Genomic DNA, 114,633 nt, shown 5'->3' on the forward strand with positions numbered 1-114,633 from the left:
AACATGAAGATGGACTCCAACATGAAGATGGACTCCAACATGAAGATGGACTCCAACATGAAGATGGACTCCAACATGAAGATGGACTCCAACATGAAGATGGATTCCAACATGAAGATGGATTCCAACATGAAGATGGATTCCAACATGAAGATGGATTCCAACATGAAGATGCCTACGGAGCCTACCATTATTGGAGACAAAATGGGTCCACCGAGCTCTTCTTACAAAACCTCATTGGGTACTAAATATCAACCGATGATTGCTGCAGTGAAAACGAATGATCCAAACACACCAGTAGCTCATGTGATTAATATGGAATTGTTTGGGTATATGGATCGATTTATTTGGTTTATCAATGGAGTGCCTGCTTATAAAGCGCAACCCATACGACTAGATCCTGGGAAACGCTATCGGTTTGTGTTTACCAATACATCCATGATGCATCATCCCATGCACATTCATGGTCATTGGTTTATTTTGCGTAAGGGAAATGATGCCTACGATCCTTTATTACATACGATTGATGTGCCCCCCGGAGCTACGATAACGGCGGATGTCGATACGGATGCCAGTGGCCAGTGGTTTTTTCACTGCCATTTTCTTTATCACATGATGACCGGTATGTCGCGGGTGTTTCAGTATTCTACCTTAATAGACATTACAAAAGGTGAAAGAAAGCCACAAGATATTATAAAACAAACTGCTTATTATAATCGTCCCATTGTGAGAGTGGATGAAACGATGCCTATTGATACTTTTTTAGTGAAGCATCCGATGGTGCATCCTGCAGGTTTGTGGCGCGCCTCATTTATTGATGGCGGAGCCGATCCGTTTCATAATGCACAACGTCTTAATTATAAGGGTTTATATGGTCCTGATTACAATAAACTGGAATTGTTTGTTAATGATGCAGAACTGTTGAAAGGGAAAGTCGAAAGTGCTGACATTGATATTTTTTATTGGCATTTAATCAGTCAGTTTTGGGCAATTAAAGCAGGAGCTAACTACACCAATAAGCCAGCAAATACTCCTTATTGGCAACCAGGTATTGGTATTGAAGGATTAATGCCTTATTTTATCGATACCAATCTTCGAGGTTATTACTATAACGGCAGTGCTAAACTTGATTTGGAATTATCACGAGATACTCAAATTACCAATAATTTTTTCATTAGAGCAGGGGTACGTAGTATTCTGGCGTCAAAGACAGTTATTCAAGCTAATATCGGAAATGGGCTTAATCAAATGCGCTATATTGTCAGGCCTTATTATCGCATAGCCCCTGGATTAAATATTAATGTGGAGTATGAACACGAGCAAGATTATGGCGCTTTTAAAAACATACAAATAATTAATGGGGAAGCAGCCAGTCAAGATACGATAACTTTTGGTCTTACTGTACTACTGTAAGAAAGGGGAGCTGCCATTTATTCTTGGAATTTTTTAACTGCGATTTCCTATGGCAGGAACCGTTATAGTGCGCACTATACTCCATTCCTAATTTATAAATTAATGTTAATTTAAAATGGATTATAAAGGTTTTTAAGTAGGATGGTTTGCATTATGCAGAATAATTATTTTGACAGGCTTCTTATCAGAGATTTGTATTAATCCATCTTTTTCTCACGCGAAGGATACAATGAGTCCAGTAGGAAGCTCTGTACAGGCAACAAAGGTAAATAAGCTCATTAAAGTCATTGCTTTTGATACGATGCGCTTTAGTTTTTCGGAAAAACCAAAGCTACATGATGGAGAAAACTGCGCTGAGGGGCCAAACGGCTAAAAACAAAAATTGGCGCATGATGCAAAGTCCTGACTCACCGAAAATCAGCAACTCATCCCAATTAGTAGGACATCTACATGTATTGTCCTCCATTAATATCTAGATTAGCACCAGTAATAAAACCTCTTTCGGGAGCTGCAAGGAATGCGACTGCATCAGCTACCTCTTCGGGTTTACCTAATCGCCCAACGGGTATGTAAGTAATAATTGCATTAAGAATCTCTTTTTTGATAGCAGCTAACATGGGCGTTTCAATATATCCCGGAGAAATGGTATTGACTGTAATTCCTTTACTTGCCACTTCCTGGGCTAAGCTTTTGCTAAAACCAAAAAGAGCTGCTTTGGTTGCAGCATAATTGCATTGCCCAAATTGGCCTTTGCGACCATTAATCGATGAAATACTAATAATTCGACCATAGCCTTGCTCAAGCATGGAGGGTAATACATTACGCGTCATATTAAAGACACTGGTCAAATTGGCATCAATAACTTGTTGCCATTGTAGGGAGGTCATTTTCTTTAAAGTCGTATCGCAAGTGATGCCAGCATTATTGACCAAAACATCAATGCACCCATAACGCTCCATCAATAAATCGGTGAGTTTTTCACAATCAGCAAATTGAGTGGTATCACCATAGAGGATATCTACATCATAACCTACCTCTCTCTGACTTTCTTGCCACCGTTTAGCTTCATCATGTTTACCGCCTTTAAAATAACACGCAATAACTTGATAATCAGCCGCAAGGCGCTGGCATATGGCAGAACCTATCCCACCTGTACCTCCTGTTACCACTGCTGTCATTCGTTTCATAAACAACTCCTTTGTTTTGAAAGTTTATTCATTTTCGTATAAGAAAATAAATGAATTGTTAAGTAATTTCAACTTCTTCGGCCTGCAAACCTTTCTGGCCTTTGCTAATTTTAAATAAAACACGAGCTCCTTCAAAAAGGTTTTTAAAGCCACTCCCTTGAATGGCACTAAAATGAACAAAATAATCTTTGCCGCTGCTCTCAATAAAGCCAAATCCTTTGTCTTTATTAAACCATTTTACCTTTCCGCGTATTTTATCTGTCATCTCAATCATCCTAATGATAAAAAGTAGTACGGGTTACCCTAGCTCCAAAGCATTTAATCGTATTTGCGCACTAGCATTTCCTTGCTGAGCCGCTTTTCGAAGCCACTTCATCGCTTCAGTATCATTTTTCTCAACTCCTACCCCATCATGGTATACGGCAGCAAGGGCAAACTGGGCTTCGGAAACCCCCTGTTCCGCTGCCCTGCGAAAATAGGCAACGGCTTTCGAATCATTTTGAGCAACACCTTTACCCGTGATGTATTTCACCCCAAGATTGTACTCGGCAACTAAATCCCCTTGTTGTGCTGCCTGCTTAAACCACTTAACCGCATCCACATCACTTTGCTGAATGCCTCGTCCAGTAGAGAACATAATCGCAAGACTGCGTTGAGCCAAAACATTTCCTTGCTTTGCCGCTTTACGAAACCATGTCACTGCTTTTGCATCGTTTTGCTCAATCCCTAAGCCTTCTGCATACCGTGTTCCTAAGTTAAATTGAGCCAAAGCTAATCCTTGTTGTGCCGCTTTACTAATCCACTTGGTTGCTTCAAGTTCATTGCGCTGAACCCCTTTACCCTGTGCATACATGAAGCCAAGATGAAGTTGAGCCATCTTCTCCCCTTGTACTGCTGCCTTTCGAAACCATGAGAAAGCTTCCATGACACTTTGTGAAACCCCTTTCCCATCAACATACATTGCTGCAAGGTTCAGTTGAGCGATAGGCTCTCCTTGCTGAGCCGCTTTACGAAACCACGTAAACGCTTTAGTATAATTTTGCTTTATCCCTTTACCAGTCCCATACATAAGACCTAGATTGCGTTGCGCTATCGGAAATCCTTGATCTGCTGCTTTACGAAACCATGTCACTGCTTCGTTTTCATTCTTTGCGACCCCTTTTCCAGTGACACACATCACACCCAGATTCAGCTGGGCTATGACATCCCCTTGTTGTGCTGCTTTACGAAAATATTGAGCGGCTTTCATATCACTTTGCGGTACGCCCTTACCGAATACATACATAATGCCAAGGTTGCGTTGCGCGACGGGTAATCCATGTTCGGCAGCTTGGCGAAAGCGTTTCACGGCTTCAATGTTATTTTGGGGTACCTCATGACCTACGGCATAAGCTACGCCACGATCATTTAAAAGAGAGAACGGTTCATTGATGGTTCTGTCCTCAGCAATAGGAGGTTGCGAAACACTCACTGTATTTGCATTAGTGTTCGTATGCAGAGTCAAGGTCATTAAAAATAAAATTGAATAAAAATAATGGGGTCGCATTTCATCTTGACCTTTATCATGAAGAACGTAAGCTTACACTAAATGGAGGAAAATTGCTCTACCAACCCACTGAATTTTATTAAAAACGTCCAACATTATCAATCTCCTTGAACTCCAGCCAAACGATGCGCGCTTCAATGTACGCAATCCATTTTTTTGAGGAAAAATCCTAATGCAGTTATCGCGACACAACTTATGTATTATTTACGAGCCAATATTGGGATAAAAATTCTCTGATTGCCAATGCCAATATGCTCAATTGTTTTCTATGATAACGGGCTTTTCATAAACAGAATGATTTATGGTGTTCAATCGTTTGATTGTGGGCATTATTTGAGAAGAGCATCGATAAGCACTTCCTTCAATAGAATGTATTTCGATGTCTGTATGCCGATTCGGACTCAACGTGTAGTATCTTTTAACCAAGGTTTGATGTTTTTCAAATACAACGGTGTCGGCATTGAATTTTTCTCCTTCATTTTTAAGAAAATTGATGTCATCTTTTTTTAGATTTTTTTCTAATCCCCAGGTGAATTGAAGCTTCATGCCGTGTACATCCTTGCCTGATATTTTTCCCAGAAACTTACAATCATTTAAAGGCTGAGTATTTTTATCATAGAGAATCGTAATGTTTTTAGCACCTGGCTCTACATGTCTTGGCACGCAACCCATTATGGTGCCTGTTATAATAAAAAGGGTAATTAAACAAATAGCTTTATTCATAAGTAACTCCTTACAAAGTCCAACTTCTTCAGCAACCGCTGCCCGAGACCATCGACTGCAGTATTTAAAAAAACAGTCAGATAACTTTTTTGTCATTCATTATTTATTATATTTTCTTTGCTGCCAAAGCAGATAAACCACTGGAATAACAATCAAAGTAAGTACGGTTGCACTAAGCATGCCGCCAACCATTGGGGCCGCAATGCGTCGCATGACCTCAGAGCCTGTGCCGCTTAATAGCATGATGGGTAATAAACCGCCGATAATTGCGGTCACCGTCATTACTTTAGGACGAAGTCGTAACAGAGCTCCTGCCACTACGGCCTCAAAAACATCCGCTTGAGTCATTGATCGTCTTTGCTGTACTGCATCTTGTTGTGCTTTTTCCAAAGCTTGATTAAGAAATACGAGCATGATGACACCGGTTTCTGCAGCTACTCCAGCTAAAGCAATAAATCCAATTCCCACTGCGACAGATAGGTGATAGCCTAATAAATACAAGAGCCAAATCCCGCCTACTAATGCTAAGGGCAATGTTCCTAAGATAATCAAAACTTCGCCCAATCGGCCAAAATTAAGATATAATAAAAAGGCAATAATCGCTAAGGTTAAAGGTGCAACTAAAGTGAGACGTTGTTTGGCGCGTTCTAAGTATTCGTATTGGCCTGACCAAGTTAATGAGTAACCTGCTGGTAGTTTTACTTGACTCTGAACGGCATTTTGTGCTTCTTGAACATAAGAGCCTAAATCGCGTCCGGCAATATCAATATAAACCCATCCATTCAGTCGTGCATTTTCACTGCGAATCATATCAGGGCCTTCTGTAATCGACACAAAAGCGACTTCACTTAACGGAATTGTGGCACCAGTAGGTGTAACAATAGGCAGTAAACGAAGCTTTTCTAAAGAATCACGAATGTCGCGAGGATAGCGCAGATTCACCGGATAACGTTCTCGTCCTTCAATTGTTTGGGTTACATTCATGCCACCGACTGTGGTTTCAATAATTTCTTGAATGTCCTCAATATTTAATCCATAACGGGCCGCTTTGAGGCGGTCTATGTCAATGGTGATGTAATGGCTGCTTGCAACGCGCTCTGCAAAAACAGACGTGGTACCCGGTATGTTTTTTAAGATGCGTTCGAGTTGCTCTCCAATGGACTGAATGGTATTTAAGTCAGGGCCTGCAATTTTAATGCCCACAGGGGTTTTTATTCCTGTGGCTAACATGTCAATGCGGGTTTTGATGGGCATCACCCAGGCATTTGAAAGTCCAGGCAGTTTAAGACGCAAAGACAGTTCCTCACGTAATTTATCCATGGTCAAACCTGGGCGCCATTCATTTTTGGGCTTAAATTGAATGGTTGTTTCGACCATCGATAAGGGGGCTGGATCGGTGGCAGTTTCTGCTCTGCCCATTTTACCAAATACCGTTTTGACTTCAGGGATAGTCGCAATGAGTTTATCTGTTTGTTGCAGCAGTTGTTGTGCCTTGCCGATGGAAATCCCAGGGAAGGTTGTGGGCATGTAGAGTAAATCGCCTTCATCAAGTTCTGGCATAAACTCATTACCCAGGTAATGAAGGGGTAAAAAACCAAGAAATACAATCAGAGTGGCTCCGGCTAAGATCATTTTTGGGGCGTTTAAACTGGCGTGTAATACAGGTTGATAAAGAGCGAGTAATACTCGATTAATGGGGTTTTCATGTTCTTGTTTGATTTTACCACGAATGAAATACCCCATAAGCACGGGAACTAAAGTAATAGAGAGTAATGCCGCGGCGGCCATTGCATAGGTTTTGGTATAGGCAAGAGGAGCGAATAATCGTCCTTCTTGTGCTTGCAAGGTGAAAACGGGTAGAAAACTAATGGTAATAATCAGTAAAGAAAAAAATAAAGGAGGTCCAACCTCGAGAGCTGCTTGTTCCATGATGTGCCAGCGATTCTTTTCTGTAAAAGCGTCATGTTCAAGATGTTTGTGGGCGTTTTCAATCATGACAATCGCGGCATCAACCATGGCGCCAATGGCTATGGCAATACCTCCTAAAGACATGATATTAGCATTAATGCCTTGAAGGTGCATAACCATTAACGCCAATAAAATGCCAATAGGAAGGCTTATGACAATAATTAATGAAGAACGAAAATGAAATAAAAAGACGACACAAATGAGCGAAACAACAATGAACTCCTCAGTCAATTTATCTTTTAAAGTATTAATGGCACGTTGAATTAAGTTTGCGCGATCATACGTTGTAATAATCTCCACCCCTTTGGGTAGACTGGCTTGCAATTGCTTTAGTTTTTCTTTGACATGGGCTATGGTTTGCATGGCGTTTTGCCCAAAACGCATGACGATAATGCCACCTACCGCCTCACCTTGACCATTTAGCTCGGTAATTCCCCGGCGCATTTGTGGGCCTAACTGCACCTGAGCGACTTCTTGTAGTAAAATTGGAATGCCATTTTTTCCGAGTCCTACTGGAATTTGCTTCATATCTTTTATGGATTTTAAATATCCTTTAGCGCGTATCATGTATTCAGCTTCTCCCACTTCAATGGCAGAACCCCCTGCTTCACGATTGCCACGTACAATGGCTTGTTTGACTTGTGCAAGAGTTAATCCGTAGGCGCGTAACCGATCGGGAGCTAAGATAATTTGATATTGCTTAACCATTCCTCCCGCGGTAGCTACTTCAGCAACACCAGGTACTTTTTGTAATTCGTATTTTAAAAACCAATTTTGCAGACTGGTTAATTGTGCCAGATCATGAGTTCCTGTGCGATCGACTAATGCATATTCGTACACCCAGCCCACACCGGTTGCATCAGGGCCTAAAGAGGGTTGGGCTCCCGTTGGCAGACGATTGGCAATTTGACTTAAATATTCCAAAACGCGAGAACGAGCCCAATACAAATCAACCCCATCTTGGAAAATAACATACACATAAGACACCCCAAAACCGGATTCACCTCGTACAGTCACAGCACCGGGTACTGAGAGCATCGAGGTAGTTAAGGGATAGGTCACTTGATCTTCAACTATTTGAGGTGCTTGTCCCGGAAACTCTGTTTTTAGGATCACTTGCACATCGGATAAATCAGGAATGGCATCGATTACAGTGTATTTTACTGTATAAATGCCGCCGAGTATGAGCATGCCGGTCATTAGTAAAGTTAAAAAGCGATTTTTAATAGACCAGCGAATAATGGCAGCTATCATTTAGAGTGATCGTCCTTGGGTAGTTTTTTTATCTTCATAATCATAAAATCAGTGTTCTTTTTTTCTAAATCAAATTGAATTAAGTCTCCGATTTTAAAATCATCCAACACAATTTCTGGTGACACTGAAAAATTCATTTTCATTGCAGGCCAATTTAAAGTAGGTATGGCATCGTGTTGTATCGTTAAAGAATGCTTGGCTGGGTTCACTTCTGTTATAGTCCCCAATCCCCTAATTATTGGATCAATTGATGCAGCAGATACTTGGTCACTCATGTTCTTTTTAGATGTTTGTAGCCGTTCAAGTCCAGTTTTTAAATTAGATTCTGAGTCCAGAAGAAATTGCCCGGAGATGACTACCTCCTCCCCACGCTTTAGTCCTGAGATAATTTCCACTTGATTTTCTGCTTCCATCCCTATTGTTATAGGGCGGACTTCAAATCGTCCTTGACCTAAAGCAACAATCACTCGGTCGCCTTGACTATTTCTAATTAATGCCTCAAGGGGAATATTGAGCACATTGGCTTTAGGTTGTGTAAGAATGACAATACTGACATACATATTAGGTTTTAACTGGCCATCCGGATTATCAAAGCGAAATCTGACTTTAACAGTGCGGGTTGTGGGATCTAATTGCGGATAAATGTATTCTACAGCACCTTTCCATCGTTTTTGTGGAAATGCAGATATTTTTGCTGTTGCGCAATCGCCAATATGGACCCAATTGGCTTGTTCTTCAAAAATCTGGGCAATCATCCATACACTGGCCAGGTCTACAAGACTCATCATCTCTATATCGGGGGTTACTCGCATGCCTTCACGAATATTCAACTGGGCCACAATCCCCTCTTGAGGTGCATAAATGGCGACTAATTGATTGGTCTTACGCGTTGTTTTGATTTCTTGAATTTGTTGTTCAGAGATGTGTAAGGCTTGTAATTTTTTATAGGAAGCCTTGATTAAGGCAGGATTTTTACTTTCTAGGGCGATCAAGTATTCTTCTTGAGCAGTGACTAGTTGGGGAGAGTAATATTGTAATAGAAGTTGGCCTTTTTTTACTGGTTCACCCACTGTTTTAACTACCAGATTTTTTACCCAACCGTCAGCATAAGTGTGAATGTGGCCAATTTCATTCTCATTAGGCTCTACATAGCCCACGGTATCCATTGTTTTTGCCAAATCAGTTTGTACTACAGGGGCAAGTCGAATGCCTAAATTATTAATAACGGCAGGTGAGATGTGCACTGTTGCCTCATTCTGATGTTCCTCAGCATAGACAGGAGTTAACTCCATACCCATACGTGATGTTCCAGGTCCTGGGTAGTGAATGGTTGGCTCCATGGCATCAATCCAATACATGGGTTTTTTATCCTTTTGGGACACGGTGGTGTTAGTGGTCCATCGTCCAAGAACAACGCCTAGAATCAGAGTAATGAGTGCAAAAGCGATTAATTTTTTGTTCATGTTGGCGTTCCTTCGAGATAGAGCAAAGTCGCATGAGCTTTTAAGCGATCTACTTGGAGTTGAATGTGTTCTAATTGGATGGTTAATTCACTGCTGTAGGCCCGTAAGACGGCGGTGAGTTCGAGCGTCGTATTTTGATAGGCGAGTAATGCTGCTTTGGCATTTTGTTTGGCTTCTGGAATTAATTGCGTGTTGTATAGCTGTTCGCGCTCTAAAAGGTGTTCCCAAGTAGTATATTGTACCGTAAGTGATTGGAGTAAATCGCGATAATGGATGTGTCTGTCCATTTGGGTGGCATTTAATTTATTAAGGCTTGCATTGAGTTGGCGGTCTTGGCGGTTGGCGGTAAAAAAGGGTAAATCCATAGTGACTTGAGCCGTCAGCATATCAGAGCGCGGCGTTCCATCGGGCATCCTGCCTTGTCTTAATCCATAACCTACACCCAATAGCCATCCAGGTTTGTATTGTTCTTTAGCATAAGCAACTTCAAAAGACGTGGCTTCCACATTGGCTGCATCTGCTTCTAATACGGGATGCTTCATCAGGTGGTTTTGTAATGTCGCCATGGAAGGCAGGGCAGACCAATGGGGCATCGACAGTGCTAAGGGACGCTGGACATTATTCATGCCAATCCAGCGTCCCAGTTGTGCTTTCAACACAGCAATTTGCTGTTTATTTTGAATCATTTGATTCTTTAATCGTGATAACTCCAACTGAACTTGTATCATATCCGTTTGGTTGATCTTGCCTGTGCTGTATTGCGATTGGGTGACTTGAAGCAGCTCTTTATACAGTGATTCATTAGTTTTTATGATGCGTAGGGCTTCGGTCCAGTAAAATAATTCCAACCAAACTTCTCGTACAGTACGGACCAGTGTCAGCTTTTGTTCTTCGATTTTAACGAGCTCAGTTTTGGCTAATGCGCGCGTTTGCTGTGATTTCATTTTAAGCGATTTGCCCCGCGCAAACTGTTGCTGAAAGCCTACTTGTACCATGGTCATTTCATCTTGAGTAAAGCTGAACGTATCGGTCGGAACATTAATGGTCCCAGCAGCTAATTGGGGGTCGGGTAGTTGCCCATCTGCTATCGATTGTTGTTTAAGAGCTTGGCTATTCGCGTTTAAACGTTGCAGTTCTGGAGATTTATTAATGGCTAGATGCTCTGCTTCAGTTAACGTCAGTGGTAGATTTTGTGCAAGCGCGAAGGATGTTCTCCAGAAGAGGTATATTATGGGTATGATTCTTAGTAGAACATCTTTTTTTTTCATATCCTGACCTTAAAGTCCCTTTACGTGTAAAATGAATGAGATGCGTAAGGATAATATTAATTCATTTTCTTCATATTATATAACCAAGCAAAAAATTCTTGATTAGAACATTTGAATTAAAGCATCCCTAACAACTCCAGTTCTCCTTTCCCCATTTCAGTATCGGCTTTTTCTGCCCTATATGGCTTGCACCAGTACGAAACATTTCTACAATTTACGCTTGTTTACCTAATGAGGCAGATAATCTAACGGATTAAGTCATGATAAGCTACCTACTAAGATTCTATTTATTAATAGTATATTGACGTATGTTGTCGCAGCGCGCAACAACAAGAGGATGGTTAAGGATAGGGGTAATTGCAATAAGTGTAATTTGTTTTTTATCAGGACTATAGTACCAAAATATACGGTAAGCTGTGGAGGTATTATTTTCTCATAGGCCTCAAATACCTCTTCTCCAGAAGGACCTTGCGCATAAGAGTACTGAGGAGTATTAAGACTAGGATGTCTTCCAAAAACCCCCAATGCTTTTTTAACGGCTTTACATCGCTTATGCAGCGAATAAATTATTTCCAATTGATTTAAGTATTGATCAGATTGAGAAGTAAATAACAATTGAACCATTGTTACTCGATTTCATCGTCAGCAAACTGAGAAAAGCCACCTCGATGAATCAGTTTTTTATTTTTGGCCTGTTCTAATCTTATGCGTACTTTACTTAGAACGGCTGTATTTTCAAAAAGCCATTTTTCTTTTGCAGGTATTTCAGCAAAAAGGCTCGAGTATAATGGTACCATTCGGTTCTTGGCGCATTGAAAAACCACTAATGCCTTTTTGAACCTAATGGAATACCCCTTTTAGAGTCTGGTGGTAGCATCTTACTAAAGTGGGAAAAATGTAATGTAGAAATGTTTATAAATAGTTCAATATATTTTGAAATTTCTATGCAGAGTCAAAGCCGCATTTGAATTGGCAACCAAGCTGAACAAGGTATATTAACAGTCGCTCCCAATCGTTAGAATATTTTTTGACAGAACCATTTTCCAACTAACCCAATAATAACTAGCCACAATAGTACAATAATGAAGGCAACAATCCAGTTTTTTGGTAGTAATTCACCTTTATCAATAGAAATCTCTGCAAGCCGATTGCAGTCATTCCAAACTTCTTGAGGTATTAGTTTAATAGCTAAGTAAATTCCTAAAGGGATAATGATTAAATCATCGAGCAATCCTAAAATAGGAATGAAATCAGGAATTAAATCTATGGGGCTCAATGCATAAGTGAGAGTTATCAGTACAACTAATTTAACTTTCCAATTAACTCTGGGATCGCGTTTAAGAAAATATAATACCCAAATATATTTTTTCATTGATACGGCAATTTTATTTGGCTTATTCATCTATGTCCCTGACGAGCAGTTTGGTCTTAAGCGGACCCATATTGATAACATTAGTAACATTAAAAGATTGCACCCATTAAGCATTAAATTGTTTTATGAAAACTGCCACCTATAACACCATTTTCTATTTGATATTCACTAAGCATTTTTTTATAAAAAAGTGCCATGTAAATACAACTGACAATAAAAAATGTGAGTAGTACTACTACGATGAATTGTTTGGGATTATTTATTGCTTTAAATTTTTGATAATAGCCATATACGCCCAACAAACCACAACTTATCCCCAACAAGAGCCCTGCTAGAATATCAGTCACCCAATGTGCATCTAACAAGAGACGAGCGAATAGTTCAGCGACAATCAATGCAGCAGCACCAATCGCCATCAGTTTACGTTGCGAATCATGAAATGCTGGGGCAATTAAAGCATATAAAAAAATGAGATAAGCACTAATTAATGTGACATGTCCACTGGGAAATGAGAAATTTTTTAGAGCGAGCGTCATATCACCTGGACGTGGTGAAGCAACCCCAATTTTAAATAAATAAGTTGTTATTACAGCAGAAGCTACTGTAAGGAAACAATAAAAAGCAGCGCGTTGTTGCTTTTGATAAAGCAACCATAAACAGATGATCCCAAATGTTGGTATGATTACTTTCTTATCGCCCAACAAGCATAGAAGTATGGCAATATTGTTGATTATATTATTACGTAGCGTATGGAAATAATTATAAGCTTCAATATTGAGAGAAAAACTTGATCCATGCGATTTTATGGCTAAAGCCAATAAAATAAATCCAACCACATTAATTAGAATCAATATAAAGTGCCATGATGGTTTTCTTTTTAAAAAAATGTTTTGATCTTGCATATTAGCTCTCTGTAGAAAGTTATTTGATATGCTATTATTATTCTTTTACACAACATTTTCCAAGAAGAGTTTCATACAACTAGTCAAAGAAAATCTCAAGGGAAAAATTTATTCTTAGTTTGCAGATCAGGCTTGATCCAATTAATTAACTAAAAGGACTATCTAATGGAGTTTCAATATATTGCAAATGTATATTGTAATGAGGAAAAAATTGCTACTCAGTCTGGCGATAACATTGAACATCTATACGTTTGGATGTTAGCACAAGTAAATGGGAATTTTGGAAATGTTCATGGTGAGATTGTTGATTATAAAACTAACGAAATTATTAAGACGTTCAACAAATCATATTTAGATTAATGAGAATTAATCTGTAAGATTATATTTATTTGTATTACTACTACACCTTAATGCCTAATTTAAAGGGATTTTCAAAGACAGCATCCTCCCCAAGTTGAGTTTCAATTTCCAATAAGCGATTATATTTGGCAATACGTTCTCCACGACAAACGGATCCTGTTTTAATTTGCCCTCCACCCATTGCAACAGCAAAATCAGCAATAAAGGCATCATTAGTTTCACCTGACCGATGGGAAATAACATAATTCCACTGTGCTTTACGGCACAGTTCAATAGCCTTAATGGTCTCGGTGACTGTTCCTATCTGATTGAGCTTGATTAAGGCCGCATTGCATGTTTTTTCTTTTATTGCGCGACTGATAAATTTAGGATTTGTAACTAAGATATCATCACCCACAATTTGTATTTTTTCTCCTAGCATGGCTGTTTGTTTTCGAAATCCATCCCAATCATTTTCATCCAGACCATCTTCAATTGAAACGATAGGATATTGTTTAATGCATAATTTATAAAACTCATTTAGATCCGCACTTGATTTTCCATCTTGTTCTGAAGTAGAAATATAGTATTGACCCTTTTTATAAAATGAACTTGCTGCCGGATCTAAAGCAATCGCCAAATCTTTTCCTGGCGCAAAATGAGCTTTTTCAATTGCTTGAACAATCAAATTCAAAGCTTCTTCATTGTTTTTTAATTGAGGCGCAAACCCACCCTCGTCCCCAACATTAGTGCTATACCCTTTATCATGTAAAATTTGTTTCAGACAATTAAATGTTTCGATTGAATAACGTAGACATTCAGTAAAAGTAGGTGCGCCAATTGGGACAATCATAAATTCTTGAACATTCAGATTATTATCCGCATGTTTACCGCCATTAATAATGTTGATCATCGGCATAGGTAACTTTGTTTGACCAATTCCGCCAAGATAAACATATAAGGGCATATCACATGCTTTTGCAGCAGCACAAGCTATTGCTTGCGACACGCCGACTATAGCATTTGCCCCTAAAATGGATTTATTTTCGCTGCCATCTAAATTGATCATCAGATAGTCAAGTTCAGATTGATGAGATACTGGATTCTGGCCAATAAGAACAGGAGCAATAATACGATTTATATGATCAACAGCCTTAAGTACCCCTTTTCCTTGATAGCGATGAATATCATTATCACGCAACTCAACCGCTTCGAATTTCCCTGTCGAAACACCTGATGGAACGCTCGATGTACCAACAATGCCATTTTTTAAATAAATATGTACTTGAATAGTCGGATTGCCACGCGAATCTAAAATCTCAGAAGCGCGTACTGATTCGATGTGGGTCATTATTTTAGTATCCTTGCTAAATAATAAATTTAAATCACGATCTCAATGTAGCAATTAGTCGATGAGGATGATGTAATAAATCCAGTGCTTGAAATATAGATGGCAACATAAGGTTAGCAGACATAATTGAGTCAATTGCTGCACCTTCATGACTTAGAATAACAATTCCTAACGCAGAATCCTTAAGAATATAACTATCATTTTGTCCATTTCCGATTACAACAGTCTCATTGGAATTTAATTGCTGCAAGTATTGTTGCTTAGCAATTGCTTGATTTTCTGGAGGCAAAATAGTTAGGGTACAATTGATGCCAGCAAGTTCTGTTTTAGCTGTACCAAAACTATCACCAGTAATAATATGAATTTCCAAATGCTTAGAAAGAGCGTTTAATATAGGGGTAATACCCTTTAATAATTTTCCATCAACCGCCAACGTGCCATTATAATCAATTAAGGCATAGTTTAATTTTAGTGCGCTAAATCCTGGAATATTGATTTGTAGCATAGATGCCTCAAGTTACATTGTTATTTTATTTAAGTTGGTTCTTGACAATCCATAATAAAGGGACGGCTAACAATTGAATGAGCAAAGAAAAAATTACCAATGAAGGTATAGAGATATCATAGAGTACTCCCATTAAAAAACTGCCCAAAAACCAAAAAATCCCAAATCCCGTATTAAATACCCCATACGCAGAACCACGTTGTTCTTTAGGTACCATATGAGCAATAATGGCACGCATTAATGATTCATGGGCACCAACACCAATACTCCATAAAATTACTCCAATTAAAGCTAGCTTAAAACTCCCTAAAAACACTAAAGGTGCAAAAAAGCTGGATACACTAGTTATTAGAATTAAAATTAAAAAACCCTTCCGATCATAATAGTGTCCCAATAGGGGTGCTGCTATTACATTAGCTCCCATCGCAATCGAGTAAAAAACTGGAATCCACATGGGTGACAATAACGCAGTTTTTTGAAAATGATAAGCCATTAATGGAAAATCAGCATAGCCTGCTGCGATTAATGAGGCACTTGTTAAATAGATCCAGTAAGAAGTATCCATCCCTTTTGCTTTAATGTTATCATGTTCTACCTCTAAAGACTGGGGATTAGGATAAAGCCATCGAGCAAATCCGAGTACTGTTAACGCCAAAAGTGCGGGAATTAATAAAAGTGCGAAACTTTCTTGATAACTACCTTTGAAATACAATACCAAGGCTATAATAAGAGGGCCTAACATGGCACCGGTTTGGTCCAGCGCCTCGTGTAATCCAAATACCCACCCCATACCCATTTTTTGCCCTGCGTGGGATAACATCGCATCTCGTGAAGGTACTCGCATGGCTTTGCCCATTCGTTCAATTATCATAAGCACTGCTGCAATCCACCAGTGATCTGCGAGTGCTAATAAAGGGACCGCCAACAAATTACAAACATAACCTAAAATGGTGATTGTCCAGTACTTACCCGTGCGATCGGCAAGATAACCAGATACGATACGTAATGCATAGCCAACCAATTCGCCGAATCCTGATACAAATCCCACGATTGCGCCATTTGCACCTAAAATGGCTAAATAGGGTCCGGTGATACTTCGAGCACCCTCATAGGTCATATCAGCAAATAAACTAACAACACCAATTAAAATGACGAACTTTAGTGCCGTTTTTTTTGATATATCTTCTTTTAATAAAGCGTTCATAGTATATGCTATCTCACAATAGTAATGGCACAATGAGCATAGATCATTACTTGTTTTGCAACAGATCCTAATAACCATCGCTTGAAATAGGTATTGCCTCTATGTCCCATAACAATATGGTCCACCTCTTTTTCTTCAGCTACATAAATAATTTGCTCTGCCGGATGCCCACCTTTTATTTCAAAATTCAACTTTAAGGACAAAGACGCAGTAGCCTTAGCTTGAAGTTTTTTAAATAACTCTTCATATTGTTTTTCGGCGGCCTCAACAATAGCTTCTGTTTCTTCATCTTCTGGTGGTTCAGGTATGCGGGCTACAGACAATACAGTAATCTTGGATTTAAATTTTGCAGCGAATTCAAGAGCGACATCAAAAGCCTTTTCAGCTTGCTCGGATCCATCATAAGGCACTAAAATGTGTTTCATCATCATTGGTTCCTCACTAATTATTTTTAGTCGATTCAATTGGTTTTGTTGTTATAGTTTTCTGTTTTGGACGCGTTATTTTGTCTTTATTTTTACGCAATAAGTGGTGAGGCATAAAAAATAAGTTAGCGATTATAGTTGGAATAATAGCACTGCCAACAACTACAGAAATAAGATAGGAATATTGCTTTGTATCGATGACGCCATGTGTTAATCCATATAAAGCGGAGATACTCCCAAAGGTCAGTCCCGTAGACATCAGTAATGTAGTGTAAATTCCCTCACCTCGATTAGAACCAAAGAATCGTGTTACAGGGTACACTCCAATGGTTTTGGTTATTATTTTACCAAAAAATAATACTGTAATAATGAAAGGAGCACTTATTAAAGCCGGTACTGACACATAGGAACCAACTCGTAGGAAATAAAAAGGGGTTAATAACCCAAAAGTTACCGTACGTAGTCGACGAATGAGAGTATGCTCTTTTCCAACAGTGCCTGCAAGTACCATCCCCACTAAATAGGCTGGAAGTACGGCCTCACTTCCAGCCCACACTGCAAGAGCCCCTAATCCAAACAAACAGGTTAGTAAATATTTCGTTTCAAATTCAGAAGGTCGGTTACCAAATAATTTAAATAGCTGTTTCGTTACTTTGGGAAGAATAAAGCAAACAATAAGTGTAGTGAAAAAAAAGATAATCGTTTTTAACCCAAAAGGTGAAAACAACAATCCTAATGCAAGCACTGTTCCAAGATCAGTAACAAAACAAGCAGCAAGAACTGTTTTCCCATAATCGGTAGCATTAAGCCCAAACTCCAACATGACTGCATATACTACCGCGACTGAAGTTGTTGACAGAGCAATCCCCGTTAATAAACTCGCCTCAATGTTCCAATGAAGACCATAGTATGCAAGGGCTGCACAACCTAAGAATGGCGCGAAGAAGCTTATAAGTCCTATAAGAGTGGCTTCTTTCCATTTTGCTTTAAATACAACAGGATCAAGCTCAGCACCTGCTAAAAAGGTCAATAAAATAGCACCAGCTCCAGCCAGAAATTGTATCCATATTTGGCTGGGATCCAAGAGCAGTGATCCTAACCAGGTTCCTATAATAAGTTGCGCCACTATCCCAACAAAGATCTCAGATAGGGCGGTTGCAATTCCTAAAAAATATGAGATCATTGAAGAAATCAATGCCAATCCAACCCATAGAGTCGCAAGGATAAGAATTTGATTCATGTAGTCCCTTACTTAATATGTTACGGTTCGAGCACGGTTCTATATAACTAATTGACGTTTAACTTCTTTAAGATTTAGTATAGTCCGAATCCTTATGACTAAGACATTAAAAATTTTAGATTTTAGATATTTGATTTTGCTTTCCAGAAGACGATATGTTCTGTTTTAATAATCTTACTTAAATACTCTAAAGCAATTTTGATCTTATCTTCAGTATCAAAAAACTCAATAATAATAGGTAGTTCCCATATGCCATCCACTATAGACATGTAGTGCTCACCGGTATCACCAAAACCCTTAATTGCACGAAACATGGTGATACCGCGGATTTTTGCTTCATTTTCTAAATAATCAAATATATTTCGAATAAAGCGTGATTTTTCAAGCATATAAACTCTCACGATAATGACATCAACGGATTCAATTAAGTTTTTCATATCATCCACCCTGTTTTTTGATTTTGTGGTTATTTGTATAATTATAATCCATTTAATGTTTTCTGTTATTGTATTGAATTAAAGTTATTTTTCTCATAAATTCGGTTAGTTAGTAAACTTCCCAATAAATTGTGGCAAGGTATAACCGAAGTGACAAAAGATCAAAGCATTTTAAGAACTACCTGCTCGTTGTCTATTAGTGAATCTATTAGACTTAGTGTATGACTATACCTCCATTAAAATCTGAAGCTAAAGTAAAAGAAGAGTCGGAAACACCGTTCGTATCCTCATTGCTATTAGTAATTGAAAAACTAATTACCCAATTGCAGCAACAAGGTGACCAAATTGAGGAGTTGCTCCGCGAAATTCGTCACTTTAAAAAATTAAGAAAGAGTATTGCAAGTGCAATGAGCTGAAGTTGGCTACATTCGGTTTGTGTCGCAAGCGATTGCATACGCCTCCTTCAAGAAGGTATGTCTTTTATCAATGTCGGTTTAAGAACTCAAGAGGAAGTACCTGCAGCAAGAAAAAACCCATTACCTAATTAGCCATCAGCAGTTAGATTGATTGTTGGCAGGACTTGATTTTTCACCTGATGTTAGAGTTTTCCAATTTTGATTCAATCGCTTATCAGAGATCTTGCCCTTTCAGTAAAGTGTAAAAAATATAGTGGTAAGGACGGATGATAGTATTGTGTGCCTTGATAAAAATCGTCAATTGCAGTCATCAGAGTTTACTGTATATCTAAAATTCAGCTCAACTCTGTTGTACAATTAGAGTAAATTGCTCGTAATCGTCCGTTGTTACCTATGGATGACTATAAAGCATTTTAGAATAAACTTCGTTATAAGCTCTGCTTATATCAGCCATATTATTCCAAACACCTTTTATATTATCAAAATTAGTTAGACACTGTTTCTCCATGATATCTAATACATTACTCAGATAATTTAAAGTTATGTAACCATTTTTAAATAATACTTCTATATTTTTTTCTAATAACTTTTCTGGGTTATAATAATACATCAATGCTGTAGAAGGCATAGAGGTAATTTTTTGAGTTGTTTTAACATTAAAATTCATAACTTCTTTGTATAGTTCTTCTAAAGGGTTAATACCTTTAATCTGATAATATAAAATGGCCATAATAACTTTCCTTGTATTGCAACGCACAATATTAAAAATAGTATTTAAAAAAGATTTGTCAATCTTCCGTCAGTTTTTAAGCATTTTTTGAAATATGTAATGAGTATCTGCTTTATTATCATCGGCTCTTTTAGTACTGTCATCATTAACCCAAGCATAGATAATTATTTTACTTTGCTTGATGGTACCTAAAAAATAAGCGATATTGTTGAAAAAATTTAGCTTGAAACCAGTGTTTGTGATTAGTTCCTAATGTTGAATCTTGTTGATGCTCCGAGGCGAGCGGATCGATAGGTATTTATTGTATCATTCATTATTAGTGCTGCACCTAACCCAAGTATAAAAACAATCAACAATAACGCTTGTTTCCCGGTGTTGGTGTAATAAAAAATCTGATCAGTCAAGTGTTCCAAATAACCGTTTTCTTCTGCAGCCTGAGAAATTAAAAAAACACCAAACAAATAAAATATCACTTCCGGTTCAATAGCAGTGAGAGCGTGTAGTGGTGTTATTTGTTGAAACAATAAAGTAACAATGGCACCGATAGCCATTATTGTCCAGATAGGGATAACGACGCTTGTCATTCTGCGCAATGCAATTGTAATTAGTACAATCAGAAGAATAATTACCGCAACAGGCATTTCTTTTTATCCTTAAATGATAAGCTCTACCTTGGTAGTGATTAGAATCAGTATTAAAGTTATTCCTTTAATTTATTGATAAATGCATTTCAGCGACAAATATTTGTCATATCCAGACCGTTAGTTGGGTTATAAATAGGGTGGTGTGTATTTTCTTAGAAAAAAAGCACTTATTTGTATAAAAACCCATGTCAAAATCTAAATATCGCTAACTTATTAAGTTTCCCCTATTTAATAAAGAATTCATTTGTTTTTTTTCTTTACGGTATATTTGAATTTCACAATTGCAAGATTGACTTCAATACTTGCTTCGGTTTCAGAAGTATCTAATTGTTCCGGAACAACTAAATCAGAAATTAAGTCCCCTGTTTTTTGCATAAGCTCTTGGTATTTTGGTGAGTTTTGTGGGGTTTGTGGTATTGCCTTAATCGTGCGTGATATTTCTCTAACTTTTGTAAAAGTATCTATAATGGCTAAAGTGGTTTCTGTTGCTTTCTGGCTTTTTAATATTGTGGCCAGCATATATAAGCCTTTTTCAGTAAAGGCTGTAGGTAGTTTTGTCTTACCACCTTTTATTGAGGTCGCAAATTGCGACTTCAATGGCTCCCACTCTTCGTGAGTTAACTCAATGAGATACCCGGCTGGGAATTTTTCAGGATTTCGACTCACCGCTTCATTTATTCTTTTAGTTTCTACATTATATAACTCAGCAACATCACTATCGATAATGACATGTTTGTTGCGAATCTCAATGATTTTTTCCTCTACAACAAACTCATTTATATTCACACTAAATCCGCCGTTGTTAACTAATACGGTATTATATGATTAGTAAAATTTTATTCCCAGAGGAATTGTCAGGAGCTGTGGATTAAATATTTTATATCTTCTGGTGATGTGATATTGTTTTGAGGTGGATAACAAACACTCAGATTCTTATAGAATGACACATGGTGACGATCTCGCAGATTAATTTTGCGTTTAAGTGTCAGTCTATAAGATTTGTTGAGTTAAACCGCCGAATTTGCGATAAAGAATTATGAGGTTTATATTAAATTTATCATGAGCAGTTGAGATAAGTGAGATGTACTTATGTTGTCATTTCCATATATTTCATGGTCATCTGAATGGATTTTTGCATCGAATCTTTTCTTATTCATGAGTTTATACGGTTTTTTTGCAAAAGTTGCTATAGTTATCCATGCCCCTCATTAATTTACAAAGGCTATTAAAATTTCATAATATTTATCTTCATATTACTGCCAACTCAACTGGAGGATCTCCATAGTGGGTTACCCATTTAGATAAAAGTGTTGAGAATACATTTAATCGTCCAAAAATCACAGCGTGGACAATTAATAATGTTCACTCCAGTTAGTCTTAGCATTAAGTCATTGATTTTTTCTTTTTCAAAAAAATGAACGTGACAATATAAGCCAGGAAGAAGAGCAACTATTTAAAGATTTATCTCAACAGATGCTTGGTTTTTCTGGTGATAACATTGAGCGATTGATCCAATCAGGTGCACTTGTGGAGGTACTATATAATGAGCACAAATAAAACATATAAAAGTGATGTTTTTGAGGCCGTACATGAAACTGTCATTGATATGTTTGATGCGGGTGTTATTGATAAAAAAACAATGCGGCAATTTGATCGCGCCTGCTTAACCCCGATACATGAATTTTTACCTGCAGAAATAAAGGCCTTGCGTGAACGAGAAAATGTGAGCCAACCCATATTTGCGTATTGTCTTAATGTATCTAAAGATCTTATTAGTCAATGGGAGAGGGGGCTTAAAAAACCAGAAGGTACTTCTTTAAAATTGCTTTCGTTAATTGAAAAAAAAGGGTTGAATTCCATATTATAGGCATTAAGTCTGATTTATTTTCAAATTAGATTTACTCGTATCCTATGGTCACGGTTATAAGTGATGGACTGATTTAGCTAACTTCAGACAGGATGGAAACTAAAACCGACCTTTAAATTTCGCGTTTATTCAATTATTAGAGGTTATTTAATGTAAAGTTAACCTGGAATTAATCACGTCTGTATCAACAAAAAATACGTATTAAATTAAGTCGAGTATATCTATTATTCATTTCGGTTTAATAAATTCCATGAAAAAGCACTCGATTGACTCTTGATGGATGTTTTCACTGATTAGAAAGCAAAACTTAATTGTTGTGAGGGTGCTTGGGGCAATATATTATTTAAGATGGATGCAGACTTTGTATTCTTGTGTTCCCATTGGTTGAATCTCTTAATGGTTTTGGCAGCAAGTAATTCGTTCTTCTCTTTGATATAAACCATGATTAGTAACAGATGCAGCATCAGATGATTATCGCAGGTTATGGTTTTAAGCTGATATCCTCGAAGGTGGCGAATTTTAGCCAAGGCGCAAAAGTGCTCAAATCCCTCACTAAAATCGGTAAAGGCCAAAGTGCGGCTTTGTCCGAGCCTTGATTTAATACGGCCATTGATTAAGGTGATAATCCAATCGTCCAGCAAATCTTTGCTTAAACGAATCACATAATAGCGTGACCCTTTTTCAAAACGGGCGGCGTGATAGTATGCTTTCGGAGCACAATCGATCAGGAGCAAAAAGGGCGGAGTAGTGAACCAAGGGCGCATTAAAACAAGGCCAGGTTGGCGATACGTTTTAAGCGCTCAGGATTGTCTTCCACATAAATGGCGGTGGTGACAATGTTGGCGTGTCCAGCCAAGCGTGAGACGGCTTTGATATCGGCACCCTGTTCAATGAGACGGGTGATAAAGGTACGCCGACCGGAATGCGAACTTGCCCCATGAATTCCAGCTTTATCATAAAGCGACTTAAACCATTTTTGTAAGGTATTGGCGGTAAACCGGCTTTGGCGCTGGGTTTGAAACAGGGCCTTGTTGCGGGGCATGTGCTTCAACTCATTTAAATGGGCTTGCAAGACTTCACGGATTTTTTTATGGGTCAGATAAGCATGACGCTGTTTTTCGCCTTTGGTCATGGACCGTTTCAAAATGAGCTCATCCAATAATTGATAATTGGAATTGGCCACATCGGCAATGGTGAGCGAGGCAATTTCTTTGGCACGTAGCCCTAATCCAAACGAGCAATAAACGAGGGCTAGATTACGTGTGCCCATTTTACCCACTTTAGCTACTAACAGCAGTAATTTAAATTCCGCTTCACTCAAAACCTTTGCTTTTCCTTCACGCGCCATCAAAAACCCATTAACACCCTGATTTATTATCATTTTATACAAATAAGGATGTGTTTGCAAAAGTAAAAAATGCCAATCACTTACAACCTGTAAGTTTTATCTTTATTTGGCAGGAAAATTTAAACTTTAAATGACAGACTTTAAATGGCAGATTGACTAAATTAAATATTTCTACTATTCTAGAAGTATGGATATAAAAAACTCACTAAAAATATTTGACGCCCTTTCTCAAGAAACTCGCTTGCAAGTGTTTCGGCTACTTGTTCAAGCAGGGCCAAACGGATTATCCGCTGGTGCAATTGGGGATGAGTTGGGTATTTTACAAAATACCCTATCATTTCACTTAAGCCATTTGTCTAATGCCGGAATTGTCACGTCCTATCGCCAAGGGCGTTATGTATTTTATTCTGCAAATTTTGTGTTAATGCGCGATTTTATCGCCTTCATGGTTCAGGATTGTTGCAGTAAACAACAAGTTCAAATTCAACAACCTGGGACAGACGATTGTCTGGTTATAAAATTAAATGATTGCTGTAATTCTAAAAGGAGTAAGTCATGAAACGTTTTCATATTCATATTGATGTTGACAACCTTGCTGATAGTATCCGTTTTTACAATGCTCTATTTGGAGCAGATCCCGTAAAAGTTAAGTCCGATTATGCCAAATGGATGCTGGAAGATCCGCGTATTAATTTTGCCATTTCAACTCGTGCTGGAAAACATGGCGTGGAACACTTGGGAATTCAAGTGGATGATGCCACTGAATTAGATGCACTGAGAAACCAATTTTCAGAGGCTAATATTTCAACCCATAGCGATGGTGAAACAACCTGTTGCTATGCCAAATCACAAAAATCATGGGTGAGTGACCCTAACGGAATTGCATGGGAAGCCTATCATACCATGGAGGATGCTCAATTTTTTTCTGGAGATAATACAACTGAAGGCTCGTGTTCAATGTCCACCAAAAAAACATCAACCTCTTGCTGTGATGTACAATCAAAATCAACCGGATGTTGTGATTGATACGTACTGAGCCAATTAAATTATTATTTCTTTGTACAGGTAACTCTTGTCGGTCCATTATGGCTGAGGCAATAACTAATTATTACTCGAATGGCCGCTATCTGGCTTTTAGCGCAGGCAGCATCCCGACTGGAAACGTACATCCGAAAGCGATAGAAACTCTTGCTCGTCATGGTATCAAACCGAATACACCTCGCAGTAAATCCTGGAATGAATTTAATTCAGAATCTATTGATTTAGTCATTACTGTCTGTGACCAGGCAGCTAGTGAAAGCTGTCCTATTTTCCCTGGTCAACCAAAAAAACTCCATTGGAGTATTCCTGATCCTGCTAAAGCAGAAGGATCTAAGATGAAAATAAATACAGCATTTGAAGCGGTATTTAATCAACTAAAACAACAAATAAAAAAGGAGCTGTTGTCATGAGCACGTGCAGCACTCGTCGCCTTTCTTTTTTAGATAGATATTTAACGTTATGGATTTTCCTGATTATGGGTTTAGGCGTTGTTATCGGATCTATTTTAACCGACATGCCACAATTTTTAAATTCCCTATCGATTGGTTCCACCAATATTCCTATTGCGCTTGGCTTGATTTTAATGATGTACCCACCCCTGGCTCGGGTAAAATATGAAGAATTACCGCTGGTCTTTAAAGATTGGCGAATTCTATTGTTGTCCTTAATTCAAAACTGGCTTATCGGGCCATTTCTCATGTTTGGTCTTGCTGTTTTATTCTTACATGGATATCCCGAATACATGACTGGACTCATTCTCATTGGTTTGGCTCGATGTATTGCCATGGTAATTGTCTGGAATCAGCTGGCTGAAGGCGATAATCAATATGTTGCGGCTTTAGTGGCGTTTAACAGTATATTTCAGCTACTTTTCTTTAGTGTCTATGTCTGGTTTTTTCTAACCGTTTTGCCACCCCTTGTTGGCATGACGGGACAAATGGTTCATATCGATTTTATGACTGTTGCTGAAAGCGTCTTCATTTATCTTGGAATTCCTTTTTTATCAGGATTTCTGACTCGCTTTATACTGATAAAGAGAAAAGGGATAATGTGGTATGAAACTAATTTTTTACCAAAAATTTCTCCCATTACTCTAATAGCCCTATTGTTTACTATACTGGCGATGTTTTCTTTGAAAGGCGCGATGGTATTGCAACTTCCATTAGATGTAATTCGAATTGCATTTCCTTTAGCTGTTTATTTTGTTGTGATGTTTTTTGTCAGTTTTGCGATGGGGAAGCTCATCGGGGCTAACTATCAAAAAACAACAGCAGCTTCATTTACTGCTGCCAGTAATAATTTTGAATTGGCTATTGCTGTTGCAATTGCCACCTTTGGGCTTAACTCCGCCATTGCTTTTACAACTGTGATTGGCCCACTTGTTGAGGTGCCGATTCTTATTTTACTAGTAAATATTGCATTGTGGTTGCGCCAACACTGGTTTTATAAAGCAAATCATACGGGGTAGGATTGATTAAACTGGTTTACTTTCAAATCTCTCGGATTTACTCGTAACGTGATTAAAGGCAAAAATGAACATGCAATCAATAAGAGAATTACTAGAGGCTAAGCAAATCATAATTTATTTTTCTACAGTTATTGTAGCAATCATAATTGCTTTGCTCGTGCCGGCCACGAAAGTTTTTGCGAGCAGTGTAAACCTTGCATTAGCTCTGATGCTGTTTGTAACGTTTCTACAAGTGCCGCTTGCTGACTTTAAGCAAGCATTAGTGAAGTTTCGTTTCCTCATGGTTCTATTTCTAGTGAACTTCATGGTGGTCCCGTTAATTGTAGTGGCGTTAGTCCAATTTCTTCCCATCGATCCAATGGTACGACTTGGTGTGCTATTAGTTTTGCTCACTCCGTGTATTGATTATGTCGTAACTTTTGCGCATATTGGACGCGCCGATGCTCGACTACTTTTGGTGGCGACACCTGCGCTTCTTATCTTACAGATGCTGCTTCTACCTATCTATCTTGGACTATTCCTTGAGGAAAGCGCTGCTCACTTGGTTCAACCTGGCCCATTTGTCGAAGCCTTTATATGGATAATTGCTATTCCGCTTGTGCTCGCAGCACTTACACAAGCGTGGGCTAATCGAAAATCGATGGGCAAACGGGTTTTAATAGCACTTGGATTGCTGCCCGTACCAGCGACAGCTCTTGTGTTATTCGTGGTCATTACGTCGGTGGTACCGCAGCTCGGTCTTGAGGCAGACTCAGTTTTAAAAGTAGTTCCAATCTACATTGCCTTTGCTATTATTGCTCCCTGGGCTGGATGGTTTATCGCTCGAATCTTCCGCTTGGATGTGCCTTCCAGCCGATCTGTAGCATTCAGCGCAAGTACTCGCAACTCTCTTGTTGTCCTACCGCTTGCTTTTGCGATACCAGGCGCTGTTCCTATACTGCCGGCAATCATTGTCACTCAGACACTTGTGGAGTTGATAAGTGAACTGTTCTATGTGCGCTTAATTCCTAAACTAATGAACTCATAATGCTAACCTACTCATACAATTAAGTATTGTTGGTTAAGACAGCCGGTTGTCGTAATTCTCGTTTTTTGACATAAGTATTAAGACCGATATGAGGCTAAGAGCTGCCCAGCAGTTAGTTTATCTGAATTAAGTATCGCTTTATTTTCAAAAAGTAAAGCGTCTCTCTTTAAGGGGTTCTTTGCAGGAAGGTACGAAATTTCCCACAGACCCCATATAACCCTTTACCAGTCTAGGTTTTAGCTAATAAATTGATTTTTTCATTGCTTACCAATTTTTTTATAAGTTCTTGTAAATTAAGACATTCATGATCGTTATAAAATTCATAAATTCCAATCAAATTAACATGTAGCCATGCAACGGGGGATAGACGAATTATTTTCAAACATTCTTCCTCCATTTTGTTCTGTTTGTAATGCTCATAAAGTCCAGTCAGAAGGGATGCATTGTAAAAAATAATACAGTTGGACAGTAATCGTGCGCATTCGTTATTAATGGTTAGCTCAATCTCGGTTTTTCCAGCTAATTTCCTGCTACTAATCCTTGCGATAGCGGCTCTGAGCTGGTGGTATGACTCACCCCGATTTAAAGAACGATGAACTGTTTTACGCATCCCTTCATCATCAATATAATCAAGCAGGTACAGTGTCATGATGACTTGATCCAGTTCTATCAATGCCCGTAACGTATCATTAGATTGGTATGACGATAATTTTTTGACAATAGTACTTTGGCTGCTCTTTTTCAGTCCCAATGTTGCCATGATTCTTAAAATATTGTCCCACTCTTTAATGATTAACTGCACATTCACTTTCTTACTTGGTTTTACCAGAAGTCCTTCATAATCCTTTGGATCATCAAAACTGACCAGGTTATTCCTCGCTTTTTTATCCAACTGGGTAAATCGTGGCATAAACCGGTATCCGAAAAGAAAGAGTATGATGAAATTCACGCGGTTTATACTGTGCATGTCCCCAGATATAGCGGCGATTTCAATATCGCTTGTATTACTATTGAGCATATCAAACAGATAATGGCTTTCATGCTCGTTTGCACCGATAATTTTAGTACACAGGGGTAACCAGTTCGCGCATAAGGTGTAAGCAGATACACCTTGCCCAAACCCAAAATATTTTGTTGAAAATCGCGCCATAATGGAGTTGAATTTTGTCTCAAGCTTTTGGCCGTCTATGCTCGCATGGATTCCGTAATCAGCAAGCGTATATTTTTCAAATATGGGGAGTTTCTTCAAACGATTCATAACCACATCACTGGCTTGTGTTAAGGTCATGTGTCGAATAAAATCAGCGTAAGTTGACTTGAGGTCATGCTCTTTAACATCGCTAATGTCTTTCATTTTGTCAATATCAATACCAGTGCCCTTAGCAACCAGACAGGCCGACAATACAGACTCATCGACTTGCTTTTTACTGCCTGATGGCAATATATGAGTAAATTTTTTCATAAAGTCTGTCTGGCTATGCGTAAACTGTATAATTTTAGCAATACTGGTTAGGGGCATGTTTTCATAAAAAGGATTATTAACACCATCATCTGATTTTTTATAAGGTAAAGTCCAACGAATTACCTCTCCTTTTTTATTGTGCTTCAGTTTGATTTTTTTGTTTTCGCCAGAAGTAATCTTATCATTGACCTCTTTGTAGCGCGGCCCTAATCGGCTTTCAAGCTCTTTAAGAAGGTCGTTGATATTATTTGCCAGCAGCTTATTCTCCAACTGTTTAATGATAGATTTCTTGTTTTTATCCCAGTCTTGCTTTGGGTGCAGCTCATCATTTAAGGCACGGTACGATAAGCTATTATAAATGGTGACTGATCCTGACTTGATGCCCTTTTCAATCTGAAGGTACAGCATTACTTCGTATTTGTCTGCATCAATGCACTTTGTTTTTTTGCTGGTTGTACCCAATCTGATTTTTTTAATAACATGGCGTCGCAACAGCTTGGGTATAAATTCAATTGGAATATCTTTGAATTGATAAGAGCTGAACACTTTATTACTGGCATAGTGTCCCTTCAAAAAGGTAATTGCTGCTTGTAGTTCCTTGTTTTTGCTCTGAAAATCCAATGCCTTAAATGCAGCACGTGTATTAAGCTTAATTGTAGGTGCTATTTTTTTATAGTATTCCCAGCGATAAAATTCGGGTGTGAAATTTGGTTTTTTTATTTTTCGTATAAACTGTTGAAATTTTTCTTGAGGCACAATCTCATAGGCTTTTGTTCGTATGGCGTTGTCTGCAACTTTCTTATTATTTACCAGCGATAAAATCGCAGCGGCAGTATCACGATGATCTTTATCATCATCCTTGGCATTAAGTATTGCTTCGGCTTGGTACTCTTCTGCTTCACCTGCGTAGAGATTCACTTTGTGAGTAAAGCTGCTGATTATATGATCACTTATTTTTAAATAACGATTGTACGCGTAACACATGAGATACAATCTGGATAAATTCTTTTGTTTCATAGCGCGTAATCCGTAAACCGTGTGGTATACAGCCAAGTCAGCATAGTGGATTATATTTTGCTCTGAAATATCCAGTTCTTTGATGATTTCAATGGATTTTTGATAGAGCGATGAGAGAAATTGATGCTTTTTGACGGAAGCGTTAATCTCTGCTGTTGTAAAATCTTTCTGGTCTTTTTTTAAAGTCGTCAATTGATAAAACAACTCATCTTTTTCCAGGAACTCAGCCAATAGTTCCCTGAAAGGCTTGTCCATTAAGGTATATATCTTGTTACTTAATCTATTTTTTTCATTGTTTAGTGCCTCAGAAACCATTTCTTGCAATGTAGTATAGGATGGCCTAATAATCTTATGCTGATGGAAGTATTCCAGAAGAGAATCAAACACGTATTTTGGCACAGCATGCTGCTTCATCAATTCTCTGGCATAACGCAGTGCTTTATCTTTGTGATGACTCGAATAAATAGATGCATTATATTTTTTCAAAATGGCGTTACGATTATCATAGTGATGCCGCTTGCTTACTTTTGTTTTGGGAAATTTTTCTGAAGGAAAATATGTCTTGATTACATACCAGGTATCCTGTCTGTTCCCCTGAAACGTGATATGGTGAAAATAGTTTGTGATTCTAAAAAATCCAATTTGCAGAATATAATTGATCTTTTTGGGAACGTTATCAAATGAGTTAAGGTATGCTTTATCCTCTTCATCTAGCTCAAACACAAACGGACGGTCCTCATCTTCCAAAACAGGTATTGTGTAGAGCTTATTAAAATCGTCATCAGAGAGTATGTTTAGTCTGGCCATAACCTTCGTTTTAACAAAAACCAAATTGTATCATAAGCGATCATATAAGACCATATAAAATGCTATTGTGATATTATTGATAAACACCTTAAGAGAAAAATCAGTAAAAATAGAGTGAGCATTGTATGATTTATGGGTACGTTCGGGTGAGCACCCAAGAGCAAAACGTGGATAGCCAAAAAAACAGTATCAGTCGCTACTGCATCGATCACAAACTGATGGTTGATGAATGGATAGAGCTTGAAATGTCATCGCGCAAATCGACGGCATTACGACGTATTGATGAACTGTTGAGTAAACTACAACCTAATGACGTGGTTATTGCCTCAGAATTATCAAGGCTTGGGCGATCTATCAAGGAAACGCTCAATACAATAGAAATAATCATAAAAGAGAAGCAATCTCGACTCATTCTTATTAAGCAAAATCTGGATTTAAATCCCAGTGATTCCAGTAATATGAGCAATAAAATACTCATCACCGTATTTTCGATGTTAGCTGAATTAGAACGCGATTTTATTTCAGAACGAACTAAAGAAGGGCTTCGTGCCCGTGTTGCCAAAGGAATTAAACTCGGCAAACCCAAGGGTAGCATACAGGCATCTATGTATGATAAAGACCGGGAAAAAATTTTCAATCTTTACCAATTGGGCGTGCCTTTACAAAAAATCATTGAAATTCATCTTGGGTATGGGAAGTATTTATCCCTTAGGGACTATATCTGTAAACGTAGATTGGATGAAAAGAAATAGAATTGAGGCAGTCTTGATGGAATTTATGAATTTTATAACGATCAGGAATGTCTTAATTTACATGATCTTATAGAAAAATTAGTGAGCAATAAAAAAATCGATTTATTGGCTGCAGCCTAGACTGGTAAAGGGTTATATGGGGTCTGTGGGAAATTTCGTACCTTCCTGCAAAGAACCCCTTATTGTTTAATTAAATTGCAACTCAATATCCCAAATATAATCTCTATAGGTTGAAAAGAAAAATATTTCTAAAAGCTATTTAAATAGCTTTTAGAACCCATTCCGGCAATGGTGCATTATAATCCAGGGTAGAGACTCTCCATACTCCCAAACCTCACTATTATAATTTCCAGTTGAGCCAAAATCAAAATTAGGGGCTAACTGTTTTATGTACATATAGGCTAATAGACCTGTGTCTCTTCCTTCAACCCAATCCGCGCATAGAAATTATTGCCTTTAAAAAATCGCTCATGCTCAATCCAATCTTGAGAGTTTTTGTCAATTGGCCAGCAAAGTGTGTGTATTTGATACTTTTTATAACGATTTTTTCCTTTGAATAGGTCATTTAAAAAGTTTTTAAGCCCTTGGCTTCTAAAATAAGTATGCCCCTCATCACCATAATGTTTAAAAAATAGCTCGGAAAATCGCTCTATAGGGCTTTTTTCGATAACAAAAAAATATGGCCAAAGGGAGAGGGTTAAGAATCAAATAGCGTTTAATATCAGGCCTTTTTAGCAGCAAATTATTATTGTAATATATTTTTAAGCGTCGAAAATTGAGAAAGCTGTGGATAGAATAACTTAGGGTAATTAATCCACCTACGATATATAGCGTTATCAAAAACTCTTTTACACTCACATCCATTGCTTACACCATAATTCCTAAATCAAAAATCTTTAAATGAGGACTTTTAACGATCGGTTAATTATAACATTCTTATGGGGAATTGGCGTGTACGGTGATTCAGGCAGTTACGTTGCACATTCTGTTTAAATTACATTAATGACAATCAATCGTATTTGATTTTGAGCGCAATCGGGTTATAATATAATTAACCATACCTGCCACGCCTCTTAATAATGCGGACCAGGGCGGGTTATTTACTTTATGCATTCAAAAATGGTTTTTAATAAACCACCTCTTTCCATACCAGAACAAATACATCACTTACGGCAAAAAGGGCTATTGTTGGATAATGAACAAGAAGCTAGCCAGTATTTGACGACCATTGGTTACTATCGTTTGATGATTTATTTTAAGCCTTTTCTCATTAGCTCTGCGACAAACACTAGCCAATTTAAACCTAACACGCGATTTTCGGATCTTTTAAATTTGTATGCCTTTGATAGAGAGCTACGCTTATTAGTTATCGATGCCCTAGAGAGAATAGAAGTCGCTTTTCGTACCGCTATATCAAATGCCATGAGTTTGAAATATGGCGCACATTGGTATCTAAACATGGATTTATTTTCTTCGACTGAGCAATATCAGATGTTTTTGGAGGAGGTTAAATCACATCTGAAACGTTCACACGAAGACTTTATTAAAACGTATTCTTTTTAAGATTCTCACCGAGGATGATGTGTTTATGTTATGGGCTAAACAATTGCTCGATCAAGGGCATAATCCTAAGAAGATAATACATAAAATAGATGCACTCAATAAAAATGAGCTAATTAATAAGATTAAATGTTATAAAAAATAATATGATAAAATGGTAACCATTTGCATAGATAGTTTTTACAAGAGAGGTATTGTGTTCTTAACATTTGCTAACGGTTGTATCATTGTTCTGGGGCTTGTGCTTACGTGGTGCATTCTATTTTCTATTTTCGATGAAAAATCATCGCGGCGTTTGGGTATAAAGCTAGGGATCTTGGTGCTGTTTTTGTCTCCATTCATTGCTAAATTGAGCTATGATTTCTATGCAACTGCTTCACGGCAATTGTTTCTTATGGGTGCCAATGGCGAAATTCAATTAGCGTATTCACCATTAAAAGTGCCAAAGACCCAAAATAACCATTATTGCGATCGCTTTACAGACAGCAAAGGTAATTTATTAAACCGCTCTACAATAGGTGATAAGCATCTATTTTGTGGTGTTTTTTGGAATATGGGGGAACATGATGTGGTGTTTTTGCCTTATAAACTTTTAGGCAATAATAAAGCCATCTATTGGGCTTCACCAGAACTAAAAATTATCGGCCCAATGCCGCCTGATCTCCTTTTAATAAAAAGCAAAGCAAAAAATACCAATTCGACTTCATCAGAAAAACCCAATAGAATTTATGTTGAAGGAGGGAAAACAGCGCACATTATAGTAACAAAACAATTTGAGCTTCCATCTGATAAGGCTCACAAGGAAAAAACAATTTCCCCTGGGACAGTGTTATCAGGAGTTACTCTAAAGACTTTCGACGTCTCAGAAAAACTAAGCCAAGCACGTTTTAAATTATTCATTGGAAATACATTATGTATCGCCTCGTCAGATACACATATTAGGCCTGATTACGATACAGCAATGCTATAGCTAGCATCATCAGCCTAAATTGTTCTAATGATGAGGAACATGCGATTCCTATAGAAGCAATAGCAACCGTTTCTGGAAGAACACTATATCCTAAAGAATAAGCGGTGAGCTAAAGCACGCTCACACCGTGATCAAAAAAAAGGAACTATTATAATGCGCATAAATCTAAAAACACCAATACACTACTTCTCTTTTTTACTGTTAGTTCTGTCCTATTTGTCGCTTTCTTTTGAAACCGCTTTAAAATCAGGGGTATTTTCCTCTTATGGCGATTTATTTACCCCAATAACTCATATTTTTTACTGGCCAAGGTTTGCTTTGCTTCTAGCGCCTGCGCTTGTTTTGATTATTCTTTCTTCTGTTAAAATGAAGAATCATGAGCTTATTTTAAAAGGGTTTTTCCTTTTTGCATCACCAATTATTGTAAGTAATAATATCAGTTTATTTTCATCCCCTAATGTAATTCCCATTTTAAATCAGCCACAACACTTCATACAGCTTTATTATTATGCTTCATGGTGCAAATCAATAACTTGGATGGGGATTATTATATTAGGTTTGATTTGGACTTTTCAAAAAGAACTAAAGCCCGTAGGAGCACAAGCCCATTAAGATATAGTGCATTCATTACCATTGCTATGGAGCGGGGGGATTATTTATTGCTTAACAAGTAATCCAGTTTGCATTGATAAAATCAAAATAACAATAAGAGGTATGTACAATTAAAACGTGGAATCCATTTATTTACAAAAGCAAAGTATATCAACTCGATCATCTAAACGAATTGCGTTGGGAATTTGTTCAACAGGAAGCTACAAATAAGCCTGAAATTCGATATGCGTTTGTCATTGAATTTGGTTTGCATTGCTTTACTCGTGGACTGAATACTCATATAAAGGAGACATGGCAAAATATTGATCCCGAATTAATCTACTCAGACTCCAGAGAGCAGCGTATTTTTTGTTTTTCTCGCTATACTGGGTTGAATTACATATCTGGGGCAAAAGCGAATTAGAGTTTCTATATCACACAAATAAGTGTTAATTATAATCAAACCGGTTGCGTGTCACACTAATTTTATTGATTCTCCCCTGGATTTTTTGTCACTCACTGAATGTCATAAATTATGAGATAAACTCAAGCCTGGCATGGTATCTATTGGATCTCAGTTCGCTTTTGCCCCAGATATGTAATCCAACTCATATTTGTGATAATTGTCACTATCTCCGGCAGTAAACTAGCTAATAACAGATTTCCGCAGCGGTGTTGCGGAAATCTGTTAAAGTAAAATGCGAAACTGTCAGCATTGCTGACAGAATTATTTTGGTACACCTCCTGATTAATCTTCTTTCGACATTAGTCTTTTATATTTGGCAGATTGATGTCGTTCAAGGAGATCAATATCATTATATCGATCGGTAATAGCACTGGAACTATGACCAGCATCATCTCGTACGTGCGCAACAGGCCGCCCACGCATATTAATATCATCGGAAATACCTGTATGGCGCAACCAATGTACTGTTGCTGACTCAAAACTATCAGCCTCTATTGAAAAGCCGGTGCTTCTTAAATTTTGTATGGTGTTATCAAAGCAGTCTTGAACCAAGCGACGAATGTGTCTTGAACTAGTCATTGCTCCTTTACCTTTTTCTTTAGGTAATAGAGGGCTTTGATCATTCATTGAAGGAAGTGGGGTTAACTGCATACTGACACGATATCGCTTGAGTGCTGCAAGCATGTCATCAGGTACGGCAATATCTCGCATTTTGTTACCTTTTCCTACCGTCTTAAACCACCAACATCCTTGGCTATCTTGATAAAAATGTCGCATTTCTGGAGTCCAACGATCACTGGCACATAGCTCAGAGATACGTAAGTACAATAAATAAAGCGCAGAAATAATAAACAATGTCCGTTCATGTCTATCGGGCGCATTATTTGCCATATTTTTAACTGTATCAAGACAAGTTCGCCATTGTTTTTCACTCAAGCGCATCACTTGTGCTTGATGTTGAGTTTTTTGGATATACTTGCTTTTTTGTTTGATCAAAGTAATCGGGTTAATGGATACTTTTTCCTCTAAGGCCAAGTAATTATAAAAACTGCTCAGCACCGTAAAAATTTCACGAATTGCTTTTTGTGATAATTGATAGTTTTGCTTATTGGGCCTCAGTCCATTTTTATGATCAATTTTACTTACAGTGGCTACAAATGGGCGCCACTCATGGTTGGGAATGCGTTCGCCGTTATGCGTAATGAATCGTGCTACTTTTTTAAATCCAATCCATGATTTTGGTGGATTGAAACAAAATTGCATGTAATTTTCAATGTCTTGCCGTTTCAAATCCAGTAATGATTTTTTCTCAATTAGCCAGGCCCATTGAATTAATCGTTCTACTTCTCGACGATATGATTCAAATGTGGCATTATTGTTATCATATTGTTTTAAAAAGTCGAGACAAAAAATTAGGTCATATGGCGCAAAAGATGGTGGCATAAATGCTTGCCAATTTTTTTCTTTAAGCTGTTGGCAAGTGTCTATTAATGGTTGTGGTATAGGAATACTTGCCATGGTCACACTCTAATTTAAAATAAATAGATCATTTGGTCTTATGCGTACTACCATCAATATTATCTTCACTGAATTCTGCTTCAAGTTCTGCAATGCTTGGCAGGTTTGATTTTAAGTTTTCAGGAATTGCCTTTGTAAGTTGATATTCAGAAACGCCTATTGGTTTTTCTATGCCTTTTAGAGCATACTCAGCAATGACTTTGCTTCTTGATTTGCAAAGCAATAAACCTATGCTAGGGTTATCGTGTTCCGTTTTAAGATACTGATCAACCAAGTTGAGATAAAAATTTAATTGTCCAGCATGTTCTGGTTTGAAGCGAACTGCCTTCCATTCTATAACAATAAATGCCCTAAGTTTTAAATGATAAAAGAGCATATCTAGGAAATAAGTTTCGCCATCAATTTCCATCGGATATTGACTACCAACAAATGAGAAACCCTTGCCCAGCTCTAATAAAAACTTGGTAATATGTGCAATGGAAGCATGCTCAATTTCGCGCTCAAGTGCATCATCATGAAGACCTAAAAAATCAAAATTATATGGACTTTTAAGTACTTCTTGCGCAAGTGATGATTGTGCCGCTGGTAATCGGTGTATAAAATTAGATGCTTTACTAGAGGATAAAGCTTGAGATTGATATAAATTTTGATTAATATTTTTTTCAAGTGTTGAGCGTGACCAACCATTTTCAATGGTTTGACTTACATACCAATCACGCATGATAGCATCATTAACTCTTTGTATTAAAACAACAATATGTCCCCAAGGTAAATCCCGCACAGCTTGTGCGCGAATTTCATTTAAATCAGGATATTCCTCGGCAAGACGTTTCATTCGTCGGATGTTTGCTACTGAATAACCCCGGGTTTCAGGAAATAAATTCTGTAGATCTCGAGATAATGTTTCAATAAAGCCCGTTCCCCAAGATTTTTGCTTCTGTTTCTCAATTATTTGTTTGCCAATGTACCAATAGTGGTTGATAACTTCTTGATTTACGGCCAGTGCTGCACGGAATTGTGAGGATTTTATTTGAGTTTTAAGCGCACTTAAAAATGACTTATAATCATGATCGAGATGAAAAGTTATTTCTTTTGACATACTTGGTTCCTTTGTTGGATTAACTAATCGATTTCAATTCAATTTGTCTTCCAAGCACAAAATTTTTGCTCACTGTCCTGTCGTGAGCGAAAATTATACGACTACGATAACTTAATTTCAAAAACTTTCTGCAACGGGCGTTGCAAAAAGTTTAATTGCCAAATTAGATATCAATAATACTTAATTTTCAAATAATTGCAAACAGTCCAATAGTATAAACTATTGGACTTATAAAAACTATCGATGCTGTTTTTGTATAGATCCCATTACCCCCAATTAAACTTTTGTGAGAATACTCTAATTGGCGTAGCGCTCCAGAACTTGCGCCCTGATGCAAAAATTTAAAATATCAGACTGGGAAGTCTCCAATAACATCATTATATTTATCTTGTGCATCAGCTAAGCTTAATTTTGAATAAATTTCTAACGAATCTCTTTTCGCATGTTCGGAGTAAGGTTGGATAAAAGCATCATCAATATTTTTTTTTCTTAAGCCAAGTAAACAAAAAGTGTCTTAATTTATGTAATTTTAACGGCTACCCAATTATATTGTTGTTTGTCATATACTTATCAAGATTAGATAAAAGTAGATAAAAAATAAAAAGCAGGATTGAAGTGTATGTACGTTAATTGGATCAAATAGATCATTAAACATACATGGTCGATTGAAACGAACGCCAAGGTATATCAGTATTTAATTTGAGAAATATCTTACAAAAAAATAAGCAAACAAATCAATTTATTTTATTAATATAAAGCTACAATGTAATTGTTTGGCGCAGCTGGATTGTTGACAGGATGTTGAAACACTAGCGAGATCAAGGATGATCTCAATTCAATGGCAATCACAGCTGCGCACAGGCACAACTATGACTTCTATGTATACAGGACGTCCCTTGGTTAGCTCACTACAGAATTTAATTCCACGCACAACAAAAAAGACCCAGAATTCAGCTTAACTTTTAATAATGAGATTACAGCTCTTTACCCAACTAACTCTTTAGCCCTATCCCAAATATGCATCAACTCATTAAGGGATAGACCCTCAAGGTTAATCAATTCACGTTCCTCAGCAATCAGTTTAACCGCTCGTAATCGTCTTTCAAATTTAGTCAGCGTTTGTCCAAGTGTTACTCTTGGGCTTAACTTACAAAAAATACACAGCGAAAACACTGCGTGGAGTAAATCACCAATCTCTTCTTGCAAAGCAGTTTGATTTTCTTTAGAACTATCATGATTCAAGTGCTCCTTGATTTCATCACACTCACTGTGAATTTGATTCATGATTTGGTCTGCACTTTGCCACTTGAACCCAAATTGGGAGGCTTCTTCTTCCAGAGCGCTAATTTTATCTAAAAGTTCCATGTTCAACCTAAAAGAGATTTGACTAATATTCTTAGAAGTACGCATTAGAATGATGCCATACTTACTTAAACAAATCAGAATGAGATCCTGTTCTTGATAATCTTAACAACTGCACACAATCATCTTTAATGATTTTATAAATTAAAAGCCAATCAGGGGTTATATGACACTCACGATAACCATGCCAATCTCCTGAAAGATTATGATCTTTATGCTTGGGATCTAAAATAGAATCTAAAAGATCTTTATTTTTCCTCTGCTTTACTATCTTTTTAAGATCACGCTTAAATTGAGTAGCCAGTTCTAATTCAAGCATTATCTATAGAATTCCAAACATCCTTCATTGTTTTAAATCGTTCGCCCTTACCTGACTCAAGCTCTTCAATTGCATCAAGCGTCTTTTTGTTCGGTATTTTTACATCAAATGGAAGACCATTTTGAAGACATACTTGACTATAGAAAAGCCGAATAGCCTCAGCAGCAGATAAACCTACTTTATGTAATATCTCTTCCGCCTGTATTTTAAGAGCAGGCTCAATACGAGCATTAATTGTCGCCGCCTTATTCATGATATTCACTCCAATACTTTTCATAATTAAATTGTATAACAAATGCGTTACATTTTCAATGTTTGTTTTACACAAAGAGGCGTCTAATTACCGATAATCAAGTTGGCCTATGGCTCCTCATAAAAACATCGATTCTGGCCCCACTTTAATCTCGCTCCTTTAAGTATCCCTCTGTAGTAATAACAATAAAATAACGTATATTTTATAATTACGTGAAATACATCATGAAATAATTAGGATAGAAGTCGCAAATAAGTATGCCCATTATTTTGAGACAGATTTGAAGCCGTAACCTAAACACAGTGTGATTAAGTCAAGACCCGGTTGCTCGACTTTAACTACTCGTAAAAAAAGATTGTACCTGACATTGAAATATTAGAATTTTCTAATATAATGACCCTATGAATACATTAATAAACACTAGCCTTGAAGTGATGAAAAATAATGCTTCTAAGGCTGAACAATTACTTAAACTTTTAGCCAATTCCAAAAGGCTTCTCATTCTATGCTATCTCCTCAAACAAGAATGCACGGTTGGCGAACTAGAACCCCTTGTCGGTTTGTCTCAATCTGCGCTTTCACAGCATTTAGCTAAAATGAGGCGCGAAGGTGTACTTTCGGTAAGAAAAGAAGGGACTCGAGTTTATTATTTTATTAGCAAACCCGAAGTGGAAGCTGTTTTATCAACGCTTTATTTAATTTATTGCAAAGAATAAAAATCGCTCCATTCATTAGAATACTCTAATGTTTTAAGGATTTCTGTCATGTTATTAAGTAGTATTACCCCAAGAAAACACAGTGCTTTTATTATTGTAATAAGTGCACTGTCGACTTCTCTTTGCGCAGGCTCGGTACCCATCTCATATTCTAAAGCGATTCAGCTTGCGCTCGCTAATAACCCTAAAATCCATGCGGCAAACGCTTCAATAGAAGCAGCGGTCGGGGCCTCAAAGCAAGCAAAAAGTATGAGTTGGCCACAATTAGACCTTGAGGTAAGCGGAGCAAGGACTGATAATCCGATGTCGGTATTTGGTTATAAACTAAGTCAAGGGAATGCCAGTTTTGCTGATTTTGGCGCCAATCAATATACTGGACTAAATACCTTATATACCAAGCCTCAAGCATTAAACCACCCAGGATATTATAGTAATCTGGATACTGCGTTTAAACTAAGCGTTCCTATTTATACTGGAGGAAGAATAAAAGCGCAGCAAGCACAGACGCGTGCTTTAGTTGCATCCGCACAACGTGGCAATCAACAAGCTCAAAATCAACTGGCGTATGAAGTCTATGTGTCCTATGAGCGTTTTTTAACAGCCAAGGAACTGGTAGGCATCGCTGAAAGACAGGTTGCTCGAGCAAAGGTGTTTCTGTCAACAACCAAGGACCTAAAAAAGCAATCTATTACCCTAAATAGCGATGTATTAATGGCAGAGGCTTACTTAAACAGCTCTCTTCTTGGTTTATCTAATGCAAGAATTCAAACAGAAGATGAACTTGATGGCTTTAGAACGTTGCTTGGTAGTCCCGAAAGCACCTTTATACCAAGTCGGCACACAACCTTGAGTGCAAAGACAAAACTCAACTTTTTATTGATGACACGAGCAATCAATGATAATCCATCAATTAAAACCCTTCATGCACGTCTTCAAGCAGAAAAAGCGGTAATTGCTGCCTCTTTGGCACTCTATAAGCCCCAAGTGTCGATGCAATTAAGACATGATTGGAATGGCAATACCATAGGTTCAGGCCTTCCGTCAGATACGATTGCGCTAGGTGCTAACTGGACTTTATTTAGTGCGGGCGAGCGCGCTGGCGCTGTCCAGGTAGCAAGTGCAAATGCAAAAAAAATTCAATTTGAGCTTGATGAGCAACGAAATCAGCTGCGATTACAATTAAAGCAAATACGGCGTGCCGAGCAACAAACTCTTTACGAGTTGCAATTAAGTCGACAAACAGCAGAGAAAGAAGAGGCAGTAATTCAAAAACTAAAGCAGCGATTTGGTCGTGGGTTGGTTCCTCTAAGTGCTTTATTGGAGAGTCAGATGAAACTAACGCAGAGTAAAGCACAAGAACTGCAAGCGCTTCATCAATCAAGAGTGCATCAAGCCCATTGGCTGATGCTCAGTAATCAACTAATTTCTAAAGCGATAAAAAGCGCATAAATTGATTGTATACCAGGAGACTATGGTGAAGGATGTGTTTTATTCCAAAAATAAGCTCAATAAAGCAGGGCAATTGGCGCGAACCTTTATTCAATCCAAGCTGACTCTGTTACTGATTGTTGGTATTCTGTTGTTTGGCGTACTTGCCCTAGAACGCACCCCGCGAAGCTATAATCCTGAAATTATTGTTCCAGCAGTAACTATTTCTGTGAGTCGCCCTGGTAGTGATAGCCAAGAAATGCTACATCAAATTGTTCGCCCACTAGAAGGGTTGATGGCCTCTATTTCAGGCGTTGAGCATACTTACGGGATGGCCATTGATGATAGTGCTATGGTTACGGTTCGCTTTAAAGTGAATGAAAATGAAGAGGCGAGCTTGGTTAAGGTCTATAACCAAATCAACAGCAACATGGATAAAATGCCCCCGGGTACTTTAATGCCTTTAATCCGCTCTATCAGTTTGTACGATGTTCCACTAGTGACACTGACATTACATGCTAAAGGCGCAAATCCAGTTGACTTACGCACGCTTGCCGATAAAGTCTTGGAGGAATTGCGCACCGTACCCCAAGTTGGGAAAAGTTGGGTAATGGGTGCATCACCTCAGGCTATTCGTGTCTGGCTGAACCCAAAGCACATGGCAGAGCACGCCATTTCAATTGCCAACATTCAACAAGCCTTCTCTGTTAATAACATCAGTCTTGACGCAGGAACATTAGAGCATGAATTAAGTGAAACATCTCTTCGCATCGAGGGCTCACTCATTTCCAATCAAGACTTAGCCAACATTATTATTGGAACTGATGGGGCCAAACCTATTTTATTAAAAGATATTGCGACTATTGAAAAGGGGCCTCAAGATGAAACTATTGCGTCCTATTTTGCCTATGGAGCACACGGCCCATTGAAGAATGCAGATATAGAACCTGCAGTAACCATTGCTCTTGCACGTCAAAAAGGAAGCAATGGTGTTGATGTAGCAAAAGCACTTTTGAATAAACTTGAGCAATTACAAAACAGTCAGCTCATTCCAAAAAATATAGATGTCTCAATCACTCGCAATTATGGAGATGAAGCTAATGATGCAGTGAATACTTTGGTCGAGCACTTAGGGATTGCGATTCTAAGTGTCGTGGTATTGCTGATGGTGTTTTTAGGATGGCGCGAAGCATCAGTGGTTGTTTTTTCTATTCCCTTAATTTTGTGCCTAGTACTTGGTATTGGCTGGCTATCAGGCCAGACTATCAATCGAATTACTTTGTTTGCGCTCATTCTTTCATTAGGCCTCTTAGTAGACGATAGCATTGTGGTGATTGAAAACATTCACCGCCATATTATTAAGGGAGTGCAAAAAAACTTTACCCGTTTAGTTATTTATGCAGCCAATGAAATTGGTAAGCCAACGATTATTGCTACCTTTACAGTGATGCTGGCGCTACTGCCTATGGATTTTGTAGGTGGAATGATGGGGCCGTTTATGGCGCCTATACCTTTTAATGCGCCATTGGCAATGATTGTATCCCTCTTTATTGCCTATAGCGTGGTTCCTTATCTTGCTTATCGTTGGTTAAGAACTAAAGCTAAAAAACAAATGAATGAGCATCATCAAAGCCATAGCACCTGGTTGCAGCGAGCGTACCTTGTATTATTCAAAGGATTACTTTACTCATCGAAAAAACGACATCTCTTTTATTTGATTATTGTACTATTGCTCTTCGCGGTATTACTCCAACCTGCCTGGCAATTTATTCGCCCTGCAGGCCCTAATGGCCCATTAAGCCCGTTAGGAGTTGAAATTAAAATGCTACCCGATGACAACGTGAATACCTTTTTAGTGTCCGTTGATGCAGGCGCTAACGCAACGTTAACGAAAACAAACGAGTTACTTCGCGAACTTAGTGCAACCATCCAAAAAAATCCTTACGTCACAGACTTGGAGCTGTACTTAGGAGAATCAGCCCCAGAAGATTTTGCCGCTCTGGTGCGTGGAGATAATCTATTAAGAGGCAGTCAATACGGGCAAATACGCGTGAATTTGGTGAACAAACATCATCGAGCTATTGGCTCACACCAAATTGCAACACAGGTTTACCAGGGACTTGTGCATTTGCAAAAACAACATCCCCAAAGCCATATCAAGCTTTTTGAAAGCCCTCCTGGGCCGCCTGTTCGCTCACAAATGGAGGCAGGTCTCTACGGGCCTAATTACAATGAATTGAGGTCTGTCGCTAATAAGATAACCTCTGAAGTGTATCCCAAAATATACGGCATGATAAATATTGATAACTCAGTGACTCAAGACACCAATCAATACCGCATTGAAATCAATCATAATGCAGTCATGCTGGCAGGCTTAGCCCCAAAAACGGTAGCGCAGGAGGTAAGCGCTTTGTTCAAGGGTATTTCCATCGGAAATGCACATGAACCCAATGCCAGACAGCCCGAGCACATCATCTTACGTCTTCCGCAAAAGGCACGTGAAGTTGCTCAAGTACTTAATCAGCTGTGTTTAAAAAATCAGCAACAACAACTAATCCCTCTGGCAAAAATTGCAACCTTACATGAAGATAAAGAGGAAAAACCCATCTTCACTAAAGATCAAACACCCGTTGTTTATGTAACCGGTGAAGTGTTGGGCACGAGCCCTGCTTATGCGGTCACTTCTGCAACAAATATGCTCAAGAAGCCCCCTTTTTCAATGGGGGTTGAAAATTTAGGATTTCATGAATCACAGCCTAATCGCTTTGCTAAAAGTCAACTCTTTTGGCTTGGTGAAATGCGCCTGACGTTGGATGTTTTTCGTGATTTAGGCTCAGCCTTTATTGTGGCTATAGTCTTGATTTATATTTTACTAACAGCTTTTTACCAGTCGTTTTTTATTCCCCTAATTATTATGGGGGCTATACCGCTAACTGTCATTGGCGTTTTTCCTGGCCATTGGTTAATGAACCAACCGTTCACTGCCACGTCCATGATAGGGGTAATTGCTTTAGCCGGAATTGTTGTTCGAAATTCGCTATTACTCATCGATTTTATTTTAGAACATCAACATCGAGGTTCCTCTATCGTAGAAGCCGTTATTGAGTCAGGCGTGGAGCGAATTCTACCGATTGTCTTAACAGCACTTGCTATTATTCTGGGCTCCGCTGTGATGTTATCCGATCCTGTCTTTGGCGGCCTTGCTATTTCTTTGATATTTGGTTCATTTGCTTCAACAGTACTTACCTTGTTTTTAATTCCATTGATCTATTTAAGTTGGTGGAAGCGTAACCATTAATTAGTATTAGGAGAATAGATGATGACTATTGAACGTATTATTCGAATTGTCGCTGGTGCCTTTGTTTTGATATCACTCGCTCTAGGCGTGTCGACCAGCCCAGTATTTATCAACGTTAATTTTTTATGGTTTACGGTATTTGTAGGAGCTAATCTTTTGCAAAGTGGATTTACAGGATTTTGTCCTCTTGAAATGATTTTAAAGAAGTTTATTGGGTAAGAGCTAGTATTCGGATATAAAAAATTAACGAAGTAAAATAAATAGGAACTAGTGTTACGAGTAATTTAACCCATAATGCCACCAGCGACATCGACAATTAAAAAGCCTCCCGTGAGCAAAAGAGCGAACCAAAGTAACTGCTCTTTTGAGTATTTTTTTAATCATGAGGTACATCCTTACTCATTATTGCTCCTCATCACCACCAGCTAATTTAATTTAAATGAAACACCATGTAAGAAAATTGCGGCAAGAATAAGAAAAGTAATTAAAGCGGTGTAAAAATGAATGGTTTTCTTAGTTTTTCTGAACCAGAAGATAAGACCAATCAATACAATAATTGCAATACCTAAAGAACCTAAAAACCATCCATTAGTAAACATTATGTTTTCCTATTTAGTCGTTCTTAGGTTGGTGGTTATGACCTCCATCACCACCAAATCCTCCCTCATAGCCAACCTCAGGATGAGCTGGAGCAGGTGTTGTTTTAGGAGTGCAGGCAGTTAAGCCCAGACCCAATAAACCGATCAATACAATTATTTTAAATCCATTAATATTCATTATTTCTCCTTAACAGCCAATCAAAATAACATGAAACTACTTACATCGTAATATACTCAATAACATAAGATAAATGCATCTTATCTTCTCCAATTTTACGTTTACACGCCACCTTTAAAAAAATTCATTTTTTAATATTCTTTACAAAATCAAGCAACTGTACTGCATCCTTCTTGGATATAGGTTTTTTAAAATAAGTAGCGCTATCGTGCAGGTTTTCCTGATTAGGGTTGGAAGTTAAAATGATCATAGGCGTATGGTTGTTTAATACTGAATTTTTTTGTATCTGGTCAATCAGCTCATGGCAATTTAAATTTTTATCCACTAAAATAAAATCATAAACTCTCATGAAAGCCAACTCTCTTGCCGAGTCATCATCTCCTGCCATATCCACCAAATGCTTCAACTCTAATAAATGCATACGAATGAGAATACGAATTCCTAATGAGGATTCCACCACTAAAAAACGCAATGGATGAGCGCTGCATTGTTCATTTTCAACCCAATCATTCATCATGCAACCTCTTTCGTGACAAACCCGCAAAGACTCTCATTATCCATTCATTTCCTGATATTCAGAATGCCCTTTATGGGAATTAAGTAAGCGCAGACCATTCGCAACAACAATTAGACTCGCACCCATATCAGCAAATACCGCCATCCATAGCGTTGCGAATCCTCCCAAGGCCAGAATAAAAAACACCCCTTTGATGGCAAGGGACAAAGTAATATTTTGGCGAAGAATACGCGCCGTTTTTCGGCTTAAATCAATGTATAAAGGCAGCATGGCTAAATTATCATTCATTAATGCAACATCTGCCGTTTCTAAAGCGGTATCAGTACCTTTCCCCATTGCAAAACTAATCGTAGCCTTAGCCAAGGCTGGAGCGTCATTGATTCCATCCCCCACCATTCCTACCGTTTTATACTGTTCCAAAAGGTGATTAATTGCTTGTAATTTTTCAGTAGGCAAGACATTCGCCTGCACTTCATCAATCCCCACCACTTTGGCAATGGCTTTAGCTGTTAAGGCATTATCACCCGTTAACATCGCTGTTTTAAGTCCTTGTTGATGCAAGGTGTCAATTGCCCATTTGCTTGTAGAGCGCAAAGTATCAGCCACCGCAAAAACCGCCAAAACTACCGCTGAATTACTCAAAATGACTGTTGTTTTTCCTTCCTCTTCCAAACGCTTAAGTTCCTGCTCTACAGCAAGAGAGCACACCTTATTATCTTCTGCCAGTTGATGATTTCCAACGTAATACAGTTCTTGACTAATAATGCCTTGCACCCCGCGGCCAGGAAGTGCTGAAAATTGCTCTACCTCAAATAAAGACCCATTAGGTTGGCTTTGCTTCCAATACTCAACCAAAGCATGAGCCACTGGATGTTCCGAATGACTATCAAGGCTTGCAGCCAGCACTAACAAGTATTCTTTTGGTTGGATTTTATCGTAAACGATAAAATCAGTCACCACAGGCTTCCCCTCAGTTAAGGTGCCTGTTTTATCCAGGGCAATTAATTTGAGCTGGTGCCCCAGTTCTAAATAGCTGCCGCCTTTGATAAGAAGACCATGTTGTGCTGCTGAAGCCAATCCGCTGACTACCGTTACCGGTGTAGAGATGACCAAAGCACAAGGGCAAGCAATAACCAATAACGTTAAGGCCTTATAAATCCAATCATAAAAAGGATAACCAAACACCAACGGGGGAATAAGTGCAATAACCAGTGCAATCAAGACCATAATTGGGGTGTAGTATTTGGCAAACTCATCGACAAAGCGTTGCGTTGGTGCCCGCTCACTTTGTGCCTGCTCAATGGCTTTACCAATTTTAGCAAGCAACGTATCACCCGAAGCCTTAGTGACTTTAACTTCAAAGGCACCGTGCTCATTTAAGGTTCCGGCAAACACGTCATCACCTACTTGCTTGCTCACCGGCATGGATTCCCCTGTAATCGGGGCTTGATTGACCGTACTTTGTCCCGATATCAACACCCCATCCAGTGGGATGCGCTCACCGGGTTTTACTTTAAATACCGCACCGACCGCTACATCTTCTACAGGCAAAGTCTGCCATTGACCATTATCCATTTTAATCCGAGCCACCTCTGGTGCAATTTGCATGAGACTGCGAATGGCAAGGCGGGCTTTATCTAATGAATAACGTTCGATTCGCTCAGCAAGAGCAAATAAAACGGTGACCATCGCAGCTTCCGGCCAGGCACCTATAATCATAGCCCCGGTGATTGCAATTAACATCAGGCTATTAATATTCATGGCCTTAGTACGAAGCGCGATTAAACCCTTCTTAAAAGTAGAAGGGCCACTTAAGATAATGGCAAGCACCGCAGGCAAAATGACCCAGATTGATTGCTCTTTGGCAATGAAATAAGCAGTTAACTCAGAGCAAAGCGCTAAAAGACCTGCCAAAGCAAGCAATGGCCATGACGAATCAACTTGCTTCTTCTCTTCTTTTGCAGAGGAGGTACTGCCTTGAACCCGAACACTCATGCCTAACGCTTCAATTTGTTTTTGCAACACATCAATAGCTGGAAGACGATGGTGCACGGTCACTTCCTCAGCAATGAAATTAAAATCCATCTGCGCCACTTCAGGAATCACTTTTAATTGCCGCCTGATTAATTGCTCTTCAGCCGGGCAATCAAGGCCTGCAACAAAAAAAGTGGTTAAGGTTAGAGGCTTTGTCATAATGAGCCCCCACATTGGCCGCAAAAATTTGCCCCTGCAGCAATAGTGGCGCCACAACTGCATTGAGTATTCTCAAGACCACTGCCACATTGACTACAAAATCGTGATCCAGGAGCTAGAGAGCTCTTACAGCGCGGGCAACTCAATCCTCTTGGCTCAGGATTGGTTGAGTAATTATTCTGTTGGCTTATTTGGCCATGATGAGAGCGTCGGTATCCGCCATGATGGCCGCCAAGACTTCCAAGCATTCGTTTTAGAAAACTCATGTTAATTCTCCGTCTCTTCAGTAAAGTGTTTGAGCATGTCCTCTAAAATACAACGCACATGCGCATCATAAATAGTGTAATAAATATGCTTTCCCTCTCTATTTGCTAGAAGAAGGCGTGCAGAACGTAACAGACTTAAATGATGGCTCGCCAATGGCACCGAAAGTTGCAGTTGTTCCGCCAGCTCTGAAACTGATTTTGGACCATGCAAACACTCGATAAGAAGCTTTAAACGATTAGGCTCACCCATCAAATGCAAGATATCGCTTAAAGTGATGATTTGGTCTTGAGTTAGCATAGTTTATTAAACAGTTAAATAAGTATTTAACTTTAAGTGTAGCTCATTCACAGCGGTTGTCAAAAACACTATCCGTTGTCCTTTGCTCAAAAGAGCTATAATTAAATGAATCTATTTTTGTATAAGGAAGAAGAATGACGACCCTTCTTTCAAATCACAGTCTTCTGATCATCTTAGGATTTGCTTTTTTTATGGGAATAATTTTAATTATTCTGGCAAAAGGGAGTTCCGGCCATAAAATGAAATTTATAACTCACTTGGGATTTTATCTTTCTCTTGCTGCCGCACTTATCTTTGCTATAGTGCTTTTTATAGATGTCTTTCCACTTATTTTAAAATGACAATCACCAATATGTTACAATTCCATCAAAGGAATCACTCATCCTCGCCTGATTTTTTAATTACTGATTTCTTGTGCCGCTCATGAAACAGGTAATACAAACCGGGTAAGACTAAGAGTGTTAGGAAAGTGGATGAGATAATGCCACCTATAACCACCGTTGCCAAGGGACGTTGTACTTCAGAGCCCGTGCCCGTAGCCAAAGCCATCGGCACAAACCCCAAAGAGGCCACTAAAGCAGTCATGAGTACCGGACGAAGCCTCGCCAGAGAGCCTTGTAATACCGCATCTTTTAAGTACATTTTTTTCTGTTCATGCAGTTTATTAATAAAGGTAATCATGACCAGGCCATTAAGAACTGCCACCCCTGACAACGCAATAAACCCAACACCGGCTGAAATGGACAAGGGAATCCCTCGAAGCCACAGTGCAAATACCCCACCAGTTAACGCCAAAGGAATGCCACTAAACACTAAGAGCGCATCTCGTACTCGACCAAAACTCATAAACAACAATAAGAAAATGCCCAATAGTGTGATAGGAACAACGATTTGTAGCCGTTGAGAGGCTGATTGCAACTGCTCAAACTGACCACCCCAGGTTACCCAGTAGCCACTGGGAATTTTGACACTCTGGTCAATCCGTTGCTTGGCTTCATTCACAAACGAGCTTAAATCCCGATTGCGAACGTTAGCACTGACCACCACACGCCGTTTACCACTTTCCCGACTGATTTGATTGGGGCTTTCACTACGCACCATTTTGGCTACTTCACTCAACGGAATAAAATGTCGTTCGCCATCTTTAGCCTGTGGCAACGGAATAAATACTTGGCGTAGTACATTAGGGTTTGTACGTAACTCTTCAGGCAAGCGCACCACTAAATCAAAACGCTTATCTCCCTCAAAGAGCTCGCCACCTTTTTTGCCGCCTGTGGCAATGACAATGGCATCTTGAACCGTGCCAATTTGTAAGCCGTAGCGTGCCAAAGCATCGCGATTGATTTCAACGGTTAGTAGCGGTAAACCACTGACTTGCTCTACTTTTACATCAGCAGCACCGGGCACTTTTTTTAATTGAGCACTGATGGCTTCAGCTACTTCCAGCAATGTATTCATGTCATCGCCAAATACTTTCACCGCAACATCACTACGAACCCCTGAAATTAATTCATTAAAGCGCATCTGAATGGGCTGAGTAAATTCATAGTTATTCCCCGGAATTTGCTTTACTGCCGCCTCGATTTCTTGTACTAGTTGCTGTTTGCTTTTTTTAGGATTCGGCCAATCCTTCCGAGGCTTTAACATAATAAACGTGTCAGCGACATTGGGCGGCATGGGATCAGTAGCCACTTCCGCAGTCCCTAGTTTTGCAAAAACACGTTTGACTTCTGGAAACTGGCTTACTCGCTCCTCTACTAAATGCTGCATGGTAATGGCTTGTGTTAAACTAGTGCCAGGAATTCGCATCGCGTGCATGGCAATATCGCCTTCATCAAGACTTGGAATAAATTCACCACCCAACCGAAATGCAAGCAAAAGACTTATCCCCACCAAAGCAACCGCAGCTCCTATCACCAACCTTCTGGCATGAAAACAGCGGCGCAAGGCTTTTGCATAAACAAGTGAGAGGTAGTGTACCAACCAATTTTCTTTTTCTTGTACACGCCCACCTAAAAAAATGGCAACGGCTGCTGGAACAAAAGTCAGAGCAAAAAGCATGGAGGCGAGCAGCGCGGTAATAACCGTTTGCGCCATCGGCAAAAACATTTTCCCCTCAACCCCTGTTAACGTTAAAATCGGTAAATAAACCACCGTGATAATAAAGACACCAAAGATACTGGGCCGAATCACCTCTGTTGTGGCATAAGCTATGACTTTCAAGCGCTCTTCTAAATTTAAAACACGATGCAAGGCATGCTGTTGTTCACCCAAATGCTTAATGCAGTTTTCAACAATAATGACCGCACCATCGACAATCAAACCAAAATCAAGAGCGCCTAAGCTCATCAAATTGGCACTGATTTTATTAGATACCATCCCTGTAATGGTCAAGAGCATGGATAAAGGAATCACCATCGCGGTAATCAGTGCTGCGCGAATGTTACCTAAAAACAAAAACAAAATAACACAAACAAGCAATGCCCCTTCGAGCAAGTTTTTCTTCACCGTATTAATGGTAGCGTTCACAAGCAAGGTTCGGTTATAAACCGTGACTGCTTCAATGCCTTCCGGCAATGATTTATTAATAACTTTCATTTGGGCCGCAACTCGTTCAGACACTGTGCGACTGTTCTCGCCCATAAGCATAAATACTGTGCCTAAAACGACTTCTTTACTGTTCTCTGTTGCTGCTCCTGTTCGTAGCTCCTTGCCTAAAGCCACTTCTGCAATATCACGAATTCGAATAGGTGTTCCTTCAAAGCTTGCAATAACAATGTTCTCAATATCAGTGATGTTTTGCACCTGCCCTGGTACGCGAATTAAGTTCTGCTCGCCATTAGTTTCAATATATCCTGCACCCACATTGGCATTATTGCGTTCTAATGCCTCAACCACATTGTTTAAGCTTAACCCATAACGAACCAGTTTCATGGGATCTGGAGTGATGTGAAATTGTTTTTCATAACCCCCAATGGTGTTTACTTCAGCCACTCCCTCTACATTACGCAGTTGCGGCTTGATAATCCAATCTTGAATGGTACGCAGTTCCGTTGGATTGTAACGTTGACTTGCTGGTACATTGGCTTTATTGGTTACCGTGTACATAAAAATCTCACCAAGCCCTGTAGAGATTGGGCCTAAAGTGGTTTCTACTCCTGGTGGGAGCTTGTCTTTTACCTCCTGCAAGCGCTCATTAATTAATTGACGCGCAAAATAAATGTTCGTGCCATCTTTAAAGACCACCGTGACTTGCGATAGTCCATAACGTGATAAAGAACGAGTGTAATCCAGATTAGGCAACCCGCTCATAGCCAGTTCAATAGGGAAAGTAATTCGTTGCTCCACCTCAAAGGGTGAATAGCCTGAGGCTTGAGTATTGATTTGCACTTGCACGTTGGTGATGTCAGGTACCGCATCAATAGGCAAACGTTGAAAATTATACACACCATAAAGAGCAATGATTGTCGTAAATAATAAGACAAACCATCGATGTTTTAGGGAAAAACGAATTATTTTTTCAAGCATTACCAATCCTTAGTGCTCGTGGCTTGCGCCATCCTTTCCTAACTCTGCTTTCATAAAAAAGCTATTATTGCTGACATAGCGCTGGCCTGCATCAAGCCCCGAAACCACTTCGACCCATTCATCATCCCTTTGGCCTAAAATAACAGGCGTTGCCTCAAAATAATCTCCTTGCTGGATAAAAATTACTTCTTTCTCATCCATGCGCTGAATAGCCGACAAAAGTATGGCAACTGGAACCGTTTTTTCTTTAATGGTAATTGCGGCATTAATGTACATCCCAGGCAACCAAACACGAGGCTCATTAGAAAGAACTGCTCGTGCGAGCGTTGTTTGACTGTCTTCAATGCCTAAGGGCGCAATGTAGGAGATGGTGCTGATGGATTTTGGTGTTCCTTCATCTCCAGTTACCACCACACTCATTCCTTGTTTTACTAAAGGCACCTCTTTACGATATAAGGTAAAATCAGCCCACACAGTAGCCAAATTAGCCACTTCATAAATAGGTTTGGTGCTTTGCGCAAGCTCCCCATTGGTTGCGTATTTTTGCACGATGGTTCCGCTCATGGGTGCATTAATTGTATAATTTTGTAAACTTTCGTTACTCTCAATCGTAACTAATACCTCCCCTTTGGTGACTTCATCGCCTAAATTCTTAGTCATTGATTTAATAATGCCTGAATAGCGTGCATAGATGGGAGCTAAGGTGTCTCGATTGGGAGCAATTTTACCTACGACTTTAAGTTGAGTTTTAATTGTTTGGCTTTGTGCCTTAGCCGTTTGAATGTCTGCCGCTTTTAGAATGGCTGGCACCATTTTAATGCGGCCTTCATAAGTCGCATAATGCCAGGTATAGCGTTTATCCTGAAGCTCTAATTGAATGCTCACATCAAAAGAATGAGGCTCTTCAATCACCTCAACGCTTTGTAAAAAATTCTCGACAGGAGTGAACGCAATTGCTTCTTTTTTATCACCAAATCGCTTTAACTGAACGGTCAATTGCGCTTTCCCAGGCGCGATAGGCTCACCATTCTTATACAAATAAGCGCGAAAATGCGGTGGCATGCCCCGTTCAAAAATTAAAAACTCAAGGGCTATATCTTCATCCTTAAACAAACGCCCACCTTGCGGACCCTTTTCCATGGTTTCTTGATGATTTTTTTCTTCATCGCCATGGGATTCTTCATTTGTTGCCCATAACGAAAAGGAACTCAACCCCAATAACAGAATTATAAAGGGCATGCAGGATAGGAATGGCTTTAAAACTCTCATTTACTCTCCTTAGAAGGCGCTAATCCTAAAAGCCCGGTCAGTTGAATTAAGGCTTTATGATAATCAGCATGAGCTTGTTGGTAATGACGCTCTTCTTCATACAACGAATTAAGGGCTGTGGATAATTCAATATACGTATAACGTCCCATTTGGTAGCCATCCTGTGCCAATTTGATTGATTTACGCGCCAAAGGTAATAACGAATTCGTCACCAAGCTCGCCTCATAATGACTTTGTTCGGCTTGTAGAAAAGCCCCATAGACATTTTGACGCACATCAAGGCGTGTACCTTGAAGCTCATGAGCCGTTTGGGTGTATTGTGCCTCAGCGGTTATGATTTTTCCTTGATTTCTATTGTAAACAGGGACTTCTGCAAAGGCTGAAGCCACTGCGGCATTACTGCCATCATCAGAGAAATGACGACCGCCTAATTGAATGTTTAAATCCGGCCACACAGATTTTTTAACTGCAGTAATAGTCGCACGCTTGGCGTGTAATTGCTGTTGAAGCTGTACTAACTGAGGGCTTTGCGGTAATTTTCTAAGTAACACAGCCCAGTTCAATGTCACTCCAGGAAGACCTTTATCCACTAATTGTCCATCAACTCGTAATCCATCACCTAATAGACGCGCCAATTTCGCACGCTGAAATAATGCATCCCTTGCAGCTTTATTTTCTTGAATACGCGCTTCGCCTAAGCGCACCTGGGCCAAACGTAAGTCTAATTCCGCTCCAGCGCCTGCCTTAACTCGACGCTCGATTGCGCTTACGATGTCTTGATTGAGGCGAATAAGTTTTTGGGTGACTTGATGCCATTGACCCGCATAAAGTGCATCCACATAGGCCACACCAACTGCCACATAAAGTATCGCTTTTTGTACTTGAATTTGGGCAAGAGAGGCTAAGTAATCTGAATAGGTTGCTTTTTTCAGATACTGCAACCGATTACCCAAAGGGATGGGCTGGGTCACTGATGCCGTAGTTTCTGCCGCCTCATAACTTGAATAACTCCCCGAGCCGCCAAAGTTTTCTGCGGTTAAAGTCACTTGAGGATTGGGATAAAGCCCACTTTGGATAAAAAAACCGCGCATGGCTTGTGCTTTATCTATTTCGGCCTGTAATTCGGGATTATTGCGATAAGCAATGCCCAGGGCTTGTTTGAATGTCAAAGGGGTGGCCGCGAGTGCCTCACTCGCTACAAGGCTCATTGCACTCCACACAACATAATAAAATAAATAACGCATTCCCTACCCTATCAAATCCTTGTCAAACCTTTCGTTCCAGTGTACCTTGATTTTGGGCCTTGATACACCTTATTGCTAAAAAAACCAGAAAATCATAGCATTAAGTCACTGAAATGATTACCAAACTGGTATACACTGATCTTTATAATCCATTAACTTGTTTATCCTATGCACCTACGATTATTATTTGTTTTTTTAATAATCTTGACTGCCGAACTTAAGGCTCAGTCATTAACTATTGGAATAGTAGCGTATGACCCGCCGTTTTCAATGAATGCCGACAAAAATCATTTCTTTGGATTTGATGTTGAGCTCATAACAGAGCTTTGCAAGCAAATTAAAGCTCAGTGTCAATTGAAACCCATGCTGTTTGACGAGCTGTTTACAGAATTAAAAGCGAGTAAAATTGACTTGGGGATAGCGGCAATTATCATCACCGACGAACGACAGAAAACCTTTCTCTTTAGTCTTCCCTATCTGGCAAGTGCAGCACGTTTTATGACCACAAAAAACGACTCAATTACATCTCTTAAAAAACTCAACAATAGATCAATAGGCATTATCAGAGGCTCTCTCTTCAAACAACTCATTACTCAGAAATTTAAAACCAATAGGGTTAGAGAATATCCTTCAACTAATCAACTCATCACTGCCTTAAATCAACAGGAAGTGGATGCCTTGCTTATGGATGACTTTTCGGCTGATTATTGGATAGCCAATAATAACACCTTGTTTAAAGGATTAGGTAAACCCTTCCCCGTCGGCATCGGTTATGGAATCATGGCCAAAATGGATTCTAAGATGCTAATGAACCAAATCAATCAAGCCTTAAAACATATCGAAAAAAATGGATTTTATTTATCTTTATATCAAAAATATTTTCACACCATACCCATGCATTAAAATATGAATCACTAACGGTTATCTTAATGTCAATTTTTTAATTTAATTCGGTTTAGTGGTGTCCGTGACCATGACCACGCGGGTGATACCCACCAAATACACGTTTAGGCTGTTTATTGTTTTTTGAATCTTCCTTATTAATAGAAGAAGCGCAGGAAGCCAACAAAAACATTAAAGAAATGAGCACTAATACATATGGGGTTACCAAACTAGATTTTTTCATCATTCGCATCCTTGGAATAACTCACTTGCTGTTATTTTTTAATATCATTATTATGGATGAAATAAAAGTAAATTGTACTCCTTTGGTTTTATATTCATTCAATATAAAAAAAACGGAGTTAAATTGATGAAATTTTATTCCCGTCAACACCGCACAGGAGGCGAATATGAAAAAAGAGGTTTTTATTTCAATCTGTGGCGGCCTTATTTTTTCGTTATCCACACAAACAATCCTGGCCGATGAAATTCCCAGTCGCACCTTACCTATGTCTGAAATCTTGAAAATTCTACAGACTCGCGGTTATAGCGTAATAAGAGAAGTTGAATTTGATGATGGTTTATATGAGGTGGAAGCCTTTGATGAAAAAGGGATTCAGCTTATTATTCGAATGAACCCAAATACAGGGGACTTTATCAACACCAATTTAAAAACCAAGAAATACCCCATCTCAATGCTTGAAGCGGCGCAGAGAATTGAGGGCGCTGGCTATCATACTATTTTCAAAATTGAAGCGCACGGCAGTCAGTATGAGGCAAAGGCCCTTGGTACAGAGGATAAAAAAATTAAATTACGCATCGATGCTAATTCTGGCAAAATATATATCCTTGAATAAGAGAACTAGAGTTATTAATTCTGCAACATTTAAAATTTTTCAATAAATAAAACAGCCAACCTATTTAAGTTAAGCTTAAAGAAATTTAAGACTTGACATCCTCTATCCTTATCCCAAGAGCCATCACGAATCAGCTGATGCCTGCAATGCTGCCTGTTTTTTAAATCCAAGGAAGGCTTAGCATGCACAAGATAAATATAATGACGTCATAAGAGATTTTCCAATCTAATATTTTAGATTTTTGCATCAGGGCGCAAGTTCCGGAGCGCTAGGCCACTTACCATCAAAAGTTAGCGCTTATTTTAACAAAATAATTTGTTTTCATATAGTTAGCATTAAGAATTTGAATGCTTAAGTTACAGAAACGGAGCAAATGTGAACTAGAACCTCCTTTCTGTAAAATAGAGGCTAATAAAGGCAGATAATCGCAAAATATCCCACACAATAAATACCCAGCCAAAAATTTCTTTGAAAACTTCTCGTGAACTTTTAATAAAAGGGTCCCAAAAATGCTTGAATAAATACATGATGTTCATGTGACATAAAGTTGTTATAGTATTTTCATACAGATAGATAACCAAAGTCTTTCTTTATTAGTAATTAATTTTCCAAATACTGCTAGAAAAACAAATAGTTCTATTCAATGTCTAGAGTGAATTCTTTAAAAAAATTTATTTTTAGGTAACAATGGCACTTTAATACTAGGGCGTGTTTTTAAAGTTTCAGCCACAATATAATACTTACTAGAGTTAGTGCTCCTAGAAACATGATAGCTGTTTTATCATAATGTGTAGCAATTCTCCTAAAACTTTTGACTCGATTAAAAAAACGCTCAACGTAATTACGCTCTTTGTATATATGTGTATCATGCTCTATAGGTATGATGCGATTCTTTTTGGATGGGATGACCGCCGTGATTCCTCTATTTTTCAACTCCCCGCGAAATTCATTGCTATCATAAGCCTTATCGGCTAATAAATACTCGGATAGTTCATCACCGAGCAATTCCTTTGCTGTTTTTATCTCACTGTCTTGTCCAGGTGTTAAAATAAAACTCAAAGGCAATCCAAAAGAATCAACCTTTACATGGATTTTTGAGCTAAAACCACCTTTGCTTCGGCCTAGTGCTTGTTTCTCTTGGCCGCCTTGAGCTCCAGCCGCATGTTGATGTGCTCGAATAACGCTACCATCCATCATGTGCCATTCGTGATCGCCATCTTTTTTTTAAAATTTCAAGTATTCCATTGAAATGTCCATTTTTAACCCATCGATTATAGCGACCATAAACACTTTGCCATTTTCCATAATCAGGTGGCAAATCTCTCCAAGGCGCGCCAGTCCTGATAATCCAGCAAACCGCTTCGATAAATAATCGATCATTTTCACCATGACGACATTTGGGCGCATGTGAGCTTATAATAATGGGAAAAATTATTTAAAGGAGAAACCATGTTAAAAAAGTAGCGTTTACCATGTATCCTGTCGAAAATTTAGATCGAGCGATGGATTTTTATAAAAAAAATCTTGGTTTAATACCTAGCAAAATATCTGCGAATGGTCATTGGATAGAGTACGACTTACCCCAAGGCGGATGCTTTGCAATCACAACCCTTGCGGAAGGTGTTAAACCAAGTGCTGTGTCCGGGGGTAGTATTGCTTTTGAAGTGGAAGGTTTGGATTCCTTAACGCAACAATTAAAAAAGAATGGGGTAACATTCAAATTGGATACTTTTTCATCACCCGTATGTAGAATGGCAATTATCATCGATTCTGAAGGAAATGCTATTACACTGCATGAGCTCAATCAATAAGTCTGTATACAAAGGATAAATGATGATGTTTGCTAAATGTTCTGTATTTATTGCTACAAGTCTTGATGGCTTTATTGCAAGAGATAATGGTTCTATTGATTGGCTAATGAAAGCAAATGAGCTTGTGCCCCCAGGTGAGGATGGTGGTTATAAAGAGTTCATATCTACGGTCGATGGACTCATTATGGGGAGGCATTCTTTTGAGAAAGTCTTATCATTCGACCCTTGGCCTTATGGTGAGCTTCCTGTCATAGTGATGAGTAGCAAACCTATAGAAATTCCTGCTCATTTAAAATATGTTTCAGCATCTTCCGAAACACCCATCGAGCTCGTTAAGCGGTTAACTGATGAAGGATTTAAGCATCTTTATATTGATGGAGGAATAACTGTCCAAAATTTTATAGCCGCGAATTTAATCCATGAATAACAATAACCATCGCACCAGTCTTGCTAGGTTCTGGTCGTTCATTATTTGTACATTTGACACAAGACATTGAACTGGAGCATCTTGAAACCAAATGTATTGGCGGTGGTTTTGTTCAGTTGAAATATCGGATGGCTGCGGTACAGGCGAACCCATAGCACAATTTTTAATTAAACAAGGATATAAAGTAACGGGCATTGATGCAAGTCAAAAAATGATTGAGCAATACAAGATAAGATTCCCAGATGCAAAATGGCTACTTGCTGATATGAGAACTTTAGATTTACAAGAGAAATTCGATGCGGTCATTGCCTGGCATAGTTTCTTTCATTTACCTCATGATGATCAACGAAAAACATTAAAATCTCTTGCTTCTTTGGTAGAGCAAAATGGTTTATTAATATTTACTTCCGGACCCGAGTACGGGGAAGTCTGGGGTGATAATGGGGGATATGATTTATATCATGCATCCCTTTCGTCTGAAGAATATACTCAAATTCTTCTAAAGTGCCATTTTAAAGTCCTTGTACATAACATTAGGGATCCTGATTGTGGGGAAGCAACTGTTTGGGTTGCTCAAAAAAACCACATTACTCCAGAGTAAAATGAAAAAAACTTCTTCAAATCTTATACTCAAAAATAATGGGATATCTATTTGGCATCATAGGAGATTTTTTAACACCAATTTTGATGCATCCCATTTTCTTGTAAAATGGTTCAGCACCAGGATCGCTCCATAATTTGAATCTACTAACACCATTTGATTTAAAATCTTCTACCATCATAGACCACATTTTTTTACCGAAGCCTTTACCAATATAATCTAGATCAATAAAAAAATTATCCAGTTCAGACTCTTTATTTCTGATGCTAAAACTATAAAAACCCATCACCTTTTCGGGTTTTTCAGTATTTCTTTCACAAAAAAGTTGCACTGTATTTTTTTCAAGATAGTCTGTGGTCATTTGAAAAAGCTGCATGAATTTATCCATAAATGCTTTATCATATCCCCAATAAGATTTTGAGCGATACATTAACTCATTGATCTGTTTTAATTCATGGACACCAGCTCGTACACATTTTACAATCATCTAGACCCTAACAATTTTTAATAGAAGCGCTATATCCGAATCGCCATAGAGCCAGTATTTAGCATCATCAGTATATTTCAGCCACTAATTTTACATCATACTGAGGCTACTGGTAAAATCGAAAACCAAAACTTTATCCTCTAAAACAATGACTATTGAACAGAATGAATTAGAGATTAAAAATAATCTACATCAAAGCATTACATGGGGACAACCTATTCCACTTTCCCCAATCTTAGCCCCTGACTGTCCTTACCCAGTTGAGGCACTTCCCTCAATTGTTAAAAAAGCCGTAGTAGACTATCAACAATATGGACAGCAACCTCTGCCTTTGATTGCATGCAGCGCCTTGGCTAACATGTCTTTATCATGTCAATCACTTGCCAATGTAGCGCGAGACAACTATTTAATTAGTCCTGTATCGCTTTATTTTTTAATTGCCAGCGGCTCTGGCACCCGAAAAACTGCTGCAGATAATGTTTTTTCGAGGGCAGCGCGTCACTGGGAAACACTTATTCGTAAAAGGCGCGAACCTGAAGTGTTGTCAGCGCTAACGCAACACCAAGTATGGCAAATGGAAAAAGACAGTTTATTCTCCCAAATCAAACGTGCAACCTATACGGGAGAAGACTCGGATTATGCCAAAGAAATGCTTGATGAGTTAATTCATCAAGAACCGGAAATTCCTTTGCAACCCACTCTTTATTTTGAAGATGCTACCCAAGAAGCACTGGCTATTCATTTAGCCCAAGGTTGGCCTTCTGCATCCTTATGGTCTGATGAGGCAGGCATCATCTTGGGTAGCCATAGCATGCAAGGCAATCCAACTCGTTTTGTAGCATTGCTTAATCGTTTGTGGGACGGTAAGACGTTCACAGCACATCGTAAGACAACGCAAGGATTTACCATTGAAAATCGGCGTTTAACACTTAACTTGATGATGCAACCGCTTATCTTACAACAACTTACCAAGCAAGCATCCGGTATTAGCCGACAAAGCGGTTTTTTAGCTCGTTGCCTTATGGCTTATCCTGCCAATAGTATGGGAAATCGATTTTACCAAGAGCCGCCTGCCTCTTTACATTCTCTAACCCATTATGAGCAACGCGTCACTGCCTGCTTAAACCAGTCAGAACAATTAAGCCATCAAGGTTGTATTCAACTTCCATTGTTGAAAATGAGTATGGCCGCAAAACAACAATGGATTTTATTTTTTAATGCAGTGGAAGCTGGGTTAAAACCTCAAGGCCAGTGGGTCGATGTCGTTGATTTCGCGTCAAAGGCCGCTGAAAATACAGCGCGGCTTGCAGCACTCTTTCATCTTTTTGAAGGACGCCATGGGGATATTGGTGTAGAGCATACCGAAAATGCCATTGAAATAATTAGTTGGCATTTGCAAGAAGCACGACGAATTATGCCTACTGAAACCGTTTCTTTGCAGTTTTCCGATGCCCTAAAACTTATGGACTGGTTTATTGAAAAAAATATTAGTTCAACAACCTTACGAACTATTCAACAATTAAGTCCATTGCGAGATAAAATAAAACGCGACCAAGCGGTTGAATTATTAGTGGAGCACAATCAAATACGCATTGTAAAATCAGGTTCAAAAACGATGGTGGAAGTGAATCCACGCGCATGCAAAGTGCCAACATGAGTTTTGTTTAATACTTTTAACTTTATCACACCAATTTACAGGAGAAACTCGTGCCCTTTAACATGCTAAAAGAATGGTTGAACAAGGAAAAAGAAAGGGGGATTGAGGATCCTTCCTGTGCTGTTTTAAGTACTTGTAGCAGCTCTAGCGAACCTCATAGTCGAGTGGTGGCCATTCGGGAAATTGAAACAGAGAGTCTTTTATTTTTTACGCAGCAAAAAACACGCAAGGTTGCTGAATTATTAAATAACCCTAAATCCTGTTTAAATTTTTTATTTGCGATGCAGAACCGACAAGTTATTTTAGAAGGTACAGCAATCCCCATTTCTCAAGAAGAAAATGAAGCTTTTTGGAGTACTCTTCCTCGTGAACGCCAATTGAGATTCTCTGCTTATGCTCCTACTTCAGGACTTGTCATTAAAGATTTAAACCAATTGGAAACCAGGAAAAAAGAATTGAGTGATCAATTTGCAGGACTTCCTATCCCTATGAGCGAGTATTATTTCGGTTTTCGCTTTATCCCAGAAACATGGATTTTCTACACGGTCGGCTCTATTTCTTTTTCTGAAGTAATTCGCTATACGAAGATAGAAGATTCTTGGAAATCAGAATTAATTTCCCCATAGGTGATATCATGTACATGCTTTGTTTTTGTGTTCCAGAAACCCATTTAGAAATTGTTAAAAATGCTATTTTTGCTACAGGCGCAGGGAGTGTTGATCATTATCAGCATTGTGCTTGGCAAACATTGGGTGAGGGGCAATTTATGCCATTACCTGGAAGCCATGCTTTTATTGGGGAAATCAATCAGCTTGAAAGAGTACCTGAATATAAAGTAGAAATTATCTGTACTGAAGAGCAAATCACAGTGGCTGTTGCGGCCTTAAAGAAGGCTCATCCCTATGAATCACCTTCTTATCAAGCGTTTCGGGTTGAGAGTATCTAATAATAAACAATGCTTCCAATATGAACCAACTTACATTCAAATAAGGACCTAAAAAATGTTACCCAAAAATGCCAGTTTGGGACATATAGCCCTAGCAGTTAATAAACTTGCTGAATGTGAGCAGTTTTATAATTTATTGGGATTGCAAACAGAACTTAAAACGATGGGCTACGTTTATCTTACAGGCAATAGCGACAATTGTGAAATTGGGGGAAAATCGTTGAATCTAACGCTCTAATATAAATAAAAATGTTCTCTTGTATGCCACTTTTATCACGATCGTTACTTCCAATACGGTTGTAACCTAAAATAGTAGCGACGATGCAAAATTTTATTCACGAACACTGCGCAAAATTTTCTCACCATGGTTAATGAGCAACGAGATATGTCCTTCATGATCCAAAACTTTTAGTGAGGCGTTAGGGATTAATTTTGCATAAAGATTGGCATGAGCTAACGGAGCTTGTTTATCTAATCTACCTTGCCAAATGACAACAGGGCACTTTATATGGCTCATATCAAATCCCCAAGGCTTTAGGCTTAATTGAATTTCTTGAGATACGCCTGTAATACCACCTTTAAAAGCCTCTAACGATGATTGGATAAATAAATCACCAGCTTCTGTGTCACCTAAAATACGCTGATCTACCTCTGACATTTTACTCGTCATTTTTTTTAATATCCCGGGTTTTTTCAGCATCAAAAACATGAGATTTACCATGACGGTAGCAATTGGGGGTATTGCTTTAATCATTTTATTTATAAACCGCTGTCCTCGTCCTAGACTTGCTGTAGCCTCAGGTATTTCAAAAGGCCCCATACCTGAGACAATCGCTATTTTATTTAACCGATGAGGTATTTTATATCCACATCCTGCAACAAAAGGAGCTCCACCAGAGTGACCTATAATAGAAAATTTAGGGATACCTAAGTAATTGGCAAGAGCCTCAACATCATCAGCCCATGAAAGAATAGTGCGCGTTGGATGTTTAGAAGATAAACCCATTCCTGGTCTATCAATACTAATTAATCGATAATGATTTAAACATGCTATATTTTCCCAATGCCCAGCCTCAAGCCTAGAACCTGGAAGTCCATGAAAATAAAAAACTACCTCTCCTTTTGGATCTCCAAACTCAGCATATCCAAGTGTTCTGCCATCGTTTAACAGAATAGTAGAATTAGTAAAGCAAATTTTGGTATTCATAATAATTTCCCAGAAAGATAGTGCTCTACTGATGCTTCTATCAGCAGAGCAAGATGATCACGATAGCTTACGTTCAGCAAAAACTCTCATAGCAGCTACCAAATAATCAACCAAACCAGGGTGATATTTATTATAAAATAATCGAAAATCTGGATGGTCCAGGTACATTTTTCCAAGTCCTAAATATGTCTCCTTTGTTGGTGTCCAAAAATTATTAACCCAATCGTAATGTTCTTGGATTAATGCCTGAACCTCATCCGAATCAGTCCTAACTCCTTTTGCTAATGCATTGGCCAGCTCAAGATTAAGCTTTTCACCCGCATTTTTAAACTGTTCCCAATTTGATTTTTTCCAGTGAGAAACACGCGTCCAACTATCATCAATTTGCTTTTGTGATATCACTCCTGTTTCGAGCATATATTTTTCGTGCTCTTGTTGTTTGATGGGATCGAAGCCATCATACATTTCCGCATCACGCATAATTATTTTTCCTCTTAAATGTGAAATGGTTTTATCAATCGTCTTGATGAGCGTTGCTGTTCGTTCAAGACTAGATTCCAAAGCAGATTTATGTCTTTTTAATGATTCTATTTTATCAAAATCATCACTACTCATAATCTGTTGGATATCATTTAGAGGAAAACCAAGCTCACGAAAAAATAAAATCTGCTGTAACATAAGCAGCTGCTCTTCTTTGTAATAACGATATTGATTGCCACCATAGTAGGCAGGTTTTAATAAAGCAATTTCATCATAGAATCGCAGAGTGCGGGTACTGACCCCTGAAAGCCTCGCCAATTGATTAATCGTGTATGCCATTTTGCTCTCCTCTAATTGACAACATACACGATAAGGGTTGACGTAACGGCAAGGTCAATAGATATAATAATTTTTTTAAACCTGTTAAAACGACCATTAATCCAGTCATCAAATTGATTGCATAAACTAAGTTAAATTAGCAAGTTTCTGTAGTTGTTATTTTTAAGAATCACTTCAGGTGCACACCATCAAATACCCTATTCATCATCAGCTTAAGTCCTATCTTCTGCTGACTCATAGACTTTATTTTTGTTTCGCTTGCCTACAGCAACAACAAGGAGAATCATTTTATTATCGTTAACTTGGTAGACCAATCTATAGCCAGCCTGATGCAATTTTATCTTATAGCAATCTTTAAGATGGCCACTAAGTTTGGCAGAAATAACATGCGGATTTTCCAGTCGCCGTTTTAATAGTTTTTTAAACTGTTCCTGCAACTCCTTCGATAGTTTCTTCCATTCTTTTAACGCAAGCGGATGGAAATGTAACTCATAGATCATCAAGCGCAACCTTAACTGGCGTAAAGGGCTCTGAAAGGCGTTGTTCTACAATGCTTTTTAGCTCGCTTTCGTCAACAGCATCCATCAGTTTTTCAAAAGTTTCTGCTGGAATTAAATAAGCAGCAGCTACATTATGGTTAAGAATCACCACGGGCATCCCATGCGCATCATTAATAAGTTTTGTGGGATTTTTCTTTAATTCGCTAATGCTAGCGACTTGTGTTGCATATAAAGTTTGCATTTTAATGACCTAAATAAATACCTTTATTATGACTTAATTATAGTGCTTTTTATAATAAAAGGTCAATCATCACGAAATTTATAAAGGGGATTAGGGAAGTTGAATCAAAAGATTATTTAAGTATCCCTAAGAAAAAATTTTAAGCAACATCTCTTTCACGATTGTGCGCCTGCTTGCGATCCCTTTCATTTAGGAGAAAGCCAATGAGATAAAAGTTGTTTTTTCTGTGTTAATTCTATTAAGTTACACCTTCATTTACATTTGATTTTTTATTTCTTATCCAGTCTTTAAGGCTTTCTAATGCACAAGTCCAATCCCAACCTTCTTCAAAAGATTCAAGAGCCTGTTCTGCCTGCTCAAACATATAATCAGCAACCTGCAAAATAAATTGCTTGTCTCTATCTTTATACAAGAACTCAAGCGCATTAATCATTTCATAAATAATGAATCCATACCCATTTTCTGTATAACGGATGTACTCAGGGAAATAAAATGCATAGTCAATGGCTTTCTTTATCTCTTCCCAGTCTCCATTGGCAAGTCGCATTCCAATAGATGCACTTAAAGCCCTCCATAAGACAGAATTATATTGTGCATTTAAAAGAACAATTTCAGCCAAATGTTCTTTAGTAAAAGAGTTTAAATACTTTTTCAGCTGATGCATATCCACAGGTGATTTAGGTCCTCTGTTAAGGTACCGAGATTTTTCAGAAGGCATTAACTTCCCCTTGATTTAAACGTTATTCTAATATTCACCCATTGAGCACCATGCTACTTTTGCTACTCGTTGACAAACGAGCATACCTATATTGATCAGATAATACAGTGTTCACAAGGATCATAACAATATTCATCGCATCAAAATGAATGCATTTATGTAGCAATATATTGCTACATAAATGCTACATATCGCTACAATTTCAGAGATTAATAAATTTCACTGGATCACGTCTTGTTTCTGCCATTTTCCTTATTTATAGAAAATTATTATAAATAAGGAACTCTTTGCAAAAAACAAAAGAACTTAAAAAAACAAAACATGAAGAAACCCAAGCCACAACTGAGGACACCCTCTTTTGCCTATTTCAGGATGTGTTTTTTAGGTGCTAAAATTGTAGCATAGTGTAGCGGCAATGTAGCATTGTTTGTGCTACAAATAATTGATCAAATCCATAACAGGAGACTGCACACCATCTTTGATTTAACAAGTAATTTTACTTATAAGCTTCATTGACTTGATTGTGGTGTAGCAATGTAGCAATTACTCATTGAAACTACAGAAAGCTTCCTTGTTTTTCAGTGTAATCCTCTTACTTTATCTTAATGACAGGATAGATTTGGTGGTCTTGCTGCGGGTGTATAGGAGAGCCAATGCCATCAACAGAATACAAACCAAACTGCGTTAGTGCTTTGGCTGTGTCTTTTTTTTGCTTAGGGCTCTCTGTCTTCTGCTCCATCTGGGCCACGATTGCCTCATATCGTTTGACCAGAAGCTCATATTGGTCAACCAATTGTTTATGGCGTTCAATCGATATTTTGTATTCATCTTTTGTTTGAGATAGTGCATCTGCACTATGAGATATCGTTCCAATAACATATTCTAAGCGATTTTCCTTGTCAGTGATAAATTCATTAATTCTTTGTACAAAAGCTGTTTGTTGTTCTTGATTCATTGATAAAGTGGAAGTAAGCTGCTCCGTTGTTTTTTGAAATATGACAATACATTTGCGCAAGCGTTCCAATTCTTGTTCGATTTTTGTTTTTGATTCGGTTAAATCAACAATTTGAGTCGAAAGTTTGATTTGATTTTGTTGGTATTCGCTCGTTACCTCTTCTAATTGAATTTGGCTGGTATGGATTAATTTTGATTGCTCCTGGTTTTCCATTTTGAGTTGCATTGATTCCTTTTCAAGCTCAATTTGGATTTGATGCAGTTTTTGTTGGGTTGCTTTAAATTTCTCGATTTGCTGATTGAGCTCATCAACTTGATTATCGAGGGATTCAATTTGGCTGGATAATAGGCTGTTGTTGTCTTTGAATTTCTGTATTTGTTCAGCGAATTGCTTATTTAATAGATCAAGCAACTCAACCATCGATGAAAGCAGCGTTCCAAGACCTGCAATACCCTGTTTTAATTTGTCTAAATTGGCAGAATGATCTGCAAAATGATCACCAAGAAGGTAACTACTCGCAGTATAAGCAAACAAGGCAACCAAACTTAAAGTGGTTAGAACTGCCACATGGACAAATATTCCGATAAAAAATGCAGGAGCAACCAATAAAATACCAAAACTTATTTTTTGCCATAGCGGGACTTCATTCCAGTATCGTGCTGCTTGTGAGAGGAGACTGGGTTTGCTGATCATGGAGTCAATGATGTCATTGAGCGCCTCTTTAATTTGCAAGAGTCTTTTATGCGTTTCAAGAATCTCTTCTATTTTTTTGGTATTTGATTGTTCAAAGAGCTGCTCTATAGATGGATTAATTTCCTTTTTATACTTCATAGGTATGTTTCCTTAACCGATTAATAAAACTCTATTGGACTTGCTGAAAAAATGCGCATTGTATCGAATAAACTTAAATCAGTCATCTAAATAGGTGTAGTGATATGACGATAACTACAGAAAAACATTTTATTTTAGGTTGAGTGGTTTGAACGAAATAACAGGTAGGAGCATGCTGCATCATTTAGAAAGTACCAATTGTTACATCGATAATTTATTGATGGGTATTTGAATTTATTCTGAACTAAAACTACGAATATATTTTGAATAGATCACTTGCATGCTTAAATACAGTTTTACAGAAATAATTTCTGTGGATTTAGAGCATGCCACAATACATTGGAAATGCTCTCATCAGATTAGATATGAAGCATTAGTTAGGTACTTTTGGGTTATTTAAAACAACAATTAAAATTTTCAATGGATGCGAATAAGAATTGTCTTACTTTGCATTCGCATCCATTTTTTTACCAAGGTTTCGTATTGAAAGGAGATGGGTTAAAGATTACTTGTTCCTCTTCCTCATCTTCTGTCTTTTTAGGTTCTACATCCTTATTTGACTCAATTTCTTCTTGTTTAGAAGGTTTATCTTTATAAGAAGGTTTGGGTTCCATCGAAAGTGGATTTGGAGCAAAACGTTGCTCTTTTGTGACCTCATCCTTTTCTTGTGCTTTCGGAGTGGGTATGGGCACTAAATTATTTGCGAGCCGTTGGATAAATGCATCGTATAAGGCTAAGGTGGGCATGGTAATACGAAGAGAACGTATGTTTCCTTCCTCATCTTGAATGAGTTGTAAACAATCATCGGAAAGATTGTTCTCTTTTTTAAATTCATTGAATTCTTTTATAATCGCTTCCATGAATTTTTTTAATTCTTCTCTTTGTTCTTCAGTTAATTCATTAGGTTCACAAAGCAGTTTAATCGTAAGGGTCAATGATTCGCGATCACTATCAACCAGCAATTTCCCGTCAGCGATTAATTGTTCAATTATTTCCGGGTCAAAACCCGATTCTAAATCAAGCCCTTCACCATCACCCATTGAAGCAAACTCGCCCATTAATTCATCTGTAGACTCAACTACCTTTCCTGATTTGGTTAGCGATTTATCTTCACCGGAACTTGCTTTTTCCTCGGAGGTTTTACCAGAGCCACCATCACCTCCACCGCCTCCTCCACCATGTCCGAAACAACGACGGGTAGGGGCTATTTCTTTAAAACAAGTTCGACAGCGTACTTTTGCTCCTTCAGCAGCAGCTTCTTTTTTTTCTATCTCTTTAAGTTTTTCTTTTTCTTTTTTTAATAGTTCTAATGTGAGTGCGGCTGAAGAGGTTTGTTCTTTTGCTCCACCTGCTGTGGTTGGTTCAGGAACGGGCTGATGTTTTTCTTTCTCTTTTTCATTGTCTTTTTTCATGAAGGATACCAAATTTAAATTTATAAACATTATGACAATTATACACAAATATTAAATTATCTGCAAAAATTATGTAAAAAAGCGTTATTTTTTACATATAATGAATTAATTTAATGCAAAATTGACGTTAAGTAATGATTTTCGGTTGCGCAAAACAAATTGGCACAAATGTCCTAAACTTAACTGTAAGAGAAAAAACAAAAATTGCAAGGTATGGGGTGAAATTAATTCATTCGGTGAAGGGGTTATGGGTATTAACATGCCCAGTACGAGTGATTAGCTAAGAAAAGAGTCGAGGTTTTATATGGCTGATACATGTACGGGCGGGACAGTAGCATGCTGGATATCAAGTCAGGTCAACATATTAAATAATGTTGCAAATAACTTGCTTCCTGTAGAGCGCTTGATTACAGGAGCAGCGTATCTTATTGGTTGCGCCTTTTTATTTAAGGGAGTCTATTGTTTAAAGCAATATGGCGAACAACGAACAATGATGTCGAGTAATACTAATGCTAAAGAACCAATAACTTATTTGTTAGTGGGTACAATGCTGATTTATTTTCCAACGACCTTTTCGATGTTCATGCAATCTTCATTTGGTTATCAAAATGTTCTTCAATATGCACCGGTAAACAGCGGTAATTCGACTCTTGATACATTATTTGGTAGTGGAAGTGTCGTTGGAAGGCCATTGACTATTATTATTCAAGTCATCGGCCTCATTGCTTTTGTAAGAGGCTGGGTATTGATTGCGCGCGCTGCAGGTTCGGGTAGCCAACCAGGAGCTACTGGAAAGGGTTTAATTCATGTGTTTGGTGGGATTCTAGCGGTCAATATTATAGGTACCATTGAGATGATTAATAATACACTATACGGATCGTGACGCTTAGAGTATGTACAGACATCCATCCTTTTGTGCGGGTCAAATTTAATTTTTTGTGGCTCTATCTTGCGTTATTGATGAAGCAATAAGGAATTAATTTGTTTTCTGGCGCAAGACAAATGACTCGCTGCTCGGTCAAACGTCAGTTTAATGCCCATCTTAGTTGATGAGTCTGAGCGTCATAGTAATCCATCATAAAAAAGCATTTAAGCTGTAAAAAAACCGTAAAAAAATGATCACCCAAAGTGATCGCAATTTTTTTAGTTTAAAATGTGCGCAATACTCCTATTTTTGTTTTTTTATTATGTCTACATCCAATACAGAAATCGCTCAAATTTTATCCGTGAACAAAACGTCTGGTGAATCGGCACAGCAAGAGTTTGTTTACTCAGTACCAAAGACCGAATCCGGTGCAATTGATTTAACTAAGGCCGAGCGCATCGCTGAAGGTGGGACTCACATACTTTATCGATTTCCAGATGCGCCTTTTGTTATTAAATTAATGAAACAAAATCCTAACCCTATGGAACTTGAAGAGTTAGAGAAAAAATATGCTGTTTTATATGAGTGCTTTGACAAAGAAGGGAAACAACGATGCATTCGGGAACAACATATTACTCATCAGGTACAACTTCCCGGAAAGGAACCTCAAGAAGCAGCTTTATCAATCGTTCCATACGAAAAATGTTTCAAATCTAAAGTTAAATTTGATTTTAAAATAGAACCTGCAGAACTTGATATTTACTTAATGGAGCACAACCAGGACTTGTTTGATAAGGCACATAAAGCACTTATTCATAAAGAAGGCTCTGGGGTAGATTTTGAGCTTAATGATTATGTGCTCATTGATGAGCGAATCGGCGCCATTCTGCAACGTTTGGATAGCGATCCTAAGCTTCGGGAAGTCATGATTGAATTTTTAAATCATTATCGTGATTTTTATCAAAGGACTAATATTATCCTGGATGCTATGGGGTTTGAAAACATTCTGTTTTTTAAAGACGAACAGGGTGATTGGCAGTTTAAAATAGGCAGTGCAATTAAGCACGATACAGGGAAATACACGCAGGAGTTATTTGATGCGTTACATTCTGGAAAAGAAGTCAATTTGACTGGTTTTATTAATTTTACTCATGCTTATTTCTCACCGGCAAACATTAGAGCAGTCAATATATGCGCTATGAAACTTGGTTTAGAGCCTGTTATTCATGATGTCACAATCGATTCAACCGATTTAGTTAGAATCTCTCAAGAATTATCAGTAGGAGAGCGAATGCTTGCCTATGCAAGGCATGGTGATTTTGAAAAAATAGATAAAATTCTCCAAGAACATCGGGGTGAGCTTAGTTTTAATCTCAGAGATTTTTGGACATACTCTCTCATCGCTGATGAGTACATTAAACATGGCCAGCCACCAACAGCACTTAAAAATTATCTGGATACGGTGAGTCAATTGCCCGTTATCTTGTCTGAAAACGAAGATGATGCAAAACGAGTAGAAGACTCAAAAAAGGTCATTATAGACCGAAAAAACATGCATGATAAAAAAATAATGCTTCACCAAGAACTCACAACTGTTGCCCTTAATAAAGGGCAACTACAAAAAATAATCAATTCTGCACATACTCCCGCTGTAAGTTATGCTTATGTTGAATCCAATGAACAACACCAACACGGAGTTGTAAAAACTTCTCTTGCTCTTGGCAAAAAAAATGTTCAATCCACAGGTACTGAAAATGCAGTGGATGGTAATACGAGATTTCCAGCCTCTTCACTGAGTAAAATTGTATTTACTTATTTGGTGTTACAGTTGGTCAAAGAGAAGCAAATTGATTTGGATGAGCCATTACTTTCTATTCTGCAGCAACAAGGCCAGGAATATGAGCGATTCAAGGTCAATGGTGAATATCCTGAAAAAGCGATGCAATTAACCGCGCGGCATGTATTGTCACACACTACAGGTTTGCCCAATTGGTCTCCAAATTTATCTTCACCACTCACGTTTGATCCTAAGTCAGATCTAGGTAGTGGATATTCGTATTCAGGTGAAGCGTTTCTTTTTTTACAAACAGTCATCGAGACAAAAACGGGTAAAAATTTAGAAGAGTTGGCTAAAAAGTATGTGTTTGACCCCTTAAAAATGAATCGCTCTACGTTCAAGCCACAACCAGAAGACGACAAAAATATTGTAGTGGTTCATACTCAACTAGAAAAACCGACTTCCATATTAGCAATAGAGCCACCACTTCATTCTGCTGCATCACTTCTTACAACGGCCAATGATTTTTCAAAATTCATGAGTGCTTGGTTGGAGAGTATGGATGATCCAATAATAAAACAAGCTTTTGAGCCAAGCAGTACATACAGTATTGCGAATACATGTGGGTTAGGTTGGCATATTTATAAAAATAAAGATGCAGTCATCGCTTATCAATGGGGTGCAAACCCTAATACACGATCGTTTATTGCACTCAATGTTACAGAAAAAAAGGGTGCGGTATTTTTTACAAATTCAGAAAATGGGATGAGTATTGCCACTCAAATTTTGAATTCTCCTGATTTACATCCTATTGGCGACATGCAAGAGCTCTTTAACTATATGAGTTTTAGTCAAAGTGATGAGGCCGGATGGCAAGAAACCATTGCAGGTAAGATTTGTGAAGATGAGGGTAGGCTTGAAGAAGCAAGAGATTATTTTGAAAAGGCCATTGAGTTAAGGCGTTTGGAATGGTCGAATGCAGTTCATCAAAACTCCTCTCCAGAAAAAACAGTATTTACTTCTCCAATGGAGCCTTTTGTAGGAAATTATAATAATGAAGTAGAAATCGACCTAAGAGAAGGAAGTTTAATCTGTAGGCGTTCTAATAGTGAAACGAAGCTTGTGCGAATATCAGAAACTGAATTTCTGCCTGAAGAGGATCCGTCGTTTAAAATAAGTTTCAAAAGAGATCTCGTAGAAATTCGTTCTATCCATGGTGAGCAAACCTTATTGTTTAAACAATCTTTACCAAACCCCCAATTAGAAACTGCTCATGAAAAAACAGGTGGAACAAAGGAGCAACCCTCTTTAACAACCGTTGATTCAGGAAAAAAAGTGATGTTGCATGACTTGATGAACAAAGCCTACATTCCTGGAATATCCATTGCCACTATTTCTGATGGAACACTTTCTTGGAACGGTGCGTTTGGTATTTCTGATATGGACTCAGGAGATTGTGTTGATGAGTCTACTGTATTTGAGGCGTGTTCCTTGAGTAAACCCTTGTTTGCTTATTTAGTATTAAAGCTGATAGAAAAAGACCAACTGCCACAAGACTTCCTGACTCAATCCTTACCTGAAATAGAATATGGACGATTTAAGAGTGAGGACAGAGAAAAAGTAGTGTCTTTAACTCCACAAATGATTTTGTCGCATCAAACAGGATTACCTAACTGGGAGCCTGGTAATAATCAACTTGAGTTTCAATTCAAACCGGGTGACCAATACCATTATTCTGGTGAAGGGTATCACTATTTACAGAAAGTCATTGAAGCAAAAATGGGTAAAGGTCTTGAACAGCTTGCCCAAGAATATGTATTCACACCGCTTGGAATGAAAAACAGTCACTTTGAACATGCTCGTTTTGAGCCAGGAACACAATTTGCCTCCCGTCATAATGAACTCATGCAGCCTCAACCGTATAGAGATGAAGTAACTGCCGCTGGGTCGTTACAAACTACAGCATATGATTATGCACAATTTGTCATGGCACTACTCAAAGAGCAAACGCTGAGAAAGACAGCAATGAACGAGCTCGTCTCAACAGAAAAAGATGAAACAGCACGAAAGAAAGAGATCCCCCAAGAAGTGTTACAATCCGTATTTTGGGGATTAGGGTGGGGTTTAGAAAAAACAGAGGAAGGAACATTGGCATTCCATTGGGGAGACACATCAGGGGCGAAGGCATTTGTTGCAATAAACCCTGAAAATGGTTCAGCGATTTGTTATTTTGCGAACAGCCAAAATGGGTTATCTCTTGTCAAAGAACTAGTAACTCCTCATGTTGGTGTAACAAAAGGCCTCGATTACCTTTGTGGCAAATATGATTATACACACTATGATAAACCAGGTTACAAAGAACGACATGAAGGTTTACTGGCTGAATCACGAGGCGATTATGTCACTGCAAAAATCCACTTGCTCAAGGCCATTGAATTGGAACCTAAATATACGGGTGAACTGAGGCAACACATTGAGTGTTATGATAAGCCGGGTTGGAAAGAGCAACAGGAAGGAATAAAAGCAGAATTAAAAGGTGATTATAAAACCGCCATAATCAAATTCAATCAAGCACTGGTGCAAGATTTAGAGTCTGAGAGGCAAATTGAAAAACACCTTGCATGGTTAAATGATTTGGATCATCCAATTGCGGTAGGAAAAGAAAAATTACAGGAATATACGGGTAAGTATGGACCTCATGAAATAACCCTTGAAGGAGAGTCACTCAAGCTTCAATCATTTGGACAAAGCTATAAGCTTGTTCCTGTGGGTAAGAATATTTTTTCACCAGAGAAAAACCTAAATTTTCGTCTTGAGTTTGACCCAGAACGAGGGCACGTTGCCTATCATTTTCTCGATCTTGCATTTCAACCCATTATAGAGAAGAAGCAAAAAACAACTGTTCCTATATCAAAAATGAAATTGGAAGAGGTGATGAAAAAAGCCGATATTCCAGGAATATCAGTTGCCACGGTAAATCATGAAGGAGTTATTTCTACACCACTCGTTAAAGGCACAGTCAGCTCAACCCAATGTGGGTTATTGAAGATGTCTTTAGCTAAAGTTAAGGAAGAGCAAAGTAAATTTTATAAATCGTATTACATCCTTACCGAAGAAGGCTTGCTTTATTATAACAAATCGAAGGATAAACTTCATAAGCTTGAACTGGATGAATATCAGCTCGAAGAAGTACGTCAAAGTTTCTCCAAAGACGAACAAATAGATATCTTGTCGGATGATCAATTAAGTGAGATTACCTCGATTACAGACCATCTTCATTCAAGCCCTTCTATGGAAGTAACTCCTGAAACAGTTTTTGGAGCCGCATCACTGAGTAAACCTGTATTTGCCTATTTAGTACTAAAATTAATCGCAGCAAATAATGCGAATAAAGCCCAACCTGGACTAGGACAATTTAACGCCAAATTTGATTTAAAAACCCCTCTTTATCAAGTTTTTCCAGAGATACTAAAAAAATTCCGCAAAGAAGATGAAGATAAGGCCAAGCTTTTGACCACAGAGATGGTATTATCCCACACGACAGGGCTACCTATTACGCATGATGAGAGCAAAAGATTCATTGAATTTCAGTTTGCCCCTGGCACAAAATATGCCTATTCGGGTCCAGGAATTGCTTACTTGCAAGAAGTCATCGAAGCATTAACTGACTCTAATCTTGAAACACTTGCCCAAGAACACATCTTTGGGGAAAAAGCGTTAAACATGAAGCACAGTAGTTTTCACACCGATAAAAGCAGGTCTCCGCAAGCGGCAAATAGCCTCTATACAACGCCAAGTGATTATGCCAAATTTATAGTAGCTTGGATGAATGATGAAGAGCTACAGTATGCATTTCAACCCATGGTTTCCATGAACAATGATTATTTACCTGGCAACTGGCCAATGGATGTCAATGGATTAGAACAGGATAAAAACCATGTGGCATGGGGTTTAGGTTTTGGATTACAAATCGATAAGCAATGTGGGTGCGGTCTTCTTAAAGTGACAACCGATCCAAGCCAATCCCCCTTTGATTGCATCGAAGGCTTATTGGAGGAGAGAAATGCGGTCATCCTATTTAATGATACGCTTTTTTATGCAGATCAAACCAATCGAACGGTTCAGAAAATCGAATTGACACAGAGTAATCAGGATGATTTTAATAGGCTAAAAGAAAAATGCACCGAGTCCTATCAATTAGCCCAAGGGAGTGAATTAAAATTGATTACCTCTGTAACAGGACGTATCCATAGTGCAAAGAGAGCCTATCATTCCGGTGATATGAATGAATACAGAGCGTGGGTGGCTATGAATTTAGAAGACAAGTCGGCTGTAGTTTATTTTGCCAACTCGCATAATGGTCATATTCTAGCAGATTCAATCATCTCTCCAGAAGTAGAGATAGATAACGTATTTAATTACTTTTTTCAAACCTATGGATTTGCACGGAATTTTGATGAGCTACAAGGAATCACTAATTTTCATGGGGTAAATTCCAATTGTTTAAAGAAAACTTCGCCTAAGATTGAAGAAAAACCAGATACACCCAAAGAATTAGAAAAAGGAACTGCTATGAGTGAAGAATCAGAACAGCTCACTACCTCTTTACCCAAAGCAAAAACATTAACTTTAGGATTTTTGACACCAGATAAGAGAAAGGAAAAAAATCAACAGGATAATTATTGTGGATTTAAATCAGGGTTTCTCATAGGTAAGTCTTTTTAAACTAATTGCTTAGCATATTCGGGTAGCTTTGTGGGTACGAAGAACATATTATTAAGAATAAAAGGTCGAGCAGACGGATTTGAATAAAAGCGTTATTACATTTTGAGATAACACCATACCTATAAGGGAGTATACGGTGATGGATGATAAAATCTGTGAGCATTGCTATCCTGAAAAGCGCTGTCATGTTAGAAGAAAATTTTTTAGTTTATTCGATTATTTTATATTCAATCCATTGATCTATTTTTTATCTAAAACGTTTCTCCTATCAGATCAGGATTTTTTACGTTTCGATAATCTATTAAATAGGATGTCCATTACTATTTTTCAAAAATTAAAATTATTTACCAAAACCAATATCATTGATAGGAGTCAATGGAATAACAGCATACTTGCATTATGGGATGAAGCGCAACGAAGGGGGTTAGAGCTCTATAATTTTAAGGAGTCCCAATTACACACGTTGTATTTTATGTTGGTATTTCATGGTAAAAAATATTATTTTACACAAACCCCTATTTCTCTTCTTTATCAAAAAAATACCTGCTTTGATGATGATACCAAATACGATAATAAATGGATCCTCAAAAAGAAATTATTGAACCAAAAAATTCCCTGTCCTGTAGGAAGGGTTTTTATTTCCAGTAAAAGCGCGTATCAATATGGCATTGAATTAGGGTTTCCTCTTGCTGTGAAGCCAGTATCCGAATCCCTAAGTATCCATGCCTTTTGTACTATTCAAACGCCGAAAGAATTAAAAGAGGCAATTAACATAGTAAAGCAAGTTGATTTTCGTGTATTGGTTGAGCAACACATTCCTGGCAATGTTTATCGCTCATTAATTATTAATGATTCATTAATCGCTTGTGTGATGCGTCAACCTGGGAGCGTTATTGGTGATGGTATCAGTACTTTTGCAGAATTAATCGATAAAAAGAATAAAGCTGCTGTTGGTAGTAATTCACACAAAATTATTCTCAATAGTTACTTGAAGAAAATCCTAGAGGCTCAGGGAGTTACACAAAACACAGTACTAAACAAAGGACAACAAATCTTTATTTCAAAAAAAGTGACTATGGGTAGTGGTGCAAAAATTAGTAATGTTATCGATTTAATCCATCCAGAGAACAAATTGTTATTGGAAAAAGTACATAAAATTCTCAATATACCCCTTACAGGTCTTGATTTTATTTGTCAGGATATTTCTCTTCCATGGCATAAGCAACCATTTGGTATTATTGAAAACAATAGTTTTCCCTATATCGACTTGCATCTTAATCCTTCTGATGGGGAGCGAATTAATGTGCCAAGTAAAATTTGGGACTATGTATTAAATGGTTTAGATCAAAGAGGTGGCGATGATTCGATTAAAATGGATTAAAAAATCAGCGAGCAAATGCTTGTTTCTTCACTTCCTTCTTAAAAATTACTTTATACTGCAAAGGGGGGCTCGGTAATTAGATGATTATTAATAGAGCAACACACAATATCCAAATTAGTGTACTTGTCATATAAGGATATGGATAACTCTTGTAGTTTTTCTTTCGAGTAAAAAAATCAATAATCAGTACAGGAACAACAGAAAAGAACGTTAATAAGATGACTAATGCTGCGGATTCTGCACCTTGCTGGAAAGGCATAATCCTTATCAAAAAGGCCAGTGTATCGTGCAAAAATTGATGCGAATAAAAAAGTACCCCCACAAACAAAAAATCAAAAGTATAGATAAACCAAGACGCAGCAAGCATTGGTAGAAGTAGCTTAGCTCCTTTTATTGCCCATAGCTTCTTGAAGGATTTGCTAAACTCCTCTGAAAAAAGAACCATAACAACACCGAAGAGAACAACTAAAGCAAATAACATTTATTTGATCCTTTTCTCAACATCGTTCAATGCCCCTAATGTGTATCAAGTTGCATTGATAAAGCCTTATCTTCTTATGAATGTGTTTTTGACGCGTTCAATTGCACGACGAATTTTTTGTTCAGGTCGAGCGCTAAATGAATTCCCATTGAAAAAATATTCTTCATCTTCAGGAGATTGCTTAGAAAAAAAGTAATTAAACACACAACATCGAGGAGCGTTACATAAAACTGGATTTACGGCATGCCAAGAGGTTCGATTTGTTTCCATCACAAGCAGGCGATTAAAAAGACTAGGGACAACAATGCAATTTTTAATTTCTTTATCCCATAATTCATAATTTCCACCATTTTCGAGTCGCCAATTAGGAGACACATAATAAAGTACATTTACTGTTCGATAGTGTTTTCTATCTACATCATGCGAGTTATCCAAATGAGGATTAAGACGGTATCCTTTGAGTAATGTGCTAATGCCACCAGCAAACTGTGATGGATCAGGAATTTGGTTTTTAATCCCAGTTATCTCTTCAATCACCGCAACAACTTTAGGGGCTTGAATCGCAAAATTAATATCTTGCAATAAACTGGATGCATCTTTTAAGTGGCTGTATTTTAACTTTAATTTTCCAGGAATACTTAATAGATGCATTTGGTTTGGGTTAGGGAAATCGGTATATATTTTTTCAGCAATTTCAGTTGGAAGAAGGTCATCTAGGGTAAAGTAACGGGCAACTTTTATAGGATGCTCAAGAAAGAACTGTTGTTTCAAATGCTCCTTAGTTTCATTTAATCTATCTACAATCAGATCCGTTAATTGATTTCTTGTATTAGTTGCCATTTTAAAATCTTATATTTGTATATTTATTAAAATAATAGTCTATTTTTTATATGGCTATGGGGATTGTAGAGGCTATGATTGAATTCAAGTGATGAATTGGACTGTTTAAAGTTCATTTTAGGTTAAGTTATTGGACTATAGTATAACCTGGATTTTCTATTTTCGACGGAACTCATCTTTTTATATCTCTCTGTCTCGGCCTTTTATGCTACTATCCTCGTTTTGAAGTTCGTCCGGTAGGGGAAGGCATAGGCTGCTACAATTAGCAGCCTATTTTTATTCGAAAGAGGTTCCATGACAACAAAACAAAATAATTTACATAGCGGCAATAATCAACAGTATGATGATATTGAATATGCTATTTATTGTGAGGGACTTGAAAAACAATATAAGCAGGCAAAAGAGGATTCTTTGTTTGAAGTATTAAAAATATTAGAGCTAGATGAAGAACATTCGGACAGTGATTTAATTCAAGCACTTAATTATTTCAAGAAAAATGACGGCTATATAAGAAAAGATGCGCCTGTTAATTTTTTGACTGAACGTGAAAAAAGAATACTTAATAAAGATGGTGAATTTCGTTCAGGTCTCTACTGTATGCTGCTATCAGTAAGATTTTCTGAAGCAATCCAGAACAAATCAGTATTTCTCCAGCATTCATTAAAATTTGCTTTTGATAAGACCTAATTCCTGATATTTTGTTATCACTGGTGGGGTATATGGGGGCATGGTTGAGTAGAATGGCCAGATCACCTTAAGTTGGTTATTGGCCGAGTAGTTTTAGAGACTCATCAGAAAGAACAATTAATTTTATTTAAACAGATCAGAGTGCGTTCCTGTCCTTTCAAAAATAATCGCATCAGATTCTAGTTTGTAAATTAAAAGCCAATCAGGTTCTACATGGCATTCACGGCGATTAGCATAATTACCTGTTAATGCGTGATCTCGATTTTTTTGTGGTAATTTTTCTTGGTTTAAAAGTAATTGCATGATCTTAAAAACCTTATTAAGTTCCTTGCCACGTTTTTTTATAAGTTTAATATCCCTTTCAAACTGGTTTGTGGTGATGGGTTTAAGCATTAGCCTTCCAACTTATCAAACATATCTTTGGCATTCTTATAATAATTAAGATTCTCACCGCGATCAGTATGCTCAAATGTTTCTTGGGTTGTTTTATTTGGGATGCGGATATCAAAAGGGATTCCATGTACTAATTTAATTTGACGTAAGTAAATTTCAATAGCTTCTGATACTGATAAACCCAATTCATTTAATACGGATTCTACTTCCAGTTTTAATTCTGGCTCTATTCGCGCTCTTACAGTTGCTGTTTTCATTTTTATCTCGAAAAATCATGATGGTTTAATTGTAGCACAAAAAGGCCACGTTATAAGAGTTTAATGAAGAAAATTATTTGATGCGGCTTGTGATAGATAACGCACCTATCTCAAATAGGGTATAATGGGAGAAAAACAAAAAATGAGAAATCAAGGTGAATCATATTTTGGCATACATACTCCGCTATGGTTAGCATTATCTCATCTTATCCATTTTAGAATATTTTTAAAGAAGTAGGTTTAGACTCACGGTTGTTCATGAAATAAAGCAATTAACTCTTTACTGGAAGAACATCCTAAGGACTCCATTAATTTAGCAATCATTCCTTCAACTGTCCTGTAAGAAACATGAGTTTCACGGGCAATTTCTTTAGCTGTTTTACCTTGTGCCAACAACTTCAGGTATATGGCTTGTTGTTCAGATAGCTCAACTTTTGTGTGGAATTCTTTATGGTACATGGTTAAATCTTTTTTCTCCAAAATTGATTTTAGATTTTTTGGAGGTAGCATTTCTTCATTCCTCACCACAGCCTTCACAATACAACGCGTATGCTCTTCTAATTTGCCATCATCACCATGAATAGTGAGTGTAGCAACCTCTTTATATAAATTATCTCGCTCATCATGTAGTTGATCAAAAAAATCGCTCAAACTTGGTATAGGCAATAAACTTGTAGTATTTCGTGCAGTACGATCGATTTGGACCGGAGTACTCACATCCAAAAATATGGTCAGTTCATCGTGCAATAATTGACGATTTTTTAAAGACAGAACAACACTGGAATCGGTTGTCACAACAATGTGCTTTTGATTGCAAAGAGAACTTAATATATCGAACTGACAATCATAAAAAGTCTCACTCCCAAGGCTTCCGAGTATCTCAGACACATGTCGTCCAATATGAGATTCTAACCCAAAATCTGCATCAATAAATTGCCACCCTAATAATTGAGCCACGGACTTTGCTAATAATCCTTTACCCGCACCATGATGACCAACAATAAAAATTCGTTGAGGTTGATTCATTCTTACTTTCTCCTAACTGCAAACAATATAATAATTATACAAATAGACCATAAGATGCATCAATACGTAGAACTACGTGAGTATCGAGTATAGAATTATTATTCTAATCTAACAGAAGAATTAATTTGGGGAAAAATAGCAGTATTTTTTTCTTCCAAGCATTCACTTGAGATTACACTGATTGATAAGATAATAAGCAAAACATTGATAACAATTTTACGAGTAAATATTCTATGCCCAACTATCTGCATCTCGCCCTGAAATCCGAACGACTTCAGTTAATCCCTATTTCACTAAACTATGCCGAAGAGTTGTGCAAAGAATTTACCGCTGAAATTACAGAACATATGTGGCCAAGTGCTCCGAAAACTCAAGAAGAAATTAACCAGCATATTTCTGAACAACAAATCAAAATGCAGGAAGGCACTGAAATCGCATTAATCATTTTAAACGAAGAAAACCAAGATTTTTTAGGATATGCCTGCCTGCACCAAGCGAATACGAAAATACCCGAATTAGGTATTTGGTTAAAGAAAAGTGCTCATGGATTTCACTATGGTTTTGAAGCAATGAATTTATTAAAAACATGGGCTGAAACTAATCTTGCTTATGATTATCTAAAATATCCAGTTGTAAGACATAATATTCCAAGTCGCAAACTTGCCGAAAAAATGGGTGGCATCATTCAAGATGAATACATCAAAACAAGTGAATCAGGCAAGTTGCTTGATGAAGTAGAATATCGATTTTATGGTGTACCAATGAAAAATACACAACCCCATGAAAAAACGAATATTACTGAAAATTTAGTGCGCGAGCTCATTGCTCAGCAATTTCCACAGTGGAGTCATCTGCCTATCCAAGCTGTAAAAAATAGCGGTTGGGACAATAGAACTTTTCATTTAGGTACAGAAATGCTTATTCGTATGCCCAGTAGTGCTGAATACGCAGGACAAGTGGAAAAAGAGCAACTCTGGTTGCCCAAATTAGCACCACATCTTCCTTTTCCCATACCCGCCCCTCTTGCGATGGGAAAACCCAATGAACTTTATCCTTGGAAGTGGTCAATTAATCATTGGCTTCCTGGAGAAACGGCAGCGGTTATTAATGATTTGTCTGAGTTTGCATATGAGTTAGCTCTATTTCTTAAGGCACTCCAAAGCATCAATTCAATGGGTGGACCTCTTGCCGGTCCCCAAAGTTTTTATCGTGGCGGTGATTTAGCAGTCTATGATTCAGAGACACGCAAAGCCATCAAAGATTTGAAGGACACTATAGATTTCCGTGCTGCAACAGAAATTTGGGAAAAAGCATTATCCACTTCTTGGCAGAATCCATCAGTATGGGTTCATGGTGATGTGAGTGTTGGCAATTTATTACTTGCCCAAGGAAAATTAAGTGCAGTGATTGATTTTGGCCAACTCGCGGTCGGCGATCCTGCTTGCGATCTCGCTATTGCCTGGACACTATTTGAAGGAAAAAGTCGGAGCATTTTCTTAGAAACACTGGAACTCGACCCAAATACTTGGGCACGAGGACGAGCTTGGGCTTTATGGAAAGCGATGATGTATCTTGTTAACCAACAAACCGAGATGAATTTTGAAGCAAAAAGAGCATTGCGCACGATTCATGAGGTGGTCGAAGACCATAAGCAATGATCATGAAGAATACTCACATAAAATGGGCGCTTAGTACCCTAAACGAATTAGGGTATCAACTTAAAACCATAAAACCCGAAATAATTCTCGACACAGCTTGGTCAGAAGTGTGTCGCTTTCAAACCAATTTTGGATTAGTTTATTTGAAGAAGGTACCTTCTGCCTTGTCATTAGAAACTAATGTCATTTTGCTATTGCAGAAACAATTCAATGCCCCTGTTCCAAAAATCATAGCTCATAATCAAGAACTTCACTGTTTTTTAATGCAAGATGCTGGCATTCCTTTGCATGAGGTCTTTAAACAGGAATTTAAGCCCAATCTTTTAATTGATATGATGCATCATTACACAATGCTTCAAATAAACTCCGCAGATAAAATAAGCTTGTTTCTTGATTTAGGTGTCCCAGATTGGTGCCTGCAGCAATTGCCAAAACTTTATCAGCAATTACTATGTGAGGAAGAGCTATTGATTGGTGATGGATTAACCCGAGAAGAATTAAAACAATTAAAAAGATTAGATGGTAAATTAAGAACTTTTTGTGACCAATTAGCCAGTTTTAAAGTACCTGATACTTTTGGCCATGCAGATTTTCACGATAAAAATATTTTAGTGAATCCAAATACTCATCAAACCACGCTGATTGATTTAGGAGAAGTTGTTATTACTCATCCATTTTTCTCATTCGTTAATTGCTTGTATCGGGCCACAGAACATTTAAAACTACCAAATAGTCAATATAGGAAATTACAGGAGGATTGTTTTAAAAACTGGCTGTCGATAGAGTCATCTGCCCATTTGTTTGAGATCATTGCAATTATTGAACAATGTTGGGCTATTCATGCGGTGTTGGGCGAATACCGCTTAATTAAAAGCATCGACCCAATCGCATCAACTACACTACGTCGACAAGGCCGATTTTCTGGAAAATTAAGAGCTTGGATAGAGCAATAAAGCTCTATTACTGCCGGACTAATCGGATATTTTCTCTATCAATGGCACTATTTTCTGTGGAGCGATAAGGGTTAATATCCAATCCTCCGCGCCGAGTATAACGTCCATAGACTGTTAATACTTCAGGTTTGCAATAATTCATAATATCCACAAAAATTCGCTCAATACATTGCTCATGAAACTCGTTATGATTTCTAAAAGAAACAAGGTATTTTAATAGGCCTTCTCGATTGATCTTTTTTCCTTTATAAGCAATTTGTATGCTTCCCCAATCTGGTTGATTCGTAACCAAGCAATTTGATTTTAATAAGTCAGAATATAATCGTTCTTCCACAACCACATCATGAACGCTAAGAAATGATGGCTCAACCAAATAGACAGAGCATTCAACATCGAGGTGATCGATACACTCACCTTTCGGTATTTGTGATACAGTGTAGTGTTTTGCTTGCTCCAAAAGATAAATTTTAACTAAAACTGGGGCTTCAATACGTACTTCTAAATCTTTTTTTATCGTATTTTCTAACTCACTAATACTTTTTATTTTGGTGTTATTAAATGAATTAAAATACAGTTTTAATGACTTGGATTCGATGAGCTTTGGCGAGTTACAATCATAAAAAATTTCACCAATCCCAACCATCGGTTTTCCTTTTGCGTTGAGCCAAGAAACTTCATAATGATTCCAACAGTCAAAACCCACAAAAGGAGGATGAACAGGATCAATGCCAATTTCTTGCCGCTTACCCGCTCTGGAGATAGGATAGAGCCGATTGGGATTATAGGTGGAATCGTAGTCTGATTTTTTACCTAACTCTGATTCACTAGCTGCTTGATATTTTTTTAATACAGGATCGCTCATAGTATTTAACTCCAATATTTCAATAATTTTTGCACTACTTTGCCAATTGATTGGCTGGTTTATTTCCAATTGACTGGCAATGTAAGTTAACAAAGAGGCTGCTTCATTTATTTTATTAGCCTTTTCGCTCAATTCGCGTGCTTGAAGGCTCATTGATGCAGCCAGATTAAAGTTTGGATTCCCAATAATTTCTTTGATGGTAGATAGAGAAAATCCAAGGAATTTTAAGGTGATAATTTGTTGTAAAATGAGTAAATCAGCTTCAGAATACAAACGATAGCCAGAATCAGAGCGCTTTGTTGGTTTTAACAAACCTACTTCATCGTAGTATTGCAATGACCGAATTGAAAGAGAGGTCATTTGGCTGATTTCTTTAATTTGATAATAGTTCATAAGCATCATCTCCTTAATTGATGATTCTAAGCTATCACGCAACGTGAGGGTCAATACTTAATTAGTAATAAAGAATAAAGGAATTTTTTGTTTCATGTTAAAATGTGCGACTCTATAGTAATATTTACTACATAGTGGTTATTATGAACTCAAATTCTATTCAATTAACTCAAAATCATGGAGGGCCGCTCCATTATCTCGGAAATAGGTACCTTACTCTTCCCGATTTGACAGGGCATATGTCCCCTGACACTAGCTGGTTGAATGAACATTTCTCTGTATTATTGGCAAATAATAAGGGCCAAAAATACAAGAAAGCCATTGAGCCTTTTGCTGGTTCTGCTTCCTGGAGCATGGCCGCAATGGAAGTTGGCCTTGCAGAAGAATATATTATCAATGACAGCAATAAAATTCTGGTTAATACACTTCAATTAATAAGAGACAATCCTGCTCTTATCAAAGCTTCTTATGCTGCCTTAATAGAAAAATATAATCTTTCCATATCAAAGAAAGATTTTTTTCTTGAGGTGATTGAGAATTACAATCAAGCAACTGAGCCTGAAGAAAAATCTTTGATGCTTCCTTTTATCATCAATCATTCATGGGGCGGAATCCTTTTTTATGATAAGGAATTGAATATTATCTATCGCGAAGGTGAATTATTTGAAGGAAAAAACGCCAATCGATTTCTTGAACATGCGAATTTGTCGTTGGAGCTGTTCTTGAGTGAAGTTGACCGTGTATCTAACCTACTTAATGCGAATCAGGTTTCATTCAGAAGTGGCGATTTTATGGAGGTAATTTCTAGCGCGGTACCTGGTGATTTTGTGGCGCTGAATCCTCCTTATCCCGAGAATGAACACTCAACGGTTGAAAAGGCTGGGATGTATGTTGAACTTTATTCGCCTGAAAAAATGCACCAGAATTTGGTTCAAATCATTCAACATCTTGAAAGGCAAGGTATTCATTATTACATGACTTATGGATTTTATAATCCCAAATTCAAAAACTATGTCTTAACTAATGAAAACCAACAACCAATTAATTACTTTCGTGTTCTAGGCTATGAGCATTGTGCTTTTGGAATAGGCCTTGATCAAATGTATTTTACTTCTCAATTTTCAATACCCAAAGGGATAAACATATTCAAAGCAGAAGAGGTTTTAGGAACCCAGGATATAACACCTGAAGAAGCGCTAGAACAATTTAAGCTGCTTTCCAAAAAATGTTTTGCTGTTATTTACCGAGCTTTTATTAAGCCTGGGCTTGAGATGGAGTATCAAAAGGCCTGGCATCAGGTCGCTTCCTATTTTGTGCAATATCGCGGTGCGTTAGGTTCTTGCCTGCATAAAACTAACGATGGTATGTGGCTTGCCTATTCTCGTTGGCCTGATAAAGCGACTCGAGATGCTTCTTGGCCAAACGACAATGCACCATCTGAGATGTTACCCAATGAAATTAAAAAAGCAGTTATAACCATTCAAGAGAGTATTGATCAAACACAAAAACTACCCGAAATTACTATGGAAGTTGTCAATGATTTATTGTATTCAAACTAATTTTAAAAGATATAACTCATGAATCAATCGCAAATGAATTACCAACTAGAGCTTGTTATAGACCCCAAGCTACTAGAACAGCAAGATAAAATTATTCGTGATGGGATAGTAAATTTTAATGCTCCTTTTACGGGAACCAAACCAGAGCGTTACTCAATCTATGTGAAAGGTAAGGAGGGTAATATTATTGGCGGAGCTATTGTGTATGCTCATAAAAACTCAATATACGTTGACGTCCTCTGGGTTAATGACGAATACCGTGGTCTTGGTATCGGTGCTGAGCTATTACGCAGCGTTGAAGCCGAAGCAATTAAACGAGGAATTCCAGCATCAACATTAGATACTTTTTCTTTTCAGGCAGAAGGATTTTATTTAAAACAAGGCTATCAGCATTTAGGAACAATTCACAATTATTTAGAAGGGCATGATCGAATCTATTTGAGGAAACAATTGTAGAAAGAGCGAAGGCATATCCTCCATAAAAGAATTATGCCTTGAAAAATAAACAAATGAAGCATCTATTCTGCAAAGTTGAATTTTTATTGGAACTGATCGTAAAAATTCATAAATGAATTAGAAAGGAAAAGGAGGTAGCTGATTCCTATCTCTAAGCCAGAATGGATGATGCCATTCTTCATAGATGGAAACAGGCATATTACTTTGCTTGAATTCATCAAAAGATAAGTCGCAAAGAAACCATTTAAGGAATTCCGCGCAAGTTTCTGGACTAATTAATTGACCGGACTGATATGCCTCATCAAACATTTTATGTAAATGAAATGAAGTTGTTTCTCTTAAGATTTTTTGAATTCTTGTATCCACTTCCCCCGGAATAACACAAGACACGCCGATATTTTTCTCGGCTAACTCTTTTCTCACAATAGCGGTTACTTCATCCAAACCCGCTTTACTGGCACAGTATGTTGAACTTTCCTTAAGTTTCAAAGTGGCTGCTCTTGATGTAACAAATAAAATCCGAGACTTCTCAGGCATCCCTAACGCAAGGAGTGCCGTTAGTTTCATTGGAGCTAATAAATTAACCTGAAACACTTCATCAATACTGTCACAATCGTATTCAGTTAATGGACGTGGCGGGCTTTTCATTCCTGCATTTTGAACTAAAAGATGAAGTGGTATTCCAGACTCATTAATAATTGTTGCAACCTCTTCAATATCACTATTGCGGGTAAAATCCGATTGAATTGGAACAAAACGAGGAAATAGCGCTTTAGTATCCGCTAAGCTGCTCACATCCCGCCCTGTTCCATAGACAACCCAACCGTCACCTAAAAGAATTTTAGCGAGTTCAAGACCAATTCCATGGCTGGCTCCGGTCACTAATGCAGCTTTATTATTGTTGATGTTCGTCATGAAACATTCCTTGAAACTTAAGTTCGTGCGATATGGTAATCAAAGTTGAGTAAAGTTAACAGTTTATTCTTAATTCACGTGTTACTAATTGAGTTAATTCAGTAATACTCACTTTGACTTGAATAATAGTAGGCAAAACCTGAAGAACCTGCTCAATACCAATATCCTGCTGCTCTTTATCAGAGCTAAAAGAACGCTCTATATTATACACCAACCAATTGATCCAATTGCCCAGAACACCATAAAAGGCTGCTTCCAAATGATCGTGATTTATTGTTATTCCAGAAGATGCGTATGTCTTTAACATTTTTATAAATAAAGGCTTATGAAACAGTGGAGTAGTAATTCCACTCCAATCAAGAGCACAATTGACTATTTCATAAGTGGGATTAAGTTTTCGCGCAGATTCCCAATCGATAAGAAACGGAGCATCATTTTTATCCCATAGAACATTTTTCTGATCGAGATCACCATGGCTTACTACACTGCTACTTTGTAGAATAGGTATTGCTTTTTGATAGAGGTCGTTAAGCTCAATTATAATCCGTTGATTACTTTTTAATTGATCCTTAAACACCAAATTTTGGCATGCTGACTGGTCTATTAACAGACTAATTTTTTCATTAGGATGAATATCAAATTCTTGAGCGCTCAGCTGGGGAACATTAAGATTAATCTGATGAATTTTAGCCAAGAAAGTGGCTATTTTAAGTGCATGCGCCTCAGATATAGCGTCTTTATCCAATGCTTTTGCTATTATCCAAGGATAAACAAGAAAAGCCTCATCTTCCGAAAGGATTAAGTAATTATTTTCTAATTTTAAAGCATGAACTGCGGGAATAGTACGCTGGGAAAATTGGAAGGCTATATCTTCTGTCAATTCATATTGGGATTTAACTTCTTCAGTTAACTGAATCCTTTTATTGAGCTGTTTTACAGCAAATTGCGAGCCATTGCATTCCAAATACCACATTTTATGTAAAAGACCCCCGTAAACTCTTTGAGGCAAGTCGCAAGGTTGCTTCATCTTTAATTTTTTACAGATTGTTTCCAGTTGATTTTTATTCACCATGAGCTGCCTTAAGAATGCCTTGTGTTTCTAATTCTTCGTTAAAAAATTTGACAAAAAATGTCTTGTTTAACTTGGGATTTTTTTTATTGATTCTCGTAAATTCTGCTATGTAACCGCACTTCTTATAAAACTCTGGAGCTTGAAAAGCACTGGTCACTAAATTGATATTATTAAAGCCCTGACCTTTGAAATGATGTTCTAGAGCAAGCAATAACTGCTTGCCATACCCTTTACCACGATGAACACTGTCTACCCAAATATCATCCACATAAATTTCTGCAAAGGCTGTAAAGGCATTAATCACACCAAAAACTTCCCCTTGGGCAGAAGAAATGGTTACTGAAAAACGTCGATAATTGACGTCAATACCATGCTGAGCCTCATAAGCAATAAATCCCTTTGTCATACGTTTTTCTGTAGCTTCATCCAGTTCATCAACAAATTGGATTTGATATTCCTTTTTACTTTCTAAAGGCTCGCTGCATTCAAGTGCTGTACAATCAAAACGAAAAATAACTCGCTGAGGCTGGTGTGGATCATAATCGATGGTTTTGATTTCTTCCTGGTAATTACCCAGTGTAATTTTTGAAATAGTATTGCGCCAAAAGCTAAGCCCTCGCCTATTTTCTGGAATCACGGAAACTTCCCATAAGCCTGGATGCATGTTCCATAGCTCAGAGGAGACTAAATACCCTAAACCTTTGCCTTGAAACTTAGCAGCAATGAAAAACTCGCCCATATTCCACGCAGTATCAGGGTAAATTCCTTCTTGATTTAATAGGGCAAAACCTGCTAATTCATTGCCTACTTTAATCAGAAAAGCTTTTCTTGTCGGCTCTTCAAAGTAATTTTTAAAATCGAAGCTGTCGAGTAACTACCCCCCATTGCTGGAGGGCAGTCCTCTAAGAACCAGTGCTTGCGAGTTTCCCCGCACACGGCTCAAGCCTTTTCATAAGCCAACTTCGGTTGACCCAGCCATTACGTGTCCTTTGGATGAGGTCTTGGTCGTCAGTGTCTGTTTCGCGCCTCCCTGTCGTGATCGACGATCCCGTTTGCTGAAGTACTCCGTGAAGCATGAATCGTATGGTGTAGCTTCGGCTTTGATTTTAATATGCCGTTTGATGACAACAGAGCTTGCTGAGAACAAGTCTACACTGATGTTAGTGTCATCCGCTTTTGCAGTTTTGGCGAAGAAAATCCAGTTTCTTAACCCTTGACTTCGAAAGTACTTCCTTTGTATCCATGAACTGCTTTTTCCCGGATGTCGGCGACAAGACCAACTCCACAATGCTTTGTAGATGTGATGATCTACATAGCTAAACGTCTCTTTTGCGCAGCTATGTCGAAAATAATTAGCCCAGCCGCTAATTTTTGGATTCAGCAGATGGATTAAGTTTTCTGTCTTAGCCGTTGCATTTGATTTGATGGTTTCTCTGATAACCGTTAAAAAGCTTTTGACACTCTTTTTCGAGGGTTTGATGATGCATTTACCCTTATATTTGCGAATATTAGTACCGAGAAAGTCAAATCCATCATCAATGTGCGTGATTTTGGTTTTCTCTTGCGAGAGTTCCAGTCCACGCTCTTTCAGGAAAGACTCCACCACTGGTTTTACTTTCATTTGCAGTATTTCTTGCGAAACGCCCGTTACGATAAAGTCGTCCGCGTAGATACTGAGATTGACCTTGTCAGTGCGTTTGTTTATGGCAGAGTGTACTGCTTGTTCCAGTCCGCTGAGCGTTAGAACCAAAAGTGTCGGACTAGCGAGCCCTCCTTGTGGTGTGCCCAATTCTGTTTGATGAAAGAGGCCATCGTCGATATAACCAGCTGACAGCCATTTGCTCAAAATTTCTTTATCCATCGGGATATTTTCCCGTAGCCAGTCATGGGAAATTTTGTCAAAACATGATTTAATATCCGCTTCAAGAATCCATTGAGCTGAACATTTCCTAGCCAATGCATTGAAGCAGGCTTCGATTGCATCCGCTGTGGATCGCTTTGGGCGAAACCCATAGCTGTTTTTGTCCGCGTAGAATTCTGCTATGGGGGTCAGTGCAAGTAAGTGTAATCCTTGCATTGCCCGGCATTTCATAGTTGGGATTGAAAGCGGCCTCTGTCGGCCATCCTTTTTGGGGATATAAATCCGTTTGAGCGGTTGGGTTTTATAGCCCCTCCGAGTCAATGACAGTGCTGCATCTATCTTCTGTTGTGGTGTTTTCCAAATGACTTTATCAACTCCAGGGGTCTTACCCCCTTTGTTTTGTACAACTCGTTTTACTGCCAAGAGCTTGGCTTGGAACGAGTGCGTCAGAAGCCATTGCAATGCTTTGACTTTGCCATGACGACCTTCGCTAATAGCTTTCGCGATACGCATTTGTAGTCGATGTACTTCGGCCTCAGTGTTTTTCCAATTGATGGAATCCCATGTGGCTGACGTTGAGGATGCACCAGTCAGCAATGCTGCTGCCGTCATTTGCCTTTCCTCATGCTATTGATTCTCCAAATTATCTCGCGCTTAAAGACCAGTCAGGCGTGGGCTCACTTTCGTGTCTAATTATATTTCAATCAGTATCCTTGCCATTACAGCAAGACATTCGCTTTTCCTGACCTCCTATTCCCGCACAACCATAGGTGTGTCTTGCAACGCACTGTCCCTGTTTGTATGCAGGGAGTTCTACGGGGTTGCCACGTTCCACTTCACAAACTAAAGTGGGTTAGGTTCTTTCTATCCGCCGGCAATCGTGTTATCCGTGAAAGTGTGATATGAAAGCCCACTTTCTTGATTGCGGTACCGTTTTGGTGAGAGCCTTTCAGCACTTTTGGCTCCTTAGGCCTAACGACGTTTGACGAAAGTTCACATTACATTAACCATACCACTCATCTCTAGCTCCTCCCCGCCTTGGTGCTGGCAGGTTCGACACATCCTCGCGAATTTGTCTACGGTTCCCCGCGGCTACATTGTCCCTAAAGCTTCACACCATTAGATTACTCCAATTGCATGTTTAGGTAGAGAACTACTGACGGAACAGTAGGTTGCGTGCAGGTGGCTATCTGCCGCAACAGTTTGCATAGCGACCTCGTGTCGCACTTCATAAAGGCCATCGGAGGGCAAAGCCCAATCATCTGAAATAAAACCACAGTCACGCGAGAGTTCATATACATAAAATCGTGCCATGTTGTGAATGGTAGGATAATCATCTAATGTTGCTGTCTCAACTTTTAAAGCAGATTGTAATTCTTTGATGTTCACAGCACTTTCCTTAAATAGAGTTTTGCCATATGACCTTCATTATGATGTTGAACATCATCAATTAATGCTTTGCGGATAATCAGTTCAACAGACATTTTAGAACTCCAGGTTCACTCTATCCCCTGATAGATTAGGAGATGAAATCACCAAAAAAGAAACCAAATTTCCGGAACAGTTTTTCACTTGATGAGCTACCCCTGCTTTAATACTTATTCCTTCCTGTTCCTGCAACACTTGTTCATAATCTTCAAACTCAATAACCAATTGTCCCTGTAAACAATAAAAAAATTGCTCTGTTTCCCGATGATAGTGCTTTATCTCACAACTTCCTGAGGGCATCGTTTCATAAATAACACTAAACTGACCATTATTTTTTAACCACCAGCCATCACAATCCTGTCCCCACTTAAAATGAGAGGCATTACTTATTGAGACAACCTCTTCGCTCACTACAGACTCTGATACAGGTAATTTTGGTTTTTGACTTAAGCTTGAGACTGAATCATCATTTAAGAGTCCGATGTCTCTTGTTTCCTGAAATTCTTTGCGCAAAAAATAAAAAATAGAATTTTTTTGAAACCCATGCCGCTCAAATTCAAGTTTGAATCCTAATTTTTTATAAAATTCTATTGCTTCCCAATCCATGGTGTTGACTGTTGCAAAAGCACAACCTTTTTCATTGCCATACCTCAATGCCGCTTGCATGAGCTTTGTTCCCCATCCTTGATGTCTGATGGACTCACTCACCCAAAGATTATCGACATGAAGACCTCCATAGAGCGTTCCACCACTACAACCACCCACAATGCTATTGTCTGCATCTCGAATAAAGCAAGCAAAAAAATCTAAAGACTCGAAGCCCCTTTGTTGTTTGGCATATGCCTTAATCCCATTTGTTAATATTTGAACATCATCAGGATCTGGATTTTCTAAAAACGATAATTTTAAAGTCATCTCATTTATTCCACTGTAGGAAGCCAGGCACCATGCTCAACATAGCTTGCCTCATTACTGCCTGACCATGGTGGCATAGTAACGCAAATAAACACTAAGTCTGCTGCATCACTTCGGTATTGAAAATGTGCTCCCAAGGGAATATCAATGCTGACTCCAGGTGTTAAAGGAGTAATACTCTCTTCATCGTTCAACTTACGCCAAATAGCTCCTTCCCCAGAAAGAACATGCCAAAATTCAGATACAGTTTTATGCCGAACCGCTTTGGAAATTGTTCCTGCCTTTAAAGTACAGTGAGCCATTCCACCTAAATGGTTATTCATCAGCAATCGTACTTCAGCTCCTGCTGGTGAAGTGTGCTGATATTCTTTAGGTATTCCTTTTTGTGTTTTCATTCATCACCTCAATTATTTTCTGCATTCAAAAACAATGCTTTCATCTGCTTCCTCAGGCGACGCCAGTCGTTCAAAAGCTTTAACCATTCGGACCTCCCTAAAACCAATCTCAGTAAGCAGATTAAGCAAGAAAGAAGGGTCTTGATAAATGCGAATTTTGTATTCCTCAACCTCTGTTTGAATCACACGGTTGTTATCAACCAGTTCATATTTACCTATAGAGTAACAAACCTCTTCATCAAGCATGGCTAATTGGCTTAAGACTATAAGCGTTCCATCTTCTTTAGGCCATCTTGATCCTCTCCATATACCTAATTCTTTAGGCACGGCTTGACGTGTTTCTACTTCAAATACAAAAAGTCCTTTGTCTTCCAAATGCTGATAAATAGTTTTTAAGGCTTTTTGGATATCTGCCTTTTGTGTAATGAGGCAAAAAGAACCACTGGGTATAAAAATCAAAGAATATTTATTGGATTGATTTAAATCTTCGATAAAACCATGCCAGACTTTTGGTTTAAGATTTGTGCTACTGGCTTTTGCATGCAATCGTTCTAACATCGGCTGACTTGCATCAAATCCATGAACATCAAATCCTTCTGCAGCCAAAGGCAATAAAAATCGACCTGTGCCACACATAGGTTCTAAAATCGATCCTTTAGCCTCCGCAGCATAGCTTCGATAGAATGAGTATGCATCTTGTGGCGCATTAGGTTTACTTAAATCATATACTTCAGTACAAAGGCTCTGATAGGTATCCAGTTTTTTCATGGGTTCCTCATTGAAATCCAATACCATTAAATATTCATCATAGAAGGTATCATTAATTTTAAGCGCTTTAGGTTCGGTACCATAAATTCGAAACCCTTGCTTTTGATAAAAAGCGCGAGCCACAAAATTACTTACTACACAGGTCAGGTGCAATTGAGTAACACAAGTTCTTGCATGCTTTATCAGGGTTTGAATTAATGCTGTTGCAATTCCTTTCCCTCTGTATTCAAGACGAGTATACATACCCCAAAGTACACCACGGTGTTTTGTTTTAAGTGAATTAAGCGTATAAAATCCAGCACAAGACACTAATAAATCATCAACAAAGACACCTAATACATACCCTTTACTTAATCCATTTTGAAAATCAGTATCGGACATAAACACTTCCTCTTCATAAGAAGAGCCGAAGCTTTCTGGTGAATTGGTCAGAGCTTCTAAACGTATTTCTTTCCATAGATGCCAATCCGCATCAAACAATTGTCTAATCTTCACAACATTATCTCCATGGCGGTGACAGGATGTCCTTTAAATTCGTCCATGCCAATTGTGCACCAACCAAGACGACTGTAATATTCTGGAATGGTAGGGTCAAAAGCAAAAAGATAAAGTTTTTTAAACCCTAATGCTTGGGCCTCTTCTTTTACTCGATGAATAAGCTGTCTTGCAATACCTTGTTTTTGATGGCTTGGCGATACTACTAAGGAACCTAGCCATGGGGTTAATTCAGGACGGATCCCATCATTCGCGCGTAAAGAGCACATCCCAACAGGTTTGTCTTCATCAAAAGCAACAACAGTGAGCGGTAACTGCTTGATGTTTAAATGACTTCGCAAATTTTCTTCTACACGAGAGATGGGCACATCAGGAACCCAAATTTTTCCTAATACTTCATACCAAATCTTAGCAAGCGCTGGAATGCAATCGGAGTGATGTTTTAGATAGGCTATTGTTATCATCTTAATACCTGTAAAAATGAATTATTCCTCTTGGCAAGGTGTGCCTTGATGAAACACCATTTGCCAACGATTGTGTTTGTATTGCCAGAGCGAGGAACGCAAGGAACTTTTTGAGGCAACGGTAACCTTATAAGTTGCCAACATGACTTCAGGCGACAGCTCCAATACTGAAAAATCATTAACGATATAGCTTCGTGACTCTTCTTCTGGAAGAGAATCAAGTAGGTCATTCTTATTGTAAATTGAACCAGAGGCCCCATACTCGATAAATTCATCAGCAATCAGTAACTTCAGTTGGGTAATCGATTTTCTCGTTTTCGGATTTAAAAGAGAAGTCTCTAGCTCATAAATCAGTTGGTGTTCTTGTTTCATAGCGATTTTCTCATCAAATATACGACCTTGCGTTCCTTCCCTAGGAGAAACAGAGCCAGTCCAAAAAAACAAAACACGGTTTTGAGTAATGCTCTTTACTTAATTTTTGAATTGCTTATTGAGGTAAATAACGCATTAACTCAACTTCCTTGAGATAGCAATCGATCTAGATGATGAATAATCAATGAATTCACCACTTCTTTATTAAAATCAGGACAAAATCGTGGATACTCACGTTCAAGACCATAAGACCATTTTTCCAAACGTTCATGATCATATTCGATCATATCTTCAAATAAATAACCTTCTCCATAAACTTCTTCACAATGAAGGCCAATTCCACCATCATAAAGTTCTCCTGAAGGCATGCGTAATGCAATATGCCAGCACTCTTCATGGGATGTCATCATCACAAAAACAATATGCACTTTATCCTTAAATCGGCTATTCCAAGCATCAAAAAATAATTTGGCAAACGCGCCACAAGGACCATAATTAATCCTTGGTGTTTCTTCATGAAATCCCAGTAATTGATTTATATCGTTTTTTAAATCATTTAAGACTGTAATTTCTTCTGCATTCACTCATCAACCCTCTAGAATTAAAGACATTTTTTGTGGCTAAAACACTTTATTTTAAGATAATTTATTGTATCAGATAAATTTCAATTCGTTCTTTACCTTTACCCACATTAGCCCTTTTTAACGTAATATAACCCACTTCAGCAGTTGATTTTACATGTGTTCCACCACAAGAAACCTTAGAAAATCCTTCGATTTCCCAATAACGTCTTTGACTCTTCTCATCAGAAAACCCAGTGCGAATAAGCATATCTTTTGCAATAATTTGATTGTATTCAAACAAAAGAGAATCAAAGATATCCGAAATATTGTGCTGATAGCTAAAATCGATTCTAGCTTTATGTTCAGCAATATGAGCACCTATTTTTTCAATGGGAAGCATTCTTTGGACCAGCTCCAAGATTAATTCAGCAGCAAAATGAAGGCGCATTAATTTGTAGCGACGAACAAAGTCAATTTCCATAAGGACAACATCCCCTTCAGAAAGCCCATGCCCCGAAGGTAATGTATAATAAATCAAGTCATCTTCTTTTTCGGAATGAGTAACCATCAAGCCATTCACGCGGACTGTATCACTTTCCTGACCACCAGAAAACGAAAAACCAATAGTCTCTGCAAAAAGTAGTCGATTCTCATTCACTGATATCACTTTAGTCATTAATTGGCGTTGATAGGGATTATCCCAAAATATTTTTTGCATAATTTATTCTCTAACCTTGACTACTATCCCATTGGTTAGCTGTTTAAGCTCATCGGGAGATAATGAAAACACGGCATTGGGCGTTCCTGCTGCGGCCCAAAGAATTTCATGGCATAACAAATCTTCATCAATAAGAACCGTATCAATAACATTTTTATGGCCAACGGGAGGAACCCCACCAATCGCAAAACCAGTGATTTCTCGTGTAAAATCTGCATCAGCTTTCCCAATAGGTTCATTGATGAGACGTTCAATCTCGCTCTCATTCACACGATTAACACCGCTTGCTAATACCAATACCGGCTTGTTGGTTTTTTCAGTGCAAAATAATAGTGACTTCACAATTTGAGCAACACTACATCCCAAAGTATCAGCGGCATCTTTTGCAGTGCGTGTACTTGAATCAAGTTCCTTGACCTCACACGATATCCCTTTTTGAGATAAAAAATCCTGTATGATTTGCGCGCTTTTACTTAAGTTTTTATCTTTATTCATCATGATTACCAACCCATCATCGCCACAAAGAACACTTTCTAGTCAGCTCTGTCACCACATCCCAATCCCCAAACAAAACAATGCCATAGTAAATCAGATCATTTTCTTTAACCTGCCCCGTTCTTTCAATTTGCTCTTGATAGGTACCCACAGTCATCGTATCGGTAAAATCATTAAAAAGAACATTTTTTGCTAAAGCATTCTGGCGTAATGTTCTAATTTTGTTGGAGTTCTCACAAAGAATGATAAAAGGTATTTCTGAAATATAAGGGTGAGATCCTCCATCTGCATCTCGATAATCGGTTAAACGCAGTTCTTCTTCACCAATTACGGAACCTAAACCAATACACATATGAGCAAGCGCATTCATCACTTTTCCTGGCTCAATACGCTTATTAAGTACTGCAACCAGTTTGCTTTTAAAAGGATGTTCCACCATACAGTCCTCCACAATCTACTTCACAATTCGTGCGTTATAACGCATAATAAACCAGTATATACCCGTGCGCTAAAACGCACAAGCTTTTTATTAAGAGACATCATGCAAGAAATTTCAAAACGTATTGCAAAAACATTAAAATTATTAAGACAAGAACGAGGTTGGAGTTTAGACAAAACATCGCTTGAAACCGGCGTTTCTAAAGCGATGCTTGGGCAAATTGAACGAGAAGAATCAAGTCCAACGATTTCTACCTTATGGAAAATTGCGAGCGGCTTTCAAGCCTCCTTTTCATCGTTTATTGAAGACAGTCTGGATAATTCAACCAATCCTATTTATAGGGCGGGACATGCTGAAACCTTGCATCCAGATGATGAAAAAATACGAGTACTTCCCTTGTTTCCTTTTGATGAACAACTCCATTTTGAATTGTTTGTTATTGAGTTATTGCCCGAATGTGAACATCTTTCACCTCCCCATAAACATGGAGTCATTGAGCATGTCATTGTTGTGGATGGAACCATTGAGCTTTTGTTAGGCGGGAGCTGGAGAACACTTTCTAAAGGAGAAGGGCTTCGTTTTAATGCCAATCAACCGCATGGCTACCGGAATTTAACCAATGAACTATCGCGCATTCATGATATTATTCATTACCCACCCCAATGTAAATCGCCTTAATCGGTTATTGCACATCAAACAAAGGAGTTAATGCCATAGTTTTTAAGTCTTGAAGCCACTCTTCCCGTGGCTTTCCTCCTGGCGCTGTTTCTTCAAACCAGTTGTATTTACACCAAAGGTAGATATCTAAGCTTTTCATTTGCGAAAAATGATTTATTTCTTTTAATTCATCTGAACTCAATGGCCGGATTTGTCTATACCCTTCTATAAACCATTCAAACACAGGTTTCCAGAGAGGCCATGGCTTATTACATAAGTCCAAAAAAGGTTTGGCAATATCGGCAAGATACCAATGATAAACAGGCTCATCAAAATCAATCAGATGAACTTGTCTCCCATCATACAGCACATTTCCTGGTCGATGGTCCCCATGAGTTAGGCCAAAATTAGCTGAGTTGATTGAAAAAGTTTTGAAGCGTGTCGTAATGGTTTGATATAAATCCTGGATCAGCGCCTCTTCTTGACGCGCATAATCCCAAGTTTCACGCCACAAATCTTCCCAAGTTAAAAAATGATGCTCTGATGCAACATAACTTTGCGAGGCTTGATGCAATAGCGCTAGAGCCCTTCCCCATGTTAGATAAGCTTTTTTATCTGAATAATCAAAATGCATGATTTGTCCTGGCACTTCACGGCAAACATGAACAAAAAATTCCAAACCGTCTTGGTGTACCGTTTCGACATCATTTCCCTCTTGAGATGCAACCGGTTCACAAATAGGCGTACCACACAAAAATAAATGCTTCTGAAAATCAATGGCACTCAAAAGCTCACGCGCTTTTCGTATTTTTTCATGGGTCATGCGAAGATAAAAGCCTTGGTTCTTAGATTCAAATCGATAAACACAGTTAATTTGATTATTGATAAGCTTAAAATGGGTAGGGTTTTTTACCCACTTATTAGCTGCACGATTCGCCGTTTCATCCGTAATTTTTTTTAATGTGGTCTCCCAAATCATTCTTGGATACTCTTTTTGTTCAGATAATCAGCTCTGGATAATCGATAAAGCACATGTCGTCTCAATGGACTATTGTGCTCCAATTTGGGATGATCAAAATCATCCTTGGTATGGTGTTGCAAACCAATTTTTTCCATAACACGTCTTGAAGCCAGATTATTTACTGCTGTAAATGAAACTACTTCGGGAAGATTTAAAGAGGTAAATGCATAATCTAAAACAGCTTTTGCTCCTTCCGTAGCATAACCCTGATTCCAATGTGTTGAGGAAAGTCTCCAGCCAATTTCAACAGAGGGGGTAAAGTGCGCTTCAAAAGAAGGGGTCATTAACCCCAAAAATCCTATCATTTCCCCTGTACTTTTCAGTTCAACAGCATACAAAGAAAATCCCTTCTCTTTATAATGTGCGATAATCCTCTCAATGCCCGCTTTTGTAGTACTCTTACTCCCAATTCCTGGTAAAAATTGACATACCTTTTTATCTTGATCAATAAGTGACATAGGATCAAAATCAGCTTCTCTCCATGTACGTAAAATCAGATGGGGAGTTTCAAGAATATTCATAGGATCCTCTATAAGAAAGCATGTTTATCATGAGTAGGTAATCAGCGTCTTCACTGTATTGCGTGGGAAGAAAACCAGCCTTTTGATAGCACGCAATGGCTTGCTCGTTTCCAATTTGTGGATCAACCACAACAGCTTTAAATTTGTAGAGTTGTTCGGCAATAAAACGCCTTATAATTTGTTTGCCCAACCCTACCCCACGACACGATGGCTCCGCAATAAAAAGGTCGATACCAGCCAATTGTTCAGGTGTGGCCTCGTCAAACAAGGAAGCATTATGTCCTGAAATTCCTTCGGGTAAATGGTCGGCAAGACAGTAATATTGAATAAAACCAATTGGTTTTTGATCCAAATAAATAATAAAACTCGGGACTGGATCTATGCCTTCAATGCGAGGTGAGTACTTTGCACTAATATCTTCCAAAGAAAACTGTTGATTCCGAGCATACCCTTGTTTCACCTCAGGCTCTGCAAACCATTGGGTCATTAAGTTCAAATCTCTTTGACTCAATGGTTTAAATTCCAGATTCTGATTTTTACTCCCATAAACTAAGGAAGTCCAATCCAAAATACGACGCACTGACTCCTCTGCTGAAAGGAGGCTCACATCTAGAGTCATTTCATACGGCTCTTTGCTAAAATAAACGTCTTCTTCAAACAATCTTTTTGTAATGAGCGCCTCATCTTGTATTTTAAAATAGCCTTTTCTATCTGAGTCTTTTAAGCGTTTAATAAGCTCTGCACCATTACAAATCAATCGGATAGGGACAAACACAGCTCCCCGTTTTTGAGCAACGGTTTGTACTTGATTAAAAAATTCCTGATGCCAGGAATTATTCGCTAAGAGCTCATAGGTAATAACAAAGCTCGCTTCTTTAGAGCAAACCGCCGTCATCGTATCAAAAATCACATCACGAGCTTTGTTAAGCGCTGCCCATCCATTATCATCAAGAGACCAAAATACTTGAGCATCGTTACCTAAAAGTTTTAGAACCGGATCGATCCAAGCATAGTGATGTGCTAATCGAAACTGAGACGCCAGTGTTGTCGTTGCCTCGCCTATGGTTTTTTTACCAGTACCTGCAATACCCATCAAGAGTATTATCATATTCGTCGGCATCATTTATTAAAATCCTGTCACAATACTGTACTCTTCTTTATGTTTAAGCACACGCATCAAGTGCGTCACATCATATGGACTACGCAGCTCAATGAATTTCACTTTTGGATATTGGTTCTTTAAGACATTTAATAAAGGGTTAATCCGTTGTTCATAGTTCCACATATAACTTAATAGCGACCATCGTACCGTTTCATTGCAACCAGCGGCTCTATCATCAATTTCTGAAGCCTTATAAAACAAGCGCTTAAATACCCGCCAATAACATAGCCACTTGGGTAAATTAAAGTACAAGCAGATGTCGGCTTCCTGATAACGTATCTCGAATGATTTACTGGAATTACCATCAATAATCCAGCAAGGCTTAGCGACTAATTCTTTTTGAAGTGACAAAAAATCCTCATATTCTCGTGGCACCCAATCGGCAATAAAAAAATATTTATCTAAATGGAATAATGGAATATTTAGGCTCTTTTGCAACATAACAGAAAAAGTGGACTTGCCACTTCCTGGTCTACCAATAATCATGATGCGTTGTAAGTTTATCATTTCATTCAGAGTTTGATTTACAGTTTTCTTTTCTTACAGATGCAAATGATTGTTGTATTCATCCGCTACACTATCTAAAACTTTAAGTAGTCTGTTCTTCACTTAACTGTTTAAGTACGGTTTTTATCGTAGCATGGGAAAAACCTCGGCCACTTAAGAAACGAGCTAATTTTGTATTTATCGCCTCATCTGTATCATTTTTAAATCCACGCATTTTTTTCCGAGCTTCATCTAGGGCGCGAACTTCTTCCAGTTCAATATGCTCTAAGATTTGCTCAATCACTTCTTCTTTAACGCCCTTTTGTTTTAATATTTGCTGAATAAAACTGTTTCCTTTATGGATATAACGAGCACTTAATGACTCAGCCAAACGATTATCATTAATTAAATGTAATTCCCGAAGGCGAGCTATAGTTGCATGAATCTGAGCATCTAACTCGGGCACATGCGAAAAATCCCTCTCTAATTGCCTTATAAGTTCTTTTTCACTGCAATAATGATTGGAAAGATATTTTATTGCTGCATCGATGAGTGTATTCATACTAAAGTTCTACTATAAACCACAATTTTATTTTTGCTTTTGCCAAGACAGCCTGATTTATTTAGAATACCATTATAACAGGAAAATATTGAGTCTTTTATGCCAAAAGAAGGAAAGGCCAGAGTCTTAAGTGAAGCAGAGTTTAAGCGACTGCTTATTGTTGCCAAAGATGGGCAATTCGCTATAAGAAATAGTGCCCTTGTGTATTGTTCTTTTGGACTTGGATTGCGAGTGAAAGAAATCGCCTCTCTCACTATTGCGGATGTGGCTGATTACAACTATCAATTACTTGAAGAGATTTGTTTGAAGCGCTCAATGACCAAAGGTGAAAAGCAACGTTACGCTTATCTTGCCAATGAAAAAATCCGCAAAGCACTCCAAGCTCATCTCGATACCCTAAAACATGTTGCACGAGACAAACCCTTATTTCAGACCCAACGCAAAAGTCGCTTTACGCCTAATAGTTTGCAAAAATGGTTCAAGTCACTCTATGATAAGGCAGGAATCATTGGGGCAAGCTCCCATTCTGGTCGACGTACTTTCATTACCCGCTTAATTGAACAGGGCGCGGATATTAAAGCTGTCTCTCGTCTTGCAGGTCATGCCAACATTGTCACCACAGCAATTTATGTTGAAGACAACCCTGATCGCCTAAAACGCATTGCTAATTTGGCTATTTTCTAAATGACACCAAGGCTTACCGCTTTGCCTTAACTGACTATTTAATATACAGAGTTATCATAAACGTGTTTTAATAGCGCTTAATAAAGCGACGTTATTTATGTAACCAAAACCATTGGTTGTAGTGAAAACGACGCTTAAAACTAAAATATGGAAGTTGATTTTTCTACTTAAACGCATAAAAATTGCCTTTCGGTGATATTTTGCTAAACAGCGCTCCCTTAAACAGAAATCATTCAATCAAAGTCACTTAATAATTGCTTTTTATTTCTTTCTCTTTTCTAACATCGGCTTCATCCTATTTTTTATTTTTAGATAAATCTTCTAATAAAATTTTTCCCTTTTTGGATAAACGATATTTTTGCAATCTACTTTTAGGCTTTTCTGGGATAGTACGCTCGATTAACTCATCCCTGAGCAATTGATCAAGATAATTACGTTGAAAAGTTTCTCGATGCCTAATACCTGCTACCTCTTGTAGCTCTATACTTTTCAGCTCACCTTTTAGCTCACATGCTCTTAGTACCCGCTCCACCCATGGATCGACTTGTCCGGTAACTTGTCCGGTAACTTGTCCGGTAACTTGTCCGGTAACTTGTCCGGTCATCGATGATGATTTACGCCAAATGGTTGTCTTGAATCCATCGGAGATAGAAAATTCAGGCTCTGGCAGTCCAACCTCACGGCAACGACGAATCATATCGCCTGTACCAGTTCCCATACGCTCGATATATTTCGTTAAATACAATGGCTCAGCAAGCAAGGGATTTCTTGGAACAGAACCATGTGGATGACGTAATTTCTCTAAGGTCAATGATGGAGGGAGTCCTCCTGGATTCCAAATTTCCAATCGATCTGCAAACAGCATTACCTGTACACTTCCATTACTATCATAGTCTCGATGAGCAACCGCATTCACAATCGCTTCTGCGACAACTTCCTGGGGAATTTCATAGGCAACAGGCACTTCCGCCCCGCTCTCTCTGGTTCCCACCCAAAGATTAATTTTGGACATTACGAAATCAATCGCCTGATCGACCAGTGAAAATAACGTGCCTTTATATACTTGATATGAAGGAATGGGTTTGGCTACTTCTGTCCCGTGAAAATGAGCACATTTTACCTCGGATGACATAACAAACCGTTGTGGTTGCTTTCCAAAGAGTAACATTGCGGCATGTGTAGGCTTATCCTCATCTAGCAAATTCAAATGGGACAGTAATTCAAAAGAGGTCGCATCGATAGGCAGTGGAAATCCACGTCCTCGTTTTGCTCGACGTAAAAAAGCCGTCATCCCCTCTTCATCTAAATCTAATAATGTTGCCCCTCGACAAGGAGCGGCATCAAAAGGGCTATTTCTGATTAATTTTCGTTCTTCTAAAGCATGTATTAAAGCCGCATAAACACTGGAAATAAGCTCGGAAATAGATTGATAACGCCTTCTGATTAATTCAGTTCCAACACGAGTAATAAGATTTTTCATTTTAGGGTGACGTTTACTTTCTTCATTTCCCTTTATAAAAATTAATCGGGTCTTATGTTCCTCGGAAGCTAGATTGTATTCTTCCTCAGTAGGGGAAACACCTTTTGCATTCTCAAAGCCATAATCATAGCCAAAAAGACCAATATAGATATCACAAGCACTTACTTGTTCTAGATAAACTTGATCTGCCCTCCTATCATGAGCTGGCAATTCTTCGAATAAAAATGGATCAAAAAAACGACGCATTAAGGGATCATTTTTCAACCAATGGCATATCTCTAGACGATCTTCTTTAAATTCTTGTTGTACGCTACTGATAAAAATACGCAATGGTCTCATCATTAATCCAAAATCCAAAAATTAAACACGCTCTTCTTTCTCATTAACAGGCTTAATTACGTTATAACCCACGATTATCACACAACGTTATCAACAGATTTTGTGGATAACTATCCTCTTTCGCTCATTAGTTTGATCAACCAATCAATCTCACTAGCAGAATTCACCTCGATAATCACTTTTCCCTTACCTTCAGCATTTACTTTTACAGAAACATTTGTTGTAAATTGTTGAGATAGATAGGTACTCCACTCCTCACACTTGTCATGCCGTGTAGCTGAAAAAAAAGTCTTGTCATGTTCCTTATCCCCTGATGACTTCAATCGGTTTGCTAATGCCTCCGTATCACGCACATTGAGCTGTTTCTCAATAACGGCGCATGCAACTTGATATTGATGTTCTGGCGAAAGTTTCAAAATTGCTCGGGCATGTCCCATATCAATCTTACCCTCGTTTAGCATCTCTATTACTCTAGAGTCCAAAGATAGTAAGCGAAGCGTATTAGTAACTGAAACTCTGGAACGCCCTATCATTTGTGCTATGTCTTCATGAGTCATATGGAACTCTTCGCGAAAACGGTTTAATGCTAGCGCCTCTTCAATTGGGTTGAGATTTTCGCGTTGAATATTTTCAATCAGTGAAAATGCGAGAGCAATATTATCATCAACATTTCTAATAATAACAGGCACATAAGTTAAACCTGCTTTTTTTGCCGCTCGCCAGCGTCTTTCGCCAGCAATAATCTCATAACGTTCTTCTGCAATCTTTCTAACAATAAGTGGCTGGATAATCCCTTGAACTTTGATGGAGCTTGCGAGCTCATCTAAAACAGATTCATCAAATTGTCTTCTAGGCTGATATTTTCCAGAATTTAATAACTCAACAGCTAAATGAGTTATCGATTCAAAGGGTTTGGATTCTCCATCATGGAATGAATTGTCTAAGGCTCGAAGCAACTTCAATCCCTTCAATTCTAAATTTGACACGAGTGTCTCTCCTCAGTTTATCCCTGCAAACGTCCCACCCTACCTGTAAACGTCGCACCATTAGTTATTTTTCTTATTTTTACTTCCTGCAAACGTCCCACCCTATCCCGTAAACGCCGCATCCATTCCTGTAAACGTCCCGGGCAATTCCCGTAAATGTCCCGCAGACTATCCTACAACCCTTAAGAACATTGATGCATTAAACTTCTAAACAACAAATAAAAAGATCTTAAAAAAAATTAAAACACGTTGTGTTTCTATAGTAAATAGAAAAATTCATAAAAATCTTGTTTTTTCATAAAAATATGGATAAATTAGTAAAACAGTGAAATTTTGTTTATTAAACAAAAGGAAATTATGCTAAATCCTCAAATTATTACTTATGGCACAGATAATCCAGAACAACTGATGGATAAATTTTATCAAGCCGGGAATGATATGTTATTGGCACTCAGGAACTACGTCATTAATCCTGAAAAAAGAAAAAAACCAAGAACATGGGGCGCTATTGAAGCAGCAAAAATGGTTAAAGTTTCAGATCCCACCTTTCGAAAGCTATTGGAGTCACATGATGATATTCCAGGAATAGTAATGGAAAAACAGGAAAATGGGAGAAACGTAAAAAAGTACACTTTAGCCGCTATAAATTGTCTAAGAGATAAAGCCGGGACTCGCTATATACGACCAAAAGGTTCCAAATGTTTAACAATTGCCGTTTCTAATTTAAAGGGTGGTGTTGGAAAAACAGAAACGACAGTCGATTTAGGTAAAAAAATTGCTATTGAAGGATTAAAAGTTTTACTACTAGATTTTGATGCACAAGGAACTGCAACCTTAATTAGCTCCGGATTGATACCTGATTTAGAGTTAAAATATGAAGACACCATCACAAATGTGCTTATTTCTAACCCAAGCAACATTAAGGAGGTTATTTTAAAAACACATTTCGATGGTTTAGATATTATTCCTGCGAACTTGGCGATACAAGATTGTGATCTAATTTTACCCAATGAAACAGCAAATAATCAAGACCGACTAGGATCTCCAGTTATTAGATTAGCTGAATCTTTGAAAATTATTAAAAATCAATATGATGTTATCTTAATTGACTGCGGCCCAAATCTTGGACTACTTACTTTAAACGCAATTATTGCTTGTGATGGAATTATTATTCCTATTCCTCCATCTATGAATGATTATTCCAGTTTCATCATGTATACCGCTACATTAAGAAACATGTTTAAAGAGCTACCTTCTAAAAAATTAGAATATCTTCGAATTTTGATTTCAAAACATACCGGCAGTAATGAGGCCTTACAAATGGAAAACATGATGCGCGAACAATTTGGACGATATATATTGACAAATCATATGTGTGAAACTGTAGAAGTTCCTAAGGCAGCTAACGAAATTGGGACTATTTATGACATTTCTAAACCTCGAGGAAGTCGAGAAGCTTACAGACGCGCTTTGCAACATCTGGATGATGTTAATTTAGAAATTATTAATAACTTTAAAGATATTTGGGACAAACAAGCAACTTCTTCGAATATAGGTGGTGATAACAATGGATAACAGTAAAAAAAATGTCCACAACTCTGGTCCATTAGGCATGTTACTGCGAAACGGGCAAATTAATAAACTGGAAACTTCTAACGAGGTTTCTTCTAATCAAACATCATCCAAAGCATCTTCCTATTTTAAAACACAATCTGGAATTGAGTTTTCAGAGCAAGAGCTGATTTATATTGATCCTGCTGAATGTGAACCATGGTGCTATGCTAACCGTCATGAAAATGAAATGGGCGATATTCAAGGGCTTGTTGATTCAATTAAAGCAAATAAACAATTGCAACCGGCTTTAGTTAGGCTTCACCCTACCCCACATGGAAAAATTAAATACGAGGTAATTTTCGGCAGAAGACGACACATTGCTTGCTTACAGCTTGGAATTCCTTTTTTAGTCATAAAAAAAGACATTCCTAATATTCAAGATGCTGTAGCATCCCAAGATGCAGAAAATAAATTACGAAATGATGTTAGCAACTATTCTAATGCCTTGTTATATAAACGCTTATTAGTAGATGGTGTATTTAAAACTGAAAAAGAGCTCGCAGACAAATTAAATATCTCTACATCAACTTTTAATGATTTAATGGCTTACTCAAAGATTCCTGATGAAATAATAGGTAAAATTCCTAATATTCATATTTTATCAAAACAGTTGGCCGTTTCTATTGTTCAAATATTAAATAAATCAAAAAACAACTATAAAACAATGTTATCTATTGCCCATCAGATAGGGAAAACAATAAATTCTAATGCCAAGCTTGAGCGTATATTTGAATCAAATAGCACGAAATCGCAATCGTCATTACACACAAGAAATTCCACTGATGCTAAATTTTATGTATCTCAAAAAGGTAAGAAATTATTTACTTTTAAACGTGATTCACGAGGATTACCTTCGATTGTTCTTAATAAAGAAATCTCCGAATTAATAGATTTAGAATCTATGTGTTCTCATATGTTTGAATATCTAGAAAAAGAAATGGAATCCGGATATCCGGATTGATATTTAATCCGGATATCCGGATTCTATCGTTAGGGAGAACTGTGTGAAAAACGCAGCAATGAATAATAAAAGTCTCGAGCTAAAGAAACATGTTAACGCGATACATTGTTCTAATAATCTATCATTAGTTCAGCGTAAGCTGTTTAATGCGTTGCTCTTTAATGCTTATCCAGATCTTCCCTACAAACAACAATTTGAAATCAAAGGAAAAGATTTATATCAACTAATTGGTTACAACAGTAAAGACACTGCTAAGCTGAAGGAAGCTTTAATCGGACTAATAACGATAGCTATTGAGTGGAATGTTATTGATTGCTCAACAGGACAAGAAAAAAAATGGAAGGCTAGTTCCATATTGGCATCTGCCGAACTTTCAAACGGAGTTTGTATTTATGAATACAGCCAGGTAATGAAAGATCTTATGTACCAACCTGAAATTTATGGTCAAATCAATATTGATCTCGTTTCAAAGTTTAAATCGGGTTATGGTTTGGCGTTATACGAGAATTGTATCCGATATAAGGGGCTTATGCAGACACCATGGTTTCCCATAGAGATTTTTAGAAAGTTGATGGGTGTGTTTGATGGAAAGTATCAAGTATTTAAAGATTTTAAGAAAAGAGTACTTGATGTTGGGGTGAATGAAGTAAATACAGTATCACCCATTCGTATTGTTCCTGAATTAGAACGAGTTAATCAGAAGGTCACTAAAATTCGATTCAAGTTAGAAAAAAATATTGATGAATCTCCAATTCAGGTAAATAACTTATCAATTGATGAGGAATTAAAACAAATATTGATTAGTACATTTGGATTTTCAGCACAAATGATTGATGAGACATATACAAAATATGGTAGGGAATATATTCGAGAGAAAGTAGAAATCATTACACAATCAGAGAATTTTGTTACAGGAAAAATTAGAGGCTTAGCTGGGTATTTGATTGAAGCATTAAAAAAAGATTATAAGCTAAGCAGATCAAGCAAAGCTGTAATTAATGAGCGTCGCAAGATCTCAGAGGCTAAAGAAAAAGAAAAAAAAGAAAAATTGGAAGAACAATCAGAGCGCTACAAACATTATGTAAACAAAAAGATAAACACATACCTAGAGAAATTAACAGAGCATCAAAAAAGCGCTTTAAATAATGATTTTGATAAATTCATGAAGGAACAAAGTAGTATTTTAAAAAATTGGTATAAAAAGCATGGTCTAGATCACCCTGCAACCAAAGCCTCGTTTCATAGTTTCATTAAAGAAAATAGACATAGTGAAATAGGTACTATCATATCAATGGAAGATTATATTGAGTTAGTTCAATAGCAATTAATAATAGCTATAAACTTTAAGGGTGGGACATTTGCGGGGATGTATTGTTTTATTGATGGGTGAGACGTTTACGGGGAATGAGATAATTAGTAATGAAAACAATTTGTGTTTATCTTGGTGCTAGTTCTGGAAATAATCTGGCATTCAAAGAAGCTGTTATTAAGCTTGCTCATGAAATAGTGGCTCATGGACTTACACTAGTTTATGGTGGGTCACGTTTAGGTATGATGGGTTTATTAGCAAAAACTGTAAAAGGATTGGGTGGTAAAGCGATCGGGGTTACAACCACACATCTTTTAGACAAAGAAAAACCGTTAGACATTCTAGATGAACTTCATATAGTCTCCTCCATGCAAGAAAGAAAAAAAATGCTTCAACATCTGGCAGACGCATTTATCGTTATGCCTGGTGGTTTGGGAACACTAGAGGAAGCGGTTGAAACATGGAACGCAATAAAAATTGGAGAGCTTGACAAAAAGATAGGGTTTCTTAACGTTGATGATTACTTTATAAAACTATTTAGTTTTATGGATCATTGTAATAAAAATGGATTTATAACAGCTGAGCAAATAGCTATTCCCTCTGTGCAAGTTGAACCTAAAAAATTGTTGAGTGATTTAGTCCAAGTAAAATCTGAAGAATTGTTTGTGTGATGTAACAGTAAAAGTTTTTAATAAGGAAATGAAATGCATGCTGTAAGGGGTGAGCGAAAAGGGGTAGTTTATCTACATTGGCTAAATGCAATAACTACATTCAGTTTTGCTATTTTATTTTCATCATTATCCCTTTATTTAACAAAGAATATTGGCTTAACTCAAATCCAATCCAATGGAATCGTAGGATTTTTTCTGGCATCAAATTTTATTTTACATTTTGTAGCGGGGTACATTGGGGATAGATTTTTAAGTAATCGATTGCTATTTGCCATTTCAACGCTCATACAAACTTTAGGGTTAATAGTACTTAATTTTTCTGATTCTTTTGTGTATCTAGGGTTAAGCTTGTTTCTTATAGGGTGTGGATTAGGATCTACATGTATTAACTGCCTTATTACCCAACAATTTACAAGTAACGAAAATGAATTAAGAGAAAAAGCATTTTTTCATAATTACAGTGCTATGAATATAGGATTCCTCTCTGGTTATGTTATGAGCGGATTTATTGATATTCACGATAGATACGATCGTTTATTTGAAGTAAGTAATTTGATTAATCTAATTACGGTGTTTTTCATTATTAAATCGTGGAGATATTTCGCAAAAAATAAAGTAAATACCAGGGAGGAGATAAAGAGGGGTCGACTAGGTCTGATATTAATCATATTTATTATACCTATTCTTCTAGCAGGGTTTTATTATTCTTGGTTAGCAAATGGCCTCATACTCTTTATTGGTTCTGCTGCTTTATTCTATATAACATTACTTGGACGAAGTTTAAGTACACAAAATGCACGAAAAAAAATTTATTCTTTTGTATTTTTAACGGTAAGTTCAATTGTATTTTGGATGCTTTATTTTGTAGGACCTATGGGTGTGACTCAATTCTTGAAGTATAACGTGAGTATTTACATCGGTTCTTATTATATTCCCCCACAATGGTTAATGAATTTAAACTCAATTTTTGTAATTATTGCCTCACCTATAGCAATCACTCTATTTGATAAACTAAGAAAGAAACAAATCACCATTTCGATATCAAAACAATTTATGTGTTCCTTAGTGTTTATTGCATTGTCGTTTTTGGCATTGACTGTTGGCATAATGAACTGTGGTACTGAGGGATTAACTAGCATGATTTGGATTATTGCGCATTATCTTCTTCAAGCGATAGGGGAGTTGCTTATTGCTCCTGTTGGTTACGCGATGATAGGAAGTCTTGCACCAGAAAAACTGCAAGGACTTATGATGGGGATATGGATGATGGCTTCAGGAATAGCAGCCACATTATCCAACTATTTTTCTAATTTAATGACTCAATCGGAATCACTAAATCCGCTGATTAGCAATGAACATTATATGAGCGCATTTACCCAGCTAGGTCTTTATGCCATCTTTGGTGCACTCATTCTCTGGTTATGTTCTAAAACGATTGAGAATAGTATACAAAAAACCTCGGTCGAAGCGATCGAAGGGGTAGCATGATCTATTGTAACGATAACTCCGCCTGTAATTTGGATAATTTTGTTTCTTCTTGAGCTAATATTTTTAGAAAATTATCCAATACATTAGGGTTTTTTATTGTTTTGATATCTTTTTTAATGCCATTTATAAGACTTTGTTGAATTTGAAGTGACTTTTGTAATGCCATGTTAGTACATGGGGGATGAGCCAATTCATAAACATTGGATAAATGTTTATTTGTAGCGATCTCATCTAATCCAGAATATGTACATTCTTCCTTCTTCAATTGTAGTCGAACAGCATTTTCCTGATCGTGCTTTTCCTTGTAACGTATCCCTTCTGGAGAATATTTATCAAATCCTTTGGGGGTTCTCCAGCGATTTGAGCGAAGAAGTTGAGAAATGATATTAATTTTGTGTTGAAAAGTGCCAATGTTTTGGAATTGTTCTTGGTTACTTAATGAAAATACAACCTCATCCAAGACCTTTTGTGGTGAGGATAGTTTAACTCCGTGTTGCTTTTGAACATTCATCAACATCCCTTTAGCAATATGGAGCTCATTGAGTGGTAATCTGGTATCTGAATGAGAAAAGGTAATATTATTAATTACTCTATTTTTTTCTTTATTAATGATATCTGTTGAAACAAGATAATCCATTCTCTCGTTTATATCTGGCTCAGAAACAAGCTCCTTTTCTTTTACCTCTATAGTGCTTTTGGGTTCTTTGGGGATTAATTGTAATTTTCTTTGAAGCGTTTCTGTAAGGGTTATAAACGATCGAGGCACACCGTAATATTTAAATCGTTTTCTGATAATGAAGCCGTTTTCTTCTAAGTTTTTTAGGTAAATATACATTCTGCTTTCGCTAAACCCAAGCTCTGCTGCAAGTTCAGGAATTTTTTTTGTAAACCATAATCTATTTTCGCGCTTTAAAAGGGTGCCTTGATGATGAAAAATTATTTTATCTAAGAGAAGTGCTTCTTTAGAGCATTTGGTTAATGAGAGAAGCTTGTTAAAGCCTAAATAATAAATCGAATTATTCATAATACATCCATGTGAAAAATATTACTTAATTAAACCTGATGTAGCCAGCATATAAATTAACTGAGGCGTGGTTTTACAATTAAAGCTAGTTTTTAAGTCACTGAGTCGGTAAAGAATGTATCTCTTTGACTTTTTTGTATCTTCTGCAATGTCATTCACATGACAGCCGCTGACTATCATTTTTATGATTTGATTATCCACATGATCAATTGTCATTTAAACTCCGTTTATATAAAAACGCGTTCCATGTGACATAATTTATAACTTGAAATGCATTAATGCAATAAAAATTGTTATTTTTACCAATAAATTTTATTACATGAAATACGGATTGATTGAATACCCTTATGTTCTCTTGTATGATTCAGTTAATTAATAGGATTTTAAATTGATGCCATATGAGTGAATTATCGTGGGATAAGGTAAAAACGGACATAGCTCGGGTTAGCAAACGCCTCTATGAAGTATTGAAAACCATAGATGGCATTGAAAATATGCTTTTTACTGTTCTTGAATATCAGTATGGGCAGATTATTGCAGATGAACACCATTTTTATTTACCAAATACGGGTGGCAGACTGTCTTCAGTTCCTTTCTCAATGGTTTTAGAAAAAAATCTTGAAATGTTTATTGAGTTTAAAGGGAAGTCAAGTACACATCAGGTCTATAGAGAGGGAGATTTTTTAAGCGTTAGTTCACTTTATAATGCTTCAAATACTCATCATCCAACAGATATATTGCAAATATCTTCCGGCGCAAGGAATACATTCTTACTCTGTCCTGTAGCGGATGCAAGGCCTCATGCTAGTTTAGAAAAATATTTTAAGGCGGATATTCCTGTTCCAGGTGATCTTGGAAATCATTATTTAACCTTCAAAAGTTTGTGCGATGCAGCCAATTGTAGTTGGCGTTCAAGGTTATTGGTATTTCCCTCTGAAATTGTAACTTTAATAAAAGAGAATAAATTACCTACTCTTTTGAGTTTGGTGATGGAGTTTGATTCTAATCAAACAGGATATTACGCAAATCTGCCTTTTTATAATTATCTAATGGCCTATGTTCGTGCAAATAATCCAGAAATATCTCAAAATGAATTTACTAATAATGCAATTAGCCAATTAATTACTATAGGGACAGGACAAGTCCCTGGCTACGGATTAGCTGTTGGTGATGATTTATTACCTTTAGAATTTATTGTTGAGGTGTATCGCGATATATATAAATCCAAATACACTCCCTTTGTTATGGAGCCAGTG

121 protein-coding genes and 5 pseudogenes (1 of these 126 only partly in view) are annotated in these 114,633 nt (G+C 37.9%); 45 read left to right on the forward strand and 81 right to left on the reverse strand.

Features of this window, described 5'->3' with window-relative positions:
• Positions 1-1,413, forward strand: a 1,413-nt coding sequence (locus tag OQJ13_RS16035) for a multicopper oxidase domain-containing protein (RefSeq protein WP_265711969.1), incomplete at its 5' end; no start/stop codon positions are given.
• 229 nt (positions 1,414-1,642) lie between these two features.
• Positions 1,643-1,786, forward strand: coding sequence for a hypothetical protein (locus tag OQJ13_RS16040; RefSeq protein WP_265711970.1), 144 nt, complete (start codon positions 1,643-1,645; stop codon positions 1,784-1,786).
• Positions 1,787-1,859: 73 nt separating this feature from the next.
• Here OQJ13_RS16040 and phbB read toward each other — a convergent pair whose 3' ends face one another.
• From phbB to OQJ13_RS16095, 11 genes are all read right to left on the reverse strand, one after another.
• Positions 1,860-2,600 (reverse strand): acetoacetyl-CoA reductase, encoded by a 741-nt coding sequence (gene phbB, locus OQJ13_RS16045; protein ID WP_265711971.1) that lies wholly within the window; start codon positions 2,598-2,600, stop codon positions 1,860-1,862.
• Between the two features lie 58 nt (positions 2,601-2,658).
• Positions 2,659-2,865 carry a cold-shock protein gene (locus OQJ13_RS16050; RefSeq protein ID WP_265711972.1) on the reverse strand — a complete coding sequence of 69 codons (207 nt, stop codon included), beginning with the start codon at positions 2,863-2,865 and terminating at the stop codon, positions 2,659-2,661.
• A 33-nt stretch (positions 2,866-2,898) separates the two neighbouring features.
• Positions 2,899-4,146, reverse strand: a complete 1,248-nt coding sequence (locus tag OQJ13_RS16055; protein WP_265711973.1) for a tetratricopeptide repeat protein — start codon at positions 4,144-4,146, stop codon at positions 2,899-2,901.
• A gap of 255 nt (positions 4,147-4,401) precedes the next feature.
• On the reverse strand, positions 4,402-4,869 hold the full coding sequence (locus OQJ13_RS16060) for a DUF4156 domain-containing protein (RefSeq protein WP_265711974.1): 468 nt from the start codon (positions 4,867-4,869) through the stop codon (positions 4,402-4,404).
• A 99-nt stretch (positions 4,870-4,968) separates the two neighbouring features.
• Positions 4,969-8,091, reverse strand: a complete 3,123-nt coding sequence (locus tag OQJ13_RS16065) for an efflux RND transporter permease subunit (protein WP_265711975.1) — start codon at positions 8,089-8,091, stop codon at positions 4,969-4,971.
• A complete protein-coding gene (locus tag OQJ13_RS16070) occupies positions 8,088-9,554 on the reverse strand; it encodes an efflux RND transporter periplasmic adaptor subunit (protein ID WP_265711976.1) in 1,467 nt (488 codons plus the stop codon). The genes OQJ13_RS16065 and OQJ13_RS16070 overlap by 4 nt, the downstream gene beginning before the upstream one ends.
• A complete protein-coding gene (locus OQJ13_RS16075) occupies positions 9,551-10,822 on the reverse strand; it encodes a TolC family protein (RefSeq protein ID WP_265711977.1) in 1,272 nt (423 codons plus the stop codon). Before OQJ13_RS16075 ends, OQJ13_RS16070 begins: the two co-directional genes overlap by 4 nt.
• Positions 10,823-11,080: 258 nt before the next feature.
• On the reverse strand, positions 11,081-11,446 hold the full coding sequence (locus tag OQJ13_RS16080) for a hypothetical protein (RefSeq protein WP_265711978.1): 366 nt from the start codon (positions 11,444-11,446) through the stop codon (positions 11,081-11,083).
• A 2-nt stretch (positions 11,447-11,448) separates the two neighbouring features.
• Positions 11,449-11,619, reverse strand: a complete 171-nt coding sequence (locus tag OQJ13_RS16085; protein ID WP_265711979.1) for a hypothetical protein — start codon at positions 11,617-11,619, stop codon at positions 11,449-11,451.
• Positions 11,620-11,837: 218 nt separating this feature from the next.
• Positions 11,838-12,224, reverse strand: a complete 387-nt coding sequence (locus OQJ13_RS16090) for a YkvA family protein (protein WP_265711980.1) — start codon at positions 12,222-12,224, stop codon at positions 11,838-11,840.
• Positions 12,225-12,307: 83 nt separating this feature from the next.
• On the reverse strand, positions 12,308-13,096 hold the full coding sequence (locus OQJ13_RS16095; RefSeq protein WP_265711981.1) for a phosphatase PAP2 family protein: 789 nt from the start codon (positions 13,094-13,096) through the stop codon (positions 12,308-12,310).
• A 165-nt stretch (positions 13,097-13,261) separates the two neighbouring features.
• Between OQJ13_RS16095 and OQJ13_RS16100 the strand changes: the two genes are divergently transcribed.
• Positions 13,262-13,456: a hypothetical protein gene (locus tag OQJ13_RS16100; RefSeq protein WP_265711982.1), complete on the forward strand. Its 195-nt coding sequence runs from the start codon at positions 13,262-13,264 to the stop codon at positions 13,454-13,456.
• 40 nt (positions 13,457-13,496) lie between these two features.
• On the opposite strand, the gene eno is transcribed toward OQJ13_RS16100, so the two are convergent.
• The 6 genes from eno to OQJ13_RS16130 all read right to left on the reverse strand — a co-directional run bounded on the left by eno (position 13,497) and on the right by OQJ13_RS16130 (position 18,597).
• The gene (eno, locus tag OQJ13_RS16105) at positions 13,497-14,786 is read right to left on the reverse strand and encodes a phosphopyruvate hydratase (protein WP_265711983.1); all 1,290 of its coding nucleotides are present in this window, start codon (positions 14,784-14,786) and stop codon (positions 13,497-13,499) included.
• A 34-nt stretch (positions 14,787-14,820) separates the two neighbouring features.
• Complete coding sequence (locus tag OQJ13_RS16110; protein ID WP_265711984.1) at positions 14,821-15,291, reverse strand: HAD family hydrolase; 471 nt, start codon at positions 15,289-15,291, stop codon at positions 14,821-14,823.
• A gap of 25 nt (positions 15,292-15,316) precedes the next feature.
• Positions 15,317-16,495 (reverse strand): MFS transporter, encoded by a 1,179-nt coding sequence (locus OQJ13_RS16115; RefSeq protein ID WP_265711985.1) that lies wholly within the window; start codon positions 16,493-16,495, stop codon positions 15,317-15,319.
• Positions 16,496-16,503: 8 nt separating this feature from the next.
• A complete protein-coding gene (locus tag OQJ13_RS16120) occupies positions 16,504-16,926 on the reverse strand; it encodes a universal stress protein (RefSeq protein ID WP_265711986.1) in 423 nt (140 codons plus the stop codon).
• 10 nt (positions 16,927-16,936) lie between these two features.
• Positions 16,937-18,160, reverse strand: coding sequence for a cation:proton antiporter (locus OQJ13_RS16125; protein WP_265711987.1), 1,224 nt, complete (start codon positions 18,158-18,160; stop codon positions 16,937-16,939).
• Between the two features lie 122 nt (positions 18,161-18,282).
• Positions 18,283-18,597, reverse strand: a complete 315-nt coding sequence (locus OQJ13_RS16130) for a DUF190 domain-containing protein (protein WP_265711988.1) — start codon at positions 18,595-18,597, stop codon at positions 18,283-18,285.
• Between the two features lie 221 nt (positions 18,598-18,818).
• Between OQJ13_RS16130 and OQJ13_RS16135 the strand changes: the two genes are divergently transcribed.
• Positions 18,819-19,013 (forward strand): hypothetical protein, encoded by a 195-nt coding sequence (locus OQJ13_RS16135; RefSeq protein WP_265711989.1) that lies wholly within the window; start codon positions 18,819-18,821, stop codon positions 19,011-19,013.
• A 391-nt stretch (positions 19,014-19,404) separates the two neighbouring features.
• Here OQJ13_RS16135 and OQJ13_RS16140 read toward each other — a convergent pair whose 3' ends face one another.
• The 5 genes from OQJ13_RS16140 to OQJ13_RS16160 form a co-directional block, all read right to left on the reverse strand.
• Positions 19,405-19,743, reverse strand: a complete 339-nt coding sequence (locus OQJ13_RS16140) for a hypothetical protein (RefSeq protein ID WP_265711990.1) — start codon at positions 19,741-19,743, stop codon at positions 19,405-19,407.
• 69 nt (positions 19,744-19,812) lie between these two features.
• Positions 19,813-19,947, reverse strand: coding sequence for a type II toxin-antitoxin system YhaV family toxin (locus OQJ13_RS17040; protein ID WP_416209930.1), 135 nt, complete (start codon positions 19,945-19,947; stop codon positions 19,813-19,815).
• A complete protein-coding gene (locus tag OQJ13_RS17105) occupies positions 19,913-20,041 on the reverse strand; it encodes a type II toxin-antitoxin system YhaV family toxin (protein ID WP_416209931.1) in 129 nt (42 codons plus the stop codon). The genes OQJ13_RS17040 and OQJ13_RS17105 overlap by 35 nt, the downstream gene beginning before the upstream one ends.
• Positions 19,986-20,384 carry an SLC13 family permease gene (locus OQJ13_RS16155; protein WP_265711991.1) on the reverse strand — a complete coding sequence of 133 codons (399 nt, stop codon included), beginning with the start codon at positions 20,382-20,384 and terminating at the stop codon, positions 19,986-19,988. The genes OQJ13_RS17105 and OQJ13_RS16155 overlap by 56 nt, the downstream gene beginning before the upstream one ends.
• Positions 20,385-20,627: 243 nt before the next feature.
• Entirely contained in the window at positions 20,628-21,173 is a 546-nt protein-coding gene (locus tag OQJ13_RS16160; RefSeq protein WP_265711992.1) for an ORF6N domain-containing protein, read from the reverse strand.
• Between the two features lie 624 nt (positions 21,174-21,797).
• Here OQJ13_RS16160 and OQJ13_RS16165 point away from each other — a divergent pair.
• Positions 21,798-21,944 (forward strand): annotated as a pseudogene (locus OQJ13_RS16165) (type II toxin-antitoxin system RelE/ParE family toxin); the annotation flags it as partial.
• A complete protein-coding gene (locus OQJ13_RS16170; protein ID WP_265711993.1) occupies positions 21,931-22,254 on the forward strand; it encodes a helix-turn-helix domain-containing protein in 324 nt (107 codons plus the stop codon). The pseudogene OQJ13_RS16165 and the gene OQJ13_RS16170, both read left to right, overlap by 14 nt.
• 293 nt (positions 22,255-22,547) lie before the next feature.
• Here the strand turns inward: OQJ13_RS16170 and OQJ13_RS16175 are convergent, their stop codons facing one another.
• Positions 22,548-23,018 carry a hypothetical protein gene (locus tag OQJ13_RS16175; RefSeq protein WP_265711994.1) on the reverse strand — a complete coding sequence of 157 codons (471 nt, stop codon included), beginning with the start codon at positions 23,016-23,018 and terminating at the stop codon, positions 22,548-22,550.
• Positions 23,018-23,602 (reverse strand): tyrosine-type recombinase/integrase, encoded by a 585-nt coding sequence (locus OQJ13_RS16180; RefSeq protein ID WP_265711995.1) that lies wholly within the window; start codon positions 23,600-23,602, stop codon positions 23,018-23,020. Before OQJ13_RS16180 ends, OQJ13_RS16175 begins: the two co-directional genes overlap by 1 nt.
• Positions 23,603-23,789: 187 nt before the next feature.
• Here OQJ13_RS16180 and OQJ13_RS16185 point away from each other — a divergent pair, with 187 nt between their 5' ends.
• The 5 genes from OQJ13_RS16185 to OQJ13_RS16205 all read left to right on the forward strand — a co-directional run bounded on the left by OQJ13_RS16185 (position 23,790) and on the right by OQJ13_RS16205 (position 27,138).
• The gene (locus tag OQJ13_RS16185; RefSeq protein WP_058509060.1) at positions 23,790-24,161 is read left to right on the forward strand and encodes an ArsR/SmtB family transcription factor; all 372 of its coding nucleotides are present in this window, start codon (positions 23,790-23,792) and stop codon (positions 24,159-24,161) included.
• Positions 24,158-24,628, forward strand: a complete 471-nt coding sequence (locus OQJ13_RS16190) for an ArsI/CadI family heavy metal resistance metalloenzyme (RefSeq protein WP_058509059.1) — start codon at positions 24,158-24,160, stop codon at positions 24,626-24,628. Before OQJ13_RS16185 ends, OQJ13_RS16190 begins: the two co-directional genes overlap by 4 nt.
• Positions 24,625-25,053 carry an arsenate reductase ArsC gene (locus tag OQJ13_RS16195; RefSeq protein WP_265703875.1) on the forward strand — a complete coding sequence of 143 codons (429 nt, stop codon included), beginning with the start codon at positions 24,625-24,627 and terminating at the stop codon, positions 25,051-25,053. Before OQJ13_RS16190 ends, OQJ13_RS16195 begins: the two co-directional genes overlap by 4 nt.
• Complete coding sequence (arsB, locus tag OQJ13_RS16200; RefSeq protein WP_058509058.1) at positions 25,050-26,111, forward strand: ACR3 family arsenite efflux transporter; 1,062 nt, start codon at positions 25,050-25,052, stop codon at positions 26,109-26,111. The genes OQJ13_RS16195 and arsB overlap by 4 nt, the downstream gene beginning before the upstream one ends.
• A gap of 70 nt (positions 26,112-26,181) precedes the next feature.
• Complete coding sequence (locus OQJ13_RS16205; RefSeq protein ID WP_058509057.1) at positions 26,182-27,138, forward strand: arsenic resistance protein; 957 nt, start codon at positions 26,182-26,184, stop codon at positions 27,136-27,138.
• Positions 27,139-27,367: 229 nt separating this feature from the next.
• Here the strand turns inward: OQJ13_RS16205 and OQJ13_RS16210 are convergent, their stop codons facing one another.
• Complete coding sequence (locus OQJ13_RS16210) at positions 27,368-30,424, reverse strand: Tn3 family transposase (RefSeq protein WP_247359132.1); 3,057 nt, start codon at positions 30,422-30,424, stop codon at positions 27,368-27,370.
• A gap of 125 nt (positions 30,425-30,549) precedes the next feature.
• On the opposite strand from OQJ13_RS16210, the gene OQJ13_RS16215 reads away from it, so the two are divergent.
• The 4 genes from OQJ13_RS16215 (at position 30,550) to OQJ13_RS16230 (ending at position 34,318) form a co-directional block, all read left to right on the forward strand.
• A complete protein-coding gene (locus tag OQJ13_RS16215; protein ID WP_110540140.1) occupies positions 30,550-31,176 on the forward strand; it encodes a recombinase family protein in 627 nt (208 codons plus the stop codon).
• A gap of 1,119 nt (positions 31,177-32,295) precedes the next feature.
• Positions 32,296-32,739, forward strand: coding sequence for an Abi family protein (locus OQJ13_RS16220; RefSeq protein ID WP_162262800.1), 444 nt, complete (start codon positions 32,296-32,298; stop codon positions 32,737-32,739).
• A gap of 193 nt (positions 32,740-32,932) precedes the next feature.
• Entirely contained in the window at positions 32,933-33,706 is a 774-nt protein-coding gene (locus OQJ13_RS16225; protein WP_230305092.1) for a hypothetical protein, read from the forward strand.
• Between the two features lie 153 nt (positions 33,707-33,859).
• Complete coding sequence (locus OQJ13_RS16230) at positions 33,860-34,318, forward strand: hypothetical protein (RefSeq protein ID WP_058393154.1); 459 nt, start codon at positions 33,860-33,862, stop codon at positions 34,316-34,318.
• Between the two features lie 727 nt (positions 34,319-35,045).
• On the opposite strand, the gene OQJ13_RS16235 is transcribed toward OQJ13_RS16230, so the two are convergent.
• The 5 genes from OQJ13_RS16235 to OQJ13_RS16255 form a co-directional block, all read right to left on the reverse strand.
• Positions 35,046-36,281 (reverse strand): tyrosine-type recombinase/integrase, encoded by a 1,236-nt coding sequence (locus tag OQJ13_RS16235; protein WP_021460644.1) that lies wholly within the window; start codon positions 36,279-36,281, stop codon positions 35,046-35,048.
• 28 nt (positions 36,282-36,309) lie between these two features.
• Positions 36,310-37,380, reverse strand: a complete 1,071-nt coding sequence (locus OQJ13_RS16240) for a PDDEXK nuclease domain-containing protein (protein WP_021460643.1) — start codon at positions 37,378-37,380, stop codon at positions 36,310-36,312.
• Between the two features lie 984 nt (positions 37,381-38,364).
• On the reverse strand, positions 38,365-38,745 hold the full coding sequence (locus OQJ13_RS16245; RefSeq protein ID WP_021460642.1) for a MazG nucleotide pyrophosphohydrolase domain-containing protein: 381 nt from the start codon (positions 38,743-38,745) through the stop codon (positions 38,365-38,367).
• A gap of 61 nt (positions 38,746-38,806) precedes the next feature.
• Positions 38,807-39,061 (reverse strand): type II toxin-antitoxin system YafQ family toxin, encoded by a 255-nt coding sequence (locus OQJ13_RS16250; protein WP_021460641.1) that lies wholly within the window; start codon positions 39,059-39,061, stop codon positions 38,807-38,809.
• The gene (locus OQJ13_RS16255; protein WP_021460640.1) at positions 39,054-39,314 is read right to left on the reverse strand and encodes a type II toxin-antitoxin system RelB/DinJ family antitoxin; all 261 of its coding nucleotides are present in this window, start codon (positions 39,312-39,314) and stop codon (positions 39,054-39,056) included. Before OQJ13_RS16255 ends, OQJ13_RS16250 begins: the two co-directional genes overlap by 8 nt.
• Positions 39,315-39,715: 401 nt before the next feature.
• Between OQJ13_RS16255 and OQJ13_RS16260 the strand changes: the two genes are divergently transcribed.
• From OQJ13_RS16260 to OQJ13_RS16275, 4 genes are read left to right on the forward strand one after another with little or no spacing between them, the layout of a single operon-like run.
• Complete coding sequence (locus tag OQJ13_RS16260; protein WP_021582658.1) at positions 39,716-40,030, forward strand: ArsR/SmtB family transcription factor; 315 nt, start codon at positions 39,716-39,718, stop codon at positions 40,028-40,030.
• Between the two features lie 48 nt (positions 40,031-40,078).
• Positions 40,079-41,479, forward strand: coding sequence for a TolC family protein (locus tag OQJ13_RS16265; RefSeq protein WP_021460639.1), 1,401 nt, complete (start codon positions 40,079-40,081; stop codon positions 41,477-41,479).
• Between the two features lie 34 nt (positions 41,480-41,513).
• Positions 41,514-44,756 carry an efflux RND transporter permease subunit gene (locus tag OQJ13_RS16270; RefSeq protein WP_230304736.1) on the forward strand — a complete coding sequence of 1,081 codons (3,243 nt, stop codon included), beginning with the start codon at positions 41,514-41,516 and terminating at the stop codon, positions 44,754-44,756.
• 18 nt (positions 44,757-44,774) lie between these two features.
• Entirely contained in the window at positions 44,775-44,975 is a 201-nt protein-coding gene (locus OQJ13_RS16275) for a DUF2892 domain-containing protein (protein WP_021460616.1), read from the forward strand.
• Between the two features lie 206 nt (positions 44,976-45,181).
• Here the strand turns inward: OQJ13_RS16275 and OQJ13_RS16280 are convergent, their stop codons facing one another.
• The 6 genes from OQJ13_RS16280 to OQJ13_RS16305 all read right to left on the reverse strand — a co-directional run bounded on the left by OQJ13_RS16280 (position 45,182) and on the right by OQJ13_RS16305 (position 48,807).
• The gene (locus OQJ13_RS16280) at positions 45,182-45,355 is read right to left on the reverse strand and encodes a hypothetical protein (protein ID WP_021460617.1); all 174 of its coding nucleotides are present in this window, start codon (positions 45,353-45,355) and stop codon (positions 45,182-45,184) included.
• Between the two features lie 13 nt (positions 45,356-45,368).
• A complete protein-coding gene (locus OQJ13_RS16285) occupies positions 45,369-45,533 on the reverse strand; it encodes a hypothetical protein (RefSeq protein WP_021460618.1) in 165 nt (54 codons plus the stop codon).
• A gap of 124 nt (positions 45,534-45,657) precedes the next feature.
• On the reverse strand, positions 45,658-46,050 hold the full coding sequence (locus OQJ13_RS16290) for a response regulator (RefSeq protein WP_021460619.1): 393 nt from the start codon (positions 46,048-46,050) through the stop codon (positions 45,658-45,660).
• A 36-nt stretch (positions 46,051-46,086) separates the two neighbouring features.
• The gene (locus tag OQJ13_RS16295; protein WP_021460620.1) at positions 46,087-48,243 is read right to left on the reverse strand and encodes a heavy metal translocating P-type ATPase; all 2,157 of its coding nucleotides are present in this window, start codon (positions 48,241-48,243) and stop codon (positions 46,087-46,089) included.
• A complete protein-coding gene (locus OQJ13_RS16300; protein WP_021460621.1) occupies positions 48,240-48,509 on the reverse strand; it encodes a zinc ribbon domain-containing protein in 270 nt (89 codons plus the stop codon). The genes OQJ13_RS16295 and OQJ13_RS16300 overlap by 4 nt, the downstream gene beginning before the upstream one ends.
• Before the next feature lies 1 nt (position 48,510).
• The gene (locus OQJ13_RS16305; protein WP_021460622.1) at positions 48,511-48,807 is read right to left on the reverse strand and encodes an ArsR/SmtB family transcription factor; all 297 of its coding nucleotides are present in this window, start codon (positions 48,805-48,807) and stop codon (positions 48,511-48,513) included.
• Positions 48,808-48,941: 134 nt separating this feature from the next.
• Between OQJ13_RS16305 and OQJ13_RS16310 the strand changes: the two genes are divergently transcribed.
• On the forward strand, positions 48,942-49,148 hold the full coding sequence (locus OQJ13_RS16310; protein WP_021460623.1) for a hypothetical protein: 207 nt from the start codon (positions 48,942-48,944) through the stop codon (positions 49,146-49,148).
• 34 nt (positions 49,149-49,182) lie between these two features.
• On the opposite strand, the gene OQJ13_RS16315 is transcribed toward OQJ13_RS16310, so the two are convergent.
• From OQJ13_RS16315 to OQJ13_RS16325, 3 genes are read right to left on the reverse strand one after another with little or no spacing between them, the layout of a single operon-like run.
• Positions 49,183-52,335, reverse strand: coding sequence for an efflux RND transporter permease subunit (locus OQJ13_RS16315; RefSeq protein WP_021582687.1), 3,153 nt, complete (start codon positions 52,333-52,335; stop codon positions 49,183-49,185).
• 9 nt (positions 52,336-52,344) lie between these two features.
• Complete coding sequence (locus tag OQJ13_RS16320) at positions 52,345-53,604, reverse strand: efflux RND transporter periplasmic adaptor subunit (protein WP_021460624.1); 1,260 nt, start codon at positions 53,602-53,604, stop codon at positions 52,345-52,347.
• Positions 53,601-54,848 carry a TolC family protein gene (locus OQJ13_RS16325; protein WP_021582686.1) on the reverse strand — a complete coding sequence of 416 codons (1,248 nt, stop codon included), beginning with the start codon at positions 54,846-54,848 and terminating at the stop codon, positions 53,601-53,603. Before OQJ13_RS16325 ends, OQJ13_RS16320 begins: the two co-directional genes overlap by 4 nt.
• Before the next feature lie 168 nt (positions 54,849-55,016).
• Here OQJ13_RS16325 and OQJ13_RS16330 point away from each other — a divergent pair, with 168 nt between their 5' ends.
• The gene (locus OQJ13_RS16330; protein ID WP_032831349.1) at positions 55,017-55,751 is read left to right on the forward strand and encodes a transporter substrate-binding domain-containing protein; all 735 of its coding nucleotides are present in this window, start codon (positions 55,017-55,019) and stop codon (positions 55,749-55,751) included.
• 52 nt (positions 55,752-55,803) lie between these two features.
• Here OQJ13_RS16330 and OQJ13_RS16335 read toward each other — a convergent pair whose 3' ends face one another.
• Positions 55,804-55,977, reverse strand: a complete 174-nt coding sequence (locus OQJ13_RS16335) for a hypothetical protein (RefSeq protein ID WP_154694749.1) — start codon at positions 55,975-55,977, stop codon at positions 55,804-55,806.
• Positions 55,978-56,140: 163 nt separating this feature from the next.
• On the opposite strand from OQJ13_RS16335, the gene OQJ13_RS16340 reads away from it, so the two are divergent.
• Positions 56,141-56,587, forward strand: coding sequence for a PepSY domain-containing protein (locus tag OQJ13_RS16340; protein WP_021460627.1), 447 nt, complete (start codon positions 56,141-56,143; stop codon positions 56,585-56,587).
• A 714-nt stretch (positions 56,588-57,301) separates the two neighbouring features.
• On the opposite strand, the pseudogene OQJ13_RS16345 reads toward OQJ13_RS16340, so the two are convergent.
• Both OQJ13_RS16345 and OQJ13_RS17110 read right to left on the reverse strand, forming a co-directional pair.
• Positions 57,302-57,790, reverse strand: a pseudogene (locus OQJ13_RS16345) (IS5 family transposase); the annotation flags it as partial.
• A complete protein-coding gene (locus OQJ13_RS17110; RefSeq protein WP_080447406.1) occupies positions 57,771-58,022 on the reverse strand; it encodes a transposase in 252 nt (83 codons plus the stop codon). The pseudogene OQJ13_RS16345 and the gene OQJ13_RS17110, both read right to left, overlap by 20 nt.
• Positions 58,023-58,059: 37 nt before the next feature.
• On the opposite strand from OQJ13_RS17110, the gene OQJ13_RS16350 reads away from it, so the two are divergent.
• From OQJ13_RS16350 to OQJ13_RS16360, 3 genes are all read left to right on the forward strand, one after another.
• The gene (locus OQJ13_RS16350) at positions 58,060-58,398 is read left to right on the forward strand and encodes a VOC family protein (protein WP_021460631.1); all 339 of its coding nucleotides are present in this window, start codon (positions 58,060-58,062) and stop codon (positions 58,396-58,398) included.
• A gap of 19 nt (positions 58,399-58,417) precedes the next feature.
• A complete protein-coding gene (locus OQJ13_RS16355) occupies positions 58,418-58,825 on the forward strand; it encodes a dihydrofolate reductase family protein (protein WP_238400666.1) in 408 nt (135 codons plus the stop codon).
• 91 nt (positions 58,826-58,916) lie between these two features.
• Positions 58,917-59,426: a class I SAM-dependent methyltransferase gene (locus tag OQJ13_RS16360; RefSeq protein WP_021460632.1), complete on the forward strand. Its 510-nt coding sequence runs from the start codon at positions 58,917-58,919 to the stop codon at positions 59,424-59,426.
• A 16-nt stretch (positions 59,427-59,442) separates the two neighbouring features.
• Here the strand turns inward: OQJ13_RS16360 and OQJ13_RS16365 are convergent, their stop codons facing one another.
• The gene (locus tag OQJ13_RS16365) at positions 59,443-59,913 is read right to left on the reverse strand and encodes a GNAT family N-acetyltransferase (RefSeq protein WP_021582682.1); all 471 of its coding nucleotides are present in this window, start codon (positions 59,911-59,913) and stop codon (positions 59,443-59,445) included.
• A 148-nt stretch (positions 59,914-60,061) separates the two neighbouring features.
• Here OQJ13_RS16365 and OQJ13_RS16370 point away from each other — a divergent pair, with 148 nt between their 5' ends.
• The 4 genes from OQJ13_RS16370 to OQJ13_RS16385 are packed head-to-tail and all read left to right on the forward strand — an operon-like array spanning position 60,062 to position 62,754.
• Positions 60,062-61,570 carry a YfjI family protein gene (locus OQJ13_RS16370; RefSeq protein WP_021460635.1) on the forward strand — a complete coding sequence of 503 codons (1,509 nt, stop codon included), beginning with the start codon at positions 60,062-60,064 and terminating at the stop codon, positions 61,568-61,570.
• Between the two features lie 50 nt (positions 61,571-61,620).
• Positions 61,621-62,196 (forward strand): pyridoxine/pyridoxamine 5'-phosphate oxidase, encoded by a 576-nt coding sequence (locus tag OQJ13_RS16375; RefSeq protein WP_021582681.1) that lies wholly within the window; start codon positions 61,621-61,623, stop codon positions 62,194-62,196.
• Positions 62,197-62,204: 8 nt separating this feature from the next.
• Positions 62,205-62,516, forward strand: a complete 312-nt coding sequence (locus OQJ13_RS16380) for a hypothetical protein (RefSeq protein WP_025520126.1) — start codon at positions 62,205-62,207, stop codon at positions 62,514-62,516.
• A 55-nt stretch (positions 62,517-62,571) separates the two neighbouring features.
• Entirely contained in the window at positions 62,572-62,754 is a 183-nt protein-coding gene (locus OQJ13_RS16385; RefSeq protein WP_011212541.1) for a hypothetical protein, read from the forward strand.
• Between the two features lie 93 nt (positions 62,755-62,847).
• On the opposite strand, the gene OQJ13_RS16390 is transcribed toward OQJ13_RS16385, so the two are convergent.
• From OQJ13_RS16390 to OQJ13_RS16420, 7 genes are all read right to left on the reverse strand, one after another.
• Positions 62,848-63,723 carry an alpha/beta fold hydrolase gene (locus OQJ13_RS16390; protein ID WP_011212542.1) on the reverse strand — a complete coding sequence of 292 codons (876 nt, stop codon included), beginning with the start codon at positions 63,721-63,723 and terminating at the stop codon, positions 62,848-62,850.
• Between the two features lie 57 nt (positions 63,724-63,780).
• Positions 63,781-64,542 (reverse strand): MerR family transcriptional regulator, encoded by a 762-nt coding sequence (locus tag OQJ13_RS16395; RefSeq protein ID WP_011212543.1) that lies wholly within the window; start codon positions 64,540-64,542, stop codon positions 63,781-63,783.
• 212 nt (positions 64,543-64,754) lie between these two features.
• On the reverse strand, positions 64,755-65,042 hold the full coding sequence (locus OQJ13_RS16400) for a type II toxin-antitoxin system RelE family toxin (RefSeq protein WP_011212544.1): 288 nt from the start codon (positions 65,040-65,042) through the stop codon (positions 64,755-64,757).
• Positions 65,032-65,283 carry a type II toxin-antitoxin system Phd/YefM family antitoxin gene (locus tag OQJ13_RS16405; protein WP_011212545.1) on the reverse strand — a complete coding sequence of 84 codons (252 nt, stop codon included), beginning with the start codon at positions 65,281-65,283 and terminating at the stop codon, positions 65,032-65,034. Before OQJ13_RS16405 ends, OQJ13_RS16400 begins: the two co-directional genes overlap by 11 nt.
• Before the next feature lie 238 nt (positions 65,284-65,521).
• Positions 65,522-66,001, reverse strand: coding sequence for a hypothetical protein (locus OQJ13_RS16410; protein WP_021460582.1), 480 nt, complete (start codon positions 65,999-66,001; stop codon positions 65,522-65,524).
• A gap of 592 nt (positions 66,002-66,593) precedes the next feature.
• Positions 66,594-67,787 (reverse strand): hypothetical protein, encoded by a 1,194-nt coding sequence (locus tag OQJ13_RS16415; RefSeq protein ID WP_265711996.1) that lies wholly within the window; start codon positions 67,785-67,787, stop codon positions 66,594-66,596.
• 467 nt (positions 67,788-68,254) lie between these two features.
• Positions 68,255-69,199, reverse strand: coding sequence for a hypothetical protein (locus tag OQJ13_RS16420; RefSeq protein ID WP_265711997.1), 945 nt, complete (start codon positions 69,197-69,199; stop codon positions 68,255-68,257).
• 304 nt (positions 69,200-69,503) lie between these two features.
• On the opposite strand from OQJ13_RS16420, the gene OQJ13_RS16425 reads away from it, so the two are divergent.
• The 3 genes from OQJ13_RS16425 (at position 69,504) to OQJ13_RS16435 (ending at position 77,947) form a co-directional block, all read left to right on the forward strand.
• Positions 69,504-70,082 carry a type IV secretion protein IcmC gene (locus tag OQJ13_RS16425; protein ID WP_265711998.1) on the forward strand — a complete coding sequence of 193 codons (579 nt, stop codon included), beginning with the start codon at positions 69,504-69,506 and terminating at the stop codon, positions 70,080-70,082.
• Positions 70,083-70,386: 304 nt separating this feature from the next.
• The gene (locus tag OQJ13_RS16430; protein ID WP_265711999.1) at positions 70,387-76,566 is read left to right on the forward strand and encodes a serine hydrolase domain-containing protein; all 6,180 of its coding nucleotides are present in this window, start codon (positions 70,387-70,389) and stop codon (positions 76,564-76,566) included.
• Between the two features lie 139 nt (positions 76,567-76,705).
• Positions 76,706-77,947, forward strand: coding sequence for a hypothetical protein (locus OQJ13_RS16435; RefSeq protein WP_265712000.1), 1,242 nt, complete (start codon positions 76,706-76,708; stop codon positions 77,945-77,947).
• A 76-nt stretch (positions 77,948-78,023) separates the two neighbouring features.
• Here the strand turns inward: OQJ13_RS16435 and OQJ13_RS16440 are convergent, their stop codons facing one another.
• Together OQJ13_RS16440 and OQJ13_RS16445 are read right to left on the reverse strand one after the other, a co-directional pair.
• Positions 78,024-78,428, reverse strand: a complete 405-nt coding sequence (locus OQJ13_RS16440; RefSeq protein ID WP_265712001.1) for a hypothetical protein — start codon at positions 78,426-78,428, stop codon at positions 78,024-78,026.
• Between the two features lie 66 nt (positions 78,429-78,494).
• The gene (locus OQJ13_RS16445; protein ID WP_265712002.1) at positions 78,495-79,268 is read right to left on the reverse strand and encodes a 2OG-Fe(II) oxygenase; all 774 of its coding nucleotides are present in this window, start codon (positions 79,266-79,268) and stop codon (positions 78,495-78,497) included.
• A gap of 294 nt (positions 79,269-79,562) precedes the next feature.
• Here OQJ13_RS16445 and OQJ13_RS16450 point away from each other — a divergent pair, with 294 nt between their 5' ends.
• On the forward strand, positions 79,563-79,955 hold the full coding sequence (locus tag OQJ13_RS16450) for a hypothetical protein (RefSeq protein WP_265712003.1): 393 nt from the start codon (positions 79,563-79,565) through the stop codon (positions 79,953-79,955).
• A 123-nt stretch (positions 79,956-80,078) separates the two neighbouring features.
• On the opposite strand, the gene OQJ13_RS16455 is transcribed toward OQJ13_RS16450, so the two are convergent.
• The 3 genes from OQJ13_RS16455 to OQJ13_RS16465 all read right to left on the reverse strand — a co-directional run bounded on the left by OQJ13_RS16455 (position 80,079) and on the right by OQJ13_RS16465 (position 81,631).
• Positions 80,079-80,348 (reverse strand): type II toxin-antitoxin system YafQ family toxin, encoded by a 270-nt coding sequence (locus tag OQJ13_RS16455; RefSeq protein WP_265712004.1) that lies wholly within the window; start codon positions 80,346-80,348, stop codon positions 80,079-80,081.
• Positions 80,348-80,605 (reverse strand): type II toxin-antitoxin system RelB/DinJ family antitoxin, encoded by a 258-nt coding sequence (locus OQJ13_RS16460; RefSeq protein WP_265712005.1) that lies wholly within the window; start codon positions 80,603-80,605, stop codon positions 80,348-80,350. The genes OQJ13_RS16455 and OQJ13_RS16460 overlap by 1 nt, the downstream gene beginning before the upstream one ends.
• 246 nt (positions 80,606-80,851) lie before the next feature.
• Positions 80,852-81,631, reverse strand: coding sequence for a shikimate kinase (locus OQJ13_RS16465; RefSeq protein ID WP_265712006.1), 780 nt, complete (start codon positions 81,629-81,631; stop codon positions 80,852-80,854).
• 233 nt (positions 81,632-81,864) lie between these two features.
• Here OQJ13_RS16465 and OQJ13_RS16470 point away from each other — a divergent pair, with 233 nt between their 5' ends.
• Both OQJ13_RS16470 and OQJ13_RS16475 read left to right on the forward strand, forming a co-directional pair.
• Positions 81,865-83,289: a GNAT family N-acetyltransferase gene (locus tag OQJ13_RS16470; RefSeq protein ID WP_265712007.1), complete on the forward strand. Its 1,425-nt coding sequence runs from the start codon at positions 81,865-81,867 to the stop codon at positions 83,287-83,289.
• A 2-nt stretch (positions 83,290-83,291) separates the two neighbouring features.
• A complete protein-coding gene (locus tag OQJ13_RS16475; RefSeq protein ID WP_265712008.1) occupies positions 83,292-84,242 on the forward strand; it encodes an aminoglycoside phosphotransferase family protein in 951 nt (316 codons plus the stop codon).
• A 7-nt stretch (positions 84,243-84,249) separates the two neighbouring features.
• Here OQJ13_RS16475 and queF read toward each other — a convergent pair whose 3' ends face one another.
• Both queF and OQJ13_RS17045 read right to left on the reverse strand, forming a co-directional pair.
• Positions 84,250-85,104 (reverse strand): NADPH-dependent 7-cyano-7-deazaguanine reductase QueF, encoded by an 855-nt coding sequence (gene queF, locus OQJ13_RS16480; protein WP_322783766.1) that lies wholly within the window; start codon positions 85,102-85,104, stop codon positions 84,250-84,252.
• 243 nt (positions 85,105-85,347) lie between these two features.
• A pseudogene (locus OQJ13_RS17045) lies at positions 85,348-85,506 on the reverse strand (MerR family DNA-binding transcriptional regulator); the annotation flags it as partial.
• A gap of 134 nt (positions 85,507-85,640) precedes the next feature.
• Between OQJ13_RS17045 and OQJ13_RS16485 the strand changes: the two are divergent.
• Together OQJ13_RS16485 and OQJ13_RS16490 are read left to right on the forward strand one after the other, a co-directional pair.
• Complete coding sequence (locus tag OQJ13_RS16485) at positions 85,641-87,056, forward strand: DNA adenine methylase (RefSeq protein WP_265712010.1); 1,416 nt, start codon at positions 85,641-85,643, stop codon at positions 87,054-87,056.
• Positions 87,057-87,074: 18 nt separating this feature from the next.
• Positions 87,075-87,512: a GNAT family N-acetyltransferase gene (locus tag OQJ13_RS16490; protein ID WP_265712011.1), complete on the forward strand. Its 438-nt coding sequence runs from the start codon at positions 87,075-87,077 to the stop codon at positions 87,510-87,512.
• 117 nt (positions 87,513-87,629) lie between these two features.
• Here OQJ13_RS16490 and OQJ13_RS16495 read toward each other — a convergent pair whose 3' ends face one another.
• The 15 genes and pseudogenes from OQJ13_RS16495 to OQJ13_RS16565 all read right to left on the reverse strand — a co-directional run bounded on the left by OQJ13_RS16495 (position 87,630) and on the right by OQJ13_RS16565 (position 98,412).
• Complete coding sequence (locus OQJ13_RS16495) at positions 87,630-88,427, reverse strand: SDR family oxidoreductase (protein ID WP_265712012.1); 798 nt, start codon at positions 88,425-88,427, stop codon at positions 87,630-87,632.
• A gap of 55 nt (positions 88,428-88,482) precedes the next feature.
• The gene (locus tag OQJ13_RS16500) at positions 88,483-89,496 is read right to left on the reverse strand and encodes an aminoglycoside phosphotransferase family protein (RefSeq protein WP_416209932.1); all 1,014 of its coding nucleotides are present in this window, start codon (positions 89,494-89,496) and stop codon (positions 88,483-88,485) included.
• Positions 89,489-90,373: pseudogene (locus OQJ13_RS16505) on the reverse strand (GNAT family N-acetyltransferase); the annotation flags it as partial. The gene OQJ13_RS16500 and the pseudogene OQJ13_RS16505, both read right to left, overlap by 8 nt.
• A gap of 75 nt (positions 90,374-90,448) precedes the next feature.
• Entirely contained in the window at positions 90,449-91,972 is a 1,524-nt protein-coding gene (gene ltrA / locus OQJ13_RS16510) for a group II intron reverse transcriptase/maturase (protein WP_265712015.1), read from the reverse strand.
• A gap of 507 nt (positions 91,973-92,479) precedes the next feature.
• Entirely contained in the window at positions 92,480-92,749 is a 270-nt protein-coding gene (locus OQJ13_RS17115; protein WP_265712016.1) for a hypothetical protein, read from the reverse strand.
• A gap of 96 nt (positions 92,750-92,845) precedes the next feature.
• Positions 92,846-93,703 carry a GNAT family N-acetyltransferase gene (locus OQJ13_RS16520; RefSeq protein ID WP_265712017.1) on the reverse strand — a complete coding sequence of 286 codons (858 nt, stop codon included), beginning with the start codon at positions 93,701-93,703 and terminating at the stop codon, positions 92,846-92,848.
• Positions 93,704-93,708: 5 nt separating this feature from the next.
• The gene (locus tag OQJ13_RS16525) at positions 93,709-94,098 is read right to left on the reverse strand and encodes a cupin (RefSeq protein WP_265712018.1); all 390 of its coding nucleotides are present in this window, start codon (positions 94,096-94,098) and stop codon (positions 93,709-93,711) included.
• Between the two features lie 12 nt (positions 94,099-94,110).
• Positions 94,111-94,866, reverse strand: coding sequence for a class I SAM-dependent DNA methyltransferase (locus OQJ13_RS16530; RefSeq protein WP_265712061.1), 756 nt, complete (start codon positions 94,864-94,866; stop codon positions 94,111-94,113).
• 42 nt (positions 94,867-94,908) lie between these two features.
• A pseudogene (locus OQJ13_RS16535) lies at positions 94,909-95,361 on the reverse strand (GNAT family N-acetyltransferase); the annotation flags it as partial.
• Positions 95,358-95,825 carry a GNAT family N-acetyltransferase gene (locus OQJ13_RS16540; RefSeq protein WP_265712019.1) on the reverse strand — a complete coding sequence of 156 codons (468 nt, stop codon included), beginning with the start codon at positions 95,823-95,825 and terminating at the stop codon, positions 95,358-95,360. The gene OQJ13_RS16540 and the pseudogene OQJ13_RS16535, both read right to left, overlap by 4 nt.
• Positions 95,826-95,846: 21 nt before the next feature.
• Positions 95,847-96,197: a DUF4440 domain-containing protein gene (locus OQJ13_RS16545; protein ID WP_265712020.1), complete on the reverse strand. Its 351-nt coding sequence runs from the start codon at positions 96,195-96,197 to the stop codon at positions 95,847-95,849.
• A 140-nt stretch (positions 96,198-96,337) separates the two neighbouring features.
• Positions 96,338-96,781 (reverse strand): hypothetical protein, encoded by a 444-nt coding sequence (locus OQJ13_RS16550; RefSeq protein ID WP_058472683.1) that lies wholly within the window; start codon positions 96,779-96,781, stop codon positions 96,338-96,340.
• Positions 96,782-96,842: 61 nt separating this feature from the next.
• On the reverse strand, positions 96,843-97,478 hold the full coding sequence (locus OQJ13_RS16555; RefSeq protein WP_265712021.1) for an alanyl-tRNA editing protein: 636 nt from the start codon (positions 97,476-97,478) through the stop codon (positions 96,843-96,845).
• Positions 97,479-97,481: 3 nt separating this feature from the next.
• Entirely contained in the window at positions 97,482-97,973 is a 492-nt protein-coding gene (locus tag OQJ13_RS16560) for a YbaK/EbsC family protein (RefSeq protein ID WP_265712062.1), read from the reverse strand.
• Between the two features lie 16 nt (positions 97,974-97,989).
• On the reverse strand, positions 97,990-98,412 hold the full coding sequence (locus OQJ13_RS16565; protein WP_265712022.1) for a DUF2000 domain-containing protein: 423 nt from the start codon (positions 98,410-98,412) through the stop codon (positions 97,990-97,992).
• A gap of 102 nt (positions 98,413-98,514) precedes the next feature.
• Here OQJ13_RS16565 and OQJ13_RS16570 point away from each other — a divergent pair, with 102 nt between their 5' ends.
• Entirely contained in the window at positions 98,515-99,090 is a 576-nt protein-coding gene (locus tag OQJ13_RS16570) for a helix-turn-helix domain-containing protein (RefSeq protein WP_265712023.1), read from the forward strand.
• A gap of 4 nt (positions 99,091-99,094) precedes the next feature.
• On the opposite strand, the gene OQJ13_RS16575 is transcribed toward OQJ13_RS16570, so the two are convergent.
• The 5 genes from OQJ13_RS16575 to OQJ13_RS16595 all read right to left on the reverse strand — a co-directional run bounded on the left by OQJ13_RS16575 (position 99,095) and on the right by OQJ13_RS16595 (position 102,821).
• Positions 99,095-100,048 (reverse strand): phosphotransferase enzyme family protein, encoded by a 954-nt coding sequence (locus tag OQJ13_RS16575; RefSeq protein ID WP_265712024.1) that lies wholly within the window; start codon positions 100,046-100,048, stop codon positions 99,095-99,097.
• On the reverse strand, positions 100,045-100,611 hold the full coding sequence (locus OQJ13_RS16580) for a GNAT family N-acetyltransferase (protein WP_265712025.1): 567 nt from the start codon (positions 100,609-100,611) through the stop codon (positions 100,045-100,047). The genes OQJ13_RS16575 and OQJ13_RS16580 overlap by 4 nt, the downstream gene beginning before the upstream one ends.
• Complete coding sequence (locus tag OQJ13_RS16585; RefSeq protein ID WP_265712026.1) at positions 100,598-101,734, reverse strand: GNAT family N-acetyltransferase; 1,137 nt, start codon at positions 101,732-101,734, stop codon at positions 100,598-100,600. Before OQJ13_RS16585 ends, OQJ13_RS16580 begins: the two co-directional genes overlap by 14 nt.
• A 3-nt stretch (positions 101,735-101,737) precedes the next feature.
• Positions 101,738-102,280 (reverse strand): DNA topology modulation protein, encoded by a 543-nt coding sequence (locus OQJ13_RS16590; RefSeq protein ID WP_265712027.1) that lies wholly within the window; start codon positions 102,278-102,280, stop codon positions 101,738-101,740.
• An 82-nt stretch (positions 102,281-102,362) separates the two neighbouring features.
• Positions 102,363-102,821, reverse strand: coding sequence for a regulatory protein RecX (locus OQJ13_RS16595; protein ID WP_265712028.1), 459 nt, complete (start codon positions 102,819-102,821; stop codon positions 102,363-102,365).
• A gap of 99 nt (positions 102,822-102,920) precedes the next feature.
• On the opposite strand from OQJ13_RS16595, the gene OQJ13_RS16600 reads away from it, so the two are divergent.
• On the forward strand, positions 102,921-103,505 hold the full coding sequence (locus OQJ13_RS16600; protein WP_014845023.1) for a tyrosine-type recombinase/integrase: 585 nt from the start codon (positions 102,921-102,923) through the stop codon (positions 103,503-103,505).
• 295 nt (positions 103,506-103,800) lie between these two features.
• Here the strand turns inward: OQJ13_RS16600 and OQJ13_RS16605 are convergent, their stop codons facing one another.
• Positions 103,801-105,327 carry an ATP-binding protein gene (locus tag OQJ13_RS16605; protein WP_265712029.1) on the reverse strand — a complete coding sequence of 509 codons (1,527 nt, stop codon included), beginning with the start codon at positions 105,325-105,327 and terminating at the stop codon, positions 103,801-103,803.
• 107 nt (positions 105,328-105,434) lie between these two features.
• Positions 105,435-106,310 carry a ParB/RepB/Spo0J family partition protein gene (locus OQJ13_RS16610; protein WP_265712030.1) on the reverse strand — a complete coding sequence of 292 codons (876 nt, stop codon included), beginning with the start codon at positions 106,308-106,310 and terminating at the stop codon, positions 105,435-105,437.
• 357 nt (positions 106,311-106,667) lie between these two features.
• Between OQJ13_RS16610 and OQJ13_RS16615 the strand changes: the two genes are divergently transcribed.
• The 5 genes from OQJ13_RS16615 to OQJ13_RS16635 all read left to right on the forward strand — a co-directional run bounded on the left by OQJ13_RS16615 (position 106,668) and on the right by OQJ13_RS16635 (position 112,353).
• The gene (locus OQJ13_RS16615; protein ID WP_019235286.1) at positions 106,668-107,885 is read left to right on the forward strand and encodes an AAA family ATPase; all 1,218 of its coding nucleotides are present in this window, start codon (positions 106,668-106,670) and stop codon (positions 107,883-107,885) included.
• Positions 107,878-108,885 carry a ParB/RepB/Spo0J family partition protein gene (locus OQJ13_RS16620; RefSeq protein ID WP_019235287.1) on the forward strand — a complete coding sequence of 336 codons (1,008 nt, stop codon included), beginning with the start codon at positions 107,878-107,880 and terminating at the stop codon, positions 108,883-108,885. Before OQJ13_RS16615 ends, OQJ13_RS16620 begins: the two co-directional genes overlap by 8 nt.
• Positions 108,886-108,928: 43 nt before the next feature.
• Positions 108,929-110,206: a replication initiation protein gene (locus tag OQJ13_RS16625; protein WP_265712031.1), complete on the forward strand. Its 1,278-nt coding sequence runs from the start codon at positions 108,929-108,931 to the stop codon at positions 110,204-110,206.
• Between the two features lie 98 nt (positions 110,207-110,304).
• Positions 110,305-110,865: a TIGR00730 family Rossman fold protein gene (locus tag OQJ13_RS16630; RefSeq protein WP_265712032.1), complete on the forward strand. Its 561-nt coding sequence runs from the start codon at positions 110,305-110,307 to the stop codon at positions 110,863-110,865.
• Positions 110,866-110,898: 33 nt separating this feature from the next.
• Entirely contained in the window at positions 110,899-112,353 is a 1,455-nt protein-coding gene (locus tag OQJ13_RS16635; RefSeq protein WP_265712033.1) for a peptide MFS transporter, read from the forward strand.
• A 1-nt stretch (position 112,354) separates the two neighbouring features.
• Here the strand turns inward: OQJ13_RS16635 and OQJ13_RS16640 are convergent, their stop codons facing one another.
• The gene (locus tag OQJ13_RS16640; protein WP_265712034.1) at positions 112,355-113,377 is read right to left on the reverse strand and encodes a hypothetical protein; all 1,023 of its coding nucleotides are present in this window, start codon (positions 113,375-113,377) and stop codon (positions 112,355-112,357) included.
• 21 nt (positions 113,378-113,398) lie between these two features.
• A complete protein-coding gene (locus tag OQJ13_RS16645) occupies positions 113,399-113,593 on the reverse strand; it encodes a hypothetical protein (RefSeq protein ID WP_019235293.1) in 195 nt (64 codons plus the stop codon).
• Positions 113,594-113,775: 182 nt separating this feature from the next.
• Here OQJ13_RS16645 and OQJ13_RS16650 point away from each other — a divergent pair, with 182 nt between their 5' ends.
• On the forward strand, positions 113,776-114,633 hold the 5' portion of the coding sequence (locus OQJ13_RS16650) for a hypothetical protein (protein ID WP_265712035.1). 405 nt of this gene lie beyond the right edge of the window; 858 of the gene's 1,263 nt are visible here — the first part of the coding sequence; its start codon is at positions 113,776-113,778; its stop codon lies off the right edge, out of view.

Source organism: Legionella sp. PATHC035, from assembly GCF_026191115.1.
In the GTDB taxonomy this organism is placed as follows: Bacteria; Pseudomonadota; Gammaproteobacteria; order Legionellales; family Legionellaceae; genus Legionella.

What these genes read in the sequence shown, in the direction of transcription:
- OQJ13_RS16040 (WP_265711970.1), top strand. Translation starts at nt 1,643, where the DNA reads ATGAGTCCAGTAGGAAGCTCTGTACAGGCAACAAAGGTAAATAAGCTC.
- phbB (WP_265711971.1), bottom strand. Translation starts at nt 2,600, where the DNA reads ATGAAACGAATGACAGCAGTGGTAACAGGAGGTACAGGTGGGATAGGT.
- OQJ13_RS16050 (WP_265711972.1), bottom strand. Translation starts at nt 2,865, where the DNA reads ATGACAGATAAAATACGCGGAAAGGTAAAATGGTTTAATAAAGACAAA.
- OQJ13_RS16055 (WP_265711973.1), bottom strand. Translation starts at nt 4,146, where the DNA reads ATGCGACCCCATTATTTTTATTCAATTTTATTTTTAATGACCTTGACT.
- OQJ13_RS16060 (WP_265711974.1), bottom strand. Translation starts at nt 4,869, where the DNA reads ATGAATAAAGCTATTTGTTTAATTACCCTTTTTATTATAACAGGCACC.
- OQJ13_RS16065 (WP_265711975.1), bottom strand. Translation starts at nt 8,091, where the DNA reads ATGATAGCTGCCATTATTCGCTGGTCTATTAAAAATCGCTTTTTAACT.
- OQJ13_RS16070 (WP_265711976.1), bottom strand. Translation starts at nt 9,554, where the DNA reads ATGAACAAAAAATTAATCGCTTTTGCACTCATTACTCTGATTCTAGGC.
- OQJ13_RS16075 (WP_265711977.1), bottom strand. Translation starts at nt 10,822, where the DNA reads ATGAAAAAAAAAGATGTTCTACTAAGAATCATACCCATAATATACCTC.
- OQJ13_RS16080 (WP_265711978.1), bottom strand. Translation starts at nt 11,446, where the DNA reads ATGGTTCAATTGTTATTTACTTCTCAATCTGATCAATACTTAAATCAA.
- OQJ13_RS16085 (WP_265711979.1), bottom strand. Translation starts at nt 11,619, where the DNA reads ATGGTACCATTATACTCGAGCCTTTTTGCTGAAATACCTGCAAAAGAA.
- OQJ13_RS16090 (WP_265711980.1), bottom strand. Translation starts at nt 12,224, where the DNA reads ATGAATAAGCCAAATAAAATTGCCGTATCAATGAAAAAATATATTTGG.
- OQJ13_RS16095 (WP_265711981.1), bottom strand. Translation starts at nt 13,096, where the DNA reads ATGCAAGATCAAAACATTTTTTTAAAAAGAAAACCATCATGGCACTTT.
- OQJ13_RS16100 (WP_265711982.1), top strand. Translation starts at nt 13,262, where the DNA reads ATGGAGTTTCAATATATTGCAAATGTATATTGTAATGAGGAAAAAATT.
- eno (WP_265711983.1), bottom strand. Translation starts at nt 14,786, where the DNA reads ATGACCCACATCGAATCAGTACGCGCTTCTGAGATTTTAGATTCGCGT.
- OQJ13_RS16110 (WP_265711984.1), bottom strand. Translation starts at nt 15,291, where the DNA reads ATGCTACAAATCAATATTCCAGGATTTAGCGCACTAAAATTAAACTAT.
- OQJ13_RS16115 (WP_265711985.1), bottom strand. Translation starts at nt 16,495, where the DNA reads ATGAACGCTTTATTAAAAGAAGATATATCAAAAAAAACGGCACTAAAG.
- OQJ13_RS16120 (WP_265711986.1), bottom strand. Translation starts at nt 16,926, where the DNA reads ATGATGATGAAACACATTTTAGTGCCTTATGATGGATCCGAGCAAGCT.
- OQJ13_RS16125 (WP_265711987.1), bottom strand. Translation starts at nt 18,160, where the DNA reads ATGAATCAAATTCTTATCCTTGCGACTCTATGGGTTGGATTGGCATTG.
- OQJ13_RS16130 (WP_265711988.1), bottom strand. Translation starts at nt 18,597, where the DNA reads ATGAAAAACTTAATTGAATCCGTTGATGTCATTATCGTGAGAGTTTAT.
- OQJ13_RS16135 (WP_265711989.1), top strand. Translation starts at nt 18,819, where the DNA reads ATGACTATACCTCCATTAAAATCTGAAGCTAAAGTAAAAGAAGAGTCG.
- OQJ13_RS16140 (WP_265711990.1), bottom strand. Translation starts at nt 19,743, where the DNA reads ATGGCCATTTTATATTATCAGATTAAAGGTATTAACCCTTTAGAAGAA.
- OQJ13_RS16155 (WP_265711991.1), bottom strand. Translation starts at nt 20,384, where the DNA reads ATGCCTGTTGCGGTAATTATTCTTCTGATTGTACTAATTACAATTGCA.
- OQJ13_RS16170 (WP_265711993.1), top strand. Translation starts at nt 21,931, where the DNA reads ATGAGCACAAATAAAACATATAAAAGTGATGTTTTTGAGGCCGTACAT.
- OQJ13_RS16175 (WP_265711994.1), bottom strand. Translation starts at nt 23,018, where the DNA reads ATGCGCCCTTGGTTCACTACTCCGCCCTTTTTGCTCCTGATCGATTGT.
- OQJ13_RS16180 (WP_265711995.1), bottom strand. Translation starts at nt 23,602, where the DNA reads ATGGCGCGTGAAGGAAAAGCAAAGGTTTTGAGTGAAGCGGAATTTAAA.
- OQJ13_RS16185 (WP_058509060.1), top strand. Translation starts at nt 23,790, where the DNA reads ATGGATATAAAAAACTCACTAAAAATATTTGACGCCCTTTCTCAAGAA.
- OQJ13_RS16190 (WP_058509059.1), top strand. Translation starts at nt 24,158, where the DNA reads ATGAAACGTTTTCATATTCATATTGATGTTGACAACCTTGCTGATAGT.
- arsB (WP_058509058.1), top strand. Translation starts at nt 25,050, where the DNA reads ATGAGCACGTGCAGCACTCGTCGCCTTTCTTTTTTAGATAGATATTTA.
- OQJ13_RS16205 (WP_058509057.1), top strand. Translation starts at nt 26,182, where the DNA reads ATGCAATCAATAAGAGAATTACTAGAGGCTAAGCAAATCATAATTTAT.
- OQJ13_RS16210 (WP_247359132.1), bottom strand. Translation starts at nt 30,424, where the DNA reads ATGGCCAGACTAAACATACTCTCTGATGACGATTTTAATAAGCTCTAC.
- OQJ13_RS16215 (WP_110540140.1), top strand. Translation starts at nt 30,550, where the DNA reads ATGATTTATGGGTACGTTCGGGTGAGCACCCAAGAGCAAAACGTGGAT.
- OQJ13_RS16220 (WP_162262800.1), top strand. Translation starts at nt 32,296, where the DNA reads ATGGTTTTTAATAAACCACCTCTTTCCATACCAGAACAAATACATCAC.
- OQJ13_RS16230 (WP_058393154.1), top strand. Translation starts at nt 33,860, where the DNA reads ATGCGCATAAATCTAAAAACACCAATACACTACTTCTCTTTTTTACTG.
- OQJ13_RS16235 (WP_021460644.1), bottom strand. Translation starts at nt 36,281, where the DNA reads ATGGCAAGTATTCCTATACCACAACCATTAATAGACACTTGCCAACAG.
- OQJ13_RS16240 (WP_021460643.1), bottom strand. Translation starts at nt 37,380, where the DNA reads ATGTCAAAAGAAATAACTTTTCATCTCGATCATGATTATAAGTCATTT.
- OQJ13_RS16245 (WP_021460642.1), bottom strand. Translation starts at nt 38,745, where the DNA reads ATGGAACTTTTAGATAAAATTAGCGCTCTGGAAGAAGAAGCCTCCCAA.
- OQJ13_RS16250 (WP_021460641.1), bottom strand. Translation starts at nt 39,061, where the DNA reads ATGCTTGAATTAGAACTGGCTACTCAATTTAAGCGTGATCTTAAAAAG.
- OQJ13_RS16255 (WP_021460640.1), bottom strand. Translation starts at nt 39,314, where the DNA reads ATGAATAAGGCGGCGACAATTAATGCTCGTATTGAGCCTGCTCTTAAA.
- OQJ13_RS16260 (WP_021582658.1), top strand. Translation starts at nt 39,716, where the DNA reads ATGAATACATTAATAAACACTAGCCTTGAAGTGATGAAAAATAATGCT.
- OQJ13_RS16265 (WP_021460639.1), top strand. Translation starts at nt 40,079, where the DNA reads ATGTTATTAAGTAGTATTACCCCAAGAAAACACAGTGCTTTTATTATT.
- OQJ13_RS16275 (WP_021460616.1), top strand. Translation starts at nt 44,775, where the DNA reads ATGATGACTATTGAACGTATTATTCGAATTGTCGCTGGTGCCTTTGTT.
- OQJ13_RS16280 (WP_021460617.1), bottom strand. Translation starts at nt 45,355, where the DNA reads ATGTTTACTAATGGATGGTTTTTAGGTTCTTTAGGTATTGCAATTATT.
- OQJ13_RS16285 (WP_021460618.1), bottom strand. Translation starts at nt 45,533, where the DNA reads ATGAATATTAATGGATTTAAAATAATTGTATTGATCGGTTTATTGGGT.
- OQJ13_RS16290 (WP_021460619.1), bottom strand. Translation starts at nt 46,050, where the DNA reads ATGATGAATGATTGGGTTGAAAATGAACAATGCAGCGCTCATCCATTG.
- OQJ13_RS16295 (WP_021460620.1), bottom strand. Translation starts at nt 48,243, where the DNA reads ATGACAAAGCCTCTAACCTTAACCACTTTTTTTGTTGCAGGCCTTGAT.
- OQJ13_RS16300 (WP_021460621.1), bottom strand. Translation starts at nt 48,509, where the DNA reads ATGAGTTTTCTAAAACGAATGCTTGGAAGTCTTGGCGGCCATCATGGC.
- OQJ13_RS16305 (WP_021460622.1), bottom strand. Translation starts at nt 48,807, where the DNA reads ATGCTAACTCAAGACCAAATCATCACTTTAAGCGATATCTTGCATTTG.
- OQJ13_RS16310 (WP_021460623.1), top strand. Translation starts at nt 48,942, where the DNA reads ATGACGACCCTTCTTTCAAATCACAGTCTTCTGATCATCTTAGGATTT.
- OQJ13_RS16315 (WP_021582687.1), bottom strand. Translation starts at nt 52,335, where the DNA reads ATGCTTGAAAAAATAATTCGTTTTTCCCTAAAACATCGATGGTTTGTC.
- OQJ13_RS16320 (WP_021460624.1), bottom strand. Translation starts at nt 53,604, where the DNA reads ATGAGAGTTTTAAAGCCATTCCTATCCTGCATGCCCTTTATAATTCTG.
- OQJ13_RS16325 (WP_021582686.1), bottom strand. Translation starts at nt 54,848, where the DNA reads ATGCGTTATTTATTTTATTATGTTGTGTGGAGTGCAATGAGCCTTGTA.
- OQJ13_RS16330 (WP_032831349.1), top strand. Translation starts at nt 55,017, where the DNA reads ATGCACCTACGATTATTATTTGTTTTTTTAATAATCTTGACTGCCGAA.
- OQJ13_RS16335 (WP_154694749.1), bottom strand. Translation starts at nt 55,977, where the DNA reads ATGATGAAAAAATCTAGTTTGGTAACCCCATATGTATTAGTGCTCATT.
- OQJ13_RS16340 (WP_021460627.1), top strand. Translation starts at nt 56,141, where the DNA reads ATGAAAAAAGAGGTTTTTATTTCAATCTGTGGCGGCCTTATTTTTTCG.
- OQJ13_RS16350 (WP_021460631.1), top strand. Translation starts at nt 58,060, where the DNA reads ATGTATCCTGTCGAAAATTTAGATCGAGCGATGGATTTTTATAAAAAA.
- OQJ13_RS16355 (WP_238400666.1), top strand. Translation starts at nt 58,418, where the DNA reads ATGATGATGTTTGCTAAATGTTCTGTATTTATTGCTACAAGTCTTGAT.
- OQJ13_RS16360 (WP_021460632.1), top strand. Translation starts at nt 58,917, where the DNA reads ATGTATTGGCGGTGGTTTTGTTCAGTTGAAATATCGGATGGCTGCGGT.
- OQJ13_RS16365 (WP_021582682.1), bottom strand. Translation starts at nt 59,913, where the DNA reads ATGATTGTAAAATGTGTACGAGCTGGTGTCCATGAATTAAAACAGATC.
- OQJ13_RS16370 (WP_021460635.1), top strand. Translation starts at nt 60,062, where the DNA reads ATGACTATTGAACAGAATGAATTAGAGATTAAAAATAATCTACATCAA.
- OQJ13_RS16380 (WP_025520126.1), top strand. Translation starts at nt 62,205, where the DNA reads ATGTACATGCTTTGTTTTTGTGTTCCAGAAACCCATTTAGAAATTGTT.
- OQJ13_RS16385 (WP_011212541.1), top strand. Translation starts at nt 62,572, where the DNA reads ATGTTACCCAAAAATGCCAGTTTGGGACATATAGCCCTAGCAGTTAAT.
- OQJ13_RS16390 (WP_011212542.1), bottom strand. Translation starts at nt 63,723, where the DNA reads ATGAATACCAAAATTTGCTTTACTAATTCTACTATTCTGTTAAACGAT.
- OQJ13_RS16395 (WP_011212543.1), bottom strand. Translation starts at nt 64,542, where the DNA reads ATGGCATACACGATTAATCAATTGGCGAGGCTTTCAGGGGTCAGTACC.
- OQJ13_RS16400 (WP_011212544.1), bottom strand. Translation starts at nt 65,042, where the DNA reads ATGATCTATGAGTTACATTTCCATCCGCTTGCGTTAAAAGAATGGAAG.
- OQJ13_RS16405 (WP_011212545.1), bottom strand. Translation starts at nt 65,283, where the DNA reads ATGCAAACTTTATATGCAACACAAGTCGCTAGCATTAGCGAATTAAAG.
- OQJ13_RS16410 (WP_021460582.1), bottom strand. Translation starts at nt 66,001, where the DNA reads ATGCCTTCTGAAAAATCTCGGTACCTTAACAGAGGACCTAAATCACCT.
- OQJ13_RS16415 (WP_265711996.1), bottom strand. Translation starts at nt 67,787, where the DNA reads ATGAAGTATAAAAAGGAAATTAATCCATCTATAGAGCAGCTCTTTGAA.
- OQJ13_RS16420 (WP_265711997.1), bottom strand. Translation starts at nt 69,199, where the DNA reads ATGAAAAAAGACAATGAAAAAGAGAAAGAAAAACATCAGCCCGTTCCT.
- OQJ13_RS16425 (WP_265711998.1), top strand. Translation starts at nt 69,504, where the DNA reads ATGGCTGATACATGTACGGGCGGGACAGTAGCATGCTGGATATCAAGT.
- OQJ13_RS16430 (WP_265711999.1), top strand. Translation starts at nt 70,387, where the DNA reads ATGTCTACATCCAATACAGAAATCGCTCAAATTTTATCCGTGAACAAA.
- OQJ13_RS16435 (WP_265712000.1), top strand. Translation starts at nt 76,706, where the DNA reads ATGGATGATAAAATCTGTGAGCATTGCTATCCTGAAAAGCGCTGTCAT.
- OQJ13_RS16440 (WP_265712001.1), bottom strand. Translation starts at nt 78,428, where the DNA reads ATGTTATTTGCTTTAGTTGTTCTCTTCGGTGTTGTTATGGTTCTTTTT.
- OQJ13_RS16445 (WP_265712002.1), bottom strand. Translation starts at nt 79,268, where the DNA reads ATGGCAACTAATACAAGAAATCAATTAACGGATCTGATTGTAGATAGA.
- OQJ13_RS16450 (WP_265712003.1), top strand. Translation starts at nt 79,563, where the DNA reads ATGACAACAAAACAAAATAATTTACATAGCGGCAATAATCAACAGTAT.
- OQJ13_RS16455 (WP_265712004.1), bottom strand. Translation starts at nt 80,348, where the DNA reads ATGCTTAAACCCATCACCACAAACCAGTTTGAAAGGGATATTAAACTT.
- OQJ13_RS16460 (WP_265712005.1), bottom strand. Translation starts at nt 80,605, where the DNA reads ATGAAAACAGCAACTGTAAGAGCGCGAATAGAGCCAGAATTAAAACTG.
- OQJ13_RS16465 (WP_265712006.1), bottom strand. Translation starts at nt 81,631, where the DNA reads ATGAATCAACCTCAACGAATTTTTATTGTTGGTCATCATGGTGCGGGT.
- OQJ13_RS16470 (WP_265712007.1), top strand. Translation starts at nt 81,865, where the DNA reads ATGCCCAACTATCTGCATCTCGCCCTGAAATCCGAACGACTTCAGTTA.
- OQJ13_RS16475 (WP_265712008.1), top strand. Translation starts at nt 83,292, where the DNA reads ATGAAGAATACTCACATAAAATGGGCGCTTAGTACCCTAAACGAATTA.
- queF (WP_322783766.1), bottom strand. Translation starts at nt 85,104, where the DNA reads ATGAGCGATCCTGTATTAAAAAAATATCAAGCAGCTAGTGAATCAGAG.
- OQJ13_RS16485 (WP_265712010.1), top strand. Translation starts at nt 85,641, where the DNA reads ATGAACTCAAATTCTATTCAATTAACTCAAAATCATGGAGGGCCGCTC.
- OQJ13_RS16490 (WP_265712011.1), top strand. Translation starts at nt 87,075, where the DNA reads ATGAATCAATCGCAAATGAATTACCAACTAGAGCTTGTTATAGACCCC.
- OQJ13_RS16495 (WP_265712012.1), bottom strand. Translation starts at nt 88,427, where the DNA reads ATGACGAACATCAACAATAATAAAGCTGCATTAGTGACCGGAGCCAGC.
- ltrA (WP_265712015.1), bottom strand. Translation starts at nt 91,972, where the DNA reads ATGACGGCAGCAGCATTGCTGACTGGTGCATCCTCAACGTCAGCCACA.
- OQJ13_RS16520 (WP_265712017.1), bottom strand. Translation starts at nt 93,703, where the DNA reads ATGACTTTAAAATTATCGTTTTTAGAAAATCCAGATCCTGATGATGTT.
- OQJ13_RS16525 (WP_265712018.1), bottom strand. Translation starts at nt 94,098, where the DNA reads ATGAAAACACAAAAAGGAATACCTAAAGAATATCAGCACACTTCACCA.
- OQJ13_RS16530 (WP_265712061.1), bottom strand. Translation starts at nt 94,866, where the DNA reads ATGAAAAAACTGGATACCTATCAGAGCCTTTGTACTGAAGTATATGAT.
- OQJ13_RS16540 (WP_265712019.1), bottom strand. Translation starts at nt 95,825, where the DNA reads ATGATAACAATAGCCTATCTAAAACATCACTCCGATTGCATTCCAGCG.
- OQJ13_RS16545 (WP_265712020.1), bottom strand. Translation starts at nt 96,197, where the DNA reads ATGAAACAAGAACACCAACTGATTTATGAGCTAGAGACTTCTCTTTTA.
- OQJ13_RS16555 (WP_265712021.1), bottom strand. Translation starts at nt 97,478, where the DNA reads ATGCAAAAAATATTTTGGGATAATCCCTATCAACGCCAATTAATGACT.
- OQJ13_RS16560 (WP_265712062.1), bottom strand. Translation starts at nt 97,973, where the DNA reads ATGAATAAAGATAAAAACTTAAGTAAAAGCGCGCAAATCATACAGGAT.
- OQJ13_RS16565 (WP_265712022.1), bottom strand. Translation starts at nt 98,412, where the DNA reads ATGGTGGAACATCCTTTTAAAAGCAAACTGGTTGCAGTACTTAATAAG.
- OQJ13_RS16570 (WP_265712023.1), top strand. Translation starts at nt 98,515, where the DNA reads ATGCAAGAAATTTCAAAACGTATTGCAAAAACATTAAAATTATTAAGA.
- OQJ13_RS16575 (WP_265712024.1), bottom strand. Translation starts at nt 100,048, where the DNA reads ATGATTTGGGAGACCACATTAAAAAAAATTACGGATGAAACGGCGAAT.
- OQJ13_RS16580 (WP_265712025.1), bottom strand. Translation starts at nt 100,611, where the DNA reads ATGAATATTCTTGAAACTCCCCATCTGATTTTACGTACATGGAGAGAA.
- OQJ13_RS16585 (WP_265712026.1), bottom strand. Translation starts at nt 101,734, where the DNA reads ATGATGCCGACGAATATGATAATACTCTTGATGGGTATTGCAGGTACT.
- OQJ13_RS16590 (WP_265712027.1), bottom strand. Translation starts at nt 102,280, where the DNA reads ATGATAAACTTACAACGCATCATGATTATTGGTAGACCAGGAAGTGGC.
- OQJ13_RS16595 (WP_265712028.1), bottom strand. Translation starts at nt 102,821, where the DNA reads ATGAATACACTCATCGATGCAGCAATAAAATATCTTTCCAATCATTAT.
- OQJ13_RS16600 (WP_014845023.1), top strand. Translation starts at nt 102,921, where the DNA reads ATGCCAAAAGAAGGAAAGGCCAGAGTCTTAAGTGAAGCAGAGTTTAAG.
- OQJ13_RS16605 (WP_265712029.1), bottom strand. Translation starts at nt 105,327, where the DNA reads ATGATGAGACCATTGCGTATTTTTATCAGTAGCGTACAACAAGAATTT.
- OQJ13_RS16615 (WP_019235286.1), top strand. Translation starts at nt 106,668, where the DNA reads ATGCTAAATCCTCAAATTATTACTTATGGCACAGATAATCCAGAACAA.
- OQJ13_RS16620 (WP_019235287.1), top strand. Translation starts at nt 107,878, where the DNA reads ATGGATAACAGTAAAAAAAATGTCCACAACTCTGGTCCATTAGGCATG.
- OQJ13_RS16630 (WP_265712032.1), top strand. Translation starts at nt 110,305, where the DNA reads ATGAAAACAATTTGTGTTTATCTTGGTGCTAGTTCTGGAAATAATCTG.
- OQJ13_RS16635 (WP_265712033.1), top strand. Translation starts at nt 110,899, where the DNA reads ATGCATGCTGTAAGGGGTGAGCGAAAAGGGGTAGTTTATCTACATTGG.
- OQJ13_RS16640 (WP_265712034.1), bottom strand. Translation starts at nt 113,377, where the DNA reads ATGAATAATTCGATTTATTATTTAGGCTTTAACAAGCTTCTCTCATTA.
- OQJ13_RS16645 (WP_019235293.1), bottom strand. Translation starts at nt 113,593, where the DNA reads ATGACAATTGATCATGTGGATAATCAAATCATAAAAATGATAGTCAGC.